Source organism: Glaciecola sp. XM2, assembly GCF_018595715.1.
In the GTDB taxonomy this organism is placed as follows: Bacteria; Pseudomonadota; Gammaproteobacteria; order Enterobacterales; family Alteromonadaceae; genus Glaciecola.
Map to the genome: position 1 here is coordinate 57,672 of NZ_JAHEOJ010000028.1, position 115,343 is coordinate 173,014.

The 115,343-nt window shown below is 44.4% G+C and carries 100 protein-coding genes and 6 tRNA genes (2 of these 106 cut by a window edge); 30 read left to right on the forward strand and 76 right to left on the reverse strand.

The window, feature by feature from the left end; translation table 11 throughout:
- The 10 genes from KJ365_RS15700 to murJ form a co-directional block, all read right to left on the reverse strand.
- Positions 1-3,797, reverse strand: partial view of a PilC/PilY family type IV pilus protein gene (locus KJ365_RS15700; protein WP_214452628.1) — the 5' portion only. 298 nt of this gene lie to the left of the window's left edge; only the first 3,797 of its 4,095 coding nucleotides appear in the window; its start codon is at positions 3,795-3,797; the stop codon falls past the left edge of the window.
- A gap of 16 nt (positions 3,798-3,813) precedes the next feature.
- Complete coding sequence (locus KJ365_RS15705) at positions 3,814-4,377, reverse strand: PilX N-terminal domain-containing pilus assembly protein (RefSeq protein ID WP_214452629.1); 564 nt, start codon at positions 4,375-4,377, stop codon at positions 3,814-3,816.
- Positions 4,377-5,252: a PilW family protein gene (locus KJ365_RS15710; RefSeq protein WP_250884288.1), complete on the reverse strand. Its 876-nt coding sequence runs from the start codon at positions 5,250-5,252 to the stop codon at positions 4,377-4,379. The genes KJ365_RS15705 and KJ365_RS15710 overlap by 1 nt, the downstream gene beginning before the upstream one ends.
- An 8-nt stretch (positions 5,253-5,260) precedes the next feature.
- Positions 5,261-5,863, reverse strand: a complete 603-nt coding sequence (pilV, locus tag KJ365_RS15715; RefSeq protein WP_250884289.1) for a type IV pilus modification protein PilV — start codon at positions 5,861-5,863, stop codon at positions 5,261-5,263.
- Positions 5,864-6,053: 190 nt separating this feature from the next.
- Positions 6,054-6,998, reverse strand: coding sequence for a 4-hydroxy-3-methylbut-2-enyl diphosphate reductase (ispH, locus tag KJ365_RS15720; RefSeq protein WP_214452632.1), 945 nt, complete (start codon positions 6,996-6,998; stop codon positions 6,054-6,056).
- A 9-nt stretch (positions 6,999-7,007) separates the two neighbouring features.
- The gene (gene fkpB, locus KJ365_RS15725; protein WP_214452633.1) at positions 7,008-7,451 is read right to left on the reverse strand and encodes an FKBP-type peptidyl-prolyl cis-trans isomerase; all 444 of its coding nucleotides are present in this window, start codon (positions 7,449-7,451) and stop codon (positions 7,008-7,010) included.
- Positions 7,444-7,941 (reverse strand): signal peptidase II, encoded by a 498-nt coding sequence (gene lspA / locus KJ365_RS15730; RefSeq protein WP_214452634.1) that lies wholly within the window; start codon positions 7,939-7,941, stop codon positions 7,444-7,446. The genes fkpB and lspA overlap by 8 nt, the downstream gene beginning before the upstream one ends.
- Entirely contained in the window at positions 7,934-10,741 is a 2,808-nt protein-coding gene (gene ileS / locus KJ365_RS15735) for an isoleucine--tRNA ligase (protein WP_214452635.1), read from the reverse strand. The genes lspA and ileS overlap by 8 nt, the downstream gene beginning before the upstream one ends.
- Positions 10,742-10,746: 5 nt before the next feature.
- Positions 10,747-11,685 (reverse strand): bifunctional riboflavin kinase/FAD synthetase, encoded by a 939-nt coding sequence (ribF, locus tag KJ365_RS15740; protein WP_214452636.1) that lies wholly within the window; start codon positions 11,683-11,685, stop codon positions 10,747-10,749.
- A 161-nt stretch (positions 11,686-11,846) separates the two neighbouring features.
- Entirely contained in the window at positions 11,847-13,412 is a 1,566-nt protein-coding gene (gene murJ / locus KJ365_RS15745; protein ID WP_214452817.1) for a murein biosynthesis integral membrane protein MurJ, read from the reverse strand.
- Between the two features lie 258 nt (positions 13,413-13,670).
- Here murJ and rpsT point away from each other — a divergent pair, with 258 nt between their 5' ends.
- A complete protein-coding gene (gene rpsT / locus KJ365_RS15750) occupies positions 13,671-13,934 on the forward strand; it encodes a 30S ribosomal protein S20 (protein WP_214452637.1) in 264 nt (87 codons plus the stop codon).
- A 408-nt stretch (positions 13,935-14,342) separates the two neighbouring features.
- Here rpsT and KJ365_RS15755 read toward each other — a convergent pair whose 3' ends face one another.
- The 11 genes from KJ365_RS15755 to KJ365_RS15805 all read right to left on the reverse strand — a co-directional run bounded on the left by KJ365_RS15755 (position 14,343) and on the right by KJ365_RS15805 (position 23,726).
- The gene (locus KJ365_RS15755; RefSeq protein WP_214452638.1) at positions 14,343-16,229 is read right to left on the reverse strand and encodes a SurA N-terminal domain-containing protein; all 1,887 of its coding nucleotides are present in this window, start codon (positions 16,227-16,229) and stop codon (positions 14,343-14,345) included.
- A gap of 149 nt (positions 16,230-16,378) precedes the next feature.
- Complete coding sequence (gene hupB / locus KJ365_RS15760; RefSeq protein WP_214452639.1) at positions 16,379-16,651, reverse strand: nucleoid-associated protein HU-beta; 273 nt, start codon at positions 16,649-16,651, stop codon at positions 16,379-16,381.
- 271 nt (positions 16,652-16,922) lie between these two features.
- A complete protein-coding gene (lon, locus tag KJ365_RS15765) occupies positions 16,923-19,268 on the reverse strand; it encodes an endopeptidase La (RefSeq protein ID WP_214452640.1) in 2,346 nt (781 codons plus the stop codon).
- 101 nt (positions 19,269-19,369) lie between these two features.
- On the reverse strand, positions 19,370-20,647 hold the full coding sequence (gene clpX, locus KJ365_RS15770; protein ID WP_214452641.1) for an ATP-dependent protease ATP-binding subunit ClpX: 1,278 nt from the start codon (positions 20,645-20,647) through the stop codon (positions 19,370-19,372).
- A 24-nt stretch (positions 20,648-20,671) separates the two neighbouring features.
- On the reverse strand, positions 20,672-21,298 hold the full coding sequence (gene clpP, locus KJ365_RS15775; RefSeq protein ID WP_214452642.1) for an ATP-dependent Clp endopeptidase proteolytic subunit ClpP: 627 nt from the start codon (positions 21,296-21,298) through the stop codon (positions 20,672-20,674).
- Positions 21,299-21,386: 88 nt separating this feature from the next.
- Positions 21,387-22,691 carry a trigger factor gene (gene tig / locus KJ365_RS15780; protein ID WP_214452643.1) on the reverse strand — a complete coding sequence of 435 codons (1,305 nt, stop codon included), beginning with the start codon at positions 22,689-22,691 and terminating at the stop codon, positions 21,387-21,389.
- Positions 22,692-23,229: 538 nt separating this feature from the next.
- Positions 23,230-23,306 (reverse strand) — tRNA-Pro (locus KJ365_RS15785).
- Between the two features lie 19 nt (positions 23,307-23,325).
- Positions 23,326-23,410 (reverse strand) — tRNA-Leu (locus KJ365_RS15790).
- Between the two features lie 25 nt (positions 23,411-23,435).
- Positions 23,436-23,511 (reverse strand) — tRNA-His (locus tag KJ365_RS15795).
- Between the two features lie 36 nt (positions 23,512-23,547).
- Positions 23,548-23,624 (reverse strand) — tRNA-Arg (locus KJ365_RS15800).
- A gap of 25 nt (positions 23,625-23,649) precedes the next feature.
- Positions 23,650-23,726 (reverse strand) — tRNA-Pro (locus tag KJ365_RS15805).
- A gap of 219 nt (positions 23,727-23,945) precedes the next feature.
- On the opposite strand from KJ365_RS15805, the gene folD reads away from it, so the two are divergent.
- The gene (gene folD, locus KJ365_RS15810) at positions 23,946-24,809 is read left to right on the forward strand and encodes a bifunctional methylenetetrahydrofolate dehydrogenase/methenyltetrahydrofolate cyclohydrolase FolD (protein ID WP_214452644.1); all 864 of its coding nucleotides are present in this window, start codon (positions 23,946-23,948) and stop codon (positions 24,807-24,809) included.
- A gap of 9 nt (positions 24,810-24,818) precedes the next feature.
- Positions 24,819-25,391: a DUF1415 domain-containing protein gene (locus tag KJ365_RS15815; protein WP_214452645.1), complete on the forward strand. Its 573-nt coding sequence runs from the start codon at positions 24,819-24,821 to the stop codon at positions 25,389-25,391.
- On the opposite strand, the gene recQ is transcribed toward KJ365_RS15815, so the two are convergent.
- From recQ to KJ365_RS15835, 4 genes are all read right to left on the reverse strand, one after another.
- Complete coding sequence (gene recQ, locus KJ365_RS15820) at positions 25,392-27,593, reverse strand: DNA helicase RecQ (RefSeq protein ID WP_214452646.1); 2,202 nt, start codon at positions 27,591-27,593, stop codon at positions 25,392-25,394.
- Positions 27,594-27,682: 89 nt separating this feature from the next.
- Positions 27,683-29,497 carry a GldG family protein gene (locus KJ365_RS15825; protein WP_214452647.1) on the reverse strand — a complete coding sequence of 605 codons (1,815 nt, stop codon included), beginning with the start codon at positions 29,495-29,497 and terminating at the stop codon, positions 27,683-27,685.
- A gap of 2 nt (positions 29,498-29,499) precedes the next feature.
- A complete protein-coding gene (locus KJ365_RS15830; protein WP_214452648.1) occupies positions 29,500-30,234 on the reverse strand; it encodes an ABC transporter permease subunit in 735 nt (244 codons plus the stop codon).
- Positions 30,231-31,163 carry an ABC transporter ATP-binding protein gene (locus tag KJ365_RS15835; RefSeq protein ID WP_214452649.1) on the reverse strand — a complete coding sequence of 311 codons (933 nt, stop codon included), beginning with the start codon at positions 31,161-31,163 and terminating at the stop codon, positions 30,231-30,233. Before KJ365_RS15835 ends, KJ365_RS15830 begins: the two co-directional genes overlap by 4 nt.
- A gap of 133 nt (positions 31,164-31,296) precedes the next feature.
- On the opposite strand from KJ365_RS15835, the gene tsaA reads away from it, so the two are divergent.
- From tsaA to KJ365_RS15860, 5 genes are all read left to right on the forward strand, one after another.
- Complete coding sequence (gene tsaA / locus KJ365_RS15840; RefSeq protein ID WP_214452650.1) at positions 31,297-31,998, forward strand: tRNA (N6-threonylcarbamoyladenosine(37)-N6)-methyltransferase TrmO; 702 nt, start codon at positions 31,297-31,299, stop codon at positions 31,996-31,998.
- 88 nt (positions 31,999-32,086) lie between these two features.
- Complete coding sequence (locus KJ365_RS15845; protein ID WP_214452651.1) at positions 32,087-33,793, forward strand: proline--tRNA ligase; 1,707 nt, start codon at positions 32,087-32,089, stop codon at positions 33,791-33,793.
- Between the two features lie 8 nt (positions 33,794-33,801).
- The gene (locus KJ365_RS15850) at positions 33,802-34,641 is read left to right on the forward strand and encodes an MBL fold metallo-hydrolase (RefSeq protein WP_214452652.1); all 840 of its coding nucleotides are present in this window, start codon (positions 33,802-33,804) and stop codon (positions 34,639-34,641) included.
- Between the two features lie 11 nt (positions 34,642-34,652).
- The gene (locus tag KJ365_RS15855; protein WP_214452653.1) at positions 34,653-35,612 is read left to right on the forward strand and encodes a phospholipase A; all 960 of its coding nucleotides are present in this window, start codon (positions 34,653-34,655) and stop codon (positions 35,610-35,612) included.
- Positions 35,613-35,763: 151 nt separating this feature from the next.
- Entirely contained in the window at positions 35,764-36,363 is a 600-nt protein-coding gene (locus KJ365_RS15860; RefSeq protein WP_214452654.1) for a carbohydrate binding domain-containing protein, read from the forward strand.
- Positions 36,364-36,508: 145 nt separating this feature from the next.
- Here the strand turns inward: KJ365_RS15860 and KJ365_RS15865 are convergent, their stop codons facing one another.
- Positions 36,509-36,673: a hypothetical protein gene (locus KJ365_RS15865; protein WP_214452655.1), complete on the reverse strand. Its 165-nt coding sequence runs from the start codon at positions 36,671-36,673 to the stop codon at positions 36,509-36,511.
- Between the two features lie 168 nt (positions 36,674-36,841).
- Here KJ365_RS15865 and KJ365_RS15870 point away from each other — a divergent pair, with 168 nt between their 5' ends.
- Positions 36,842-37,216 carry a VOC family protein gene (locus KJ365_RS15870; RefSeq protein ID WP_214452656.1) on the forward strand — a complete coding sequence of 125 codons (375 nt, stop codon included), beginning with the start codon at positions 36,842-36,844 and terminating at the stop codon, positions 37,214-37,216.
- Between the two features lie 29 nt (positions 37,217-37,245).
- Here KJ365_RS15870 and pseI read toward each other — a convergent pair whose 3' ends face one another.
- The 5 genes from pseI to guaB form a co-directional block, all read right to left on the reverse strand.
- Positions 37,246-38,298: a pseudaminic acid synthase gene (gene pseI, locus KJ365_RS15875; protein ID WP_214452657.1), complete on the reverse strand. Its 1,053-nt coding sequence runs from the start codon at positions 38,296-38,298 to the stop codon at positions 37,246-37,248.
- A 3-nt stretch (positions 38,299-38,301) separates the two neighbouring features.
- A complete protein-coding gene (locus KJ365_RS15880) occupies positions 38,302-38,742 on the reverse strand; it encodes a hypothetical protein (protein ID WP_214452658.1) in 441 nt (146 codons plus the stop codon).
- Positions 38,735-39,238: a GNAT family N-acetyltransferase gene (locus KJ365_RS15885; protein ID WP_214452659.1), complete on the reverse strand. Its 504-nt coding sequence runs from the start codon at positions 39,236-39,238 to the stop codon at positions 38,735-38,737. Before KJ365_RS15885 ends, KJ365_RS15880 begins: the two co-directional genes overlap by 8 nt.
- 28 nt (positions 39,239-39,266) lie before the next feature.
- Positions 39,267-40,844, reverse strand: a complete 1,578-nt coding sequence (gene guaA / locus KJ365_RS15890) for a glutamine-hydrolyzing GMP synthase (RefSeq protein WP_214452660.1) — start codon at positions 40,842-40,844, stop codon at positions 39,267-39,269.
- Positions 40,845-40,930: 86 nt separating this feature from the next.
- A complete protein-coding gene (guaB, locus tag KJ365_RS15895; RefSeq protein WP_214452661.1) occupies positions 40,931-42,400 on the reverse strand; it encodes an IMP dehydrogenase in 1,470 nt (489 codons plus the stop codon).
- A 107-nt stretch (positions 42,401-42,507) separates the two neighbouring features.
- Between guaB and xseA the strand changes: the two genes are divergently transcribed.
- Positions 42,508-43,932 (forward strand): exodeoxyribonuclease VII large subunit, encoded by a 1,425-nt coding sequence (gene xseA / locus KJ365_RS15900; protein WP_214452662.1) that lies wholly within the window; start codon positions 42,508-42,510, stop codon positions 43,930-43,932.
- Positions 43,933-44,031: 99 nt separating this feature from the next.
- Positions 44,032-45,039, forward strand: a complete 1,008-nt coding sequence (locus KJ365_RS15905) for a hypothetical protein (protein ID WP_214452663.1) — start codon at positions 44,032-44,034, stop codon at positions 45,037-45,039.
- Between the two features lie 325 nt (positions 45,040-45,364).
- Here KJ365_RS15905 and KJ365_RS15910 read toward each other — a convergent pair whose 3' ends face one another.
- The gene (locus tag KJ365_RS15910) at positions 45,365-45,598 is read right to left on the reverse strand and encodes a hypothetical protein (RefSeq protein ID WP_214452664.1); all 234 of its coding nucleotides are present in this window, start codon (positions 45,596-45,598) and stop codon (positions 45,365-45,367) included.
- Positions 45,599-45,676: 78 nt separating this feature from the next.
- The gene (locus KJ365_RS15915) at positions 45,677-46,972 is read right to left on the reverse strand and encodes a hypothetical protein (protein WP_214452665.1); all 1,296 of its coding nucleotides are present in this window, start codon (positions 46,970-46,972) and stop codon (positions 45,677-45,679) included.
- A 432-nt stretch (positions 46,973-47,404) separates the two neighbouring features.
- Between KJ365_RS15915 and KJ365_RS15920 the strand changes: the two genes are divergently transcribed.
- Positions 47,405-49,024 (forward strand): bifunctional metallophosphatase/5'-nucleotidase, encoded by a 1,620-nt coding sequence (locus KJ365_RS15920; RefSeq protein ID WP_214452666.1) that lies wholly within the window; start codon positions 47,405-47,407, stop codon positions 49,022-49,024.
- Positions 49,025-49,117: 93 nt separating this feature from the next.
- On the opposite strand, the gene KJ365_RS15925 is transcribed toward KJ365_RS15920, so the two are convergent.
- The 14 genes from KJ365_RS15925 to trmJ form a co-directional block, all read right to left on the reverse strand.
- Positions 49,118-49,492, reverse strand: coding sequence for a PH domain-containing protein (locus tag KJ365_RS15925; protein ID WP_214452667.1), 375 nt, complete (start codon positions 49,490-49,492; stop codon positions 49,118-49,120).
- A 245-nt stretch (positions 49,493-49,737) separates the two neighbouring features.
- Entirely contained in the window at positions 49,738-51,567 is a 1,830-nt protein-coding gene (locus KJ365_RS15930; RefSeq protein WP_214452818.1) for a choice-of-anchor I family protein, read from the reverse strand.
- A 292-nt stretch (positions 51,568-51,859) separates the two neighbouring features.
- Complete coding sequence (gene der / locus KJ365_RS15935) at positions 51,860-53,305, reverse strand: ribosome biogenesis GTPase Der (protein WP_214452668.1); 1,446 nt, start codon at positions 53,303-53,305, stop codon at positions 51,860-51,862.
- Between the two features lie 127 nt (positions 53,306-53,432).
- Positions 53,433-54,659: an outer membrane protein assembly factor BamB gene (gene bamB, locus KJ365_RS15940; protein ID WP_502793498.1), complete on the reverse strand. Its 1,227-nt coding sequence runs from the start codon at positions 54,657-54,659 to the stop codon at positions 53,433-53,435.
- Positions 54,646-55,284, reverse strand: coding sequence for a YfgM family protein (locus KJ365_RS15945; protein WP_214452670.1), 639 nt, complete (start codon positions 55,282-55,284; stop codon positions 54,646-54,648). Before KJ365_RS15945 ends, bamB begins: the two co-directional genes overlap by 14 nt.
- A gap of 129 nt (positions 55,285-55,413) precedes the next feature.
- On the reverse strand, positions 55,414-56,688 hold the full coding sequence (gene hisS, locus KJ365_RS15950) for a histidine--tRNA ligase (RefSeq protein WP_214452671.1): 1,275 nt from the start codon (positions 56,686-56,688) through the stop codon (positions 55,414-55,416).
- An 83-nt stretch (positions 56,689-56,771) separates the two neighbouring features.
- Positions 56,772-57,923 (reverse strand): flavodoxin-dependent (E)-4-hydroxy-3-methylbut-2-enyl-diphosphate synthase, encoded by a 1,152-nt coding sequence (gene ispG, locus KJ365_RS15955; RefSeq protein WP_214452672.1) that lies wholly within the window; start codon positions 57,921-57,923, stop codon positions 56,772-56,774.
- Positions 57,923-58,981, reverse strand: a complete 1,059-nt coding sequence (locus KJ365_RS15960) for a RodZ domain-containing protein (protein ID WP_214452673.1) — start codon at positions 58,979-58,981, stop codon at positions 57,923-57,925. The genes ispG and KJ365_RS15960 overlap by 1 nt, the downstream gene beginning before the upstream one ends.
- Positions 58,971-61,211, reverse strand: a complete 2,241-nt coding sequence (gene pilW / locus KJ365_RS15965; RefSeq protein WP_214452674.1) for a type IV pilus biogenesis/stability protein PilW — start codon at positions 61,209-61,211, stop codon at positions 58,971-58,973. Before pilW ends, KJ365_RS15960 begins: the two co-directional genes overlap by 11 nt.
- Positions 61,212-61,326: 115 nt before the next feature.
- Positions 61,327-62,487, reverse strand: a complete 1,161-nt coding sequence (gene rlmN / locus KJ365_RS15970) for a dual-specificity RNA methyltransferase RlmN (RefSeq protein WP_214452675.1) — start codon at positions 62,485-62,487, stop codon at positions 61,327-61,329.
- 88 nt (positions 62,488-62,575) lie between these two features.
- On the reverse strand, positions 62,576-63,007 hold the full coding sequence (gene ndk / locus KJ365_RS15975; protein ID WP_214452676.1) for a nucleoside-diphosphate kinase: 432 nt from the start codon (positions 63,005-63,007) through the stop codon (positions 62,576-62,578).
- A 184-nt stretch (positions 63,008-63,191) separates the two neighbouring features.
- On the reverse strand, positions 63,192-64,400 hold the full coding sequence (locus KJ365_RS15980; RefSeq protein WP_214452677.1) for an IscS subfamily cysteine desulfurase: 1,209 nt from the start codon (positions 64,398-64,400) through the stop codon (positions 63,192-63,194).
- Positions 64,401-64,522: 122 nt separating this feature from the next.
- Entirely contained in the window at positions 64,523-65,338 is an 816-nt protein-coding gene (gene cysE, locus KJ365_RS15985) for a serine O-acetyltransferase (protein ID WP_214452678.1), read from the reverse strand.
- Positions 65,339-65,366: 28 nt separating this feature from the next.
- Complete coding sequence (trmJ, locus tag KJ365_RS15990) at positions 65,367-66,092, reverse strand: tRNA (cytosine(32)/uridine(32)-2'-O)-methyltransferase TrmJ (RefSeq protein ID WP_214452679.1); 726 nt, start codon at positions 66,090-66,092, stop codon at positions 65,367-65,369.
- Between the two features lie 146 nt (positions 66,093-66,238).
- Between trmJ and KJ365_RS15995 the strand changes: the two genes are divergently transcribed.
- From KJ365_RS15995 to KJ365_RS16005, 3 genes are all read left to right on the forward strand, one after another.
- Entirely contained in the window at positions 66,239-67,039 is an 801-nt protein-coding gene (locus KJ365_RS15995; protein WP_214452680.1) for an inositol monophosphatase family protein, read from the forward strand.
- 56 nt (positions 67,040-67,095) lie between these two features.
- Complete coding sequence (locus KJ365_RS16000; protein WP_214452681.1) at positions 67,096-67,947, forward strand: DUF72 domain-containing protein; 852 nt, start codon at positions 67,096-67,098, stop codon at positions 67,945-67,947.
- A gap of 111 nt (positions 67,948-68,058) precedes the next feature.
- Positions 68,059-69,588, forward strand: a complete 1,530-nt coding sequence (locus KJ365_RS16005) for a S10 family serine carboxypeptidase-like protein (protein ID WP_214452682.1) — start codon at positions 68,059-68,061, stop codon at positions 69,586-69,588.
- Positions 69,589-69,646: 58 nt separating this feature from the next.
- On the opposite strand, the gene KJ365_RS16010 is transcribed toward KJ365_RS16005, so the two are convergent.
- From KJ365_RS16010 to KJ365_RS16025, 4 genes are all read right to left on the reverse strand, one after another.
- Positions 69,647-70,177 carry a YceI family protein gene (locus tag KJ365_RS16010; RefSeq protein ID WP_214452683.1) on the reverse strand — a complete coding sequence of 177 codons (531 nt, stop codon included), beginning with the start codon at positions 70,175-70,177 and terminating at the stop codon, positions 69,647-69,649.
- On the reverse strand, positions 70,174-70,761 hold the full coding sequence (locus tag KJ365_RS16015; protein ID WP_352109436.1) for a cytochrome b: 588 nt from the start codon (positions 70,759-70,761) through the stop codon (positions 70,174-70,176). The genes KJ365_RS16010 and KJ365_RS16015 overlap by 4 nt, the downstream gene beginning before the upstream one ends.
- A complete protein-coding gene (locus tag KJ365_RS16020; protein WP_214452684.1) occupies positions 70,739-71,368 on the reverse strand; it encodes a YceI family protein in 630 nt (209 codons plus the stop codon). The genes KJ365_RS16015 and KJ365_RS16020 overlap by 23 nt, the downstream gene beginning before the upstream one ends.
- Before the next feature lie 72 nt (positions 71,369-71,440).
- Positions 71,441-72,172: a tellurite resistance TerB family protein gene (locus KJ365_RS16025; RefSeq protein WP_214452685.1), complete on the reverse strand. Its 732-nt coding sequence runs from the start codon at positions 72,170-72,172 to the stop codon at positions 71,441-71,443.
- A 218-nt stretch (positions 72,173-72,390) separates the two neighbouring features.
- Here KJ365_RS16025 and KJ365_RS16030 point away from each other — a divergent pair, with 218 nt between their 5' ends.
- Positions 72,391-73,137 (forward strand): type 2 periplasmic-binding domain-containing protein, encoded by a 747-nt coding sequence (locus KJ365_RS16030; RefSeq protein WP_214452686.1) that lies wholly within the window; start codon positions 72,391-72,393, stop codon positions 73,135-73,137.
- A 9-nt stretch (positions 73,138-73,146) separates the two neighbouring features.
- Here the strand turns inward: KJ365_RS16030 and KJ365_RS16035 are convergent, their stop codons facing one another.
- The 7 genes from KJ365_RS16035 to queA form a co-directional block, all read right to left on the reverse strand.
- Positions 73,147-75,723 (reverse strand): putative bifunctional diguanylate cyclase/phosphodiesterase, encoded by a 2,577-nt coding sequence (locus KJ365_RS16035; protein ID WP_214452687.1) that lies wholly within the window; start codon positions 75,721-75,723, stop codon positions 73,147-73,149.
- Positions 75,724-75,918: 195 nt separating this feature from the next.
- On the reverse strand, positions 75,919-76,332 hold the full coding sequence (locus KJ365_RS16040) for a GNAT family N-acetyltransferase (protein ID WP_214452688.1): 414 nt from the start codon (positions 76,330-76,332) through the stop codon (positions 75,919-75,921).
- A gap of 113 nt (positions 76,333-76,445) precedes the next feature.
- Positions 76,446-77,390 carry a protein translocase subunit SecF gene (gene secF, locus KJ365_RS16045; protein ID WP_214452689.1) on the reverse strand — a complete coding sequence of 315 codons (945 nt, stop codon included), beginning with the start codon at positions 77,388-77,390 and terminating at the stop codon, positions 76,446-76,448.
- Between the two features lie 11 nt (positions 77,391-77,401).
- Positions 77,402-79,246: a protein translocase subunit SecD gene (gene secD, locus KJ365_RS16050; RefSeq protein WP_214452690.1), complete on the reverse strand. Its 1,845-nt coding sequence runs from the start codon at positions 79,244-79,246 to the stop codon at positions 77,402-77,404.
- A gap of 45 nt (positions 79,247-79,291) precedes the next feature.
- On the reverse strand, positions 79,292-79,630 hold the full coding sequence (yajC, locus tag KJ365_RS16055) for a preprotein translocase subunit YajC (protein ID WP_214452691.1): 339 nt from the start codon (positions 79,628-79,630) through the stop codon (positions 79,292-79,294).
- A gap of 94 nt (positions 79,631-79,724) precedes the next feature.
- A complete protein-coding gene (gene tgt, locus KJ365_RS16060; protein WP_214452692.1) occupies positions 79,725-80,837 on the reverse strand; it encodes a tRNA guanosine(34) transglycosylase Tgt in 1,113 nt (370 codons plus the stop codon).
- A gap of 157 nt (positions 80,838-80,994) precedes the next feature.
- Complete coding sequence (queA, locus tag KJ365_RS16065) at positions 80,995-82,035, reverse strand: tRNA preQ1(34) S-adenosylmethionine ribosyltransferase-isomerase QueA (protein ID WP_214452693.1); 1,041 nt, start codon at positions 82,033-82,035, stop codon at positions 80,995-80,997.
- Between the two features lie 310 nt (positions 82,036-82,345).
- Here queA and KJ365_RS16070 point away from each other — a divergent pair, with 310 nt between their 5' ends.
- Together KJ365_RS16070 and KJ365_RS16075 are read left to right on the forward strand one after the other, a co-directional pair.
- Positions 82,346-83,398: a potassium channel family protein gene (locus KJ365_RS16070; RefSeq protein ID WP_214452694.1), complete on the forward strand. Its 1,053-nt coding sequence runs from the start codon at positions 82,346-82,348 to the stop codon at positions 83,396-83,398.
- 123 nt (positions 83,399-83,521) lie between these two features.
- Entirely contained in the window at positions 83,522-84,229 is a 708-nt protein-coding gene (locus KJ365_RS16075; protein ID WP_214452695.1) for a VC0807 family protein, read from the forward strand.
- A 15-nt stretch (positions 84,230-84,244) separates the two neighbouring features.
- Here the strand turns inward: KJ365_RS16075 and KJ365_RS16080 are convergent, their stop codons facing one another.
- The 4 genes from KJ365_RS16080 to KJ365_RS16095 all read right to left on the reverse strand — a co-directional run bounded on the left by KJ365_RS16080 (position 84,245) and on the right by KJ365_RS16095 (position 88,940).
- On the reverse strand, positions 84,245-85,210 hold the full coding sequence (locus tag KJ365_RS16080; protein WP_214452696.1) for a universal stress protein: 966 nt from the start codon (positions 85,208-85,210) through the stop codon (positions 84,245-84,247).
- A gap of 4 nt (positions 85,211-85,214) precedes the next feature.
- The gene (locus tag KJ365_RS16085; RefSeq protein WP_214452697.1) at positions 85,215-86,921 is read right to left on the reverse strand and encodes a cation:proton antiporter; all 1,707 of its coding nucleotides are present in this window, start codon (positions 86,919-86,921) and stop codon (positions 85,215-85,217) included.
- A gap of 154 nt (positions 86,922-87,075) precedes the next feature.
- Positions 87,076-87,525, reverse strand: a complete 450-nt coding sequence (locus tag KJ365_RS16090; RefSeq protein ID WP_352109438.1) for a phosphate-starvation-inducible PsiE family protein — start codon at positions 87,523-87,525, stop codon at positions 87,076-87,078.
- A gap of 56 nt (positions 87,526-87,581) precedes the next feature.
- Entirely contained in the window at positions 87,582-88,940 is a 1,359-nt protein-coding gene (locus KJ365_RS16095; RefSeq protein ID WP_214452699.1) for an alkaline phosphatase, read from the reverse strand.
- Positions 88,941-89,318: 378 nt separating this feature from the next.
- On the opposite strand from KJ365_RS16095, the gene KJ365_RS16100 reads away from it, so the two are divergent.
- From KJ365_RS16100 to KJ365_RS16135, 8 genes are all read left to right on the forward strand, one after another.
- Positions 89,319-90,920, forward strand: coding sequence for an isocitrate lyase (locus tag KJ365_RS16100; RefSeq protein WP_214452700.1), 1,602 nt, complete (start codon positions 89,319-89,321; stop codon positions 90,918-90,920).
- Between the two features lie 254 nt (positions 90,921-91,174).
- Entirely contained in the window at positions 91,175-92,119 is a 945-nt protein-coding gene (locus KJ365_RS16105; RefSeq protein ID WP_214452701.1) for a LysR family transcriptional regulator, read from the forward strand.
- 160 nt (positions 92,120-92,279) lie between these two features.
- On the forward strand, positions 92,280-94,454 hold the full coding sequence (locus tag KJ365_RS16110) for a malate synthase G (protein WP_214452702.1): 2,175 nt from the start codon (positions 92,280-92,282) through the stop codon (positions 94,452-94,454).
- A 267-nt stretch (positions 94,455-94,721) separates the two neighbouring features.
- Entirely contained in the window at positions 94,722-96,275 is a 1,554-nt protein-coding gene (gene leuA, locus KJ365_RS16115; protein ID WP_214452703.1) for a 2-isopropylmalate synthase, read from the forward strand.
- 1 nt (position 96,276) lies between these two features.
- Entirely contained in the window at positions 96,277-97,371 is a 1,095-nt protein-coding gene (gene leuB / locus KJ365_RS16120; protein WP_214452704.1) for a 3-isopropylmalate dehydrogenase, read from the forward strand.
- Positions 97,372-98,772: a 3-isopropylmalate dehydratase large subunit gene (leuC, locus tag KJ365_RS16125; protein WP_214452705.1), complete on the forward strand. Its 1,401-nt coding sequence runs from the start codon at positions 97,372-97,374 to the stop codon at positions 98,770-98,772.
- A 1-nt stretch (position 98,773) separates the two neighbouring features.
- On the forward strand, positions 98,774-99,373 hold the full coding sequence (leuD, locus tag KJ365_RS16130; protein ID WP_214452706.1) for a 3-isopropylmalate dehydratase small subunit: 600 nt from the start codon (positions 98,774-98,776) through the stop codon (positions 99,371-99,373).
- 107 nt (positions 99,374-99,480) lie between these two features.
- A complete protein-coding gene (locus KJ365_RS16135; RefSeq protein WP_214452707.1) occupies positions 99,481-100,698 on the forward strand; it encodes a cyclic di-GMP phosphodiesterase in 1,218 nt (405 codons plus the stop codon).
- Positions 100,699-100,714: 16 nt separating this feature from the next.
- On the opposite strand, the gene KJ365_RS16140 is transcribed toward KJ365_RS16135, so the two are convergent.
- Entirely contained in the window at positions 100,715-101,995 is a 1,281-nt protein-coding gene (locus KJ365_RS16140) for a general secretion pathway protein GspB (protein ID WP_214452708.1), read from the reverse strand.
- Positions 101,988-102,899 carry an ExeA family protein gene (locus tag KJ365_RS16145; RefSeq protein WP_214452709.1) on the reverse strand — a complete coding sequence of 304 codons (912 nt, stop codon included), beginning with the start codon at positions 102,897-102,899 and terminating at the stop codon, positions 101,988-101,990. Before KJ365_RS16145 ends, KJ365_RS16140 begins: the two co-directional genes overlap by 8 nt.
- A gap of 265 nt (positions 102,900-103,164) precedes the next feature.
- Between KJ365_RS16145 and srmB the strand changes: the two genes are divergently transcribed.
- The 3 genes from srmB to hemW are packed head-to-tail and all read left to right on the forward strand — an operon-like array spanning position 103,165 to position 106,179.
- A complete protein-coding gene (gene srmB / locus KJ365_RS16150; protein WP_214452710.1) occupies positions 103,165-104,385 on the forward strand; it encodes an ATP-dependent RNA helicase SrmB in 1,221 nt (406 codons plus the stop codon).
- On the forward strand, positions 104,385-104,993 hold the full coding sequence (gene rdgB / locus KJ365_RS16155) for an RdgB/HAM1 family non-canonical purine NTP pyrophosphatase (protein ID WP_214452711.1): 609 nt from the start codon (positions 104,385-104,387) through the stop codon (positions 104,991-104,993). Before srmB ends, rdgB begins: the two co-directional genes overlap by 1 nt.
- A 28-nt stretch (positions 104,994-105,021) precedes the next feature.
- Positions 105,022-106,179, forward strand: coding sequence for a radical SAM family heme chaperone HemW (hemW, locus tag KJ365_RS16160; protein WP_214452712.1), 1,158 nt, complete (start codon positions 105,022-105,024; stop codon positions 106,177-106,179).
- An 11-nt stretch (positions 106,180-106,190) separates the two neighbouring features.
- On the opposite strand, the gene KJ365_RS16165 is transcribed toward hemW, so the two are convergent.
- From KJ365_RS16165 to KJ365_RS16200, 8 genes are all read right to left on the reverse strand, one after another.
- Positions 106,191-107,012: a DUF6671 family protein gene (locus KJ365_RS16165; protein WP_214452713.1), complete on the reverse strand. Its 822-nt coding sequence runs from the start codon at positions 107,010-107,012 to the stop codon at positions 106,191-106,193.
- A gap of 76 nt (positions 107,013-107,088) precedes the next feature.
- A complete protein-coding gene (locus tag KJ365_RS16170) occupies positions 107,089-107,634 on the reverse strand; it encodes an Lcl C-terminal domain-containing protein (protein WP_352109440.1) in 546 nt (181 codons plus the stop codon).
- The gene (locus KJ365_RS16175; protein WP_214452714.1) at positions 107,631-109,346 is read right to left on the reverse strand and encodes an Lcl C-terminal domain-containing protein; all 1,716 of its coding nucleotides are present in this window, start codon (positions 109,344-109,346) and stop codon (positions 107,631-107,633) included. The genes KJ365_RS16170 and KJ365_RS16175 overlap by 4 nt, the downstream gene beginning before the upstream one ends.
- 105 nt (positions 109,347-109,451) lie before the next feature.
- Complete coding sequence (locus tag KJ365_RS16180) at positions 109,452-109,952, reverse strand: PAS domain-containing protein (protein WP_214452715.1); 501 nt, start codon at positions 109,950-109,952, stop codon at positions 109,452-109,454.
- A gap of 2 nt (positions 109,953-109,954) precedes the next feature.
- On the reverse strand, positions 109,955-110,947 hold the full coding sequence (locus KJ365_RS16185; RefSeq protein ID WP_214452716.1) for a response regulator: 993 nt from the start codon (positions 110,945-110,947) through the stop codon (positions 109,955-109,957).
- Between the two features lie 139 nt (positions 110,948-111,086).
- The gene (locus KJ365_RS16190) at positions 111,087-111,785 is read right to left on the reverse strand and encodes an LrgB family protein (protein ID WP_214452717.1); all 699 of its coding nucleotides are present in this window, start codon (positions 111,783-111,785) and stop codon (positions 111,087-111,089) included.
- On the reverse strand, positions 111,778-112,206 hold the full coding sequence (locus KJ365_RS16195; RefSeq protein WP_214452718.1) for a CidA/LrgA family protein: 429 nt from the start codon (positions 112,204-112,206) through the stop codon (positions 111,778-111,780). Before KJ365_RS16195 ends, KJ365_RS16190 begins: the two co-directional genes overlap by 8 nt.
- The gene (locus KJ365_RS16200; RefSeq protein ID WP_214452719.1) at positions 112,145-112,474 is read right to left on the reverse strand and encodes a hypothetical protein; all 330 of its coding nucleotides are present in this window, start codon (positions 112,472-112,474) and stop codon (positions 112,145-112,147) included. Before KJ365_RS16200 ends, KJ365_RS16195 begins: the two co-directional genes overlap by 62 nt.
- A gap of 191 nt (positions 112,475-112,665) precedes the next feature.
- Here KJ365_RS16200 and KJ365_RS16205 point away from each other — a divergent pair.
- Positions 112,666-112,742 (forward strand) — tRNA-Ile (locus KJ365_RS16205).
- 367 nt (positions 112,743-113,109) lie between these two features.
- Here the strand turns inward: KJ365_RS16205 and KJ365_RS16210 are convergent.
- From KJ365_RS16210 to KJ365_RS16225, 4 genes are all read right to left on the reverse strand, one after another.
- Positions 113,110-113,748, reverse strand: a complete 639-nt coding sequence (locus KJ365_RS16210; protein WP_214452720.1) for a hypothetical protein — start codon at positions 113,746-113,748, stop codon at positions 113,110-113,112.
- Between the two features lie 241 nt (positions 113,749-113,989).
- Entirely contained in the window at positions 113,990-114,142 is a 153-nt protein-coding gene (locus KJ365_RS17075) for a tyrosine-type recombinase/integrase (RefSeq protein ID WP_352109442.1), read from the reverse strand.
- Positions 114,143-114,180: 38 nt separating this feature from the next.
- Positions 114,181-114,705: a tyrosine-type recombinase/integrase gene (locus KJ365_RS16220; protein ID WP_214452721.1), complete on the reverse strand. Its 525-nt coding sequence runs from the start codon at positions 114,703-114,705 to the stop codon at positions 114,181-114,183.
- Positions 114,706-115,001: 296 nt separating this feature from the next.
- On the reverse strand, positions 115,002-115,343 hold the end of the coding sequence (locus KJ365_RS16225; protein WP_214452722.1) for a choice-of-anchor E domain-containing protein. The gene runs 405 nt beyond the window's last position; only the last 342 of its 747 coding nucleotides appear in the window; the start codon falls outside the window, past its right edge; the stop codon is at positions 115,002-115,004.

Here is a 115,343-nt window from a genome sequence, read left to right on the forward strand (position 1 = left end):
AGATTTACCAAGTAAGCACGACTATTACCTGTTGGCGGCGCACATAAGCTTTCGCTACTGCTAGCAGGCAAGTAAGTGGTAAAGAATACCTTGTAGTCTAGAATCAATGGCGATGACAACACTTTTTCACCGCCATTGGTTAAGCGGATATACCACCCGTCTTTATTGGCAAAGTCTGCAGTGGCTAAATCCCGCTCAGTATTATCTGGCGACGTAAGTAAGTGATTTGTCGCGTCGTACAAATTAGCAGCGGTCATCGAGCCACTTGGGAATGTATATTGACCAAGGGTGTCTCTTTGGAATACACCTTCATCTTTGATCATATAGAAGTTATCTTCGATGGTGGTATTCAAAGGGCCTGCTCTAAAGCCAGAACCAATGGCAACAGCATAATAGATTGCATCGCCTAGCGTGACTTCGGAAACGTCCGGACCATAAAAGAAGCGACGGTTCTCAGTTTCAGAATCACCGCCAAAATCAGCCAAACGTTGACCTTTAACAAGCTCATTTACTGGGTTGCCGTTGTAGATATCTAGGCGGAATAGTTGACCGCCCATGTCCGCTACATACATGTGATCGGCAACCCCATCGTTATCACGGTCAATCACCGAAATACGCGCTGGAATGCTATATTTCATCTCGGGCAAATTCAGAGTGGCGTTCTCATCACTAGCAGACCAAATCAAGCTACCGGTGTCTGCATCAATCATATAAACACTATTACCCATCATATCTGCAGAGCGGATTGACTTAGTATCTTGGTCCTCATCATAGCCACCACCAATGATCATGACATTGCGAACGCTGCCACCTACATCTACTTTAGTCAAGATAGGACGTGACCAGCTTTGGCCCATATTGGCGTATGCACCCTCTCCACCATCAATCTTAAAGACCAGTTTAGGACTGTCTTTCTGAGTGATGTCGAACACATAGTAGTTGTTGCCACCTCTGCGCTGACCAACATACAACCATTTCTTCTCGTCGACTTCGCGATATACCATATCGCCATCAAGACCATAAATATGATTAAACGTAGAACCATTGCGATAGAACTCTTCTAGATTCGGTAGTAATTCTTTGGGCATAATCGCAAAGTTTTCTTCTCCGCTCTCGGAGTCAAACGAGTGCAAGAACCCGTGGTTAGTCGCCACAAGTATCGCACTGTCAGTTTCAGAATAGTTCACGATCACAGGTTGTGAGTGAATAGGATCACCCATCATCAAGTTGATGTCAGTGGTAGAACCATCACCATCTGCATCTAGTACGTCAACACCGCGAGCCCACTTTAATATCTCATTTCTAAGAATCTCTGGATTTGGACGCGTTTCAAGTCCCATATCTTCAAGCGTGATCGAAGAGTTTGATTCATTAAAAGCATTACCACTAACAGCAATTGGGCCTGGCGTATCATCGAATGTGTATAAGTTGCGCACCAAGTCCAAACGACTAATAGCTCCGCCTTCGCGTACGTCATTTCCGTCTGCTAGAGGCGACCAGTAACTATGCGAGTTTTCTTTAAAGAAACCTGTTGCGCCGTCAACGGCAGGGCTACCATTTTTATCTAAAATAACGTCGCCAGCAATCTTGTACTTCTTAAGGTTGCCTGGCCATAAAGCCCCCTCAGCGGGTCTAAACAATGCGAAGTAAAGTTCATCTCTGTGGGTCAATCGGTTTAATTGGTTGACCGCAACACCTGGTGAAACGAAGGTAGTGTTCACGTCTTTGACCTGTCTTAAAATCGTTTCAAATACATTGACCAAATCTTCACTATTGCTAGCTTCGTAGAAACCACCACCACCTTGCAATGCGAGACGGTTTAAGAAGTTGTTTGCCGTAGAGTTCGCTGCAAAGCCGATTGTGTGCGTAATAATACGCGCATCGATAGGCGAGGTGTTTTGACTACTGAGGTCGCTAACTAAATCTACACCACATCTTTCACCGCCGTTGCCTGTGCAGTTGCGACCAAGAAGGTTTTGGATTTTACTGACACTGTGATTATTATTCGCTTCACCGTCCGACAACAACACGATGTGATTATTAGTTTGACACTGCAAATCTTGGATCGGCGAGATGTAGGTAGCAGGCGCTGGAATGAACTCGTTCATACAGTCTGTATCATTGAGGTTCGCATCAGTACATCCAAACGGTCTTACTGGGTCAGCACCAATATATGAAAGCCTATTACTCACGCGTGTCGCACGTCGTACAGAATTACTAACGTCGGCCTCCCCACGTTTGCGGCCATAATCTACATTTAAACCGCCATAGTAGCTAGTCGCTTCATATAAGGTATCGACGATAGGAGTGAAGCCACTTGGACTAAGCTCATTCACGCGGCTTATTAAACTTTGTCTAACGGTTGATTGACTGCCAGGCACAGCGTTACCTTTATATTCAATAACTAACTGTGGCGCACCAGATGCTCTGCCTCTAAATGTATAGGCACCGCGTTTTGCGTTTGTAAAGTTATCAAAGACAAACATCATTTCGTTGTTTGCTTGCCACCCACTGCGATTGACAATCTCTTGAACAATATTTCTTACTGACGGTGTTTCGTAGGTTTCATTTCGAGTCCAAGCACCAATATTATCCCAGGTTACAGATGCACCCGTTTTAGGCTTGTTACTGAGTAGATATCGTGTGTAAGGCGAGAAATTATTAGGATCATCCTCTGCTACCCCGCGAATCCTCATACGCGCACCATTGCTGCTGTCGCCTGAATGCGCCGTGAATATTATATGAGCATCTACAATCTCAGCGCCTTGAGGGATATTCAGGTTTTTAAATCTCACACCAATGTATTCGTTAGTACCATCTCTAAAGGTTAGCTCATTCCCCGTCGACTGAGTCCCGTCTGGACGCTCCTCTGCGTTTTCATTTTGCTCATCTACTTGATAAATGAACGAGCCTTGCGTACAGCCCGTTGCCGTCGATTCGTCGTAGGTAATGATTAATTGTGGTGAGCGGCTATCGCCTTCATCGTAACTAAACGCGCGGCGGTTACTGCTACTTATGCTACTTTCACCCTCGATAATTAGGCTCAAATCGTTGCCACCACACCAGCCAGAGCGACCAATTACTTCTTGGATCACATGAGAAATATCAGGTGATGTTGTTATTTCTTGTGCAAGTGGGAAAGCATTATTAAATACCCACTCTAAGCTGTTTGAGGTTTTATCGCGACCGGAGATATTGTCATTTTGCGTGGTGAAGGCAGCAGAGTCGTCTTCATCTTCGGCATAAATGGTCAACGTACTTGCTGACGTATTGAGCTGCGAACTGATAAAACGCACGCGTGCGCTGGTAATGGTAGCGCCTTGGGGTATATTAACGTTTTGATATCTCAAACCCGTTGTAACTTCACTCGTTCCCTGGGTTAAGATGAGTTGATTCGAATTAACGACTGGGTTGCCGTCAATTTCATATGCATCGTCTTGCGAGTCTTTCACTGGAAGGATAATTTCCGGTTGAACAGGCGTATCAATACCTCGCACTGGAAACAAAATAGGGCCGCCATAGTCAGAAAAACGCATAAGACCAGCATTGATGTTTGTGGCGTTTTCTAACGCTTGATTAAGCGCTATTTGCACACGTTGCATTCGTGACTGTGAGCCACCATCGCGGTTACTCATACTTCCCGAAGTATCCATAATAAATAATACATTAGGATTGTATGTGACCTGCGATTCACTGGTTCCCAGATAAATCTCTAAATCATCACCAAAGGCACTTAGACTGATGAAAAAACTCAGTGCAAAAGCGGTAAACGAACACGCTAACTTCTTAATAGACATATACTACCACTCCAAACTAATTTGTTGCTGGTGCAAAAACTGACGCTGATAAGGTATTTGCAACTGCGTAGTTACTACCATCGGCTTGACCGCACCCTCTCACCAAAAAGACGTGACATTTAATATTTGTTCCACCAATCACATTGCTTGACCCTCGGCACGCTTGCTCACGAACGAATGCCGTTTGAGACCAACTATCAACCCCACCCTGCTCGCTGTATGTCGCTGTAATTGTGTGTCGCGCGCCAAAGCCGAGACCATTTGAGGTGATATCTCGGCGAATGCGGTTATCATCAAAACAACTGAGTGCATCCACGGTTAAATCAAGTTCAAGGTTTTGCCTAGCCTCTGACAATGGGTCAGTGTTGCCCACATCATTGAGTAAGATCTCATCTTCGGACTCAAAAACCACACCTGCGATCGCCGCCTCAGCAGCGTCAAATGAGAGTGAACTGCGCTCTAAAGAAGATGCCATTTTCGTTTGTAGCAAGCTACTTGACACCGAAGACACACCTAACACGGTAATGGACAAAAGCACCAACAGGGCAAATACCATTACTAATCCTTTTTGCTTATTCATTAAGCGCTCCCCCTAACAAAATTACTCATATTACGCAGCGTGATAGTTGTTTCAAACTCTTTGTACAAGCCTGTATCTGGCGCCGTGATCGTATCTTCATTTAACAGTTTAAACGTTTCCGCTTGTTCCAGATTCACTTCACCTTCGCCCTTTATCACCAATGCAATGCGCAATGCGACAACTTGCGAATTTGCGGCATAGGCCGCAGCTAAACCATCTGCCTCGATATATCTGACCGGACGTGAACGTTCGTCAACAGCGTTCGCATCGGTTATTCCATACAGTACTTGAAAATTCAAAACGTTATCTAAAATAGTAAAGGCTGCATGACCATTATGGCCTTCTGCCGCTTTTTGACCTCGTAAGAAACGCCCGTCAAAGCCACGACACTTTAATTCGTCGCCTTCTAAAAAGTATTCGTTTACCACATAAAAAATCTGGTCAGGATTGGCTACTGTGTTGTAACCCAGGTCATAACCTCTGCAATCTCTTATCCCTTGTAAGCTAACGACCAAACGGTCACTGTTAGCAGCGCCGCCGCCTTCTTGCGCACCAAGGGCTGCTCTAGCGACAAAATCACCGGGCACTGGAACAGGATGTGTTTGTAAGAATAGTTCTTCTTCGGCAAGGTCAATAAGACCGCCTAGGTCGCTTATATTAGGGTCTAACACATCATAGAGACCCACCATCATAAGCTCTTGCCGCATTCTTGAGACGATAAAACGCCCACTCTCTTGGGCGCTGGCGACTGCTTTATTTAATTTATCTGTCACGCTGTTACTGACAAGAATCTGGATAACTGCACCAGAAATGATGAGCCCTAGCGCCAGGGAAATCATGATTTCAATTAAGGTAAATCCTTTTTCTCTTTTCATACTAGGTCTCATAGTGTCACCTGTATTATTACGCAGTCAGTGTCTTGGCCATTATTCGCGCAGCGTTCATTGACCACGCGCCCCTGACCCTGCCAACTTGTCGTGGGCCAATCCACTTGAATGGTATGAATAGATCCTGCCGTGCATAAGTCAGCATCACCAGGGTTTGAATCCGCACAAGTCACTGAAATAGTCGCATTTGGATTTGATTCAACCGCAGCACAAGACATTTGATATGCATCAAATACCGCAATATTGTTCGCACTGCATATGTTTGATTGACAGTCGGGAATACCCGCAGGAATGGCTTCGCAATAACATCCGTACGGGTCATTGCCAGTACAAGAGCCTAAGTTGTCGAAGTTGTAGTTGTTCGCGTCAAAGTAAGCATTGTTGACCACAAAGCCATCGGTAACTTGGGATGCAACCACACTGGCACGTAAGCGCTCACTCATCTGCTGAGCTACCATTACGGCTTGGGTACGAGAGAGAGCTTCTTTATTAGAAAACGAGCCTATAAACTGCATCGACGCCACGCCAAGCAGGCCTATAGATAGGATGAGAAGTGTAATGAGCACTTCAATCATGCCCACGCCTCGCTGGTGCTTCAAAGCCCGTCCCTTTTCAGTAAAGCATTTATTCACAATTTCTTTTCGCATCATCAATACATAACAATTGCCATGGGAGCACTATATCTAAATTTTGCAACCATTAGTTATCTTCTAGGAGTCTAAGGTATTAAATTTAGAACTCAACTGCACAAGAGTATTGTAAAACGCGCCTTGCTATCAAGTAAGCAAGCTACGAAACTTGCTTTATTCGTAATTCTTTGGGTACGGCAAACTCAACATTTTCTGGCCGGCCAGGCCTTTCAGTCGAGGTTTTTGCTCCCCACTCGATGAGTTTTTCCACTACGCCCTGCACCAACACCTCCGGCGCAGACGCACCAGCGGTAACACCAATATTCGATACGCCTTCGAGCCAATCTCGCTGTATACAGTCTTTATCGGCTATTAAGTGCGCTTTTGCGCCCATTTTCTCGGCAAGCTCTCGTAAACGATTTGAGTTTGAGCTATTTTGCGCTCCCACTACTAGCAGAATATCACAATCACTTGCTAGCTCCCTCACCGCGTCTTGACGGTTTTGCGTAGCATAGCAAATGTCATCCTTACGTGGGCCATCAATCTTAGGAAACTTCTCACGCAGGGCCTCAATAACTTCGGCAGTATCATCAACCGACAATGTGGTCTGGCTACAATAATATAATTCGTCTGGGTTGTTTACCTCAAGTGCACTGACATCAGCAATCGACTCAACCAAGTAAATACCACCGTTAGGGTTGCTGTATTGGCCCATGGTTCCCTCAACTTCTGGGTGACCATGATGACCAATGAGTACACACTCAGTGCCTTTTTTGCTGGCCCGCATGACTTCCATATGCACCTTAGTTACCAGTGGACATGTCGCATCAAATACTTTTAAGCCCCTATCAGACGCTTCGCCTCTGACTTTTTGCGAAACGCCATGGGCAGAGAATATGACAATGCTGTCGTCTGGCACTTCTTCTAATTCATCGACAAATTGTGCGCCGCGAGATTTAAGCCCATCGACAACAAATTTGTTATGTACGACTTCATGTCGCACATAAATCGGCGGGCCAAACATCTCTAGTGCACGCTCAACGATAGTGATGGCACGGTCAACGCCCGCACAGAAACCTCTTGGATTGGCTAAATGAATTTGCACTATAACATCCTATCTAACGTCAACAATTTCTACGTCGAAGACCACATCTTGCCCGGCTAAGGGGTGATTGAAATCTACGGTAACTGAATGCCCTGCGACACTGCGAATGATACCCGGCATTTCACTGCCGTCTGGCTGCGAAAACCCCATTATCATGCCTTCACTTAAATCCGCATCGGCGGCAAACTTAGTGCGATCCACATGATAAATATTATCGGGGTTTGGCATACCAAACGCATCATTTGCTGCAATATTAAACGCTTTTTTATCACCTACACGCAAGCCAAGCAAACACTTTTCAAAGTTCGGCGTTAAACTTCCATCACCCATCACCATTTTGGCAGGCTTGTTGTTCACGCGGGTGCTATCAGCGGCAGACCCGTCTGATAACTTTAAATCAAAATGTAAGATAACTTCGCTGTTATCTCCAATTACTTTTGCTGTATCACTCATGCTCTTTATCTTCTTTGTTGATAAACATATCAATAATCAAAAGCGCCGCGCCAATAAAAATCGCGGAGTCGGCGACATTAAAGGCGGGCCAATGGTACGTGCCATAATAGAAATCTAAGAAATCGATAACATAGCCGTGTAAAATGCGGTCTAGTACATTGCCTAAGGCGCCACCAAGAATAAAACTAAAGGCAACGGGTAGCAGCAATTGTTCCTTTGGAGACTTTTTTAGCCACCAAACAATCACAATGCTCACCCCAATAGCAACGGCACTTAAAAAATAACGTTGCCATCCGCCGGCATCATACAAAATACTAAAGGCAGCACCGTAATTATGCACGTACGTCAGATTGAAAAAAGACGTCACTTCTATGGATTGACGCAAGTCCATTGCGCCTACAATCGCTTGCTTGGTTACTTGGTCAAGCACAATCGCGATAAGTGAAATCCACGTAAAGCGCAATCCAGTTTGCGTTATCCAATTAGGCATATTGACGAGCCTCTCCTGAACCGTCTACATTCTCAATACATCTTGTACACAGTTCAGGATGTTTAGGATCCGAACCTACATCCTCTGTAATGTGCCAACATCTTGTGCACTTTGTACCAGGTGCACTGCTAACTTGAACAGCAAAGGTGCCATCTTCAGATAATTGTGAATCGTCTGTTCGAGCATCGATATCGGCAACTTCTGCTTGAGAAGTAATCAGTACAAAACGCAACTCATCTTCCAAACGCTCTAAGTTGTCTCGTAGTGCTTTATTAGCAAATATGGTTACCTTAGCTTCAAGCGAACTACCAATTACCTTATCCTTTCGAGCTTGTTCAAGTGCACTGTTGACTTGGGTTTTTGCCGCTAGGATAGATTCCCAGAAGCTGTCGTCCATTGTGTTAGTGACATCTGGCATACCTTCATACCACGTTTGGGTAAAGACAAACTCATCACGCTTACCAGGCATTGCCTCCCAGACTTCTTGCGCAGTAAAGCTCATAATGGGCGCCATCCAACGCACCATCGCCTCAGCAATATGATAGAGCGCAGTTTGACAAGAGCGACGAGCGTGACCGTCTGCTTTTGCGGTGTACTGACGATCTTTTATGATATCTAAGTAGAAACTACCAAGTTCAATTGAGCAGAACTGCATGAGAGACTGACAAACAATCAACATATCGTATTGATCATATGCGGCTTTAATGTCTTTTTGAAGTTGCTGCGTTCGAGACACCATCCATGCATCCAGTGCAACCATATCGTCTGGCGCCACTTGGTCAGTCTCGGGGTTGAAGCCATTTAAGTTCGCTAGCAAAAAGCGCGCTGTGTTACGAATGCGACGATAAGCGTCGGCGGAACGCTTGAGAATTTCATCACTAACGGTCATTTCACCGCGATAATCGGTTGAGGCCGCCCATAAACGTAAAATATCAGCGCCAAGCTTATTGGTCACTTCTTGAGGAGCCACTACATTGCCGAGTGATTTCGACATTTTTTTACCGTTAGCATCTACAGTAAATCCGTGAGTTAACACCTCTTTGTATGGCGCATGCCCGTTCATCGCGACCGAACTCATTAACGAAGACATAAACCATCCGCGATGCTGGTCAGAGCCTTCGAGATATAAGTCGGCCGACGCAGGGATGTCGTCACGTTTATCGACAACAAAATAATGCGTAACGCCTGAATCAAACCAAACATCTAGGGTATCGGTCACTTTGATATACTGCTTCGCATCATCGCCAATTAAGTCTTCAGTAGGGATGTCCCACCATGCCTGAATCCCTTTTTTCTCGACCTCTAATGCGACTTTTTCCATGATGTCAGCGCTATTAGGATGCAGCTCACCGGTTTGTTCATGAATAAACAATGCAATAGGTACGCCCCATGTGCGCTGTCGAGAGATACACCAATCTGGTCTACCTTCTACCATGCTCGTGATGCGCTGCTGGCCCCAATCGGGGATCCATTTGGTTTTCTCAATCTCCCTTATAGACGCAGCTCTTAATCCTTTTTTATCCATACTGACAAACCACTGTGGCGTCGCACGGAAAATAATCGGGGTTTTATGACGCCAGCAATGTGGATAGCTGTGCTCATACTTTACATTAAGCACTAGTGCGTCATGTTCTTGTAACGCATCAATAATGTTTTGATTGGCTTTAAAAACGTGTTGTCCTGCAAAGTGTGGCGTATTTTCCACATAAACACCGTTTGCGCCAACAGGGTTATACACTTCAATACCATATTGTTTACCTACATTAAAATCATCCACACCATGGGCTGGCGCAGTATGTACACAGCCAGTACCAGACTCTGTTGTCACATGCTCGCCCAAAATCAATGGCACCTGAAGGTCTAGTAATGGGTGAGTAACCAATACGTTTTCTAAGGCTTTACCTTGGCATTGCGCGAGCGTTTTATACTCAGAAATGTCATATCGCTGCATACAGCTTTCAACTAAATCTGACGCCACTACATATTGCTTGTTCGCCCCCTCTACTGATACTTCAACTAATGAGTAGTCAAGCTCTGGGTGCAAAGTAATCGCTCTATTTGCAGGGATGGTCCAAGGGGTCGTTGTCCAAATAACCACGAAAGCTGCAGAAGCATCTACGCCGAAAGCGTCGCTCGCCTTTTGCTTATCTGCCACCGCAAACGCGACATCAATAGCAGGAGAAACCTTATCTTGATACTCCACCTCCGCTTCCGCAAGCGCTGAACCACAATCAGTACACCAGTGGACTGGCTTAAAGCCTTTCTCTAGATGCCCAGAGGTTACTATCTTAGCAAGCGCACGAATGATGTTAGCTTCAGAGGAAAAATCCATGGTTTTATATGGGTTTTGCCACTCACCTAACACACCTAAACGAATAAAGTCTTTGCGTTGACCGTCTATTTGCCTTTCAGCATAAGCTCTACATTTTTCTCTAAACTCCGCTACAGATACTTTTTTACCCGGCTTGCCCACCTTCTTTTCAACCATTAATTCAATAGGCAAGCCATGGCAGTCCCAGCCAGGTACGTATGGGGCATCGAAGCCTGAAAGTGTTTTAGACTTTACAATGATGTCTTTTAGAATTTTATTCACTGCATGACCGATATGAATATCGCCATTGGCATAAGGAGGGCCATCATGAAGAATAAAAGGTGTTGCGCCCGCTCTGGCGCGTCTAATTTGCTGGTACAAATCTTTGCTGGTCCAATTTTTTAGCATTTGTGGCTCACGCTGGGCGAGATTGCCTCGCATCGGAAATGCCGTATCGGGCAAGTTCAGCGTCGATTTGTAATCACTCATAGTTTTTATCCGTTTAGATTAATGGTAGACAGGCACTCTTTAGCCTGTATTGCATCTTCTTGTATTTGTTGTTTTAGTTGTTCAAAGCTCTCAAACTTAGCTTCGTCTCGTATTTTTGCTATAAACTCAATTCGTAAACGCTGCCCATATACATCTTTATCAAAATCGAAGATGTGGGTCTCTAATTGCAAACGCTGCCCGTTTAGGGTTGGGCGGCTTCCTAAATTAGCAACGCCTTTAAAACACTTATCTTGCCATCGCACCAGCACAGCGAACACCCCATGGATAGGTGTTTTGTGTCGGCGCAACAACATATTTGCGGTAGGGAAGCCAATGGTGCGCCCGTTCTTTTCACCGTGCACCACTTTGCCACTAATGGCGAACGACTGACCAAGCATTCTATGCGCGGTATCAAAATCGCCTTTGCTCAGTGCTTCGCGCACCGCGGTCGAACTTATTCGGTAATCATCAACACGAAAGCTAGTTGTGCTGACAACGTCAAAGCCATATTCAGCAGAGGCGCTCTGCAAATAGTCAAAATCACCTTTGCGCTTATTGCCAAAACGAAAGTCATCGCCAACCACTAAAAACTTCACGCCGAGCCTATCGACCAGTAAATCCTGCACAAATTCTTTCGGCGATTGCGCTGCAAATGCCGTCGAAAAGTTAACGCACAACAAACGGTCTATGCCCTGTGCCTTGAGCGCATTATACTTATCGCGAAGCCGTGAAAGTCTTGCTGGCGCCTGCTCTGGCATGAACAATTCTTCAGGCTGCGGCTCAAACACCATGACCGCAGAGGGAAGGTTTAAGGCTTTCGCCTTTTCAACGAGGTTCGCCAATACCGCTTGGTGGCCTTTATGCACGCCATCGAACTTACCTATAGTCAACACGCAACCGCGATGCCTTGGCTTGATATTATGGATGCCTCGAATTAATTCCACGCGTTACGTCTACTTTCTCTACCTATTGACCCTAATCTAGTTAAGGAACATTGTTTGCAAAGCGCACGATTATAAACGACCTAAGGGCGATTACCAATGGTCACAAGCGCTTTTATTAGATGAATGAAAATTGTTTTATGGGCAATGAAGCTCAAGTTGTCTTAACTTGGTGCACTTGAAGCAATTAAATGTCGTGGGCGAACACCAAAAACAAAGCATGCAATCGAATAGATAACTAGCCCTAAACCTATCACACAACTAATAGCTAACGCTCTTTGTTGAAAATTACTAAATTCCCAATCAATTTGCCCTTGATACCACCATATTCCAATAGCCATTGCCAGACTTGCCAAACTAATTCGTAGGAGATACCACCAAGTATTTTTAGAAATGCTATACACGCCTTGTTGCGCAAGCTTTCGATAGAGTAAAAAAGCATTTAAACTGCCAGATAGCGCGGTTGCCATAGCTAAACCTACATAGCTGAAGGGAATCGCTAAAATCAGATTAAATACCATATTTGCACCCATCGTGATAATGCCATAGCGCACGGGGGTTTTAGTATCTTGGCGGCTGAAAAAAGCGGGGGCAAATATTTTCACCAACATAAAGCTGAACAGGCCTGCCGAATACGCCATCAAGCTAAGCGAAGCCATGTGACTATCTTGCACTGTGAACTCTCCGCGCTGGAATATCACTAACATCAACGGCATAGCTAATATAAACAAAGCCATCGCCGCTGGAATACCCATTAATGCAATCAGGCGCAATGCCCAGTCAATATTCTGAGCAAACGCTCCTTTATCGGACTGCACATGATTGCGCGACAGCGTTGGCAAGATAACCGTCGCTATGGCAATACCAAACAAGCCAAGCGGAAACTCAAGCAAACGGTCAGAATAGTACAGCCAGCTGATGGAGCCGGTCATTAAAAAACTAGCGATGAGCGTATCGAGTAACAGATTAATTTGACTGACCGATACACCAAAAAGTGCGGGGATCATCAACGTGCGAACTTTTGTGACATTTGGGTCCCGCCAGCCCCACTTAGGTTTTACCAGTAGCCCTGCTCTGAATAAAAAGGGAAGCTGAAAGAGTAGTTGAACAACACCACCTAAAAACACCCCCCATGCAAGCGCAAACGCAGGTTCTTTAAAGGCATCAGCAAGATAATATGCGCAGGCAATGATACTGATGTTTAAGAGCACTGGTGTAAAAGCTGCTACGGCGAATTTGTTCAAGGTGTTTAAAATCGCCCCTGCGAAGCCGGTAAGACTGATAAAAAAGATATAGGGAAAGGTAATTTTGAGCATTAACGAAGCTAGTTCGAATTTAGCACCTGCAGGCTCGTCATTAAGGTAATCAACAAACCAGCCCATGCCAAATAGCGCAGCTAATACCGATGAGCCAAATACACCGACAAGTGCAGTTACAAAAACAATCGCACCTAATGTACCCGATACCTTCGCTACAAAGTCTTTGAGCTTAGCTTCATCCCCTTGGTCATGAACCTCTGTGAGGATGGGAATGAAGGCTTGTGCGAATGCGCCTTCGGCAAAAAGCCTACGTAAAAAATTAGGAATTTTATTGGCAAAGAAAAATACGTCTGCCGCAGCGCCCGCGCCCATTAGATTGGCAACCACCACATCTCTTACTAATCCAAGAATACGCGACAACATCGTCATAGCACTGACAATGATACCCGCTCTTAAGAGTTTTTTGGCCAACGACAATATCCCTTCATATTGATGATTAGATTGAGTAGTTTCAGACATAATTTGCCTGAAGCGTTCGGCATGCTATTTCATCAGCTACGCCGCTTGAGCCTTAGTGTAAGTGAAGTCTAGCTGAAAAAATACGGGGTAAGGGTGAATGTGGTAGCTTTATTTTGCTTTTTTTACTGGATTCGTTGACAAACCGCCTAAATACTTAGATAATCCGCACCCTCAATTTTGACATGAATTTAATCTATTAGGAGTTACACCTTGGCTAACATCAAGTCTGCTAAGAAACGTGCAATCCAAGCAGAGAAGCGTCGCCAGCATAACGCAAGCCGCCGCTCTATGACACGTACTTGCATCAAGAAAGTGCTTGCCGCTATTGAAGCAGGCGATAAAGAAGCTGCACAAACTGCATTTACTGCAGCTGTGCCTGTGTTAGACAGAATGGCAACTAAAGGCCTTATTCATAAGAATAAAGCTGCTCGCCATAAGAGTCGTCTTAACGCACAAATCAAAGCCATCGCGTAAGCATACAAAACATTTTGTTGTAAAAACCGGCTACCAGCCGGTTTTTTATTGCCAATTATTTACACGATTAAGCCACTCTTGTTTCTTTCACGTATCAAATCATACTATGTATTGCTAAACGTATCGCAACATCGCTAGAGGGACTCATGTTTAAGTTTTTATTTTTAATACCGGTTGTATTATGTGCACTATGGTATGGCTATTTAAGCAGCAGAGGTTACAGCGTAGCCCAAGGAAAGCAAGGATTTGTCTATATTATGGTGATATCTACCGTCATTATTGTATTTTTTACTTTAGCATTGATATTTACCAAGTAGGCCAATCGAAAACAACGCTACAAATCGATTATTAAGTCAAAAAAAAGCCTGATGTCTAGTAAACATCAGGCTTTTTTAAATCTATATATTGTTACTGAACAATTTCAATCTTCGCATTTTCTCTAAGTGCTTCAACGAAGTTTTGATACATACGCTGACCACCCTGCCCTCTCAATTGCTCCTGAGTTGAGGCAATCTCTTCTTCAGTGAAATCAGAGACTGGATTGACTGCGTTTAGCTTAACAATCCCAACGTTGCCATTTGCTAATGTCACAACATTAGAGCTGTTAGCTGGGTCAGTACTCAACTCAAACGCTGCATTAATCATCGCGCGGGGTATAGAGTTATTATTGCGAGTAAGGCCAGTCACATCGTTCCATGTGAGCGACTTCTCTGAAAGCATTGCTTGAGTATCTTCGCCAGTTAGCACTTTCGTTTGCAGGGTTTGAGCCCACGTTAGCGCTTGTTGTTGTGCTTTGTCGGCTTTTAACGCAGTCTCAATACCGCTACGAACTTCGTCTAGAGCCATCGTACGCTGGGGTTCATGCTCAACAACCCTTACCACCATAACTCGCTCATCGCTTAAGCGCAGTAAATCACTATTAACGCCATCTTCAATAAGCTCTGGGGAGAACGCTACGTTTTCTACCTGAGGGTAGGCGACCGCCGCAGGATAGCGAGTTTCAGGGAAAAGTGCAGTTTCAAATACAGGGCGGCCTGTTAGCTCTGCAACATCTTCTAAGGAATCTGGGATTTCAAACGCTAAGCGCTGCATATCTGATTGTAAACTAAAGAATAAATCGGTTGCTTTATCTAATAAAAGCTCCTCGCGAACCTCTTCAGCCACTTCTTCAAATGGTGTAGTCACCGATTCGGTGAATGTGTCTAACTTAATGATATGGAAGCCAAATTCTGTTTCAACGATATCGGTAATTTGCCCTGCTTCTGTTAATGCAAAAACTGCATCCTCAAAGCTCTGCGGATAATCGCCACGACTGATAGGACCTAATTCACCACCTACTTCAGCACTACCAAGATCGTCAGACTTTTCGCTTGCTAATTGCGCAAACGACGCACCTGCCGCCAACTCAGCAACAATTGCTTCGGCTTCGACTCTAGCCTGTTCTGCATCTTCACTAGATTCTATTAAGATATGTGAAATAGTGCGGCTTTCAGGGGTTTGATAGAACGCCTGCTGCTCTTCGTATCGCGCAAGAACTTCTTCATCGGTAGTATCTACTCGAGGTTTAAGGTCTTCAACCGACAAGCTTACATAGGCTAGCCTTACCTGCTCTTGAGTGTCGTATTGCGTAATTGTGTCGTTGTAGTATTGCTGGATTTCTTCTTCTGTTAAGGTCACATCAGCTAGATAATTATCTGCACTGACCTCCAAGACAGACACATCGCGTGTTTGACGCTGTAAGCCCAACATCATTGAAGCTTGGGTTGCCACACTGAATGATGAGCCATTCAAGGCTTGCACCAACTGCTGACGCGTCATTTGTGTGCGCATATACTCAGCAAATTCACCCGGCGTGAAGCCAGCTCTTAAAATAGCGCTGTTATAAGTGTCATTGTTAAATTGACCCGCAATCTGAAATTCTGGCATCATCACGATAGCTTCACGGATTTGCTCATCACTGATGCGTAAACCCAACTCAAACGCTTTTTGAGAAATAAGTTCGTCATTTATCAAGCGGTCTAATACGCTTGCACGAAAATCAGCTAAGTAGCTTTCACTTGCAAACAAACTAGAGATAGCGTCGCCAAACTGTGCTTCCATGCGAGCACGTTCGTTTTGATAAGCCACCTCTAATGAAGCATCAGAGATCTCTGTGTCGTTTACGATTGCAGCGGCAGTGCTTGCAGAGCTTGATAAATACCCACCTACACCTGTAAATACGAAGCTAACAACGATCAATGCCACTATTGCAATAGCCCATGGTCCTTGCACGCCTTCACGAATTCTTTCTAACATTTCTTTCAACAACCTTTTTGTTAGCGGTTTATATTATTTATGGGCGCAGATTATACCCATACTGCCGCCGATACGCGAGATTTTAACCGCTTGCACAATAAAAAAAGGCGATGGAATCCATCGCCTTTCGAAAACTGTATGCTTTGTGCTTAGTTACAAGCGTCTTTTAATGCTTTACCCGCTTTAAAAGAAGGAACTTTAGCTGCTGAAATCTGAATAGTTTCGCCAGTTTGTGGGTTACGACCGCTACGTGCAGCGCGTTCACGAACTGAGAAAGTACCGAAACCAACTAGAGCGACTTGATCGCCATCTTTAAGTGCAGCAGTTACCGCATCAGTAAATGAATCTAAAGCACGGCCAGCAGCAGCTTTAGAAATATCTGCACCATCAGCGATTTTATCGATAAGTTGAGACTTGTTCACAATATGATCCCCTTCATTGTTATTATATTGCATTTTTTAGAAAATTAACGTTAATTCCCTACCAACCAATTTTTCCATTTATATTGGCAGGACTAAACACTTTTTAGTATGAAACGCTTTACATCCCTTTATTCACAAGGCTTCAAGCGAATGAATATAAGGTAGCACAACTGACGAGTATGTGAATACCTTATTTGAAAAAAAGTTAAAATTTTTGGTTAAATTAAGCTTTTTATTCACAATTTTATCGATTCGCGGCAAGTACAAGTGGCTAAGAAGCCACTTGCATCGCCTCAACTGGATTTTCTAACGCTAAATCGAGCACCTCATCAATCCATTTTACGGGGTGAATAGATAGGTCGCCTTTCACATTATCTGGAATCTCTTCCAAATCACGTTCATTTTCGTAAGGAATGATCACGGTTTTAATACCACCTCTGTGAGCAGCTAGTAGCTTTTCTTTTAAACCACCAATGGCCAGCACTTCCCCGCGTAAGGTTATTTCACCGGTCATAGCAACATCGCACCTTACCGGATTACCGGTCAACGATGATACTAATGACGTGCACATACCAATACCTGCACTTGGTCCATCTTTTGGTGTTGCACCTTCTGGGACGTGAATGTGGATATCGCGTTTTTCATAGAAATCTGCATTAATACGTAATTTTTCAGCACGCGAACGCACCACGGTGAGAGCTGCTTTAATAGACTCTTGCATCACATCACCTAATGAACCTGTGGCGGTTGTTTTGCCTTTGCCAGGTACCACGCTAGTTTCGATGGTGAGTAAATCCCCACCGACTTGCGTCCAAGCCAAACCAGTCACTTGACCAATTTGATTGTTCTTATCTGCCTTCCCATAATCGAAACGCTGCACGCCAAGATAATCTTTCAAGTTTTCTTGATTTACCACCACCGGCGCTTTTGCTTTCTTCAATAAAATATTCTTGACTGCTTTACGACAAATTTTAGAGATTTCTCTCTCTAAACTTCTTACGCCAGCTTCGCGTGTGTAATAGCGAATAATGCCGACTATCGCAGACTCTTCAATTTTGAGTTCTTTTGGCTTCAAACCATTTCGCGAAATTTGCTTAGCAATCAAGTGACGCTGCGCGATGTTGAGCTTTTCATCTTCGGTGTAACCTGAAAGACGAATCACTTCCATCCTATCGAGCAATGGCCCAGGAATATTCATGCTGTTTGATGTAGCAACGAACATTACATCAGACAAATCATAATCTACTTCTAGGTAATGATCTGCGAAACTTGAGTTTTGTTCAGGATCGAGCACCTCTAGTAACGCTGATGAAGGGTCGCCGCGCATATCTGACGACATTTTATCAATTTCATCGAGTAAAAAGAGCGGGTTTTTCACGCCCACTTTAGACATCTTCTGAATCAGTTTACCAGGCAGTGAACCGATGTAAGTTCTGCGATGCCCGCGAATCTCAGCCTCATCTCTAACACCACCGAGTGCCATGCGTACATACTTGCGACCAGTTGCTTTTGCAATTGACTGACCTAGAGATGTTTTACCTACTCCTGGGGGACCTACTAAACAGAGAATAGGGCCTTTTAGTTTTTTAACCCGCTGCTGCACGGCTAAATATTCCAGAATACGCTCTTTTACTTTCTCCAAACCATAATGGTCACTGTCTAGCGTATCTTCTGCTTTGCCAAGATCGCGTTTGACCACGCTGCGCTTATGCCAAGGCACCGATACTAACCAATCAATATAGGAGCGAACAACGGTCGCTTCAGCTGACATCGGCGACATCATTTTGAGTTTGTTCAATTCTGCCTGCGCTTTGTCTTGCGCCTCTTGAGGCATACGCGCTTCGGTAATTTTTTTGTTTAACGCTTCAAATTCATCAGGCGCATCATCCAATTCGCCAAGCTCTTTTTGAATGGCTTTCATTTGCTCATTCAAATAATATTCGCGTTGGCTTTTCTCCATTTGCTTTTTAACGCGAGTGCGAATCTTCTTCTCAACCTGCAACAAGTCAATCTCGCCTTCCATCAAAGCCATCAAGAACTCTAAACGCTCAGTCACACTGCGCATTTCTAGTACTTTTTGTTTTTCAGACAGCTTAAGCGGCATGTGAGCTGCCATGGTATCAGCTAGTCTAGCGGCATCTTCTATACCGTTAAGAGAAGTGAGTACTTCGGGAGGAATCTTTTTGTTGAGCTTAACGTAACCTTCAAACTGAGATACCGCAGAACGAATTAATACCTCTTGCTCGGCATCATCTAGCGACTCATCCTCTAATAGATTGATATCACCTACAAAGAAAGGCTCAATCTCAGTAAACTCAATAATGTTACCGCGGACGCTCCCCTCTACGAGCACTTTTACCGTGCCATCGGGGAGTTTTAGTAGCTGAAGGATAGTGGCAACCGTGCCGACTTCAAAAACATCGTCAACAGCTGGCTCGTCGATACTGGCATCTTTTTGTGCCACTAAAAATACTTTTTTATCGTTATCCATTGCTGCTTCAAGGCATTGGATAGACTTCTCCCTACCAACAAATAGAGGGATAACCATATGTGGGTAAACCACGACATCACGAAGCGCCAGTACTGGCATACCTGTGAGCACATTACTCTCAGTCATTTTTCTCTCTTATTACTCATCATGAATCTTTATATGGGGATTGAAACGCAAAGTTCAAAGGCAGAGTAAAAAAAAGGGCCGCTTATAACGACCCTTTCATTTTATTCAGATGCCGCCTTCTTATCGCTGCCGCTTTGATAAATTAACAAAGGCTTGGACTCACCTTTGATAACGGCTTCGTCAATAACAACCTTGGCAACATCAGGCGTCGAAGGAAGGTCATACATTGTTTCTAATAATACACCCTCAACGATTGAACGCAGTCCACGTGCACCAGTTTTTCGATTCATCGCTTTAGTCGCGATAGCACGCAATGCATCTTCTCTAAACTCAAGCTCTGTATCTTCTAAGGCAAACAACGCGCCATACTGTTTGGTAATGGCATTTTTAGGCTCTTTAAGAATCTGGATTAGCGCATCTTCACTCAATTCTTCTAGACTTGTCACCACTGGTAAACGACCAATGAACTCAGGGATAAGGCCATACTTCACCAAGTCCTCTGGCTCTACATCTTTGAACAACTGCGTGAGTGCCTTCTTCTCTTTTGTCGTTTTGACTTCTGCGCCAAAACCAATGCCGGTCCCCGTTGCACTGCGCTGCTCGATAATTTTATCAAGGCCTGCAAATGCACCACCGCAAATAAACAATATCTTCGATGTATCTACTTGCAAAAACTCTTGCTGAGGATGCTTACGTCCACCTTGTGGCGGAACAGAGGCGATAGTACCCTCAATAAGCTTAAGTAAAGCCTGCTGAACACCTTCACCAGACACATCGCGAGTAATTGATGGATTATCAGACTTGCGAGAAATCTTGTCGATTTCATCTATGTACACAATACCGCGTTGCGCTTTTTCAGGATCGTAGTCGCATTTTTGCAATAGTTTTTGGATGATATTTTCAACATCTTCACCTACATATCCCGCTTCGGTGAGCGTGGTTGCATCGGCCATAGTGAATGGCACGTCTAGTAAGCGAGCTAGTGTTTCAGCCAGTAATGTTTTACCACTTCCTGTTGGTCCGATAAGTAGAATATTACTCTTACCTAACTCTACACCGTCGTGCACGTCACCATTGCGTAATCTTTTGTAATGATTGTATACCGCAACAGCCAGTACCTTTTTGGCATGCTCTTGACCAATCACGTAGTCATCTAGGTGTTTATGAATTTCGCTTGGCGTTGGAAGAGCATCGGCCTTTTGCTTAGGCGAAATTTCTTTAATTTCCTCACGAATAATATCGTTGCATAACTCGACGCATTCATCACAGATGAACACCGAAGGACCTGCAATGAGTTTTCTCACTTCGTGTTGGCTTTTACCACAAAAAGAGCAATACAATAATTTGTTATCGCCGTCTTTGTTATGGTCATCACTCATAATATTTGCCTTTATTGCTACTTGTTACTTTTTGCCAACATCTTCTCTGCTAGTCAGCACGCTGTCCACAAGACCGTATTCTACCGCTTCTTGTGCGCTTAGAAAGTTATCTCTGTCGGTATCTTTAGCCACTTTTTCATAATCTTGGCCAGTATGTTCAGACATTAATCTATTTAAGCGTTCTTTAATAGACAGTAATTCCTTCGCATGTATTTCAAAATCCGAAGCTTGACCTTGGAACCCATAGAGTGGCTGATGGATCATGACTCGTGAATTCGGCAAGCAATAACGCTTACCCTTTGTACCTGCGGTGAGAAGGAAAGAACCCATGCTGGCTGCTTGCCCCATACAAACGGTGCTTACATCTGGCTTAATGAACTTCATCGTATCGTAAATTGCCATACCCGCAGTAACAGACCCACCAGGTGAGTTTATATACAAAAATATATCTTTTTCTGGATTTTCTGCTTCAAGAAATAGCATCTGAGCGACAATGAGGTTGGCCATATGCTCTTCGACCTGGCCTACTAAGAAAATGACGTTTTCTTTTAAAAGACGTGAATAAATATCAAAAGAACGCTCGCCGCGAGATGTCTGCTCGACCACCATAGGGACAAGCGCATTACTTGGTTGTATTATGTTATTTGTCATTTTGTCTCATTTTGTATAAAAAAAATGCCCGGAAAGTCCGAGCATTTAATCAGTTGATAACCTGTTAAGTCAATCACTAGGCAATAATTTATGCCTTTTTGTTCATAACTTCATCAAACGATTTTTTCACTTCTTTCACTTTCGCTTGAGCTAATATGGTATCGATTGCTTGCTCTTCAAGTGCGAGGTTTTGAATTTGTTGCAATAACTCTTGGTTATTCTTGTAATATTCAATCACTTCACTTGGATCTTCATACGCTGATGCAGTTTGTTCGATCAACGCGTCGACGCGTTCTTGATCCACTTCTAGTTTATTAGATTTAATCACTTCACCTAATAGTAGACCAACACTTACGCGTTTTTTAGCATTATCGGTAAACAAATCCGCCGGTAAGTCTGGCATATTAGCGCCATTACCTTGTTGCTCAAAGCGCTGCTTAGCTTGTTCACGAAGTGCATTCACTTCTTGCTCAAGTAAAGCGGCTGGAATATCCACTTCGTTTTTCTCTAATAACGCAGCAATCACTGACTCTTTTACTTGAGACTTCAACGTTTGGTCGAGCTCGCGCTGCATGTTTTTCTTCACTTCTTCTTTAAGTGCGTCAACACCGCCTTCGCTCACACCGAACAATACTGCAAACTCATCGTCAACTTTAGGAAGATTTAACCCTTCTACTTTAGTCACGGTGATTGCAAACTCAGCGTCTTTACCTTTAAGTGCTTCAGCATGATAGTCTTCTGGGAAGGTCACTTTCGCAACAACTTCATCACCTGTCTTGGCACCCACTAGTGGCTCTTCAAAACCTGGGATCATCTGGCCTTTGCCAAGCTCTAACGGGAAGTCTTCTGCTTTACCGCCATCGAACTCTTCACCATCGATAGTACCTACAAAGCTAATATATACTTTATCGCCATCTTTTGCTTTACGCTTCACTTCTTTAAATTCAGCGTGTTGCTTTTGCAAAGTCTTCATCATTTCTGTGAGGTCTTTGGCTTTGATATCGACAACTGTCTTTTCAACTTCAAGGTCGCTTAAGCCTTTTACTTCGACTTCTGGATAGATTTCAAAAGTAGCTGCAAACTCTAAGTCTTGGCCATCTTCGTCTTTCGTTAGAGCAAAAGTCGGCATGCCCGCAGGGTTGATTTTTTCCTGCATAATGGCTTCGTAGAAGTTGCGCTGCATAACATCACCTGCAACTTCTTGTCTTACTGCAGCACCAAAACGCTTCTTAATGACGCTTACCGGCACCTTGCCTGGGCGAAAGCCATTAATACGCTGGGTTTTAGCTAACTGTTGTAAACGTGCTTTAACCGCTGAATCTACTGATTCTGCTGGAACGGTAATGGTAAGACGGCGTTCTAAACCTTGAGTCGTCTCTAAAGACACTTGCATTCTTCTACCTCAACTATGCGCTTATCTGCGCTTTGTGAAATCATGTGCAGCCGAGGCTACAATGGCGAGCATAGTGGCTAAAACCAGTACGCCCGTGTTAAAAAAGGACGCCAGATTATACAGAGAGCATTACATTGAGTCGAGCGCTTTGCTTAACTTTATGGGAAATAAATTTATAACGAGGGTTCGCAAGGTTTTTGATACCCCTTTGTGCAAGTGCAAATTTCCATCGGTATTAGTCAAACTTGATAAAACCAACATCGGGCAAGCGTCGCTTCCAATGCCAACAATGTATCCATCCTATGGGAAAACATGCCAACGATCAAAGTACGGAAATAAGCACTGCCATGCCCTGATAATCGGTTTTGTTTTTCGCGTATTTAAACGTAAGTGCAGCAGTACAAAGTGCATTTATAACTAGCAACAACCCAATAAGGGTATAACTCCAATACATCAGCGCCCTTCATTTAAAGCTTTAAACAATGTGAGACGCCACAACGAGCTTGAAAGTTCAATGTAGAAGTGATGTTAACATGAGTGGTCGGTGAGATAGGATTCGAACCTACGACCCCTTGGACCCAAACCAAGTGCGCTACCAAGCTGCGCCACTCACCGATTTTGTTCTTTATATAGATGGTGCGGAAGGAGAGACTTGAACTCTCACGCCGTGAAGCACTGGAACCTAAATCCAGCGTGTCTACCAATTCCACCACTCCCGCGAGTATTGAGGTGATAAGAGAAGAGTGGGGTGGACGATGGGGCTTGAACCCACGACAACCGGAATCACAATCCGGGGCTCTACCAACTGAGCTACGCCCACCACTGACTCTCTTAACTTTTTACCTGCACGGAAAAATGGCGCGTCCGGCAGGATTCGAACCTGCGACCACCCGCTTAGAAGGCGGGTGCTCTATCCAGCTGAGCTACGGACGCTCATCGAATCTCTTACAAGTAAAAATGGTCGGTGAGATAGGATTCGAACCTACGACCCCTTGGACCCAAACCAAGTGCGCTACCAAGCTGCGCCACTCACCGACATTGTAACGACAAAAAGGCCATCGCTACGGGGGGCGCATATTACCGAGTTGGTGTAATATCGTCAAACACTTTTTACGATATGGGATGCTTTTTTTATGAGTGTTCAAAAAGCCACCATATGCGGCTTAAATTTATGGCTCTTTTGGATTGTAGCCGTGAATTTTTAATACTCATCAGATACACTTATATATATCACCCAAAAAAAGAAACACACACATGCGCGCGCAACTCATTGATGGTAAGAAAATTGCCAAACACGTCAGGCAAGAAGTCGCTTCACAAGTGGAGACGCTAAATGAAGCTGGCAAACGCCTACCGGGCCTTGCGGTGGTGCTTGTCGGCAGCAATCCAGCCTCTCAAGTATATGTCGCGAATAAGACAAAAGCCTGTGAAGAAGTCGGTTTTGTTTCCAAAGAGTATAAATTACCACCCACTACCGATCAGGCATCTTTATTAACGCTAGTTGATGAACTCAATGCCGATAAAGAAATAGACGGGATTTTGGTGCAACTGCCCTTACCCGCTGGCCTGCATGCGGACGAAATATTAGAGCGCATTCACCCTAACAAAGATGTTGATGGTTTTCACCCGTACAATATCGGACGACTTGCGCAACGCATGCCAGCGCTTAGGCCCTGCACTCCAAAGGGCATTATGACCATGATTGAGTCAACCAAAAAGCCTATCAAAGGGCTCAATGCGGTGATTGTGGGTGCATCTAACATTGTCGGTCGACCTATGGGCTTAGAACTGTTACTCGCCGGATGTACGGTCACTACCTGCCATAAATTTACCAAAGACCTAGCAGAACATGTTAAACGTGCAGACTTACTGGTAGTTGCGGTTGGCAAGCCTCATTTTATTCCTGGAGATTGGATAAAAACCGGTGCTATTGTCATTGACGTTGGTATTAACCGCTTAGATGATGGCTCTCTCACTGGTGATGTTGAATATCAAGTAGCCAAAGAACGCGCAGGCTGGATTACCCCCGTGCCTGGCGGCGTTGGCCCAATGACCGTGGCCAGTCTCATAGAAAATACGTTAGAAGCCTATGTTAAATACCACAGCGCTAAAAGCTAAGGCGTTTGCTTGAATACCGACAAACCCACGACAGATGTTCTAAACGTCATCAACGAAACGCTTTTATGGTTAGATGATATCGTCATCGGGCAACAGTTTTGTCCGTTTGCAAAACCTGTGCGCGAGCACAACACCCTGCACATTGCCGTTCAGCAACAAACCGACATGTCGAGTTTATTGCGTCAAGTCATTACTGAGTGCGAGCAATTGCTCGAAAAAGACAATATCGAAACCAGTCTGCTGATTTATACCGAACAATTACATGACTACTTTGACTATTTAGACTTTCTCGACATGGCAAACGAAGCGATAGCCACCGCTGGGCTTGAGGGCACTTTGCAGCTAGCAAGCTTTCACCCAAATTATCAATTTGCTGATGCGCCAAGTGATTGCCCGAGTAACTTTACTAATCGCTCGCCCTACCCGATGATTCATATTATTCAAGAGCAAAGCATCACTGAGGCACTTGAAAGCTTTGCCAATGCTGAAAACATTCCGCAGCGAAATATCGAACATGCGAAAAAGCTAGGTATTGATTTTTTCTTGCCATATTTGCAAAACCACAGCTCTGCGAAAGAGTAACTACTGCGTCAATTTGCTATGCAGATAATAAACGCGCAATAGATGCAGTTGCTCATATGTTGCTTGTTCTCCCAGCGCCTCATAAACGGGCTTTAATCGCTCATGACCATGCTCATCAAATGATGTTATCCCTTTGTCGAGCATCGACTCTGGTAAGTCTATTTGTTGCACCAAACCGTCTGTTTGCGTTAGCGCTTTGCCACTGAGCACATACTTGTACAAATGGCTGAATATGGTGTTGAGTTTTACACCATGGTGCTGAGCAAGTTCATCAGCGCTCGTCCCAGCTTCAAACTCACGCACTATATTAACCGATTTCTCACTTATTCCACTTACCTTGGCTTTACCCGACTTTGTCGCACTAGCACGTGCATTATTGGTTTGTTCTTGTAGCTCATTTTCTTCGCAAAACTCGGTGATCAGGGCAATAAAACTTGCTCCATATTTATCCACTTTTGCTTGGCCAACGCCGTGAATTTTTAAAAAGCTCTCTTGAGATTGAGGTAAGAAGTGCGCCATCTCTTGAAGGCTCCTATCGGCAAAAACCGCATATGGCGGCACATTTGCTTCATCGGCAAGAGATTTTCTAGTCGCCTTAAGAATCGCCACAAGCTGCGCATTAGGACTTAAATCGCTTTGACTAGCCTGATAATTACTCGCACTTTGATGCTGCTGCAAGCGGGCAAGAAAACGTGTTTGGCCTTTAAGGACATCGACGGCGTTTTGGGTTAATTTTAAACTGCCAAACTGAGCTTCTTGGCGAAGTAACCCTTTTTGAATAAGCTGACGAGAAAGCGCCATCCACTCCTTTTTACTTAGCTCGGTACCAATCCCGTAGGTAGATAATAAATTGTGGCGATTTTGCAGCACTTTTTCTGCATTTGACCCGCGCAATACATCAATTACATGACTGGCCCCAAAGACCTGCCCTGTGCGATGTACGCACGATAAAAACTTTTGCGCCACCACGGTTAAATCCGACTTTTCTGTTTGTGGATTTAAGCAGTTATCGCATTTATGACATTGCGAGTCTGAATACTCTGCATCAAAGTATTGCAATAGGGGCACGCGTCTGCAGTCTTCGGTCTCAGCAAGCGCCAACATTTGGTTTAGGTGCATAGTCGCTAAGCGTTGTTCATGTTCATTTTGCATTTGTTCAATGAAAAAACGAATCTTCCCAGTGTCACCATAAGCAAACAATAAAAGGCAGTCAGCGTCTAGGCCGTCTCGCCCTGCCCTGCCAATTTGCTGATAATACGATTCGATATTTTTAGGGAGGTCGTAATGCAAAACAAAACGCACATCCGGCTTATTTATCCCCATTCCAAAAGCGATAGTCGCCACGATTATGTCCACATCATCTTTTACAAATTGCTCTTGATGCGCACTGCGTTTATCACTGCTCAGCCCAGCATGATAGGCAAGCGCTTTATAGCCGTCACGCTGCAGTTTTTTTGATAATTCATCGACACTCGCTCTGGACTGACAGTAAATGATTCCCGACATACTTTGGTGTTGGTCGATAAAGCTTTTTGCCTGCTCGTAAGGTGAATCTTTGATGGCAACGGCCAGATACAGATTAGGCCGGTCAAAATCGGCTACAAATTCATTGTTGTCGGCAATGCCAAGCTGATGTTTGATATCTTGCCTTACCCTTGGCGTGGCAGTTGCAGTGAGAGCTAAAAGCACCGCTCCTTCAAAATGCGCAATAAACCTATCTAGCTGGCGATACTCAGGGCGAAACTCATGGCCCCATTCAGATATACAATGGGCTTCATCTATAGCCACACAACTGACATTTGTCTGCTTGAGAATATCGATACTGGCTGATTGCAACGCAGTTTCGGGCGCAAGAAACAACAGCTTCATTTCACCACGCGTAATGGCCTCTAGATTGCCCTGATATTCTTGGGTAGAGAGCGTGCTGTTGAGCACGCAACTAGCAATATTAAGTTCATGAAGCTGTCGCACTTGATCTTGCATGAGGGAGATAAGCGGCGATATCACCACCGTTAATCCATCAAAGGTAAGCGCTGGAATTTGATAGCAAAGAGATTTACCACCACCTGTTGGCATAATCGCTAAGGTATTGTTACCCGAGATAACCGTATCGATGATCGCCTGTTGCGACGCCCTAAAACTATCAAACCCAAACACACTCGATAATATGTGTTGAGGTGTACTTACTGATGACGCGTTCACATTGACTCCCTGTCGGCGAATAATTGGTGCAAACAATGCAACGCTCGAAGCTGAATTACAAGCGTTGCACCCAAAAACACGCCTTCAGATCAGCGCCTGATCACTAATCGCGTTAGCAAAAACAATAACAGTGTGAGTAACACAGGAGCGACCACAATGTTAAGTAATTTCAACTTAGTACCCAAGGCATTAATGTCTTTATCGAGCTGAAACTGCACGTCACGAAGGGCTTTGCGGATCTCAATTCGTTTGTCTACAAAAGCGTCGATGGCTTGTTGTTGCTCATCTGATAAGGTCAACGCATCGTCTTGTTGCCCTTGTAACTGGGCTAATTGCATCTCAGTCTCTTGCAGTTCACTTTGTAAGCGATTTTCTTGCTCTCTAAACTTCGCTTGTGCTTCTAGCGCAATATCATCGACGCGCGTGAACGGGCGAGAAAGCGTGCCGCGACTTCTTAAACCAATAAGGTTTTCAGAACCGCCGTAGTTTTCGACCATGTTGATCACAAAATCGCCGTTGTTTGCAAACGGCGTAAACACGGGCTGTCCAAAAAAGTTGCTCTGCTGTACCCAAAACCTGTCGATGAATACGTCAACATCGGCCACAACAACCATATTCAGTGAGCTGGTTTGCGATAAATGACCTTCGCCCACTAATTCGTGCTCAAGACCAAAATAGGACTCAACGGTACCGCTTATTCTGCCTGCAAGCGTTTTTACCTCACCGCTGTTTACAAATGCTTGTGACAATATGCTTGGGTCTTGCGTTAATGCATATTCATTCGTGTCGATGACGCTGGTGTTTTCGGTACTCTGTAACAGGGGCGATAAACTCAAGAGCGTATCTTGCTTGATGGTAACTTGGCCAAAAGACGCACCATTCATAGACTCCAAATCACCACTGGTCACATCAATTCGGTTGATTTGCTCTTGAGCCAAACCTAAAAACCCTAGGTGTTGGATGACGTTGCCTTGTGGACCTCTAATTTCTAGCCCAGCTTGAGCATCGAGCACTACGTTATCGGTTAGCACATCAATGCCATATGCATCGAGTAAGGGCAAGCTTGATGTGTTCGCTCCCTGGGCACCGAGCATCGCCATTGTATCTGACTCAAAATGCGGGTCGTAAAACACAACGGAACGTCCACCATTCATAATAAACTGGTCAATATCATATAGCAGGGTTTCGCTGAGTCCTTGAGGATGGGCGATAATCAGAACATCGGTCTGCTCTGGTAGATTCGGCTCGCTGTTGCTCACAAGGTTTACCTCAAAGAGCTGCGATAACTGCTGATAAATCACATTTGCTGGCGTTGTTTGACTGGTCATTGGGTTTTGCTCGCCCATCAGCGGTAGGTCGGTCACAATAGACACGCGCACCGGCTCAGGAGAACTCAGCTGATAGACTAACTTGCTAATATCGTATTCTAAAAATGCCGCTTTATTTGGGTCAAAAAACCCAATAATCATGGCATCGCCCGCAGTGTTTTCGCCCACCAAACCAAAGTACAGACTATCTTGGGCTGGACCGATGTTCACGGCACTTAAACCAAATGATGCAGCCTTATCTTCTTGTTCTGAAAACGGCTGCGGGTCAATCACCGTGAGCCTGATGTTGTCACCGCCTAACTCCGCGTATTTCGTAAGTAAACTCTCAACTTCCATTGCGTAGTTACGTAACTGCGCCATGCCTTTACTGGTTTCATCAGAAAAGAAAAAGTACAAGTCGATCGGTTCATCGAGGGCTTCCAAAATCGCTTTGGTACCATCAGACACTGAATACAATTTATCTTGGGTTAAATCTAAGCTCGCTGAGCGCAAAAATTGATTGCTTAAAAACACAATCGCAAGCAATGAAAAAGCCAAAGCAAGCAAAGTGGTAAATGTAGAAAAAGTCGTTTTCATCCTTAAGCCGCCTTCTTTTTCAAAATAATGACATAGTTGGCGAATAAACAAATCATGATCATCGCCACAAAAAACACCAAATTATTTAGCCTTATCACCCCTTTGGCCATCTCTTGAAAATGGGTAAGAAAGCTCAAAGACGCAACGGTATCTAATGCCCAATTGGGCAAGGAGCCTTGCAACAAAGCCGTGATTACATCTGTGCCCGTTAGTATGAACAAAAAAGATATGACAACGGTTAAAATAAACGCTACCACTTGATTTCGAGTCGTGGCCGACATGCACATACCGAGGCTCAAAAAAGATCCAGCCATCAACCAACTACCAATGTAGGACGCGAGGATTAAGCCATTATCGGGCGAACCCAAATAGTTTACCGTTAGCCATAAGGGCATGGTGAGCAATAAACATACACCGAGCACTAACCATGCGGCCAGAAACTTCCCGATGATGATCTGAAACGTCGAGAGCGGCAACGTCATTAGTAATTCAATCGTTCCGCTTTTACGCTCCTCAGACCAAATCCGCATAGAAATGGCAGGGACTAAAAACAAATATAACCATGGATGGTAGTTAAAAAACGGCAGTAAATCGGCCTGTTCACGCTCATAGAAACCGCCAAAAATGAAGGTAAATACACCACTTAGCGATAAAAATATGCCAATGAAGATATAAGCGACAGGTGTACTAAAGAAGCTTAAGAACTCTCGCTTAAACACCACGATACTTGCATTCATGCTGTCGCCTCCTTTGGTGCACTGGTCAATTCGGTAAATACTTCATCGAGTCGGCCCTGTTCCACGCTGAGCGTTTCAACTGGCAGTTTGTTGCGCTGAATAAAATTACTGACTTCTTGCAATATAGACTGCCCCTGTTCACTAAAAACAGTAATGCGATTATGCTGAGGGTCGTGGGCAAGGTCGGCTACGCCTTCAATCTCAAGCAATCCTGAAATATCTGCCATGTAACTTAAAGTGAGGCTAATAGCATTGTGATAACGAGAAAGGGCCTGCAGCGCTGTTGGCGTATCGTCGAAGCGCTTTTTACCTTGAGCGATAATAATGGCGCGGTTACACACTGCAGTAACTTCTTCTAAAATGTGCGTTGAGATAATCACAATTTTTTCTTTCGCTAGGTTGGCGATAAGCTCCCTTACCTGCTTTTTTTGATTAGGATCTAGACCATCGGTAGGCTCATCTAAAATAAGTATTTGTGGGTCGTGAATAAGCGCTTGCGCAATGCCTACTCTGCGCTTAAAACCTTTTGATAAGGTATCTATTTGCTTATACAACACATCTTGCAAGCTCACTTTTGAGATCACATCATCGATGGCTTGTGAACGCTTACTCTTAGGAATTTCTCTGGCTTGCGCGATAAAGACTAAAAACTGGTAAACCGTCATTTCCGCATAAGCAGGCGCGCCCTCTGGCAAGTAGCCAATCAATCGCCTGGTATTAATAGATTCGGTCGTCACTTCCTGTCCGGCAACACTAATAGAGCCTGATGTTGCAGGCAAAAAACCCGTTATCATTTTCATCGTTGTCGATTTACCGGCCCCGTTGGGCCCTAAAAAGCCAACGATGTCGCCAGGGTTTACCGAAAATGAGAGGTCGTCGACCACCACATGTTCACCAAAGCGCTTGCATAGTTGATTCACACTAATCATTTGCAATCCTTGTACTTATCTTTGTTATTTAACTATGTTTAATCGTAACTAATGTAATATGCGATATGCCGTTTTCATATTGGTTCAATTATGAAAAAATCAATATCCACTTTGTGAATAATTAGGACGAAATTTGACTGCTACCATAGCCCCGATTGGCAAAGTGATCACGCCTTTTAGCCAAAAATTTGGGATCCCACGCCAAGGCTTGAATGTTAGCAAGGCAAAAGGTGAGATTCAGTTCGATGAACACATCGATGTCGCTCAAGCCTGTGAGGGCATTGAGCAATTTTCACACCTGTGGGTATTGTTTTTGTTTCATGAGAATCAAGAAAAAGGATGGACCCAACGCGTTAGGCCACCAAGAATGGGCGGTAATCAAAAGATTGGGGTGTTTGCAACGCGCTCAAGCTTTAGACCCAACGCCATTGGTATGTCGGTGGTTAAACTTGTTGAGAAGCGAGTATCTAGCTTAATCATTGAGGGCGTAGACATGCTCAACAACACGCCAATCATCGATATAAAGCCTTATGTCGCTTATTCAGACAGTGTAAGTCAGGCACATTCAGGATTTGCCAGCGAGCCCCCCCAAGCACTTCTATCTATTGAATATCAACCTCAGGCGCAAGACCAACTTATTATGTTGACTGAGCAGCATAAAGAGCTTCCACAATTACTCGAAAACGTCTTAACTTACGACCCAAGACCCGCCTACAAAACGCAAAAGGTGGATACAAAAACATACCATATCCGCCTCTATGATATCGAAATCAGCTTTTACGTTGAGGATAATACGGCAGTGGTGTGCACATTAAGCAAGGATAAAAGCGAATAATTCGTTGAATTGTCTATAATTAAGCTTTAGTCACGCCCACATGGCTGATAAACTTTCCACCTTTGATGTATAACAGAATAAGAGCACTATGCGCACCTCAGAATATTTATTAGCGACGCAAAAAGAAACGCCAGCCGAAGCCGAAGTCATTAGTCATCAGCTCATGTTGAGAGCTGGCTTGGTAAGAAAACTCGCCTCTGGACTCTACACATGGCTTCCTTCCGGCCTTCGCGTGTTAAATAAAGTGGCAGCCATTGTTCGTGATGAAATGAACAAAGCAGGCGCCATCGAAATCAGCATGCCGGTGGTACAGCCCGCCGATTTATGGCAAGAATCTGGACGTTGGGAAGAATATGGTCCTGAGTTGTTGCGTATTAAAGACCGGCATCAACGTGACTTTGTGCTTGGCCCGACGCACGAAGAAGTCATCACTTCACTTATCAAAAACGAAGTAAGCAGCTACAAGCAGCTGCCGCTAAACGTTTATCAAGTGCAAACCAAATTTAGAGACGAAGTAAGACCTCGTTTTGGCGTCATGCGTAGCCGCGAATTTATTATGAAAGATGCCTACTCCTTCCACATTGAAGATGAATCGTTGGAACAAACCTATCAGCGTATGCATCAGGCCTACTGTAACGTGTTTGAGCGTATTGGCCTTGAATATCGCCCCGTTATCGCCGACAGCGGCTCAATTGGTGGCGCGGTGTCTCATGAGTTCCATGTATTGGCCGATTCTGGCGAAGATGATATCGCATTTAGTGACCAGTCAGACTATGCCGCCAATGTAGAGTTAGCAGAGGCGATTTGCACAGAAACACGCCCAGATGCCACACAAGCGTTGACCCAAGTTTCGACACCTGGCGCAAAAACAATCGCAGCGGTGGCCGAGATGCTAGACCTTGATACAAAAATTTGTGTTAAGACCCTGGTCGTTGCGGCCGATGAAGAGTCAGGTCACAAACATATTGCGATTGTTTTAAGAGGCGATCACCAGCTCAACGATATTAAAGCCATAAAGCATCCGCTTATTGCCACGCCTTTTACCATGGCAGATGAGAAAGATGTTACCGAAGCATTAGGCTGCGGGTTTGGCTCGATTGGCCCAGTTGGTTTGGATATGCCAATTTTGGTAGACAGAAGTGCTGCCGCATGTGCTGATTTTGTATGTGGTGCCAACGAAGATGACATGCACTACACCGGCGTAAACTGGGAAAGAGACGTTACAGATTTTGAAGTCGTTGACCTAAGAGACGTGGTTGCCGGAGACGCCTCACCAGATGGTAAAGGCACATTGCAAATACGAAAAGGCATAGAAGTTGGACACATCTTCCAACTCGGCGATAAGTATTCAAAAGCAATGGGATGTGGCGTGCTGACAGAGTCAGGCAAGCATCAAATTTTAAAGATGGGTTGTTACGGAATTGGCGTAACGCGCATAGTGGCCGCGGCCATTGAACAGAATCACGATAAATTTGGGATCAAATGGCCAATGGCTATTGCCCCCTTCGAAGTCGCTATCATTCCAATGAACATGCATAAATCGCATCGGATTATGGAAACGGCCTTGAAGTTATATGCCGATTTTATCGCAGAAAGTGTAGAAGTGCTGTTTGACGATAGAAAAGAACGCCCAGGCGTCATGTTTAACGACATGGAACTAATAGGTATTCCGCACAGCATCGTGATTGGCGAGCGGAACCTTGATAACAATCAAGTGGAATACAAAAACCGAATGACCGGTGAGAAAACACTGATCAATATAGATGAAGTACTAGCGTTTATAACTAACCAATGAGGTAATGCGTGCAGGTGACTTTTTATGGTGTGAGGGGCTCCATCCCAACACCAGGCCCAGAGTATATTAAATACGGCGGAAATACCTCCTGCGTGCATGTAGAGCTATCGGATGGCACCGATATTGTGCTCGATGCTGGCACGGGCATCCGCTTGCTGGGTAAAAAGCTAGCGGCTAAAAAGACGCCTATTCACCTGCTATTGAGCCACAATCATTGGGATCATATCCAAGGCTTTCCGTTTTTTATTCCTATATATCAGCCTGGGCGTGAAATTATCATCACGCCAGGCATGACCAAGCTGGAACAGCCAGAAGCGGTCATTAAACAAATGTCGGGCTCTTACTTCCCGGTAAGTAAAGAAGTATTAGCTTCTGATATTTTAATCAAGCGTATTTCGTACGACATTACAGAATGGAAGCTTGGCAGCGCGACAATCAAGCGCCATCCAATGAATCATCCAGGCGGCGGCAGTTGCTATACGATTGAAGAAAACGGCAGTAAACTTGCCTACATCACCGACAATGAGCTGTATCCTCCCTATAAAAAAGACACCGACTTTTTAGAGTTTGTGCACTTTGCGAAGAACGCAGACTTATTAATTCACGATGCACAGTATGTAGTTCAAGATATGCCTGCTAAACTAGGATGGGGGCATTCGGTAGCAGAAGAAGCGGTGAAGCTCGCGTTGGCAAGTTTTGCCAAGCGCTTAGCCTTATACAGCCACGACCCAGAGCGCACCGATGCAGACATTGATGAGATTGTACTTCATGCCAATGAAATTATGGAAATTGGTGGTGCTGAGGCCGGCTGTTTTGGTGCTTATGAGGGACAATCGATCACCATATAACAGGATGAACAATGCTCAAACGCGTAACACTACTCACCGTAACCTTTATCTCACTGCTTTTTATCACTCACAACATTGCAATAGCACAAACAACAGACCCAGCATCGGATGTAGAGCTAATTGGTGAGCAGGTACCCAGCAACACTGGAGATGACACAAAAGTCCCCTCACTGTTAGATGCCAAACAAGAGGGTGACTCTGAAGCAAACCGCAACCCCTTTGCCATTACCCAACATCGCAAAAACTACTTGCTGCCAGTGAGCTATACTACATCAGCCAACACCACTACCGTGGATGGGTTGAATGATGCAAACGTCGATAGATACGAAGCAAAATTTCAGATAAGTGTGCAACTACCGCTTTATCTCCAAGAAGAAGAAAACAACGGTGTATTTTTTGGCTTTACCTCAACGTCATTTTGGCAGGTCTATAACTCAGAGGCGTCTAAACCGTTTAGAGAAACCAACTACGAGCCTGAAGTTTTTTATCAATGGTCGCCTAACTGGAATGTCATGGGTTTTAGGTTCAACGGCGCTCAAATTGGCTTTAACCACATGTCGAACGGGCAAGACGGGCTAAAATCAAGAAGCTGGAATCGTATAACAGCGTCTGCATTGTTTAGTGATGCCGATTCTCTTTATTACCTAAAAACATGGTATCGCCTACCCGAAGACGACAAAACTGACCAACTCGACCCAACCGGTGATGACAACCCCGATATCTTAGACTTTTATGGCCGTGCAGAATTTGGCTTTGTACAAAATTTTGGTGAGATTAATCTGTTTGCGCGTATTCGCAACAATCTATCGCTAAAAGACAATAGAAGCGGCATAGAACTGAACCTAACCTACCCCATCAACGACAGATACGATTTGCTATTGCAATACTTCAACGGCTACGGCGATTCTTTGATTGATTATAACCGCCACTTGCAAAGGATTAGTTTGGGGGTTGAGTTGAGGTTTTTGTAAAATAGTGCATGTGTCAGAAAAATTTACAACTTACCCAGCATGAATTATTAACTCATTGTTATTTTTATATAAATTAACCTGGTGCAAAATTTGCAGTGTGTTACAAAGCGCAACACATTGCTAATGCTTACAAACTATAGGGATACAACTAATGAAGCTCACCAAGTACCTTTTTGCGGCAACACTGGTTTTAATGGCATCTGTTAATGCCAATGCATCCGTCATTTTTCAAGACAATTTTGATGCTGAGAATGGCGGCAACGGAGTTTTAAATTATACAAGGTTTGCAAATTGGACTACCAGTGACGGCACAGTCGATTTGATTGGGAATGGCTATTATGATTTTTTAGCAGGTAATGGCTTGTATATTGATATGGATGGTTCAACTGGCGATGCGGGTAAAATGACTTCTATAGCCCTAAACTTAGCCCCTGGTACCTACACTTTAAGTTTTGAGCTTGCGGGCAATAGAAGAAATGGCGCGACTGAAGGCGTTGAAGTGCTAGTAGACATGGGTAGCTTGTTTAGTAACACTTACAGCTTAAATAAAAATGACCCGTTCCAACTTTATACCGAAACCTTTACTGTTCTTACAGCGACAACCACTTCCATATCATTTGAAGGTGCAGGTGGCGATAATATTGGTATGTTACTTGATGATGTGACACTTACCGCTGTTTCAACACCAGCGGCGTTATCATTGTTAGGACTCGGGTTAGTTGGCTTAGGTTTCTCCAGACGCCAAAAGTAAAAACAGTCTATGTTCATAAAACCCGCTTTAGGCGGGTTTTTTATTGGTTTTTGTTTTACATGTAGCTTCAAAACCTTCCTTAACTCAATTGCTATGCCTAGCTTCCTTTATAAATGTTGTCGTACATGAACCAACTTACTATTTATTAAATAATTAACCGCAGGCCAGTTCTATTGTTGATGAGTTTTTTCAGGTTGGTTTCTGGAATTTCCAGTTTAGTAGGGTAATCAGCAATATGGTAAAAACAAACTAAATAAATGTCTTTGCCGGCATATGTAGCACTGACAATAACAGCTTTAGGTTTGATCAATACTATGTCCCACCAATTGCCGCATTACTCAAACACTCCAAACATTTGAAATATCTAGCTAGATTCAGCCTACTCAAAATACCAATATCTATTGCATGAGTGGTTTGCCTTTATTATTCAATCTGCTATGTTGATGTCATAAAAATCATTACATTAGTGAGTATTATCATGGTATTAGGTTTATTGTCTCTAAGTTTAAAAGTGTCTGATATTGAAGTGTCTAAAGTGTTTTATGAAAAACTTGGGTTTAGTCAAATGGCGGGCCACTTGGATCAAAAATGGCTAATCATGAAAGATAAGAACAACCAAGTAATTGGTTTGTTTGAGGGAATGCTTGAAAAAAACACCATCACATTCAACCCCGGTTGGGATCACAATGCCCAAAACATCGACGATTATATTGACGTACGTTACTTACAAAAAATGTTAAGCAACGAAGGCATCGATTGCGGGAAGCCGATTGGAGAAAACAATAAAGGCCCAGCTAACTTTATAATGACCGACCCCGACGGCAACCCAATATTGGTTGACCAGCATAGGTAAGCGAACAGAGTTGATTGCAGAGGCAGCAGTTATTTAACAACCACATCCCAAGAAACTCTATCTCCGGGTGACATATCGGCAGTAACCGTTTTACCCAAAATATCATCCAAGTACTTGGGTGCTAGACCAAAGCCAGGTCTGATGCGTCTGACATGATCCTGAGTAATCACTTCGCCCTTTTGCAGTGGCTTTACAAAGTACAAAGAGCGTCTGAACCTTGCGTTTTGCCCTTCTGCTTCAGCGCGTTTTTCTTCGCCCGCACCTAAACTGCTAAAGGCTTCTTCGGTGGCGGTAATGAGCTCTTTGAGTTCATCGGGCTCGATGGAAAACTCACTGTCAGGCCCTTTATCTGCTCTGCTCAAAGTGAAGTGCTTTTCAATCACGCTAGCGCCAAGTGAGGTCGCAACCACAGATGCTAAATTACCTAGCGTATGGTCCGACAGACCAACCTGAACATGAAATTTATCACGCAGCGTAATGATGCTCTTTAAGTCTGCTTGTGCAAGTGGTGCTGGATAGCTGCTAATACAGTGAAACAGTGCTATGTCATTACAGCCTGCACTTCTTGCAGCCTCTAACGCTTCAGCAATTTCGTCGTGAGAAGCCATGCCGGTAGACATGAGCATAGGCTTGCCTTGTTTGGCGATGTAGCGAATGAGCGGAATATCTACAAGCTCAAATGAAGCCACTTTAAAAGCCGGTGCATCGAGTTGCGTCAATAGGTCAACGGCGCTTTCATCAAAAGGGGAGGAAAACAAAGTAATGCCCACCGCTTTAGCGTGCTCAAATAACTCAGCATGCCATTCGAAAGGCGTATATGCTTCGCCATAAAGCTGATACAAATTATAGCCCGCCCATAAACCTTCGGTAATTTTGAAGTCGTCTTTATCGACATCTATGGTCATTGTATCTGGCGTGTAGGTTTGAATTTTGACCGCGCTAGCACCTGCTTTTTTGGCGGCGGTAATCGATTGCTTAGCCCGCTCAATATCACCGTTATGATTTGCTGAAATTTCAGCAATCACATACGGCGGCATAAACTGAGAAATTTCTCTACCAGCAATGGTAACGGGGCGTAGCATAAGTTAAACCTCTTTTAACAAATAGGTGGTTTGCAGCTTGTTTGCATCAAGCGCTTCAAGGGCTTTTTCAAGCTCTTTATCGGCAGCGGGAACATGCACATGAAATTTAGCGTTGCGCACAGATTTTAATGCCGGCAATGGCGTGAATTGAGACTGCAATAACTGCACCACAGCGCCAATTGCTCCATAGTATTCTGGCAAGAAGTTGATGCCAATAGAGTTATCGGTTTGTAAGTATACACTGCCAATATAGGCGCCGTTTTGCTTCACTAGTAGCCATGCACGGTAAGGGTGATTATCAATAAACTGCTGATGTTCTTCAAAGTTCGGCATACTGGTGTGGCTAATACTATGCTGGCGCTCGGTGAGCAGATGAAACAAGAAATCGACATGCTCTGCTTTGTTTTTCACAAGCTCATGCAATTGTATTTCTGACTTACTCATACTCATTTCCTAGATTTAAATAATAACTAAGCAACTTATCACTTTGTTCATCTTGATTATCTTGAGTCGCGTCCAAACAAAACCCCACCTGCTCAAAACTGCGAATACTGCCTATATTATTGGTTTTGATTTGGGCAAGTATAGCGTCACATTGTCGATAGCGTTTTTTAAACAGTTCAATTGCTTCTGTTAGGCAGCGACTTGCATAGCCCTTTCCGCGGGACTGTGAAGATAAATTGATGGAAATTTTAGCTTTGCTTAGGTCAGCCTCTAGGTCGAATCTTACCATTCCCAGACGCTCATCATTTGCAGCAAGCTCGGCTATTAAAATGTAAAAGCGCTCATTGTTGAGCGCTTGCGTAAACCACTGTTGATGGGTTGGTAAGTCTAATTCGCGGGTGTCTATAGACATTGCTCTGGTCAATGCATCATTACGCCAGAGCAACAAAGCTTCCATATCGCTTAGGTTAGCTTCCCGTAGAGTGATGTCACTCACGCGCTTATCCGCCATCATGACGCCTAGCTTATTCCCACTCAATAGTCGCTGGCGGTTTGCCAGAAATATCATAAACCACGCGAGAAATACCGTTAACTTCATTGATGATGCGATTAGAGACCTTACCTAAAAACTCATAAGGCAAATGAGCCCAGCGCGCTGTCATAAAATCAATGGTTTCAACGGCTCGAATCGACACTACCCAATCGTACTTACGCATATCACCCATCACTCCCACAGAGCGCACGGGTAAAAATACGGTAAATGCTTGGCTAACCTTATGATACAAATCGGCCTTGTGCAGCTCTTCGATAAAAATAGCATCGGCGCGGCGCAACAAGTCGCAGTATTCTTTTTTGATTTCGCCTAGCACCCGTACACCTAAGCCAGGCCCTGGGAAGGGATGACGATAGAGCATATCGTAGGGCAGACCAAGCTCGAGACCTATCTTGCGCACTTCATCTTTAAACAACTCACGTAGTGGCTCTACGAGTCCCATTTTCATATTTTCAGGCAAGCCACCCACGTTATGGTGAGACTTTATAACATGCGCCTTGCCGGTTGCAGAGCCCGCAGACTCAATCACATCTGGGTAAATCGTGCCTTGAGCTAGCCATTTTGCATTTTCAAGTTTGTTCGACTCTTCGTCAAAAACGTACACAAATTCATTACCAATGATTTTACGTTTTTTCTCAGGATCTGACTCGCCCGCAAGCGCGTCTAAAAAGCGTGTTTCTGCATCTACTTTAATGATGTTGAGGCCAAAATGGTCACCAAACATTTCCATGACCTGCTTGCCCTCGTCTAAACGCAGCAAACCGTTGTCGACAAACACGCATGTAAGCTGTTTGCCAATTGCCTGATGCAGCAACATGGCAGTCACCGATGAGTCAACACCGCCAGATAAGCCCAGTATGACTTCGTCGTCGCCTACCTGCTTTTTGATGCGAGCCACTGCGTCTTCAATAATCGCGCCAGCGGTCCATAACTTTTCACACCCACATATTTGCATCACAAAATGCTCAAGCATGCGCATGCCTTGCTTGGTATGAGTAACTTCTGGGTGAAATTGCACGCCGTAAAATTGTTTATCAACATTTACCATAGCTGCATGAGGACAACTAGGGGTTTGAGCAATCGTCGTAAAACCTGGTGGAACATCGCTGACCTTGTCGCCATGACTCATCCACACGTCGAGCAAGGCATTGCCGTTTGCGCTTATCTCGTCTTCAATTTTATCGAACAAAGCGGTAGCGCTGAGTAACTCAACTTGTGCATAGCCAAACTCACGCATGTCTGAGCCTTGTACCTTGCCGCCAAGCTGATGCGCCATGGTTTGCATGCCATAACAAATGCCTAACACCGGCACACCGGCGTTAAACACATACTGCGGCGCGCGCGGAGAGTTAGCTTCTGGCACCGACTCAGGGCCACCCGATAGAATAATGCCGTCGGGCGCGAAGTTGCGGATTTGCTTTTCGCTCACATCCCACGCCCAAAGCTCACAATACACGCCTATTTCACGCACGCGTCGGGCAATTAACTGGGTGTATTGAGATCCAAAATCTAAAATTAAAATCTTTTGACTGTGAATATTCGCCGACATTTGTATTCCTAATATAAAAGAAGGTTACGCCAGTCTACATTGGCATAACCTATAGGGTAATAAAGCTAAAAGGTACAATATTGTTACTACCCTAAGCGGTAGTTTGGTGCTTCTTTGGTAATGCTCACATCGTGCACATGTGACTCGCCCATGCCCGCTGAAGTGACTCTTACAAATTTAGATTCAGTGCGCAGTGACTCTATCGTGCCGCATCCTGTGAGTCCCATCGCTGAGCGTAAGCCACCTAACTGCTGATGAATGATGTTCGCAATAGGCCCTTTATAAGCGACGCGCCCTTCAATACCTTCTGGCACCAGCTTTTCAACGTTGCTGCTGTCTTGGAAGTAACGATCAGATGAGCCATTGCTTTGGTTCATTGCGCCCAAAGAGCCCATTCCGCGATACGATTTATAGTAACGCCCTTGGTAAAGCTCTACTTCACCGGGTGCTTCTTCGGTTCCAGCAAACATACTGCCTACCATTACCGAACTTGCGCCTGCCGCTAGGGCTTTGGCTATATCACCCGAAAAGCGAATGCCGCCATCTGCAATAATTGGAATACCAAGGCCATCTACAGCGTCTACGGCGTCTGAAATCGCCGTAATTTGTGGTACGCCACAGCCAGTGACAATGCGAGTGGTACAAATTGAACCTGGGCCAATACCTACTTTCACCGCATCAACACCAGCATCTACTAAGGCTTTTGCGCCGGCGCCTGTGGCGACATTACCGGCGATTAAGTCGATATTTGGATACTCTTTTCTAACTGCTTTAACACGGTCAATTACGCCTTGTGAGTGACCATGAGAAGTATCAATCAGCAATACGTCTACACCGGCTTCTACCAATAAACGAATGCGCTCGTCGGTACCAGGCCCAACGCTCACCGCCGCGCCAACACGCAAACGGCCTTTTGAGTCCTTACAGGCATTGGGTTTGCTTTTTGCTTTTTGGAAGTCTTTAACGGTGATTAACCCAGTGAGTCTGAAGGCATCATCGACTACTAAGATTTTTTCAATGCGATATTCGTGCATCAGATGCATTACATGGTCGGGGCTTTCATCCGCGGTGACTGTAACGAGCTTTTCTTTTGGCGTCATCACTTTACTAATGGGTTGGTCAAGACGGTTTTCAAAACGTAAATCACGACCGGTCACCAAACCAATTAAGTTGTTTTCATCATCAACTACCGGAAAGCCGCTGTAGCCTAACTGCTTACTAAGTGCCTTGGTGTCACCAATGGTGGCATCTTCTTTTACGGTTACTGGGTCTTGTACTACGCCACTTTCGTACTTCTTAACACGTAACACATGCTCAGCTTGCGCTTTTGCACTCATATTTTTGTGAATAAACCCAATTCCACCCTCTTGCGCCAATGCAATAGCAAGGGGAGCTTCTGTCACGGTATCCATGGCCGCCGACATCATTGGCATATTCAGTTTGATATTTCGGGTCAGACGAGTAGATAAGTTGGCAGTGTGAGGCAACACAGTGGAGTGCCCAGGCACCAATAATACGTCGTCGAAGGTGAAAGCTTCTTTTTCGATGCGGAGCATGCAATTTTACCTATGTGAGTAGTGGCTTAATTGCGGTGCAATTGTAGTGTTTTTTTATACTTGGGTAAACTACAATTACCAAAATCGTTGAACAAATTTAGGTGTTTATGTTTGCCACTCCCAATCAAGTTAGTATTTTAAGCGTTAGCAAGCTCAATCGCTTTGCAAAACGCGTGCTTGAGAGCGAAATTGGACTGGTTTGGGTGACCGGCGAAGTGAGTAATTTTGTTGCTGCATCGTCGGGGCATTGGTACTTCACTTTAAAAGATAGCCAAGCGCAGGTAAAAACCGCGATGTTTCGCGGTGCAAACCAGCGCGCGGGCTTTTTGCCTAAAGCGGGAGATAAGGTGGTTGTTAAGGCGAATATAAGCCTTTACGAGCCGCGCGGCGATTATCAGTTAATTGCTCAACATATTGAGCCAGAGGGCGTCGGGCAACTCAAGCTTGCCTTTGAAGCCTTAAAAGCCAAGCTGCAAAGCGAGGGATTATTTGAGCAAGGCCGCAAACGCCCTGTTCCTGCCAGCGTTACCCGATTAGGCCTTGTCACCTCCCCTACTGGTGCAGCAGTGCACGACATTTTGCACGTACTTGCTAGACGCAACCCCGCCATTGAAGTCATTATCTACCCATCGATGGTACAAGGTGAACAAGCGGCTGGCTCAATTGTTAAACAAATAGAAGTCGCTAATGCACGCAATGAAGTAGATGTATTAATTGTGGGTAGAGGTGGCGGCTCGCTAGAAGATTTATGGCCATTTAACGAGGAGGCTGTTGCACGAGCTATATTTGCCTCAGACTTACCGATTGTTTCCGCCGTAGGACATGAGGTTGACGTGACGATTGCTGATTTTGTGGCAGATGCTAGAGCACCTACACCGAGCGCAGCAGCCGAGACCATCAGTCAAGATGCACAGGTGTTAAAACGCTCCGTTGAGCAATTGCGCCAAAGAATGACATTAGCCATGAATCAACGTTATCGCGGTCTTGCACAAAGTGTTGATATTGTTATGGCAAGGCTGGCAGGACTAAGCCCTGCAAATAACATCAACAAGCAACAAACCATGCTCAACGGCCTGCAAAAAAGACTGGCAAACAGTCACCCGCAAACCGCTATTTTGCGACAGCAGACGGCACTAACTGATTTACTCGCGAATTTAAAACGTGCAATGAAAGTGTCAATGCATGAGTCTGAGCAGCGCGCAAAACACGCTCAAGTATATTTGAGTAAACAAAACCCAACCGCTATGCTCGAAGAACAACAAGTACGCTTAAAACAGCTCAAGCAGACGATGATAAAGCAACAAACAAACCTCATTGAAAAGCGCAGTAATGCGCTAGCCGCACAAGCGAATTTACTGCAATCAGTAAGTCCTCTCGCTACGCTTTCACGGGGCTATAGTATCTCATATCATGAGCAGAAAATTGTACGCAGCATTGAACAAGTATCGGCTAAGGATACGATCGTCACAAAATTGACAGATGGCGAGATTTTGTCACACGTTATTGAGGTAAAAGGCGACGATAAGGCCTAGACGGCTGATTTTTAAGAAATTGTATTCGTTGTTTGGAATTTAGCCCAATGTTATTCTTAGTCTATCATTTTTTGTCGATTTACATTGGACGTAGTTATAATGGTATTTACGGATTTCTCTCGCAAAATCTCTATCGCTTGTATGGGCGTAGCCCTCTCTTTTTCAGCACTTTCTTATTCTCAAGATGAGCAAAGTTGGCCTGTTTATGCAGCCCAATTAAGCGACGAAGTGATCAGCGAATGTGAAACCAAATCCTGCACACTAAATGTGCTTGATGCCGCAACGCTTAGCAACATCTTAAATAAGCATCCGATGAGTATGGATGTGCATGAGGCGTTAAACCTCTCTGAATATGAATTACTCGTAAGTAGCGCGCTGATTGAAACAGACACCCAGCGCGGCGAGAAGGCCCTCGTATTAGAGATGACCACAAGCTGGCGCGGCATTCCGGTCGACGACTTCAATCTAAAAGTGCCGCATTCAGACACATTAGATGCAACCGCCACAGCCGTGCTAAATCAGTGGGTTTCTAGCGTTCAAGAAAATGAAGTATTCAGTGCCGAGCGCATATACAAAATTATCGGCGCCAGTGATTACCAAAACCAACTGCAGCTACCTGAAACAATCGGTGATTTTGTGCGCAGTCAAACCGCGCTTTACCATGACCCACTCCAAGGCAGCATAACTCGCTACCTACACCCAGATTTTGCAGATGCGGTTGTGGATGTTTCTGTGTATCCAGTATCTCCATTTACTCACCCAGACAAAAACCTTGAAGAAAGCTTATCAGCTGAAATGCAGATAGAGCGTACGCAAATTCAAACACTGATTGAACAAGCTCAAATGAGTGATTACCTTATTTCTGAAATTCAAACCACTGAGCTTGCTTCAGCATCAGGACCTATTTCAGGTTTGGCAATGGAAGTCGCACTTGAGACTCAAATCGACCCTGTGTACAGCACTCAGTTTTTATTCACACAAAACGATAAGTTTGTGAAGCTAACAGGTAACCTGCCCAAAGGTATGATGTTAAGTTTAGTGAATGAATCTGTGGCACAAATCAAAGTGCCGCAAGAGTCTTCGTTTATGCAGTCGATGCGTCAGTAAAAGTATTTTCATTGATAAGCTATTGTAAGCCTTACTAAATTAATAGACGAGAGCGTAACATTCGTGGACGCCTCTTCCATTATTGCGATAGAACGTCAAACAGCCATTTGGAGTGTTAATATATGGCTTCTAAGCAGCATTAGTTAGCTCACTGTGCACAGTATGATGTATTCCCAAGTCGGCAACCATGTCGGCTATTTATCTAAGTTTGCTGTTTTTTCCTTATACTCACTTTACATGTATCCAAATGTATTGCGCCTTTATAAACAACATTGCCCTCAAAACATAAACTGCAACTTAACGTTTCTACATACAGAAGGGCAGATTAATGTTTTTGTAAATCTTCCACAGCTCGCTGTAATTCATCGAATTTGCGATTTAATTCTTCATACTTCTTTTTTAGATCATCATCGTTCTTATTTACGTTACCAACCAGCAATCCACAACTAAGAGCTGACGCAAAAAGAACTGCATACATATAATCAACATTATAAAATGCAAAAATTAATAGCGTTAGAGGAATCCAAACGACAAACGACCATAATCTTGTAACCGTCATACTGTACCTCGTTAAAACAATGTGAGAGCCAATGCTCTAAAGTCTCATGCTATTATCTATTACAAACACTTCGTTAAGCTAGTTTCGCGCGCGCTCAATAATTTTGTCTTTGTAAGGTGAGCTATCTAAAAACGCCTGCGCTTTGCTGTCACTTTGGCGTTTAAAACTATTATAAATCCTCACAGATACAGACGCTTTAGATGCGTCGTCGGATAAGTAGCTTAAGTATTTTGCAGCAAAATCTGGATGGTTGTAACTTGCACCTGTAATGAATTCCTTAAAGCTACCCTGGTTATATATGGCTTCATCTTGTCGACTAAACCAATCTAACGCCTCCTCTGGGTCATCATAGCTCCATGCACGTACAAGGTCTTTCACTTCCGCTGTTAAATTGTCCCTCGTAGATGTAGCCAAAACCCAATTCGCCGCGCTTTTTGCATCTCTGAACGCCCATGAGCTTATGAGTGTTTCTCTTAACTCTTCAGACCTATCGCCCTGGTATTGGTTTACCAACCAATCACTTGCTTCTTCTGCATTTGAATGTGTCCATGTTCTTATAATAGTGTCTGCAACTTGCTTGTTATCGATATTTTCCGTCATAAAAAGAAAGTCTGCAAATTGTTGCTTGTCGGTTAATGATCTGGCAATACCGCCAACAAGGCTCATTATGTCTCGACCGCTTTGTTCAAATTGCTTTAATTTATCGGCCGCTAAAGGTAGGTTTTGCTTTGCTAACTCATTGAGTGTTAACCCTAAAAAAATGCTGTGGAAACTCTGTGCTTTATCGGAGGACCAATTACTATTTTCAAATTGTTGAATGTAATCCAATGCGGCAACTGCATTGTCTTTGGCCATCGCCATGAGTGCGACGCCTACCAAGCGCATTTGCATCTCCTGATTCGCTACTTCGTAGGCCGCAAAATCTAATGCTGCACGTTGATTAAGCTCCAAGTATTTATTAAACATAGTTGTGATTGCCAACGAATCAGATTCAAGATCTCTAGCCATGTAAATATCAAGAAGTGATAATAAGTCATCTTCTGATAAGTCATCGACTAGATTATAGAATGCCACCAGCTCACTAAACGACATTTGCTCTGGGGATACGTCTATGTAACCCTGAACTTTTTCAAACAAGGCTTGAGTTGATAAGGCCGGTTCTTGCTCAGCGTTATTGTCAGACCTCGAAGGCATATTGAGTTGAATCGGCTCTACACTCTCTGCTGTATTCAACGAAGGCTTTTGTATATCGGTCGGCGTTTTATCCACCAGAAACATCTCTGGCTCACCTTTAACAGCGATATTTTTATGCGTATAAAACCCCGCATAAAAAGCGATCCCAATGGATATTAATAAGGTAACTACGTATTTCATTTTATTTGCTCCATGCATCTTTATCTTAGACTAAAGCCGTGAATGTTAAAGGGGTTAGACAATCCCACTGGTTGCGCCCCTAAGCAAATCACATCCCTTTCCATAGATTACATGATACTAATCATTCGTGAAAGTGAGCTAACGATCTCCAAGTACGCCACAAATAGATGAATCAGACGCCCCCGTATAAATATGTGCTCGCAATTAACCACTACGATAAGCCTTGCTATAAGGGTCGAGTAATAGTCTAGCTGTGCGAACTGACTTTAGATAATCTTACCTAGACGATAAATTTTTAATACTTAGCATCATACATAGACTGTTTGTTGTTACTCACGCATTGCATAGAACAGGTGCGTATTTCATCGATTTTGTTATGATTACAAATAGCTCTATGCGAACACGCAATCACAACAAAGGACCCTGCTCTTCATGCTTTTTCCTACACTTCCTTTAATTCGAATTTCTTTAGTCTGTAGCTTACTCGTAGCAGTGTCCTCCTGCGCCTATTCTCCTGAACAAAGCAATTCGGTGGCTCACAGGACAGATTCAAACAGCGAGCAATTCACGGTGCAACTACTAGGTATAAACGACTTTCATGGCCAAATCTCTCAGCTTGAAAATCACGGTGGCATGTATCAGCTTTCAAGGCACTTGCTGCATGCAATAGGCAATACCACCGAACACAGCTTTATCCTGCACGCGGGAGACCATGTTGGCGCAAGCCCTGCAGAATCGGCGTTATTGCAAGACGAACCGGCTATCGATTTTTTGAACCTGTTTAACAATTATTGCCAATCGCTAGTTGCAAACCCGTGTGAAATCATTGGCGCTGCAGGTAACCATGAGTTTGATGAGGGCAGCGAAGAGATGAAGCGCCTGCTCGAGGGCGGAAACCATGCCGATGGCCCATTTATTCACCCGCAATGGCAAGGCGCTAATTACATCACTTTGGGCGCCAATGTAATCGATAAACAAAACAACCAAGCTATTTTGCCACCCTATGTAGTACATACTGTAAACGGAGTGCCCATTGGGTTTATTGGGATCACCTTAGATATTACCCCTGAACTCGTCGTGCCGGGCATTGTTGACGACTTACGCTTTGAAAACCAAGCTAGCACCGTCGCTAAATATGTGAATGAATTGCAAAGCCAAAATGTACAAGCTCTTGTTGTGATTGTGCATGATGGCACCGCTGATGATTATTATGCAGGTGATACTAAACAAAGCTCGGGTATCGATTTAGACAGCCGATTTGGGCGTTTTGTACAAGCATTGCCCGACGCGGTGGATGTACTGGTAACTGGGCATTCACATCGCTTTACAAACGCGTACGTTAGCAACACAAACGGTAAACAATTCTTAGTCACTCAAGCGTTTTCAAGTGGGCGCGCTTATTCTGATATTACCATTACGCTAAACAAGCAAAGCGGTGATATTGTGCAAGCAAATGCAAAGGTAGTAATGACAGAAGCGGATGCCAACCTTAGCTTAGACGCTAAAGCAAAAGACCTATTGGCGGAGATTACAACGCTAAAGCAGGCTTCTATTAATTACGCACAGTCGTTAACTAACAAGCGCGTTGGAGACTATCTCGCCGTTGCGACCGAAAACGATCTCGGACAGTTCATCGCTGACTCTCACCGTTTTGCCCTTAAGGCTGACTTAGCCATCATGAATAGGGGTGGAGTAAGAGCTGACCTAGTCGAGGGCGAAGTTACATGGGGCCAACTTTTTGCTATTCAGCCTTTTAACAACCCTCTGGTGGTCAGGGAATATACCGGGGCGCAACTTAAAAGCTTGCTGGTTGAACGCCACTTTTACAGTCAGAATGTAAAGATTGACGAAATGGGACAAATCCAGATTGATGGGCTACCCCTTGAGGACTTAAAAACGTATACCATGGCGGGTAATGGTTACATTTTAAATAATCAGGGATATGATCAAGGTCGACTTGTGGGTACTTATGGGCTTGATATAGATGCTACGGTAGACTACATAAAGCTTCTACAACAGCCCTTTAACTTATCATCCACCCCTGTGAAATAGAGGGAGTGTATAAAGGGCAATATTTGAGAAAGTCTTCTCAAATGTTAGCGATTGTTTTGCGCTTCCTCTTAGTCGCTAACATTCATGATGTGTTTAACTAAAAAGCGCATTCGCCAGCGATTTTTGCACATCGGTTGCCAACTTAGCAGCAATCTCAACTTTTATCGCATCGGAGCGGCCCGACACCCATATACTCAATTCACAATCGGTGTCAAAACGTCCGGCAGTTTGAACGTTGAATGTAGTAATCGATTTGTAAGGGATACTTAGGTAGTCGATTTTTTTACCGGTAACCCCTTGCTTGTCGATGAACATCAGACGGTGTGACGTGAACACATACAAATCTCTCACCATTTTGTATGCTTGAAGTACGCTTTCGTTGTTGCTTAGCACCGGCGCCAACTCTTCAGCAACCTCTGTAACATCTACCTCGCTGGCATTGCCAAGCATTGCATCTAATAATCCCATGGACTTTTCCTTTCATTTATTGAGTAACGACACGTTACCTTGTGTTATGTGTTAGTTATGACAGAAAGTACATAAGCTTTCAAACGAAATGGCAAAAGAAAGCCTAAACTTTGCGTATCGGCCTTATGTACATGCTTACTGGGGGTTGTAAAAGGCTATGCCATTACGTTAGTCGACCAGCGATTAGCGAGAAACGTTATGAAAAAGGCGCTTCTGAAGCGCCTTTTTTTACTCTTCATACTTGGTTAGGGTACGGTTATTTCCCAGATAGATACGCTACCGGAGATTTCATTGCCAATTACCAGCAGTGCTTCACCCGTTGGGCTGTCGGCTGCTTCTATAAAGCTCATGCCTTCTGGTGCAAGATCGCCGGTGATATCCGCGCCTTCGACCACACCGCGATTGTTGAAGAATCCAACAAACTCAACGTTGTAAGGGTTAGTGATATCGTACGCCATGACTCCGCCCATACGCTCTAATCCAACAAATGCATAATTCCTGCCATCGATTTTACCGATAGTTAAGGCTTCTGGCTCTGGGCCTTTGGCATCTGAGCGAGTGTCACCTTCATTTTCATCGTTGTTGTTGTTAAACGCAGGTCCATAAATTGCAGCAGTGACACGTTCCATATCGTCGCCAGAGTCAAACACGACCAAGCCGTTTGTATCCCATATGGTGAAAGAGCGTGCGCCGTATGTATACAATTCGCTGTAAGTACCTGAACCATCGGTTGAATCATCATCTGCACCGAGGAAGGTAGTTACCAGCAATCGACCAATATCGTTATCGTCATTATTGACGTAATCGAAGTTAGCACCAAGGGTGAGATCTTCGACTCGAATTTCGTCTATAAATGCTAAACATCCATCATCTTCGTCGAAATCTAATCCGCCGTTTGCAGTACACGTTGCTTCGTCTGCTGCGTCAAAGAAGTATTCGCGACCATCACCTTCATTTGCCGTAACAATAAAATTAGCGCCATTCCATGTATAGCTATCGACAGTATCAGCCATATAAATGCCATAGAGCCCAGGATAACTTCTGAAGTTGACGCCACTGTCTCTGTCAGACGCGTCGAGCGTTAAGCTTCCCCAGTCTTTAAAGCCAAGGCCGATAACGTTGGAAAGTGTATTGGTCGTTAAATCGACAATCGCAAGCGCATTGTTTTCTTGGATAGATACAAACGCTAGCGTGTCGTCTTCGCTGATCCCTACAAATTCTGGCTCCAAGTCCTTTTCTACAGAGGCAGTGTAAAGATTTCCGTTAATTGTTCTGCCATCTGGATTGGCAAATACTGCACCTTGCGCTTCCAACGCTGCTCGATCCAAACCTTCTAGCGTAAGTTCGATGTCATCATCAGCCGGCACGCCGTCGGTTAATTCAATGATCGAGATTGATCCTTCAGGGTCAACGCTATAATCGCCAGCAGGCTCGCCTTCATTTGCAACGACTGCTTTTGTGCCATCATGAGTAAACGCTACGCTATCTGGTAAAAAGCCAACTTCAACGTTTTTGATAAATACCGGTTGCGCACCAGAAACATCATAAAATGCAACGCTACCGCGATCGCCTGTATTTTCAGCGGCAACCGCCACGGCCAATACTTCGTTGTTATTGTCAAACGCGATGCTATTGGCATCACCGGTTAAACCGCTTGATGTGTTCACATCTAAAGTGATCGCTGATGTTACATTGGTATTATCTACTACGCCTTCTGCATCTGGGGTCAAGGCTTCTGGGCTTAAGCTATTGATGTCTAAAATTTCAACCACTACCGGGTCGGCAGAACTGTTTACCGCATATACCCAACCCTTACTTGCTTGGTACGCGACAATTTCAGCTGCACCTTCTGGGTCACTCGGGTTGAGCACCGCTCGTCCTATTAAAGTTGCGCTGAGAGAGTTGGGGGCGTCTTGTCCGTCTGCGCCATCAGCGCCTGGGGCACCGACTGCACCAGCAGGTCCCGCAGGTCCTGCAGGCCCTTGTGAACCATCGTCACCTTCTAAAAAACAACCAGACAAACTTAGTGTTAGCACACTAGTCATCGCCAACAGCAACTTCTTTTTGTTCGACATCATTAGATACCCTTATTATTTGAGTGAGTTTAAAACCACTCAATATGCTGTCGGATATCTGTGACAGTTTGCTGATGGATTTGTGACCAATTGTTTACATTTTTACGACACTTTTACGAAAGTAAATATCGCACTAGATTGGTAGCAATGTAACGCAGGGATCAATTTGTAGGTAAATACATGAAGCTACGTTGGCGATAGAATGACAGTTTTATGAAGGGTGGCTTGGTTGATTCTGAAATTTAAAACAAAACACAGGTTCAAAGTAGAACCTGCGCCTAATTAATCGTTTTTATTTTTTCGCTTTATGAAAAGACATTAAACGCTTGCGCTTTCGTTCTTGGGATATAGTGAGCTTGTTTTGCTTTCCTTCAAACGGGTTTGCGCCTTCTCTAAACTCAATTTTTATCGGTGTTCCCATTATTTTCAATGACTTACGATAGTAATTCATTAAATAACGCTTATATGAGTCTGCCAAGTCTTGCACTTGATTTCCGTGAATGACGATTACCGGTGGATTGTAGCCGCCGGCGTGAGCATACTTCATTTTCACTCTGCGGCCTCGCACCAAGGGTGGCTGATGGTCCGCTTGTGCCATTTCCATGATTTGCGTGAGCATGGCGGTATTTATGCGCTGAGTGGCACAGTTGTAGGCTTCTTGTACCGATTCAAACAAGTGTCCAACGCCACTTCCATGAAGCGCAGAAATAAAATGTAAGCGTGCAAAATCCACAAAGCCTAGGCGCCTATCTAACTCACGCTTAATTTCATCTTTGGCATCGTTGCTTAAACCATCCCATTTGTTAACTGCTAGCACTAAAGAGCGCCCAGAATTCAGGATAAAACCGAGCAAACTCAAATCTTGATCGGCGATACCTTCGCGAGCATCAATCACTAAAAGTACTACATTGGCTTCTTCAATGGCTTGTAAAGTTTTAACAATAGAAAACTTCTCTATCGCTTCAGAAATCTTTTTGCGTTTTCTAACACCTGCGGTATCAATCAAGATATATTCGCGTTCATCACGCTGCATGGGGATGAAAATACTGTCTCGAGTAGTTCCTGGTAAATCATAAACGACGACTCGTTCTTCCCCTAGGATACGATTGGTTAAAGTAGACTTGCCAACATTAGGCTTGCCCACAATCGCTAGTTTGATTGGTGATGCCTGCAGACGTGCAAGCTTGGCCTCAGCATCTTCTTCTTCTAACCCTTCTTCATCAGCAATTTGCATATCAGGGAAGGCAAGAGAAATAGGCTCAAGCACTTCGTTGAGCATGTTTGATACACCGCGACCTTGTGAGGCGGCAATTTGAAAGAGCATCTCAAAACCGAGTGCGTAAAAGTCGGCGCTCTCACTGTCTGCGTCTATCCCATCAACTTTGTTTGCAACAACGTAAATGGTTTTATCTTGCTTTCTAAGGTGTTCGGCGATTCCGATATCAGCGGGCGTTAGACCAGCGCGTGCATCTACCATAAATAGCACTACGTCGGCTTCGTCTATTGCCATCAAAGACTGCTGCGCCATAGCAGCGTCGATGCCCTCTTCGTCGCCAGTAATGCCGCCGGTGTCTACTACAATAAACTGACGTTGTTCATACTTGGCTTGGCCGTATTTTCGGTCGCGAGTTAACCCAGGAAAATCTGCCACTAAGGCATCGCGGGTGTGAGTCAAACGATTAAATAATGTCGACTTACCAACATTTGGGCGCCCAACAAGCGCGATTACCGGTAACATAATGAACCTCTTGTGGCTGTAAACACCGCACGGTGTATTGCCAGCCCATAAACTTGAATATATAAAGGATAAAAAACGCCAATAGCATCGCCATTGACGTTTTTTATTTGCAAATAGCGTTCGTTTATTATGGCGTTGAAATTAAGCTTACGTTGCCGTTTCTTAATTGCACAACCAACAAACCATCTTGGTACACAGGCGCAGCGTAAATCCCTTCATCGAGATCATCATCACCAACTTCAAGCCTCGATACATACTTACCTTCATCTTGTGTAAACCAATGTAGGAAGCCGAACTTATCACCTGTTACGATATAATCACCCACCGGTGTCGCTTCAGTAAGGTTGCGAGCTCTTAACGCATTCGATGACCATAACTCAACACCATTACGACGATCGATAGCATACAAAGTCGAATCATTATCTGTTACAAACAAGCGATTTCCCGCAATGGTTACGCTGCGAAAAGCGGCATAGTCTCTCGTCCATATAACCTGACCTGTTCGTAGCTCTACCGCCGATAAGGAGCCACCATAGCTGATTACAAATACGGTGCCGCCAAATACGAGCGGCTTGCTGTCAACATCAACAATACGCTCTAGTTCAGTAGCGCCTGTTGGTTTGGCTATCACTTGTTCCCATGCAGTCAAACCAGAGTCGATAATGCTGACTTGCAAACGCCCTGTTGCTAAGCCCACAATTGCGCCGCCATTTGCGGCACTTGGCGCTGATACACCGCGTAAGGTAAGCGGAGGGACATCTGATTCGTTACGCCATAGTATTTCACCGGTCTGGGCATCTAAACCCATCAGAATACCGGCAACAGTGTTCACCACGACCACACCAGAATCTGCAGCAGGCGCTGCAAGCACTTCACTGGGTACTTGTGTGCGCCATTTGATGCTGCCATCTTCTTGATTCAGCGCGATCACTTCACCGTTTTCAGTACCTAGCAGTACAGAATCATATGCAGTGGTTAGTCCACCCGCGATTTTTGCAGGCAGAGAACCGGCAAACAGGCCATAACCGTTCCACAAATTACTTTTGTTGCTAGGCAACCCGAGATCAACCTCCCAGATGACATCACCGTCGTCTGGAGAAAAAGCAACAACGGTGCCGTTCCTGTCTGCGGCGAAAATTTTGCCGTTATCTATTGCTGGAGACAGTCGAGAAAAGAAATTTTGAATGCCATCGCCCACATCTTCATCCCAGTTGACCTGCGTGACAAACTCCATTTGGATGTCAGGCAAGTCTCTAATTGCCTGCTCTTCGTCATCACTAAACCAACCAGACATAGTTGAGCATCCGCTCAACAAAAAAATAAGTCCAAGGACTTTTATACTATTGTTCACTATTAGCGCTCACTGCCTGCGTTTTCGCAAATGCGATGTTATCGAGTTTCATTTTGATGTTCGCATCGTTAGGAAGTTCCAATAAAGCAAGGTTATATGCCTCTTTGGCTTGGTCAAACTCACCTTGAGCATACAAAACGTCACCCTTGAGCTCTTGAACTTGGTCTTCGAATGAAGCAGAAGTCACTGCATCAAGTTGTACAAGTGCTTTTGAAAACTCTCCAACTTCAAGATGCACTGCCGCTAAACGCAATTTTGCAACGTCAGCTACTTCGCCCTTGTCGGATGCGGCTATAGTTAAATATTTAATAGCCGTTTCATAATCAGACTTATCAATTGCCTGTTGAGCAACAATCATCGATGCAAGAGGCGCATAACCTGTACCTTCATTTTCGTTAACGAAGGCGCTTAGCGCGTCAATTTCTTCCGACTCGACAAATTGCTCAATACTCGCAGTGTAAGCAGACGACGCTGCTTCTTTTGATGAAATAACGTTATCGTTATATGCACGCCATCCCCAAAGGCCACCTAAACCAAGCAAAGCGCCAAGCACAATGACCATGCCGTTTTCTTTCCAAAAACCCTTGATAGCTTCAATTTGCTGTTCTTCTGTTTCAAAGCGTTCCATTTTGTCCTCTATATAATACGCGTAGGTCTGCGTTTTTGTGCGCAGAGTATATCCTATTTACGGTGCGCGATCTTGTTCAATCTCGCGTTAAATGTTGCCATCAATATTGAGCATAGCTTGGCCCGTAGGCTAGTTCATTTGACTCAATAACTTAATTAAATCTACTTCACTAAATTGCTGCTGAGGCTTATCTTCTTGAAGATACTTTACGCCATACATTTTTTGTTCTATTTCTGCTTCACCAATAATAATGGCTAGCTTTGCGCCAGAGCCCCCGGCTTTCTTCATTTGTTTTTTCATATTACCGCCACCGCAGTGCATCAGCACTCGCAAGGATGGGTGAGCGTCTCTTACCTTTTCGGCTAATAACATCGCAGGCGTCTGACTAATTTCACCAAGGGCGGTAATGAAGACGTCCGGCGCGGTGTTGAGTAACTGAGTATCTTGCGTGGCTTCAATCAACAACACTAGTCTTTCAATCCCCATAGCAAATCCAATGGCCGGGCTTGCCTTCCCACCTAGCTGTTCAACGAGGCCATCATAACGACCGCCCGCACATATAGTGCCCTGCGCCCCAAGCATGTCCGTGACCCATTCAAACACGGTGCGATTGTAATAATCTAGGCCGCGTACTAACGATGGATTGACCACAAACGACACGCCAAGTGCCGTTAACTGAGCACATACTTTATCAAAATGTATTTTTGATGCTTCATCGAGGTGATCAATTAGGCGCGGCGCATCTGCTATAGCGCGCTGAGTATCGGGGTTTTTAGAATCAAGCACTCGAAGAGGGTTAGTGTGCAGTCTGCGCTTAGAGTCTTCGTCTAATTGCTCTTCAACGGTAAGTAAAAACGCAATCAGCTTTTCTTTGTAAGCTGCACGTGCTTCACCGCTGCCTAGAGAATTGATTTGTAGCTCAACTTTGTCTTGAATACCAAAGGCTTTCCACAATCTGGCACCCATCATAATTAGCTCTACATCAATATCAGGGCCTTCAAAACCATAAGCCTCTGCACCAAATTGATGAAACTGACGATACCGCCCCTTTTGCGGACGTTCATGACGAAACATAGGGCCCATATACCACAACCTTTGCTGCTGGTTGTACAACAGGCCATGCTCATTGCCGGCGCGCACACAACAAGCGGTACCTTCGGGTCTGAGGCTTAAGCTATCTCCATTGCGATCGTCAAAGGTGTACATCTCTTTCTCAACGATGTCCGTCACTTCACCTATAGAACGCTTGAAAAGGTCAGTGCTCTCGACCACGGGGGTGCGAATTTCATGATATTGATAACTTTGCGCTAACTCGCGAAGGTGACGCTCGACTAATTGCCACGCACCCACTTCGTTGGGTAGGCAGTCATTCATACCTCGAATTGCTTGAATTGTTTTAGCCACTGTTTGCTCGCGATGATAGTTCAAAGCGCGACATTATAAGGATTTTGTCGCGCTGGGTAAATTGTAGAAGTGTTATTTACGGCTTATTTTAGCGTTTCGGGGCTATCTGAAAGCTGCTGGACATCAATTCGTTTGTTCTCATCAAGCATACTGGCCTTCAAATTCGCTTTGGCGCGAATGCGCTTTTCAAGCTGATCGACTAAGTCATCGTTACTCAAACGTTCGCGTTGACGCTTACCATCTAAGTAATATCCGCTCATATTGCGCGCGCCGGTTAGACCAACATCAGATACTTCTGCCTCGCCTGGCCCATTCACCACACAGCCTATGATGGATACATCGAGCGGTGTAATAATATCTTCAAGACGCTGTTCCAATGCATTTACCGTAGCGATAACGTCGAACTCTTGCCGTGAGCAGCTTGGGCAGGCAATAAAGTTAATGCCTCTTGAGCGAATGCGAAGTGATTTAAGAATATCAAAACCGACCTTAATTTCCTCTACAGGGTCTGCTGCCAGAGAAATACGAATGGTGTCGCCAATGCCTTCAGCCAAAAGCATACCTAAACCAACAGAGCTTTTCACCGAACCAGAGCGCAAACCGCCTGCTTCGGTAATGCCTAGATGCAAAGGCTGTTCAATTTGTTTCGCTAACAATCGATATGCGCCAACGGCAAGAAATACGTCCGACGCTTTTACAGATACTTTGAACTGATGAAAATTAAGTTTATCGAGGATGTCTACATGACGCATGGCCGATTCAACCAGCGCTTCAGGAGTGGGCTCACCATACTTTTCTTGTAGATCGCGTTCAAGAGAGCCGCCATTAACACCAATACGAATGGGAATCCCTTTATCTTTAGCACAGTCAACAACTGACTTTACGCGCTCCATGTTGCCAATATTGCCCGGATTAATGCGCAAGCAATCCACACCATACTCAGCCACTTTGAGGGCTATTCTATAATCGAAGTGGATATCGGCTACCAACGGAATATCCACCTGTTGGCGAATTTGCTTGAACGCTTCAGCAGCGTCCATCGTGGGCACAGATACACGCACAATGTCACCACCGACGGCCTGAATGCGCTTTATTTGGGCAACTGTCGCTGCAACGTCATTGGTATCGGTATTGGTCATTGACTGAACGGCAATAGGAGCACCGTCACCAATTGGCACAGTGCCTACGTTTATTCGTGTAGATTTTCTTCTTATTATAGGGTTTTCAGCAAACATTACTCACCTTGTAAGGGCAACTGGAAGTTCGCAGTCCGGGTAACCGGGAATTGACTCATGTCTATCTGCTCACCACCAAAATCTATATCAACGGCGCCTGGTGCGCCTAAGATCACTTCTAGTGGAGGCAATCCAGAGACTTCCATGACTCGTCCTTTTACTTTTACGCCAATGGCAACGACTTCGCCATTTGCATCTTTAACACTCACCCAGCAATCATCTGAGAATGTGAACACCATGTCCACCGTACCATCTTCGTTCACCTTAAATGGCAATGATGTGTCAAATGGTGAATATTGCAATGCGCGAGGAGCAACCGTTTCCGCCGTTTCGGTGATTTCAGCCGATACAGCTTGTTCTTGTAATACTTGCTCATCTGGTTGCTGTATTGATGTGCTCTCAGTGATAGGTGATGCTATATTGCTTCGTACGTCGTCTTCTAACACTTGTTGAGCGCTGCTTATTTGCTCTGATGCGTCGTCAAGATTAGCATCAACCTCAGTGTCATTAAGCTCTGCATCATCTTGTAGATCGACGGCCGTTAACGCCACCTCATTCGTTTGACTATCGGAATCGCTCACATCGGGCTGCGCCGCCACCTGAGCATTGTTAGCATTAATGGCTGAGGTGAACGAAAAATCAGATTGGTCGAGCCACCACAGGACCACTGAACCAATCACCAAAGCGACAATGACATAGGTGACCATATTCCACCTAGAATCATTCGCTTCACGTGCAACCCTACGAGAAAAACTTTGTAGTTTTGCGGGTTGCTCATTTTCAGCATGCAACTGCTCAAAGGCTCTTAACAGCGGCTCTACTTGCAAGCCCAAAAGCTTGCCATAAAGTCTTACATAACCTTTAGAAAAAGTGATTGATACACCTTTTTCCACGCTATCGGTCTCTAGCGCTTGCACACTGCTAACGCGCAAGCGCAGTTTGCTAGCAACCTGTTGTTGCGTCATCCCTTGCTTTTCACGCGCTTCGCGCAACATATTACCAAGTGTAGGCTTTTCGGTTTTACCTTCAGCGATTGGTGGGCTTTCTTTATTTGTCATTATTATCCGGTGCCTTCACCCTTAATCTGGAACCTTTTTTGATGTCAGAAGCATCGGTTAAATTGTTCCATTCTAGTAGTGAGTTCATTTTTACATTATATTTCAGCGAAATACGATACAAATTTTCTTTCGGTAATACTACATGAAAACCGTCTTCGTTTGTTGAAGTATCCTCAGTTATTTCCTCAGCGACTTCACTGGGCATTTCATCAGAATCAGAGCTTGCGACCGTCGTCGAATCAACAGCACTTTCTAATGAAGCGAGCGCTTGGGAAAGCTGTGCATCCACGTCGCCCTCTTCGTCATTTTCAATCGCTTGCACTGGGTTACTGTTAAGGGCATTCGCCAATGCATCATCTGTTTGCTGCTCTAGCGCCGCCATGTCATCTGCAGCGTCTGAAACACTTGCTTCAACTAGTACTTCGGTTTGTGCAGTAGCCTCAATCACCTCCGATTCGACAGCATCAACTAATGACTCTGCATCCTCAGTCACTTCAGCGGCAACTTCTGAGGCTTCGTCTTCAAGGATAGTTGCTGAACTTGCTATCTCAGACGCACTTTGTTCAGCGCCTTCATTAATCTCGGCTAGCATCTCAGTTTCAGGCGCTTGCATTAGTGTGTCTGTTAGCTCTTGAGCGGCATCGTCAACTAGCGCGCTTGTATCTTCAATGGTCTCAGATGTAGCATCAGTCACTTCTGTAACACTTCTTTCAATTGTATTATCCGATGCATATGCATCAGGCAGTTCATCCACCACTGCAAGCGTTTCAGATTCACTGGGTGTAAACGTATCAACTGCCTCTTGAGGCGCAGCGTCATCCAAAACGTCTGTCTGTGCGATAACTTGTGAACCTGCTTCAGCGACTTGAGTATTTTCTTGCTCAACCGTAACAACGTCGTCAGCTATCGTTTGCACTTCATCCGTTAGCTCATCGGTTTGTGCAAGTATTTCAGACTCAGTGGCTTCGATAGCATCATCGCTTGCTTCAACAACCATGCTTACGTCATCATCCATTTTTGTCATATTCTGATTAGCGAGTTCTTCAATTTCTGCTGATGCATCGGGTGCAAGTGCTGGCGTGACGTCATCTGCCACTTCAGTTTTAGCAATATCCACTGACGTTTGTGCCTGTTCATTGTCTTGTGACGTCTGTTCAAGCTCTTCTGCGCCTTGCGTCGCTTGTGAAACCAACGCAGCGGTTGCCTCAGCAGCAGCGGCCAAGGTTGCATCGGTTGTTGTCTCAGCAATATCTGCTGCATTAGCGGTAGCAGTCGAGTTAGTTGCAACCACTCCGGTTGGCGCGGCTACTGGTAATTCTGGATTGCTTGATTCAACAGTATTCGGGGTTGTATCAATAAGCGTTATGCTGTTTTTAGCAACATTTTCTACCGGTTGCTCGGCTAAAGTTTGCACCGGCGGCGAAACTTGACGCGTTTTACGGGTAACATTTGCCGCTGGCTTAAACTTGCCCATTGAAGTCAAGTAAGCTTTTGTATTTGGATGGTCTGGATACATGGACTTAAGAATTTCACCATAACCAACTGCGGTTTTAGTGTCATTCATACCTTGAGCAATCTGATACTGAAAATATAAGGTCTCGGCCGAGATTGGCGAGGTACGCTCGTATTTAAACAGCGTCTTTTTCGCCTCTTCCCAATTTGCATCTTCAACGTAAAGTTGTGTCAGTAAAAACAGACTATCGGAGCGCGTTGGCTGATGGTTTAATGCGCTGTTGAAAAAGGCAATAGCTTCTTCTCGCTTCCCTTGGCTCGTGCTACAAATAGCTAAGTTTTCATAGGTCTCAGCGCTAGATACGTAGTTTCTATCATTCACAGCGCGTAAAAAATAGTCCTTCGCCTTGTCGTATTGGCCTAGCTGACACAAAAACGCGCCATAACTATTTAATACATCGGGGTCGTTATTAGAAAAGTCGAGCGCTTTTTCATAACTCTCTTCTGCGCGGGCTACTTCACCAACCTGTTGATAGTAAAATGCCATCGCGAAATGGGCTTGGCCATCGCGAGGTGCAAATTCTAATGCCCTATCTAAGTTAAATTTTGCTTGTGTAAAGTTGCCGTTCTGAAGATATGTTAGACCAAGGCTAACGCGAGTTTTGGCGGCTTCAACCGGGTCAAATGATCCAGGCCTTCCAAATGAAGGATCTCTAGGTTCTGACACACATGCTGACAAAGTGATTACCATTAGGCCGCAAATGAGGGCTCTTAACATTTAATATCGCTCCTTTTTCTTTTTTGCTATCAACAGGGCATTAATTGATGTTGATTAGCAAGCGATTAGCAACTGACTACTCATCGTTTAGCAATATTCGTTCCACTTATATGTATTACTGCGCCATCTTTACGGAGATAGCTTCACCGTGGATTTGTTTTTTCAGCAACCGTTTGGTTCTATCCACCACGTCTCCGACCAATTGACCGCAAGCGGCATCGATATCATCCCCACGTGTTTTTCTGACCACCACTGTAAAGCCATAGTTCATTAGCACTTTCGCAAATCGATCAATTCGAGAGTTGCTTGAGCAAGTATATGGAGAGCCTGGGTAAGGGTTAAAAGGAATCAAATTAATTTTGCTAGGGGTATCTTTTAGCACCTTTGCAAGCTCATGTGCTTGGTCAGTACTGTCATTTATATGACTTAACATCACATACTCAACGGTAACTTTGCCTTGATTGGCTTTTGATTTGGCAAGATATCTGCGTACACCCGCTAAAAACTCTTCTATTGGGTACTTTTTATTTACCGGTACAATCTCATCACGCAAAGTGTTGTCTGCTGCATGCAATGAAATTGCAAGAGCAACATCTATTTGATCACCTAGCATATCCAAGGCAGGCACAACGCCAGAGGTTGATAAGGTAACGCGACGTTTTGACAGCCCAAAACCAAAGTCATCCATCATAATATCCATTGCTGGCACAACGTTTTTGAGGTTTAGCAAAGGCTCGCCCATTCCCATCATCACTACATTGGTGATGGGGCGCTGTGAGGTATCTTTAGACAATCCGATGAAGGTAGCCACTCGCCACACTTGACCGATAATTTCGGCGACCGTGAGGTTGCGATTAAAACCTTGCTGCGCGGTCGAACAAAAAGTGCACTCTAATGCGCAGCCAACTTGAGAGGATACACAAAGGGTTGCTCTATCCGTTTCTGGGATCCACACCGTTTCTACTTCTTGACCACCATCGAGAATAATCGCGAACTTAATAGTGCCATCGGTTGCTTGTTGATACTCAGATATCTCAGGCGCTCGAATCTCGCAGTTTTCTTGGAGTTTTACACGAAGCGCTTTATTGATATTCGTCATTTTTTCAAAGTCAGATTCACCGGCTTGGTAAATCCACTTCATGAGTTGGTCAGCACGAAAAGGCTTCTCGCCAATAGAAGCAAAATAATCTCGTAAACCTGCGCGATTAAAGTTCAATAAATTGACCTTTTTACCTGAAGCCTTCGACGTCGCTTGAGCAGTATTTACCTGAGTCATTTTTTCGTGCCTATTTCTATTATTACAATGGGTTACTAATGCAAAAAAAGGGAGCTAATAGCTCCCTTAGTATAACAGTATTTATTGATTAACGAGTACGTGGGCAAATCTCTTCATCAGAGAAGAAGTATGCGATTTCACGTGCTGCTGATTCAGGAGCATCTGAACCGTGCACAGCGTTTTCATCAATAGATTCCGCGTAATCAGAACGTAAAGTACCAGCGGCCGCTTCAGCAGGGTTAGTTGCGCCCATGATTTCACGATTTTTTACTACCGCGTTGTCGCCTTCTAATACTTGTACCATTACCGGTCCAGAGGTCATAAAATCGACCAAGGCACCAAAGAAAGGACGCTCTTTATGCTCTGCATAAAAGCCTTCTGCCTTTTCTCTGCTTAAATGGACCATTTTAGAAGCAACGATGCGCAAGCCTGCGCTTTCGAAACGGTTGTAAATGGCACCGATTGCATTTTTCGCTACTGCATCAGGTTTGATAATTGAAAAAGTGCGTTCTAAAGCCATGATCAATTCCTATATTTATTAATGTTTAAAGATTGGTTTTACCCGAGCGCGCGATTATATGCACTTTCAACACAAAATCCCAATCAAATTTGTATTAATATTGCTCACAAGCGTAATTGATGGAAGATTTTAGGCGTTCAACCCACAAATCAGCATTATTTATACCGGTTTTAAAGCGATGCTATTAAACAGACGCTGCGTCTCGACCCTGTTGGTAACTTTGCCAACTTACAGATACTTCTCGCAGCTTTGTTATTGCACTTTGAATAACCGCTACTGCATATTCAATCTCTTCTTTGGTCGTAAAGCGACCAACACTGAAACGGATTGAGCTATGCGCAAGATCATCGCTAATACCTAACGCGCTTAGCACGTAAGATGGTTCCAGACTCGCAGATGTGCACGCAGACCCGGTTGATACCGCTAAATCTTTTAGCGCCATCATTAATGTCTCACCTTCCACATAGTTAAAACTAACATTAAGATTGTGCACAACACGCTGATTGAAGTCGCCGTTTAGGTACACTTCTTCCATATCTTTTATGCCACTCCAAAGAAGGTCGCGCAATATCCTGATGCGCTCATTTTCTTCGGCCATTTCTTCTTTGGCTAGGCGAAATGCCTCACCTAATCCTACAATTTGATGGGTAGCTAGGGTACCTGCTCGCATTCCTCGCTCATGACCACCACCGTGCATTTGAGCCTCGATACGAACACGTGGCTTACGACGCACGTAAAGCGCACCAATACCTTTAGGACCATAGGTTTTATGACCTGAAAACGACATCAAATCCACTTTCATTGTTTGCAGATCAATAGCGACTTTACCTGTGCTCTGGGCAGCATCGACATGAAAGATAATGTTGCGTTGGCGGCAGATCTCACCAATGCTTGCAATATCTTGGATCACGCCAATCTCGTTATTGACATGCATGATACTGACAACAATCGTATCATCCCGCATTTGTTCTTGTAATTTGTTTAAATCGACCAGACCATTAGGCTCTATCTGCATATACGTCACATCAAAACCTTCATGCTCAAGCTGACGCATAGTGTCTAACACAGCTTTGTGCTCAGTTTTAAGGGTAATAATGTGCTTACCGCGGTCTTTATATGAGTGTGCGGCACCTTTAATCGCAAGGTTATTTGACTCTGTAGCACCCGACGTGAAGACAATTTCACGAGGGTCGGCATTCACCAAATCTGCAATTTGATTACGGGCAACATCTACCGCCTCTTCAGCGACCCATCCAAACTTATGAGAACGAGAAGCAGGGTTACCAAAAACCCCTTCACGGGTTAAACACCTCATCATCTTCTCGGCCACACGCGGGTCTACGGGTGTAGTGGAGGAGTAATCGAGATATATAGGTAGTTGAGGTTTGCTCATCTATTGCTCTGCTTTAAGGTTTAGGCGATCTTACTAACTGAAGTCTAAGTTCTTGGCTGAATTTATCAAGCACTGCATCAATAACATCGTCGTAACTTAGTCGGTTAATGCACAATACATCCCTAAATATGCGGGTCGAATGCCTCGGCAGCCTCTTTTTTTAGAACTGGGGATATACCTGTTCCTTCAAAATCTTCAGCCTTTAATTTCGGCAAAGAGTCGGTACATACGTCTCCACCCAAACTTTGAATCACTTTGCACATCTCTTCTACTTTGGTATCCATTAAATGCACGTGCTCTAACATCAAACCAAGCGCATTGGCGACAGGATCTGGGTTATCGTCGGAGATTGCGTAGGCATCAAAGCCGTATTTTTTAGCAATAGCCTGCCTCTTACCGTTTTGCTGCGCACCAGAAGCGCCTTGTTTTGCAAGGATCACACGTCCAGGAATACCCACACACGTTGCGTTATCTGGCACGTTATTGACCACCACAGAGTTAGAGCCCACTCGCGCATTTTCACCAATCGTAATAGGCCCTAGAATTTTTGCACCAGCACCAATAACGGCGCCTTTTTGTAAGGTAGGATGCCTTTTCCCTGCATTCCAGCTTGTGCCGCCTAGGGTAACAGAATGATAAAGCGTCACGTCATCGCCCACAACTGCGGTTTCGCCGATAACTACGCCCATGCCATGATCGATAAAAACACGGCGTCCGAGTTTAGCGCCTGGGTGTATTTCGATACCCGTCAAAAAACGGCTTATGTTGGAAATTACGCGTGCAAGAAAGCCAAGCTTTAATGTCCAAAGCTTATGACTGAGTCGATGAATCCAGATAGCATGTAAACCCGGATAGTTGAATAGTACCTCAAACCCATTGCGCGCCGCAGGGTCGCGATGAAATACACTTTCAATATCTTCTTTCATTCTTGAAAACATAGTTTTCCTCGTGATGGTATCAAACAGGCTATTTATTAGATTGCTTATCGATAGACGCTAAAATGCCGCGTAAAATATTGAGTTCTTGAGATTCTAGACGCGCGCGATTGAACATTCTTTGCAGTTTAATCATCACCACACCTGGATGGTTTTTGCGAATGAAACCTGTATTTTCTAAGGTTGATTCAAGATGCTTATAAAATCGCCCAAGGTCTTCTGCTAAGGGGTATTCTTGCTCTGCCGGCTCAACATAAGGCGCATTCAGCTTTTCTAAATGACTCATGCGCACTTCATAACATAGTGTTTGCACCGCTGCCGCTAAATTTAATGAGCTGTACTCTGGGTTGGCATCGATACACACATGATAGTTGCACAACTGCAGCTCATGATTAGAAAGGCCGTTGTTTTCTCGCCCAAATACCAGTGCGACAGGATATTGCTTCGCCTCATCGGTAAGTTTATGACCGCACTCCCTTGCCGTTAACATCGGCCAAGACAAAGTTCTAGAACGTGCCGAAGTGCCCACCACTAAGCCACAGCCCTCAATCGCTTCTTCTAGCGTATTGACCGTGACAGCGTTTGCTAGAACATCACCAGCGCCAGCGGCTAATGCACTGGACTTGCCGTCAGGCGGCGATACTGGGTCGACCAAATATAACGATGAGAGCCCCATCGTTTTCATTGCTCGCGCAGCAGAGCCAATGTTGCCAGTATGTGAGGTGTTGACCAAGACGATGCGAATGGCATCAAGCATGCTTACCCTTCCTTTTTGATTCTGCCTTTATTCATGCGGCGGCAAGTAAAAATCGGCGCATAATATAGCATGTGATAACTAGGTCTGATACACTTCGCGCGTTTTTAACCGTTCTTTTTACAATTTGTCAATATTTGGTGGACTCTATGCATCATATGCTAAACATCGCCGTGCGCGCCGCGCGCTCTGCAGGCTCAGTTATTGCTCGTGGTTTTGAAAACCGCGACGAACTCAACATCGAACAAAAAGGAATAAATGATTTTGTTACGAAAATTGATAAGGAAGCCGAAGCCACAATTATTGACAAAATCCAGCAAGCCTATCCTGATCACTCGTTTATATGTGAAGAAGGTGGGAGCATTGAGAAAAACCCAGAATTTACCTGGGTAATCGACCCCCTCGACGGTACGACTAACTTTATTCAAGGCATTCCTCACTTTGCAGTCAGCATCGCGCTTTTGCACAAAGGCAAGCTCGACCAAGCGGTTGTGTTTGACCCTATTCGCGGTGAGCTTTTTGCTGCAAGCAAAGGCGGCGGTGCACAGTTAAACGGCTACCGCATTCGTACTTCAAAAACCAAAGACTTATCGGGCACCATTCTTGCGACGGCATTTCCATTTAGAGACAGAGCGCGCTACGACGAAGCCATTGGTCAATTTGGCCGTATATTCGCAAAAGCCGGTGACGTAAGACGCTCAGGCTCAGCAGCCCTTGATTTAGCGTATGTTGCGGCGGGTCGTTACGATGGCTATTGGGAAAAAGGCTTGCGCTCATGGGATATGGCCGCGGGCGAATTGCTCGTCAAAGAATCAGGTGGCTTAATTACCGACTATGCGGGTAACAACGACCCACTTTATGCAGAACTTAAAGCCCCTGGAAGCTCAAACGGCATTGTTGCTGGTGGACCAAGAGTGGTGCAGAATATTGTGAAAGAACTAAAAGGCTAACAGCATCCTAACCTTGGTTTAGGGTGTTTAGCCAGTCACTGGCTTCGCTTTTAAATATGATACACAACACGCTTCCATATCGACTAGGGCTGCCCGCTTGGGCCTTTTCAGGTTGGAAAAACAAGTACTTTAGCGATAAGCCTAGCAGTTTAGCGAGTTATGCAAGCGTGTTTAATATGGTAGAAGGTAACACCACCTTCTATCAACTTCCCACTGAAGAAAAAGTGGCGACTTGGCAAGAATCGCTGGCCCCATACGACTGTAAAATCTGTTTTAAGCTTCCGCAAACCATTACCCATGCAGCGCAACCAGATTGGGACCTATTAGACACTTTCATCAATCGCATTTCTCCACTCCAAGCGCATTTAGGTCCATTGCTGTTAGTCTTTCCAGCGAAGATTAGTCCAAGCAGCGTCGGTTTTATCGACGCCATCTTACAAAAGCTTCCCTCACATCTGAACGCTGCCGTAGAAGTTCGCCACCCCGACTTTTTTAACGAAAATGATAACCTGCAAGCAGTATTAGATACTTATCAAGCTAATCGCGTAGTATTAGACAGTCGCCCTTTATATCGTGGCGATCAAAGTCATCCAGATGTTGTGCAAGCCAAACATGAAAAGCCCAACGTGCCGGTTTCACCAAAAGTGTATAATAAACGTGCTTTTGTGAGGTTGGTGCTGCATCCAGACTCCCCTGATAACCAGCTGTTTATTGAGCAGCGGGGAAAAATGGTGGTGAATTACTTGCAGCATGACATCGAGCCATTCATTAGCATCCATTGCCCCAACAATTTTTACTGCCCATCTTATGCACTTGCCCTGCACCAATCAGTTCAGCGTCATGCAAACAATATGCATATCGCAGACTTACCGCCATTTCCTGTGCCCCAGCAGTCTAATTTGCTGTGAGCAAGTTTTATGGGTATTGCCGCGGGCATGAAAGATTAGCCAATACCTTAAGATTTGCGTTACAGTATTAAAGAATATGCCACATACCAATGATAAGAGGCCTACTATACCATGTTGAGTTTAACCAAATACTCGATACGCTCTCTCGCGATGCTGATGATGAGTGTTACGCTAATTGCAAACGCGCAGGAGTTTAACCGTCAGATTGAAGTTGAATCTGCGGTAGTCACAGAGCACAAAACACAGATAAACGGTGAGCGCGTAAGTTACTCTGCGACCACTGGCACACAGCCCGTATGGGACGAGCAAGGCGAAGCGGTAGCAACGTTGTTTTATACTTTCTACCAGCGCACTGATGTTAAGTCTGACGAAGTTCGGCCATTGCTCATTTCCTTTAATGGAGGTCCAGGTTCAGCGTCCGTTTGGATGCATGTAGCATACACCGGCCCGCGTATTTTAAACATTGATGATGAAGGCTACCCGGTTCAACCATATGGCGTTCAAACCAACCCTTATTCTGTCTTAGATGTCGCTGACATCGTATTTGTAAACCCGGTGAATACCGCATATAGCAGAGTCCTGAAAGACGCAGAAGGCAAGATGCCATCTAAAGAACAACAACAAGATATGTTTTTTGGTGTGAATGCCGATATTCGCTATCTCGCAGAGTGGTTAAATACCTTTGTAACGCGTTTTAACAAATGGCGCTCGCCAAAATATTTAATTGGCGAAAGTTATGGAACCAATCGCGTATCGGGCTTGGCCTTAGCGCTGCAAAACAATCAGTGGATGTATCTCAACGGCGTGGTATTAGTCTCTCCTACAGATATAGGCATTGACCGCCAAGGCCCTGTAAAAGCAGCCAATAGATTACCGTATTTCGCTGCAACCGCTTGGCATCACCAAAAGCTACCTGCCGACTTACAAGCCAAAGACCTATACGAGGTATTAGATGAAGTTGAGCGCTACACCATAGATAGTTACCTACCCGCTCTGGCTAAGGGCGCCTTTATCGACGCTGAAGAAAAACAATCGGTCATTGCGAATGTTGCGCGTTTTTCAGGCTTAAGTGAGCAGGCCGTTGCACAAAGCAACATGGATATTAGTACCCAGTTTTTCTGGAAAGAACTGTTAAGAGATGAAGGTAAGACCATTGGGCGACTCGATAGCCGTTATTTAGGCATAGACAAAAAAGAGACCGGTGATTCACCTGACTATTGGGCAGAGCTTACCTCTTGGTTACACTCATTTACCCCTGCGATTAACTACTACTTAAGAGAAGAGCTAAACTATAAAACCGATATTAAATACAATATGTTCGGACCGGTACGTCCTTGGGATCGCACCAATGATAATACTGGTGAAAACCTTCGTCTTGCGATGGCGCAAAACCCGTATTTAAACGTGCTGATACAGGCGGGTTATTATGATGGTGCGACTAATTACTTTGATGCAAAGTACACGATGTGGCAACTAGACCCAAGTGGAAAAATGAAGGAGCGTTTGAGTTTTAAAGGGTATAGAAGTGGTCATATGATGTACTTACGTCGCCAAGATTTAGAATTATCGAATCAAGACCTTCGAGAGTTCATCAAAAACACTACGGTAGCGCCAAGCGCCCCTGCTGAGTATCCGCGTTAGTTTAAACATTTTTATCAGCGCGCCCGCAATTCTGGGCGCGCATATTCAGTACGTAAAGCTACTGTTTTGGAATATCTAACGTTAGTTCAATGTATTTGCTGACCCAGTCTGCGTCAGGATCAGACTCAAAACCGATACCATAGCTCAAGCGGTCAATCTTAAATTGTGATGTTAATCGCCCGCCGTCTTCTTGTAGTAAGAAACTCACAGGTAGCGCTTTACCTCGCAACGACAATTTTCCAGAGACTTGATAGCCCTCACTTGTTTGTGTCACCTCTTCACTTACAAAGGTGCCTTGAGGATGATTATCCACATCAAACCAGTCGCCTTCGGGCAAGGTATCGTCGTATGTGCTGTCTCCGGTTTCTGCGCTGCGCAAATCAAACTCTGCATTGACATAAGCATTTGATGCAGGAGGTAATAACAGTTGCGCATTCCACTTAAGAAACTCACCTGAAAATGTCATACCTGCGTGTTTACCGCTAAACCCCACGGTTCCGTCTGCATTTGACACCTTAATCTGCGACAAAGTAATAAATGGAGCGACAAGTAGCGCAATCACAACGGCTGTTTTGTTTATATATTTCAAGAAGACTTACTCCACCACATTCTTTGGATAAGGGAAATACCTTGTTTTTTCTTGTGCATAACGACGGCGCCGATATGACCGATAATCATTAACACTAAGCCACTAGCAATAACCCAATGCATATTCCTAGCAATGCTTTCAATGGTTTTGTTGCGCTCCACAAAAGGGATATGAGGCCACTTAATTGCATCGGTAAATACAAAGGTTGGCAAACCAAACGGGCTTGCTGAGACCATTAACCAACCCGTGAGCGGCATAGCAATTAAGGCGGTGTATAATGCAATATGCCCTGCTTTTGCGAGGGCTTTTTCTTTAGCAGTAAAGGCCTCAGGCATAGGAGGTTGCTTGCTTAACCAGCGAGTAAGTATGCGCAACACAATGGCCCATAGCATGATCACGCCTGCCGCTTTGTGGGTTTGAAACAGCTGAAATTGATCTGCCTTTGGCATCTCAAAGTTCACCATGTACACGCCAGAGCCGACCATAAATATCAAGCCAAGTGCGATGGCCCAATGCAAAAATATGCTTAGCCCATGATATCGAGTATAAGGATACATTTTATTAATCAGCTTTAAAAAACTCACCTTCAATCATGACTTCGACATCGTCGCCAATATTAGGGACAAATTTCGTCATACCCCATTTAGAGCGCTCGATTGTCGTGGTTGCAGAGAAGCCCATCGTTGGCTTGCCGCTGAAAGGTTGTCTTTGCATTGCGCCATTAAATGTTACATCTAATGTGACAGGTAGCGTCGTCCCTAAAAATGTTAGGTTACCTTCCATGATGGCAGTGGTGTCAGACTGCATTTCAATATTGGTAGACACAAAGTCAATCGACGCAAACTTGCCCGCATTGAACCATCCTGACTCGGTTGCCAGAACCATATTGAAGTCTTTTTCTGCAGCGTTAGGGTACGCCGTTTGAATCGACATCGGATTAATGCTTGCTGTGATCTTGCTGTTTTCAACATTGGCTGGGTCAAAATCGATGCTAGCATCAAAATCTGCAAAACGCGCAACATAGTCTGAAAGACCGAGGTGAGAGACCTTCCATACAACGCTCGCATGAGTCAAATCGAGGGAATAGACACCCTCTGGCATATCGTTAAATGGGCTTTTTGCGAAGACCCAGGAGACGCAACTAGCGATAAATAGAGTCGCTGCAAGCATAGTCAGTTTGATTTTTTTCATAAAATTTCCGCCAAAGTAAAACAAGATGCTGCCGTTTACGCGCATCTTGTTCATTAAGATTAATCGAAAGGTTTAGTACTGCGCCAATTGCTGATGAATACTCTCTACTAACTCAGTAGGAATGCATAACTGCTGAGATAACGACTGTAAAAAAGCAACAGAGGTAGGGTCGTTGATATCGATAGCACTGGCACTTGCGGCATACACTTCAATGCCGGTTTGCGCGTTGGGCACTTGTTGGACAATCTCTGGCAAACTTAAAGGCTTACGCAGCTCATCAAACAACATGGCTTTTTCTTGAACAGATAAGTCCATGGTATCTACTTGTGCAAAAATCCTTTGGCGTTCAGCTTCATCAATATGCCCATCTGCATGCGCCGCTGCAATCATCGCCCTCATTAAGATTAACTGCCCTTGCTCATTTTCTTCTTCAACTACTTCTTCGAAGGCTTTTTGTGGCAGCGCCGCTGGTCTAAAATCAAATTGCGCCGCATGCGGTTGAGCGGTATATGTATTGCCTGAAGCCGGTTGCGCAGCATAACTGTTGCCGGTAGCCGCTTGTCCATGTCCTGGATGTGGCTGACCCGCCATTTGCGCGCCTTTATTAGCCGAATAGCTTTGATATGCTTTCCAAGCCAGCCCGCCGACAGCAGCTAGCGCCCCAACTTTTAACGCACTTTTGCCTACTTTTCTTCCTTTCTTGCTAGCCACCATGCTGGTAAGCCCGCCACCTGCAACACCGCCCATAAAGCCGCTAAGTGCACCAGATTTACTTAACCCACCCACTAACTTTGATAAATCCATTCTTGTTCTCCATCAAACACACACAAACCTTATACAGTTTATACAGACAATACGGCGAAAAGTTTGTTCCAAAACGCTATTATCAGGCGAAAAATCGCGACTTTAGCCCAAGCACTACTGTTCAAATTATCTGCTATACTGACCAAATAGCGCAGGTGTGCGCGTTTTGGAGGAAGAGTACATTTATGTTGGCATCTTGTATGGCAGGAGCTAGGTCTGTGACCAGTAGTAAAGATAAGTGGCTATTAATCGTTGTGTTCATTGCGTGCGCATTAGTGTCCACGCCTTCCAGTGCAATGCTTTATGTTGATGAAAAAACAGCTGTCAATATAGGTCTTACCATTTTCCCGCCCACGGTAGAAACAGACAGAGATGGTAATTGCTTTGGTGAAGGGGTGGATTTGTTTCGCGATATTTTTTCGCCGGATAAATACATTCTTAACATTTATTGTGCGACCCCTGCACGCGTCTACAGAGATTTTGCCAACGGGCAAATCGACATAACGGTCAATATCAAAAGTACTGAAAGTCTTAGCCAAAACGTTCTATTTTCCGACATTCCCTACATCAACTTACAAGTGATGCTGTATTCAAATAACTTGCAACCTAACGGTACTATCGCAGCCATCAGACAGTTTAACTACCACGGTGCTAAACAAAACCTGATTGATAAGGGTTATATGATGCTCAATCAAGCTAACAGCAAAGAGGCAGTTACTGTGTTTTGGCGCGGTGGAGCGCAAGGGTTAATTAGTTATAAAATGCCTTATGAGCATTATTATAAATTGCTCAAAGATGCGGCTAGGTTAGGTGCGTTTGAAGGGCAAACAACCGCTCAAGAGCTCGTCACCGTCCCGAGCTACTTCGTGGTAAACAAAGCCAATGCACAAGCCGAAAGTCTATTAAAACGAATCAATGAGTTTAACCAATCACGCATGGCGCCTTTGGAGGATGAAAATTTGTAAGGCATTGGGCTAGGATGACTTTGGTGCTGCCAATGTATCTCGATGTAAAACGGTTGCCCGATTTTTGTCAATCCATGCTGTTAATGTTTCGCCATCCATCGGCTTAGCAAAATAATAGCCCTGAAAGAAATCACACCCCATTTCACTGAGTATTTCTACCTGCTCGAGAGTTTCGGCACCTTCTGCAACTACCTCGACGTTCATATGGTGACTTAAAGAAATAATCGCTCTGGCGAGCTCAAGGGTATTCGATTTATGTAAATTCACCACAAACGACCTGTCGATTTTGATGGTATCTAAGGGCAACTCATTAATGTAGGACAGCGAGGAGTACCCCGTCCCAAAGTCGTCTAAAGCGATGCTTACGCCTATTTTTCTTAATTGCTTTAACTTGGATATACATGCATCAACATTGGTTAATAACGAAGTCTCCGTGATTTCAATTTCAATTGCTTTAGGACTAACTTCATAGTGTAAGAGCATCTCCATGAATTGCGTGACAAACTTGTCTTGGGCGAGCTGGTGCGGGCTCACGTTTATGGCAACCTTAAAATCAATTTCGACGCCTTGTCGTTTCCATATATTAATTTGTTTACATACCGCGGTCAGCATCCATAAACCCAACTGTTCTACCAGCGACGACTCCTCCGCTAAAGAAACAAATTCATCTGGCGATACCGAACCTACCGTTTTGTTGTTCCACCTGATCAGTGCTTCACACCCTTTAATCTCACCAAGAGCATTCACTTTTGGTTGAAACTCTGCATAAAGTTCATCATTACCATGGATTGCCGGCTCTAGAAGCTTTAACAATAGCTCTTTTCGGTCTACTAACTCTAATGAGTCTTGACTAAAAAAGACAAGCTGATTGGAGTGAATAGCCTTGGCATCAGACATTGCAATTTCAGCGCAGCGCAGCACTTCTTTGCTGCTATGTGTTTGCATAGGGAAGATAACGCCCCCCCCCCTGCAGCTTAAACGAATGATCAGCTCACCAACGGCTATGGGCTTTTTCACCAATAAACTAATTGCTTCCCAATGCAGCCTCATTACGCCCTGAGCATGAGGATTGATGTTTTCGATAATGCAAACAAACTCATCAGCGCCAAGCCTCGATATGCTTATGTCGTTGTCGCAGTACTTCGCTAAACGCTCTCCTAATGTTTGAATCGCAATTTCTGAATATTTAAAGCCAAACTGTCGATTTACCTCAGTAAACCTAGTCAGCTCAAACATAATCAAGCCAGAGTGGGTGTTATTTTTGGCATTATGAGCATATAAGGCTTGAATCTGTTGATTCGCCTTGCCGGCGTTTGGTAGCTTTGTTTGATAATCGTAATAGGCCATCATGTGCAGCTGTTGCGTCACTTTACTGCGCTGCAACTCAGCTCCTGCACGCGAAGAAAATATATTGAGAATTTGATTTAAGCTATCATCTCTTTCACATTCAATATCAAACATCAAAATCAAGTTACCTTCAAGCACACCATCGCTGTTAATCATTGGGAAGCTTAAATAACTCTCTGCACCTATACGTTTGAAAAAATCAATTTGGGGGTATCGATGATGTAAGTTACGCTCTATCCAAATTGGCTCATGCGTCGCCATAAACATTCGGCTTGTATCGCACACTTTATATTGCTTACTTTTAACTGACCGTGCTCGATATACGAGCGCTTGCGTCTTGACATAGTCAATGCCATCTTTTTGCTCAAGCGCGGCTATACAGCATACGTGTGCGCCGGTTAAATTTTGCAACTCCTTCATCATGTTAATGAAAAAGGTATTATCATCACTGCGAGATACCCCTCGGGCAAGCCCCGCAAGGGCTGATTCAAGTTTCTTTCTGACGCGCACCTGCACTTTGAGTAAATCCGATGTCTCATGCAAGGCTCCACTGATGGAGATACACACCAAGAGATTGAAAACGGTAAATGGCAAGCCCCCGAAGTAGATAGAGTTGTATGCCCCTTCTCCCAACATCAATCCGTTATAAACAACAAACACCTGAATCGCGAGCATAATCGATAAGGCTACAGCTACTTCTTTTTGACGTTTGACGACACACTGATACGCAACCTTGATAAGTGCTATTAAGATTAAAACTGCAAAGAGTTGAAACGCCATCATCACTGGGTTTGCTTCACCAGTAAGGCGTGTGACTGACTCCAATGAGAAAAGTCGATACTCTACGAGTGCAACGTTGCTAGAAAAGCGCAATGAATAATCTGAAAACAGATTCAGCATGAAAAAGGTGATAGCTAGCAGCGTGAAATAGAACAAATAGTGTGGTTTTAAATGTTCACCGGCCCAATCAAACACGATTTTTGCATAATATGGAGTACAGAAAATAATGATGCCCGTCTGAATTTTGAGCAAAAGGATGGATGTCTCTAATACTGTGGAGCCGTGATATAGCCACGTAATATATTGGTAACTCGCTGTTAGCAGGCATGCCACAAACAACGCTTTATGAAGCGGCTCTTTTCGTTTAATACCCGAGAAAAACAACAGCACCGCACACAAGACATTAATGCCTATGGTGCTAGCAAAGTAAAATGCTACAAGCTGTGTGTTATCTAGCATGTGAATGCGTTACCGTAATGAATATTAAGTGCGCCATTGACACGCTCTTGAACCTGCTCATTGCTCTTATAAGTCGTGTTTAACTGTCTCCATTAGTACTGTATCGGTAACATTGTACAATTATTGAACTTTTGTATAACAAATACAACGATTCGCATTATTAAGTCTGGTAGCGAATATAAAACGGAACGTGTATCACCTGATTTTGGCGTGAGGCTCTAACACCCAACAGCGCTCATTTTGTATGAAACCAATATGTTCGTAATATTGATTTGCTGCGGGCGCGGCAATTAGGATTAGTTTACATAAGGGGCCAAGTTGTTGCTGTGTAATGACTTGAAGTCGCTTCCCAATGCCGCATTTTTGATAGTCACAATGTACGGCAAGATCAGAGAGATAACACGCATAGTGGAAATCGGTAACGCTCCTAGCAATTCCGACAAGCTGAGCGCCATTCCATGCAGATACCATTAAGTTAGTGTTATCAATCATTCCTTGTATGCATGGTCCATTATCAACCGGACGGCGCGACCCTAATGTGGATGCATTGAGTAGGTCAATAAATTGCTTTGAAGTAATCGCTGCATTTATTTTGTATTCGATATCCATAATTCAAATTAACCTCTGTTCTTAGTGTGGCCTAAAGCATAAAAGCCCCGAGGAGACAATGTCTCTTCGAGGCTTTTATTCTGAGCATGCCTAAATGACATACTGGACTTATATTATAGCGGCTCTAGATCTTCACCTTCTTTTTCAATCTCTGGTGGCATCAAATCTTCTTTGCTAACACCAAGGAACAAGGCCACCGAAGAAGCAATGTAGACCGATGAATAAGTACCGATAAATACGCCAAACAATAGCGCCGTTGCAAACCCGTGTATGAGCGCACCGCCTTTGAAAAACAATGCTAACAATACCAATATCGTGGTTAATGAAGTGACGATGGTGCGGTTGAGCGTTTGCGTGAGTGAGATATTGATAATTTCAGCAGGCTCACTTTTTCGAACCTTACGGAAATTTTCACGAATTCTATCGCTCACCACAATCGTATCGTTAAGTGAATAACCAATAACCGCTAATAGTGCAGCCAAAACCGTTAGGTCAAACTCTAATTGCAAGAAGCTAAACAAGCCAAGGGTTAGAATCACGTCGTGCGCTAGCGCACCTACGGAGCCAAGTGCAAACCTATATTCAAATCGCATAGCAACGTATATAAGAATACAAATTAACGCTACTAGCATAGCTAACCCGCCTTGCTCAGTTAACTCTTCGCCCACGTTAGGACCAACGAACTCAATGCGCTGCATTTCTACGTTCGGTGTCACCGCTTTGAGTGCCGCCAACACCAAATCGCCTATCACCTCAGCTTGCACATCGTCACGAGGCGCCACTCTAATCAACACTTCTTGACTACTGCCAAAGTTTTGCACAACGGCGTCTGGAAAATCTGCCTGCGCTAAGTCTGCTCTTACCGCTTCTAAATTTGCACCGTCTGGGTAGCTTACTTGGATGACTGTGCCACCTGTGAAATCCAGCCCCCAATTTAGTTGATTCACTGCCAACGACGTTATTGATGCGAGTATCAACACCGTCGAAAATATCATCGCGGGGAAGCGAAACTTCATGAAGTCTATGGTTTTGTCGAGCTTTAATATTTGAAATTGCATATATCTACTCCCTATATCGCTAGTTTCTTCACGCGCTTGCCACCCCAGATGAGGTTAACAAGCACCCGCGTCACTATAATTGCGGTGAACATGGAAGTAACAATGCCTATCATCAATGTAATGGAGAATCCTTTGATGGGCCCAGTCCCCACAGCAAACAGGATCATGCCTGCGATGAAGGTGGTGATGTTGGCGTCCAAAATTGTTGAAAAGGCGTTATCATAGCCAAAATGAATGGCTTGTTGGGGACTTCGCCCTTCGCGAAGCTCCTCGCGTATCCTCTCAAATATCAGTACGTTGGCGTCTACCGCCATACCCACCGTCAAGACAATACCCGCCATACCCGGTAAGGTAAGCGTTGCGCCGGGGATCATAGACATAATACCAGCAATCATAATGACATTGGCAAGCAGTGCAAAATTAGCCACGACACCAAATGCTTGATAATAAACCAGCATAAACAGCAACACAGCGATTAAGCCGTAGGTAATCGCCTGCATGCCAAGTTCAATGTTTTCTTTTCCTAAGCTAGGACCGACGGTGCGCTCTTCAACAATTTGAATAGGTGCAATCAGTGCGCCTGCGCGAAGTAACAATGCCAAATCCCGTGCTTCACCGGCTGAATCAATACCCGTAATTCTAAACGAACTGCCTAACTGCGTTTGAATCGTTGCCACGTTGATAATTTCTTCATTCTTTTCGAAGATTAGCTTACCTTCTGCATCACGCTCATCGGTTGCCTTAAACTCTATAAAGACAGTGGCCATCGGCTTACCTACATTGTCTCTACTGACCTGCGACATTCTGCTGCCGCCTTGCGAGTCAAGGTTGATGTTTACTTGCGGGAAACCATTTTCATCCATGCTGTTACCAGCATCTATAATATGACTACCCTCTAGCATAATTTGGGACTTCAACAATATCGGCTGACCATCACGCGTATACAACAGCTCAGAACCTGCTGGAACTCGACCAGCGACTGCATCACGCACATCACCTGTTTCATCAACCAAGCGGAAGTTAAGCGTTGCAGTTGCATTCAAAATCTCTTTGGCCTTTGCCGTATCTTGTATTCCAGGGAGCTGCACCACGATGCGTTCAGCTCCTTGCTTTTGCACCAATGGCTCTGCTACACCGAGTTGGTTAACACGATTTCGGATGATAGTGATGTTTTGTTTGACCGCATAGTCGCGGATTTCTGCCAAACGGACTTCAGTAAAACTGGCACGTAACGTAAGGTCGTCACGCTCGTCGATTACCATATCTGGATAGTTGTTTCGCAAAAAGAATTGGGCACTTTCAAGTACGTCTGGAGCTCTAAAGACAACCTCTACAGAGTTGCCTGTTTTACGCACGGTACGATAGCGCAAACCCTCTTCTCTGAGTCTATCTCTAAACTCATCGACAATGCCACCAACGGCCGAATCAATTGCGCTGTTCATATCCACTTCCATTAAGAAGTGAACACCGCCGCGCAGGTCAAGACCAAGCTTCATTGGCGTGCCGCCCAGATTTTCTAACCAGTCTGGCGTGTCTGGTGCAAGGTTCATAGCTACAAAATACTCATCGCCTAGTTTTTTATCTAGGTTTTCACGTGCTACAAGCTGGGTGTCTGAATCAGGCAAGCGTACGAGAATTCGCTCATCGGCAAACTCGACCGCTTTAAAAGGAATATTAGCCGTTTCTAATGAATTTCTTACATCATCGACCATACTCAGGGTCACGGCGGTATCACGGCCAGAAGATATCTGTACCGCATGATCTTCGCCATACAAATTTGGCAGTGCATACAAGGCACATAAGCCAAGCATGAATATCACCGTTATATATTTCCATATAGGAGTTTGGTTTAACACAATCACATCCTAAAAAGCCGCTTTGCAAGCGGCTTTGTTAATTTACTATAAAGATTTCATGGTACCTTTTGGCAACACTGCACTAACGGCAGATTTTTGCACCATGATGCTGTTAGTTTCATTAAGCGAAATTTCTATAAAGTCCTTATCGTCCGCTACTTTTGTGATTTTACCCACAACACCGCCTTGCGTTAACACTTCATCACCTTTCGCCAATGAGCTCACAAGGTTTTTATGCTCTTTCACGCGTTTTGCCTGAGGGCGATATAATAAAAAGTAAAAAATTAGGCCAAAAACGGCCAACATAATTAGTGGTTCAAAACCGAACCCTGGCGCAGCGCCACCGGCATCTTGTGCATGTGCAGTTGAAATAAATAAGCTCATCTGGTTTCCTTCTTAATCAAAATTATATTTGTTGTTATTGTTAATCTTTTACAAAACTATTAATGCAATCTCTATAAACTCAAAATCCAACATCCTATAAGGGCGGTACTTCAAGTCCTTTTTTTGCGTAGAAATCATGGACGAAATCGTCTAAAGCATTTTCTTCAATAGCCTTTCGTAAGCCTTCCATTATCCGTTGATAATATCTTAAATTATGAATCGTATTTAAGCGTGCCCCGAGTATCTCGTTGCATTTGTCTAAGTGATGTAGATATGACCGAGAATAGTTTTTACAAGTATAACAGTCACAATTTTCATCCAAAGCTTGCGTATCGGTTTTGTGCTTCGCATTACGAATCTTTACGACCCCCTCGGTAACGAACAAATGTCCGTTGCGAGCATTACGCGTTGGCATAACACAATCAAACATATCAATGCCTCTGCGAACCGACTCGACGATATCTTCCGGTTTGCCCACACCCATCAAATAGCGCGGCTTGTGTGCAGGTATTTTAGGCGCGGTGTATTTCACAATGCGCAGCATATCTTCTTTTGGCTCGCCTACCGATAATCCGCCTATGGCGTAACCATCAAAATCAATGGCTTCAAGCCCTTCAAGAGAGACATCCCGCAGATGTTCATACATACCGCCTTGAATAATACCGAACAGCGCAGAGTCATTATCGCCGTGCGCATCTTTGCTACGCTGAGCCCAACGTAAAGATAGCTGCATCGAGGTCTCGGCTTCTTCTTCAGTGGCAGGGTAAGGTGTGCACTCATCAAAAATCATAACGATGTCTGAGCCTAGGTCACGCTGAACATACATCGATTTTTCGGGTGTGAGCAATATCTTTTCGCCGTTAATAGGTGATCGGAAGGTCACACCCTCTTCGGTTATTTTTCTCAAATCACCTAAAGAAAATACCTGAAAGCCACCCGAGTCGGTAAGTATTGGCTTTTGCCAATGCATGAAATCATTCAAATCGCCATGCTGTTTTATAATTTCAGTGCCTGGACGAAGCATGAGGTGGAAAGTGTTGCCTAGGCAAATATGTGCGCCGGAGTCATCAAGCTCCTCTGGCGTCATGCCCTTTACGGTACCGTAGGTGCCAACAGGCATAAATGCTGGAGTTTCTACCACTCCACGTTCAAACACTAGTTGACCACGTCGGGCCAAACCATCAGTGTTAAGAAGATTAAATTTCATTAATTACTCTGCGCTTTTTTGAGCCTGACAAAAAGTCAGAATGCCCCGCGTTAAAATCTGGGGCAGAGTATAGCAAAAAGTCGCCCCCAATAGCATCTTCAATCTTTGCTTTCACTGCATAAAATCAGGGGCTAAGCGTTTTTTGACTGACAATTATTTACTGCGTCTTTTTTTCAATAAACATTGCGTCGCCATAGCTAAAAAATCGATATTCTTGCTCTATCGCTTGCTGATAAGCATTCATGACCTCATCGCGACCCGCAAATGCGCTAATTAACATCATCAGCGTAGACTGGGGTAAATGGAAGTTTGTGATCATCGCATCGATAACTTTGAAGTTAAACCCTGGGTAGATAAAAATGCTCGTGTCGCTAAGAAAAGGAGCAATGAGCTTGTCATCTTGCTGATGTGCCGCCGATTCGATGGAGCGTACAGAAGTCGTGCCCACCGCAATCACTTTGTTACCTGCCGCTTTGGTCGCAAAGATTTTATCGACCACGCTTTGGTCTACCTCTGCATACTCTGCGTGCATTTGATGGTCTTCAATGTTTTCAACTCTTACTGGCTGAAAAGTACCTGCGCCAACATGCAGAGTGACAAAGGCAGTGTCTACGCCTTTATCTGATATCGCCGCAAGAATTTCGTCATCAAAGTGAAGACCCGCTGTTGGCGCGGCAACCGCGCCAGGTTTGGCGTTATATACGGTTTGATAACGTTCTTTATCACTGTCTTCGTCGGGTCTATCAATATAGGGAGGAAGCGGCATGTGGCCATGTTGCTCTAACAAATCGAAGACATTATCTTCAGCCTTGAAGCTAATATGATAAAGACTGTCTTTGCGCCCTAACACCTCTACCTCAAGACCCCCTTCCATCATTAGCACTGCACCGGCTTTAGGAGATTTACTTGCTTTTACATGCGCCAAAGCAGTGTTATCACTGAGCACACGTTCAAGCATGACCTCGACTTTTCCACCAGATGCCTTTTGTCCAAACAAGCGAGCTGGAATCACTCGCGTATTATTGAATATAAGTAAATCGCCTGGGGATAATATCTCTAAAATATCGGTAAATTGGCGATGAGTGACGCACGAAGTATTACCATTTAAACACAACATTCTGCTGGCGGTGCGCTCTGCAGCTGGATATTTAGCAATTAAATGCTCTGGTAAATCAAAATCAAAGTCGGTTATTTTCATGTTTCTCACTGCATTTTAAACGTCTGTTCTATACAAATTTGGTATCAATTAGAATACCTATGGTCAAGTTTCGATACCCTCAAAAGGGTGCGTATCATACCCGAATCGATTATGGTTAACGTTACAAATTTTAGACATCTCCCTATGTTTACAAGTTGTCCCTTTAGCCCAGCTAGATACGCTGGGCTTTCTTTTTTGGCTTAAAGCCCGTTTTTCTCTTTGTTTTCAATATAAAATTCATTACCCTACAAATATGTCGATTGTGCATACGACCTGCTAATGCATATACAAACGAGCACTTACTAACGCAATGACCCCATGGATTAAGGCAAAGCGTATTATGGTTAGATACCTAAGCGAAATGCGGTGGTATGTGATTGTTATGTTCACCATTGGGTACGCAGCTTCTTGTTACTTGCTGCTTTATGCGGCAGGCGAGCAAAGTCTGTTAGCGCCCGACGATTTCGTCTATTGGATGGTCGTTACTGGTTCGACGGTTGGTTATGGTGATATGTCACCGTCTACGGCTGCCGGTAAATGGGTGGTAGCCTTGTATGTTATACCAGCGGGATTAAGTATCTTTGCGTTAATACTAGGTCGAGTTGCAAGTTGGGTAGGTAGACAATGGCAAAAAGGGGCGAAAGGTTTGAATACACTTAATCTCGATAATCACGTAGTTTTAATCGGTTGGAATGGCAAGCGCACCATGCAATTGCTAAAGCTTCTGTTGATTGAAAAAGAAAACCTCGACCACAAGCCCGATATTGTGCTGTGCGTGCGAGCAGATATTGAAAACCCGATGCCCTCACAAATTGACTTTGTTAAGGTATCTTCTTTTAATAACGATGAAGAAATGGATCGGGCGTGCATTGCAAGCGCTTCTACCATTGTTATCGATAATCCGCATGACGACATGACGATGACAACTGCACTGTATTGCTCTCAGCGCAATAAAAAAGCTCACAAAGTCATCTATTTTGACGACGAATCATTGGTAGGGCTGATAAAACAACATTGTCCTGAAATTGAATGCACGCCCAGCGTGGCCGTTGAAATGCTCGCAAAATCGGCGTTTGACCCTGGTTCTAGCCTTCTGCATCATGATTTACTAGACGTTTATGAAGGGCAAGCACAGTTTTCCGCCACTATCAGCGAACAAGCCGATAACATCAAAGTGGAGTCGTTGTTTATTGCAATGAAGAAGCACTATAATGCGACTTTCATTGGTTTTGCTGCGCATCATGACATTCACAATATTATCGTTAACCCGCCGTTGGATGCGAACCTTAGCGCTGGAGATAAGATTTTCTATATAGCCGACAGACGAATTAGAAATATTAACTGGGAAATGCTATCAATATGACTCGACAAAAAGCGCCTTGCTTACAAATAGTTAAGCAAGCAATTGTGCCTTTTTATCGAATTTATCTATTATTTGAACAATTTTTTTGTAGAATAAGCGTCCGCTTATCATAGAAGTAGCTACATGACCGAAACCGCGAAAGTACCTCAAAAGCCTCATCAAACTGGCTTTTTCGGAAACCTTGTTTTTAATATTATCATTCCTGTGCTCGTGATGAGCTATCTTAGCTCCGACGAGTATTTAGGGCCGATGTACAGCGTGGTCGTCGCACTAGCTTTCCCTTTCTGCTTTGGCTTGTATGACTTAAAGAAAACTAAAAAAGTAAATGGCTTCTCTATACTCGGTATCATTAGCGTATTGTTAACGGGCGGGATTAGCTTGATGAAGTTACCGGCTGAATATATGGCAATCAAAGAAGCGACTATTCCTGGCGTGATTGGACTGGCAGTACTGGTGACGCAATTTACCAAAAAGCCTCTCGTGAAAATGTTGATATTAAATGACCAAATCATCAACTGGGATAAACTGAATGCCAGCCTGGATGAAAAAAGTGCTAACCTTACTTTTAATAAAAAGGTCGCCGTTAGCTCTTACATTGTTGCCAGCTCTTTTTTCTTGTCTGCCTCGCTCAATTACATGCTTGCGAAGTGGATTTTGGTATCTGAACCAGGCACTACCGCTTATACGGAAGAGCTCGGGCGTATGACCGCGTTGAGTTATCCTATTATCGTCATTCCTAGCATGATTTTGTTGATTACAGCCCTGATTTACCTTTTTAAACAAATATCAAACTGCACCGGCGAACCTATCGAGTCTTTTTTAAACCAATAAGGTTCGCTGCAAGGTTTAACTTGCATATGCTGGGGTGATCGGACAGACAAAATCTTTAGGTTTTAATGCAAGCACCGAACTTGAAAGTTGCAACAGGACCGACTCTGCGGTGTTGCCAATCAACATGCCCATTATTCCAGAACGTCCTACCGTCCCCATCACTACCAAATCCACCGCTAATTCATTCACTTTAGCGGGTATAGAATTCACCGGTTTTCCCTTAATCACATGTTGTTGAATATCTAATTGTTTGATGGCGTCGTCATCAGATTGCTTTTGCATTTGTTCAATCAGATACGCGCTGGCAAATCGGCGGCGGCGATCCTCTTCGAGCAAAAACTCACTCTCAAACTTATCAGGATCGTTTGCCCATAGACTTGCAAAACCCGCAACAGAGGAATCGTAAGCACTGATCACATGCATTTGAGCTGAATCCTCGGTACTAAAAAGTGCCGCGTGATGTGCAATTCTAAAATTGAGTTCTGCCTCAATATCGTCATCTGAGAAATCAATAGCAGCGGCAATATTCTGATATTCATCCTTTGCGTGTTCATGAATGAGCCAAACCGCACACGGGCATTTTCGGAGCAAATGCAAATCGCTACTACCAAAGATAGATTGAAGCCAAGAAGGGTTTTCGGCCTGTTTTATGACCACGTCATAGTCATGTATCAAAACTTGTCGAATTACCTCCACGTACTCCTTGCCAACAACGACTTTTACGTCACTTGAAAGCGTACTTGGATAAGGCGCAAGTTCACTTTTTATACGCTGCTGTGTGCCCTTTATAATGGTATCTCGCATATGTTTTAATTTGTCATCGGAGGTACTGTAATGAAGCGCCGACAAATCAGGAAGAACGCATACAAAATCGAGAGATGCGCCTTGATCACTTGCAAAGCGAAGCGCTTTGGTAAACGCCATGGATTGTGTTGTAAAACCGTTGTCGGTTATAAACAAAGCCTTTTTAAAGCCATACATAGTATCATTCCTTGCTAACATCGCTCGTGTTTGACTTGAGCGATTCAATGAGCATCTCTGACGTCCTTAAAGCAGCATCGTTATATGGGAGTAAAGCCATATCAATGCCAGCGTCAGTTAAATATTTTGCCTCTTTTTGAGTATGAGAAACAATCGCGAACTTGCCCTCAAAACCCGCTGCTTTACTCAGTTGCACTATGGTCTTGCGAGTATCGTCTATTACCAGACCCAAATGGTGAGTGGGTATGGTAGAAACCAACCATTTTGCTTTTGAAAAAGGCAATTCAGACACGAACTCGGCATCGGTAGCATCCCCATAAATGGTGTCTACGCCAATCTCTTTGGCTTCTTTCAGCACTTCTGGATTAAAGTCTACCGCTAATACTGACGCGCCTCGTTGTTGTAATTGCTTTGCGATAGCAGTGCCAAATCGGCCAAGCCCAAATAAAATAATATCGTGACCGGCAACTTCACCCTCGCCCTTTTGTGAAACCTCGCGAGGCGTTCCGGTCTTCTCAAAATGGTAAAGCATCGGCTCAAACATTTCATAAAGTTTGTGCGAGTATGTGATCATGTAAGTTGAAATCGCAATGGTCACAATGCCCACCAAGGTCACTAAGCCAAGAATGTCTGACTGAAGGTGACCAATAGTAACCCCCATCGCTACAAAAATAAGGGAGAACTCGCTGATTTGTGCAACTGTTAGCCCAGCGAGGAAGCCTGTGCGTTTTCTATACCCAAGTAAGCCCATGATAATGAGCACAATGAGTGGGTTACCAATGAGCACAAAGAGTGAGAAAATGATGGCGGCAAAAACATGGCCACCTAATAGCGTGAGGTCCAACGTTGAACCCAAGGCAATAAAGAAAAACAATAAAAGGAAGTCTCTTAACGGAGCAAGTCGAGATGAAATACTTTCCTTAATGGGGGTAGAAGCAAGCGCCACCCCAGCGAGTAAGCCACCTAGCTCCATTCCCAACCCTACAAGTTTCCCCACCGCTGCGAACAGCGTTGCCAGTGCGAGCGAAAAAATCACCAGTAATTCGGGTGTTTTCGACAACTGCTTGGTGAGGGGATTGGCGATAAAACGAATAAAAAACATCACGAAGGCAACTAGCGCTAAACCTGCGCCAAACACCTTTAAGATAATGCTCAGACCTGATGCCCCTTCGGTATCTGCAGCGCCCATACCAATGGCAGCTAACACGATCATCGAAAAGACCACCACTAAGTCTTGCACAATCAAAAAACCAAGCGCGATTTGACCATGTAAGGAGTCAATTTCACGCTTATCAGATAGCAACTTAACGATAATAATGGTAGAAGAAAAAGTCAGAGCGACAGCGACATAAACACTGGTGAGATAATCAAAACCAAGCAGCACACCAATGCCAAAACCAATGATTGAGGTGAAAGCCACTTGGCCTAAGCCGGTAAGTAACGACACCGGCCCAATAGAACGAATAAGCTTAATATCGAGCTTAATACCCACTAAAAACAACAGCAGCGCAATCCCTAGCTCAGCAAGTAGCTCTATTTTTTCTTCCGAATGGACGACATCTAACGCGGAGGGACCGACCACCAAACCGACTACGATAAAACTCACAATCAACGGTTGGCGCAAATAAGTGCCAATGAAACCAATGACTGCTGCCAGAACTAGCAGAGCGGTGATTTCAATAAACGCAGACTGCTGTATTAACTCCAACATAAATTCCCCGAAGGTTAGTCGCTAGTTTCATAAAAAACTTCGCAAAATCAACATCTCAACAAAAAGTATAATACCTTGAAACAACTTTGATAAATACGATTTAACAAGTCCTTTTCTTCGGTTTATTCGAGCATTGAACCTCGTATTATCAGAATTATGTCCTGGCTTTGCTAGCTACTAGGTAATAGGTGATACCGAGTGCCAAGATAACCGCGGCTATAGCAAATACATAGTCAGCAGAGATTGTGGTGAAATCTAACACAATTACCTTTCGAGCAATGGCCATCAGCGCTGTCGCTATGACCAAACGTATATGGATGACATCATCACGAAGGTACAAGGTAATATTAGCGAAAATTTCAATGGCGATAAGCACTGCCAAGAATGAGGCAAATACAGTGAAGATATCGCCGAACTCAAGCACTAAGAACGGCTCGGCGATGAGTTTTTCTTTAAGCACAAAGAATACATCTGCGATACAAAATAAGATAACCACCACCATTAATATCGCCAGCAAGCGAATCGAGTGACCTATCACCCAATTCAACTTGCCAATTAACCAGTCGTTATCCGTGCGAGAAAAATGATGCTCTTCTTTATCCACAATGCCACCCATCTAAGTCTTTTTATATTTCTATAACACTTTAATGAGCTTGTAAATTAATCTCGAGCTTCTAGTAGTTCAAAAATCCTATGCGCAACTTCAATGTTGTCTAAATTGCCTTTAAATTTATCGGCACCAGGTCCATAGCCATAGATATTGACATCAACCGCAGTATGGCCATTTGTCGTCCACCCAGTGTTAGTGCGCTCGTTAACAATGCCTTTGATCACGTTCTCGACATCTCGTGATGACATCTCAGTGGTGACAGCATCTAGCAATTGCCCTTCTTGTGCATTTAACTCAAAACCTAACAAGTCAGAAACGATTGCTGCTCTATCGTCTGCCTTCATCATTTGAGCAGCAATAGTAGGAACCGAGGCCTTTGCATTTTGAATCCATATTGGATCCCAACGATAGCCATCTTTTCCAGCAACAGTTAGACCACCCGTGCTATGGTCAGCGGTTATCAAGACTAATGTGTCAGGGTTATTTTTTCCAAATTCAGCCAACACCTCAAGCGTGACCGCTAAATCGTGCATTTCAGCCATAGCAGAGCCGATTTCATTAGCATGTCCGGCCCAATCTACCTGACTCGCTTCGACCAGCAAGAAAAAACCCTTGTCGTTCTTGTGATTTAAATGAGACAGCGCCGCTTTCGTTAAGGTGCTCAATCGGTAGGGATCAGAATCATCTAATGCCCATGGCAGACTTGAGCTACCAAACAATCCCAACAACGGTTTATCTAAATCTACATTGGTAAGCTGTTCATATGTATCCACATATTGAAAGCCACTATTTTGAAAGTCTTCAATCACATTGCGGTCTTCTCGCGCAAAATGCTCAACACCAGCGCCTAACATGACATCTGCTAAAAAACGACCATCTATACGATCATCAAAAAAGCTATCGGCAATTTCAAAGTAATTGCGGCGCTGTTCATTCGCAACCATATAAGATGCAGGGGTTGCATGCACAATCGTAGAAGTGACCGCCAGACCCGTACCCATGCCCATCTTACGTGCGCGATGCAACACAGTTTCTACCGGCTCTTTATCAACAGTGACGCCAACGGCACCGTTATAGGTTTTTACGCCAGCGGCAAGAGCAGTGGCGCTTGCCGCTGAGTCGGTCACAAAGCCAGACTGTTGATGAGGGTAGGTTTGTACGGTGCCTAAGAGCATGTCGTCAAATATGATCGGCTCAACAAGCGGTGTAGAACGGTCGTCTTTAAAATAACGATAAGCTGAAACATAGGCTGGACCCATACCATCAGCAACCACCATAATAATGTTTTTAGGTATGTCGGCATCTACTTGATTGACTGAATCAGTAGAAACGGCGCTAGCCGAACAAGCAAATAAAAAGGCACTCGAGAATGTCAGTCCAATTGCTGACAACAAAGCATTTCGTTTCATTATTACATCCATCGTAAAAAACTGAGCAAACACCGCTAATGGCAAGCCTGCAAAATTAAGACCTTAGTATATCGTTAAATCATTTCAAATGAGTGACAGAACGAAAAAAAAATACTGATATATGTCACGCATGATGTATGGAGCTTATGAATATAAAGCGCTAGAGCATGCCAACATATTATTCGCCAATAGAGAAAGCGCAGGCATCATTCAGCAAATAAATACTCAGGATGATAAATATATATTTTTTTTATCCTCCATTATCTTTTAGGATGACGTCAAGGTTGATTAACGAAGTGACCAAGCACGCTACAAGTCATCGCGACAATCAACATTCAGTTCACCCGTAAAACGGCAAAGTTACCAGAGGAAATGAACATGTCACAATATCAACAAGACATCCAAAGTATTGAGAACTTAAAAGCAGCTCAAGGCACTGCATGGAATGCGATTAGCCCAGAGTATGCGGCACGCATGAAAGCACAAAACAGATTTAAAACAGGGCTTGATATCGCAAAATATACAGCGGGCATCATGCGCCAAGATATGGCTGAATATGACGCTGACAGCTCTAAATACACTCAATCTCTGGGTTGCTGGCATGGCTTCATCGGACAACAAAAAATGTTGGCCGTTAAAAAACACCAGGGCACAACTAGCAAAAGCTACTTATATCTTTCAGGTTGGATGGTAGCAGCACTTCGCTCAGAGTTTGGCCCCCTTCCAGACCAATCTATGCATGAAAAAACGTCTGTACCTGCACTGATTGAAGAGCTTTATACCTTTCTTCGTCAAGCCGATGCTCGTGAACTAGGTACCTTGTTTGACCAACTTGATGCGGCAAAAGCAAACGGTGGTGATGTTGCCGCTATCCAAGCGCAAATCGACAACTTTGAAACGCACGTTGTTCCAATCGTTGCTGATATCGATGCTGGTTTTGGTAATGAAGAAGCCACTTACTTATTAGCTAAAAGAATGATTGAAGCGGGTGCTTGTTGTATACAGATTGAAAACCAAGTATCAGACGCTAAGCAATGTGGTCACCAAGACGGCAAAGTAACCGTGCCACATGAAGACTTCCTTGCCAAAATCAATGCGGTTCGTTATGCATTCTTAGAGCTTGGCGTAGATGACGGCGTGATCGTAGCGCGCACAGATTCATTGGGTGCTGGCCTGACGCAGAAAATCCCAGTATCACAAAGCGAAGGTGATTTGGCTGCACAATACAATGCTTTCCTAGAGACAAATGATGTTAACTCTGTGGATGATTTAGGTGAAGGCGATACCGTAATGAAGTTAGACGGTAAGCTTGTTAAACCAGTGCGTTTACCTAACGGCTTATACAAGTTTAAAGAAGACACCGGCGTTGACCGCGTTGTGCTTGACTGTATTACTAGCTTACAAAATGGCGCTGATTTGCTTTGGATTGAAACAGAAAAACCTCACGTTGGGCAAATAGCCGAAATGGTAAATGCGATCCGTGAAGTTGTGCCAAATGCAAAACTTGTATATAACAACAGCCCATCGTTCAACTGGACCTTAAACTTCCGTCAGCAAATCTTTGATGCATGGTCTGAGCAAGGTAAAGACACATCAGCTTACGACCGTAATGCACTTATGTCATCAAGCTACGATGATTCAGAGCTTGCTCTTGAAGCAGATAGCAAAATCAGAACCTTCCAGGCTGATGCTGCGCGTGAAGCAGGTATATTCCACCACTTGATTACACTGCCTACATATCATACAGCTGCGCTGTCTACCGACAACTTAGCGAAAGGTTACTTTGGCGATGATGGCATGCTTGCTTATGTTAAAGGTGTACAACGTCAAGAAATTCGTCAAGGCTTAGCCTGCGTGAAACACCAAGCAATGGCTGGTTCTGACTTAGGTGATACTCATAAAGAGTACTTCTCTGGGGAGCAAGCGCTTAAAGCCTCTGGTGACGATAACACTATGAATCAGTTTGATGTGGTAGCGTAAATTTAGTACGCAAAAACAAGCAAACGATAGAACTCTTGTTCAGCGCCCTTCGGGGCGTTTTTTTTTGCTTCGCATTCATCACATCTATGTTTAGAAAGTAATATTTCATCACGCCATTCACTCATAAAACCTACTTCTTTGATTTAATTAACATTTATGAAAATATCTTTATTCATGCTACTAATGGATTATCTAGTATTTATCTCAAATAATTATATAATTCCCGTAGCCGTATGAATGCAAGGAACTTGTCTTTGAACATCGCGAAAGTCGATCTCAATTTATTAGTGTATCTGGATGTTTTACTTCGTGAAGGAAGTGTCACCAAAGCAGCAAACCAACTAAGTATTACGCAACCTGCCATGAGTAATGGTTTAAAGCGTTTGCGTGATTTATTTAAAGACCCATTATTGGTGCGTACTAGCGATGGCATGACCCCAACAAAGCGCGCGTTAGAGCTGCGTCCTATTATTCGCGATGTGTTGAGTCGCTTAGAATCATCGATTCAACCTGAGATAGAGTTTGATCCGGCGTCAAGTGTGCGAACCTTTCGTATCATGACCAGCGACTATGCAGAATCTACACTGCTATTAGAGCTTATTGGCAAATTGTCAAAGCTCGCCCCAAACATTACTTTAGATCTTATTACCCCAAGTGATGTGACCTTTCACGATGTGGAACAGGGTAAAGTCGATATGGCGATTAATCGTTTTGACGAACTACCCCTATCGTTTCATCAAAAAGTGATTTGGTATGACACCTTTGCATGCGTAATTGGCTCAGACCACCCCGCAAAAGACAACTTTGATTTACAGGCCTACCTTCAGGGCCAACATATCTGGGTAAGTAAAACTGGATTTGGTGTCGGCGTTGGTATCGACCCTAACGAAGTACAAAAACTCGGATGGGTAGATGCAGAACTCATTAAAATTGGCAAACAGCGGGACATTCGTGTGTTTACGCGTCACTATCACGCGGCTTTGCAATTAGCTAAAACGCAAAACTTAATCGCAACCTTACCTAGCAAGGCGGCAAAAATATTTAAAGACGACCCAGCGATTACCGTCGTTCAACCCCCTTTCGATATTCCCCCCATTGCATTGAAGATGGCATGGAGCGCCTTACTGCATCATGATGCAGGACACATTTGGCTACGCAGACTGATCAACGAAGTTGCTGCGGAGATGACCGTTACCTAAACAAATTCAGCAGTATCTTTAGCCCGGCAACTGTGACGTGATAGTAACATTCATACAGGTTATGGTAAGAATACTTAGCATACACTCAACTTTACGCCGCGACTTGATACACTGAAGGCAAGATTGAAAAGTTGCTTTGGTTTAACGGGAGATAACAACAATGGCATATATCGAAAAAGGCCGGCTGAAAATAGCCCAAACACTATATTCGTTTATCACCAAAGAGGCGCTACCTGCCACAAATGTCGATGAAGAAGATTTTTGGCTAGGGTTTGAATCTATTTTAGACACATTTACCGACCCCAATACCGAGCTATTGCAAAGGCGTGATGAGTTACAAGGCGCAATTGATGAATTTCACACGCACAACAAGGATGCTGACTTTGCTCAATACAAAGCATTCTTAACCGAAATCGGTTACTTATGCCCAAGTGACGAAGATGTGAAAATATCTACCCGCAATGTCGATGTTGAAATAGCCCATATCGCTGGCCCACAATTAGTGGTCCCTATCAACAACGCCCGCTATGCTCTCAACGCAGTTAATGCAAGATGGGGTAGCCTGTATGATGCACTGTACGGGACCGATGCACTCCCCATCACAGACGAAACCCAACAAACCGGCTCATACAACCCAAAACGCGGGGCGGCCGTGGTTGCGAAAGCACGAGAGTATTTAGACATTATTGCGCCGCTCAGTCATGGCAGCCATGTGAACAGCACCGGTTATTTTATCGAAAACGGACAGCTAGTGGTGGTCCTTTCAGACAGCACAAAAGCTCAACTTGAGAAGCCTCTGCAGTTTGCAGGCTATCAAGGCAGTGTTGACGAACCCAGTGCATTACTTATAAAACACAATGGACTTCATGTAGAAATCCAAATTGATGCGCAACACCCCATCGGTAAAACCGACCCTGCGCATATAAAAGACTTACTCGTTGAATCTGCCATTACGACCATTATGGACTGCGAGGACTCAGTTGCTGCAGTCGATGCTGAAGATAAAACACTGGTATATCAAAATTGGCTTGGGCTAATGCGAGGCGATTTAAAAATCGAACTTGAGAAAGGCGGCAAAACGCATGTGCGTAAAATGCAGTCTGATCGCATGTATACCACAACCATCAGCGGAAGCTTGACCTTGTCGGGGCGCAGCTTAATGTTTGTGCGAAATGTTGGTCACCTTATGACTAACGACGCCATTTTGTTTGATGATGCACCCATTTATGAGGGTATTATGGACGGCGTTATCACCAGTTTGATTGGTAAACACGATTTGCTCAAAAACAGTCCTTTTGAAAATAGCCGAGCGGGCAGCATTTATATCGTTAAACCCAAAATGCATGGGCCTTATGAAGTTGCGTTTACCAATGCTCTGTTTGCCAGCATTGAAGATGTATTAGGACTCGAGCGTAACACCATAAAAATCGGCATAATGGATGAGGAGCGTCGCACTAGCTTACATCTAAAAGATTGTATCGGCGCAGCAAGAGAGCGTGTGGTATTTATCAATACTGGATTTTTAGACCGTACAGGTGATGAAATCCATACCTCCATGCTAAAAGGCCCATTTGCACCTAAGGCAGAACTCAAGGCGAGGCCATGGCTAAGCGCTTATGAAACGGCTAACGTGGCGACAGGCATTGAGGCGGGTTTAGCTGGCAGTGCACAAATTGGCAAAGGCATGTGGCCAATACCCGATCAAATGGCCGCCATGATGGAGGCCAAGATTGGACATCCACAGTCAGGCGCAAGCACCGCATGGGTGCCCTCTCCTACTGCTGCGACCTTGCATGCTTTACATTATCACATGGTCAATGTGGCAGATGTTCAACATAGTTTGAAACAACAGCACTTCGACGGCATCGATACCATTTTGGATATTCCGATGCTCGAAGAAGGCAGAGTACTCAGTGAACAAGAGATTCAGCGCGAAGTCGATAACAATGTACAGGGAATATTAGGCTACGTGGTTCGTTGGGTGCATCAAGGGATAGGTTGCTCTAAAGTACCAGATATCAATAATGTAGGCCTAATGGAAGACCGCGCCACCTTGCGCATCTCGAGTCAACACCTTGCAAACTGGTTAGAGCACGGCCTAATTAGCGACGAACAGGTAAATGACTCGCTACAGCGCATGGCAAAATTGGTTGATGAACAAAACCGTTCAGACAGCGAATATATTCCCATGATGCCTGATTTAGACAATAGCATTGGCTATCAAGCAGCCAAAGATCTTATCTTTTTAGGGAAGTCGCAACCAAGTGGTTATACCGAGCCGCTGTTACATCAGCGTCGCAAAGAAATGAAGGCCAAGCAATTAAGCGCAAATTAATTAGGGTTTACGGTTGACCCAATTGACAAACAAGATTACATTCACACTACTTTAAATAGGAGAATTAGCGCATGACGAAAAATCTATCATCAATTAATAGAATTTCTGCGTCTGCTATCCTACTTCTGCTCCCTTTGGCGAATTTGGCGCACGGGTAGCCTGAATCAATCAAACAAAACCCGTGTTTATCGCGGGTTTTTTTATGGCTGAAAATACAACACACCGTTAATCATACAAAACGCACAGCAAGCGAAAAAAGGTGACAACATGAATGACCGGGTAATAATCTTTGACACAACACTAAGAGATGGTGAGCAAGCGCTGCCAGCAAGTTTGAGTGAGCGCGAAAAACTGCAAATCGCACTGATGCTTGAACGTCTCGGTGTGGATGTGATTGAAGCCGGTTTCCCAGTGTCTTCTCCTGGTGATTTTAAATCTGTCCAGTTAATCGCAAGAGAGATTAAAAACGCCACTGTTTGCGGTCTCTCCCGCGCATTAGAAAAAGATATTGATGCATGTGGTGAAGCGCTTAGCGTCGCCGACAACTTCCGTATTCATACGTTTATAGCAACCTCCGACATTCATGTAGATACCAAACTTCGCAAGTCACAAGACGAAGTGGTAGAAATGGCCGTGCATGCTATCAAACATGCCCGTCGATATACCTCAGACGTTGAGTTTTCTTGTGAAGATGCCGGACGCACGCATATCGACTATTTGTGTCGCATGGTAGAGGCTGCGATTCATGCTGGCGCAACCACGGTCAATATCCCTGATACCGTCGGTTACACAATCCCTTCAGAGTTTGGCGGCATCGTTGATGCCCTTTTCAATCGCGTTCCCAATATCGACAAGGCAATTATTTCAGTGCATTGCCACAACGATTTAGGACTTGCTGTCGCCAATTCACTGGCTGCGGTTCAGGCGGGGGCACGGCAAGTAGAATGTACCGTTAACGGGGTTGGTGAGCGCGCAGGTAATTGCTCACTAGAAGAAATTGTGATGACGCTTAAGACCCGCGAACAGCTGTTAAAATTGCAAACGGGCATCAAAACAAACGAAATCAGTAAAGCCTCAAAGCTTGTGAGTCAGCTTTGCAATATGCCGGTTCAAGCAAACAAAGCCATTGTTGGTGCAAATGCCTTTAGTCACTCATCAGGCATACACCAAGACGGCGTGTTAAAAGGCCAAAATACTTACGAAATCATGACCCCTGAAAGTGTCGGCATAAACAAAAATGTATTAAACCTCACGTCTCGCTCCGGTCGCCACGTGATCAAACACAGACTTGGTGAACTCGGATATAAAGACGACGAGTTTGACTTAGATGCTGTATATGCCTCCTTTTTGCGCTTAGCCGATAAAAAAGGACAGGTGTTTGATTATGATCTTGAAGCGCTACTGTTTTTTAACCAACAAAAACACGAAGATGCGTTTTATTCACTGACTTACCTGCATGCCACTTCAGGACAAAACATCATTCCGAGCGCAACGGTTACCATACAAGCAGGTAATCGCAGTATTACACAAACATCCATCGGCAATGGTCCGGTAGACGCGGCTTATAACGCAATCATTGCGGCGATTGACGGCGATGATTTAGAAATTGTCGATTTTAAGCTCGACTCAAAAGGCGAAGGAGCAGATGCCCTTGCTCAAGTTAGTCTAATTGTTGAATACAAACATCGGCGTTTCAACGGTATTGGGCTTGCCACTGATATTGTAGAAGCCGGCGTTAAAGCTTTTATCTTTGTACTTAACAACATGTACTTAGCCGACCAAATTGATCAACAAAAACAAGAGAAGATAGCAGGAGTATAAAATGAAGTGCCATAAAATAGCCGTGTTAGCTGGAGACGGCATTGGACCAGAGGTCATGGTCGAAGCGAACAAAGTGTTGGATACTGTTGCTAATAAATTGGGTTTTGAACTACAACGAGAAGCCTATCCGGTAGGTGGTTATGCAATAGACCATCATGGCGAAGCACTTCCCAAGTCGACTCTAGCGGGCTGTGAACAAGCAGATGCTATTTTATTTGGCTCTATCGGCGGGCCTAAATGGGATTCGTTACCCCTTGAGCAGCGCCCGGAGCGCGCCGCCTTGTTAACCCTTCGCAGTCATTTTGATTTGTTTAGCAACCTACGCCCCGCTCGCATTTATCAAGGCTTAGAGGCGCTGTCTCCCCTTCGTAACGACATCGCAGCAAGCGGAGTTGATGTTCTTGTAGTGCGCGAACTAACATCGGGCATATACTTTGGACAGCCAAAAGGCTTAGAAGGTAGCGGTGAGCAAGAAAACGCTTTCGACACCATGCGCTACTCGCGCGCTGAAATTCGCAGAATTGCCCACTCGGCGTTTATTGCCGCTTCTAAACGCAACAACAAAGTTACCTCTGTAGATAAAGCTAATGTATTGGTAAGTAGCCGTTTATGGCGCGAAGTTGTTGAAGAGGTAGCAAAAGAATACCCCAATGTTACCTTGGAACATATTTACATCGACAATGCTACGATGCAGCTAATATGCAACCCCGCTCAGTTCGATGTACTGCTGTGTTCTAATTTGTTTGGTGACATACTGTCGGACGAATGCGCGATTATTACCGGCTCAATGGGTTTGCTGCCATCGGCGAGCATAAACTCCACTGGCTTTGGGCTTTATGAGCCAGCGGGCGGCTCTGCGCCTGACATCGCGGGAATGGGAATTGCCAACCCCATCGCACAAATACTCTCTGCAGCAATGATGTTACGTTTTTCGCTAGGAGAAGAACAAGGCGCCAATCTCATTGAACAAGCCGTTGTAAAAACATTGTCAGACGGTATCCTTACAGCAGAATTAATGCCTAAAGACGAACGCGTAAATACGAAATCAACCGCTGATGTGGGTGATTACATAGTCAAACTAATAGAGGGTAATTAAATGGGCAGTACGTTATATCAGAAAATTGTTGATGCACATCTTGTCGACAGTCTAGGTGAGGACCTCGTTTTATATATTGACCGACACCTTATTCACGAAGTGACCACGCCTCAAGCATTTGCCGGCTTAAATGAAAAAAATCGTAAAGTGCGCCGTCCTGATCTGACTTTTGGCACCATGGACCATAGTATTTCAACCCGTTCTCTTGCCATCGATGCATGCGGCCCGCAAAACGCGTTGCAACTAAAAACGTTGGCTGCCAATTGTGCACAGCATGGCATTGAGCTTTATCCTATGGGTCATAAAAACCAAGGGATTGTGCATGTCATTGGCCCGCAATTAGGGCTTATTCAACCCGGTATGACAGTGGTTTGTGGCGACTCTCACACCGCTACTCACGGTGCATTTGGTGCCCTAGCCTTCGGTATAGGCACCTCTCAAGTCGAGCATGTATTAGCCACTCAAACCCTCAAGCAATCTCGCGCAAAGAGTATGTTGGTCAAGGTAGACGGTAAACTCGGTCTAGGTGTTACGGCAAAAGATATTATCTTGGCCATCATTGGCAAAATAGGTCATGCGGGTGCAACGGGTCATGTGATTGAATATGCAGGGAGCGCGATAAGGGACTTGTCGATGGAACAGCGCATGACCATTTGTAATATGAGTATTGAAGCGGGCGCCAAAGCAGGCCTGATTGCACCAGATGAAAAAACATTTGCCTACATCGAGGGCAAAGAGCATGCACCGAAAGGCGAAAAATGGCAGCAAGCCCTTGCATATTGGAAGACACTTTACTCAGACGACGACGCGGTGTTCGACACTGTCGTTAACTTGGTTGCTGAAGATATCGTACCGCAGGTCACATGGGGAACTAATCCTGGCCAAGTAATAGGTGTGAACGACTCGGTGCCATCGCCAGATGATTTTGACGACCCAATTGTTAAAGCGTCAGCAAGTAAAGCCTTAAAATACATGGCACTGGAACCGGGCCAAAAGTTAACGGATGTTGCTATCTCTCATGTTTTCATCGGTTCATGTACCAACAGCCGAATTGAAGATCTGCGTGCGGCTGCAGCAATTGCTAAACATGGCAAAGTAAAGCCTTCCGTAACTGCGATTGTTGTACCAGGCTCTGTTGCTGTTAAGGCACAAGCCGAGCAAGAAGAGCTCGATAAAATCTTTATAGAAGCGGGTTTTGAGTGGCGTTTACCTGGCTGTTCAATGTGCTTGGGTATGAATGATGATGTACTGCAAGAAGGCGACCGCTGCGCCTCGACAAGTAATCGAAACTTTGAAGGAAGGCAAGGTAGAGGTGCTCGCACTCATCTTGTAAGCCCTGAAATGGCTGCTGCTGCCGCAATTTCTGGTACCTTTGCAGACGTTAGACGATTTGGAGCATAACATGGCCGCAATTAATATCTTAACAGGGCGCGCTGCGCCACTAGATCAAGCAAACATAGACACCGACCAAATCATCCCAAAGCAGTTTTTAACCGGCGTCACTCGCACCGGTTACGGCAAGCATTTGTTTCATGATTGGCGGTATTTAGATACCAACGAAAGTGTTCTAAACCCTGATTTCAGTTTGAATCATGAGCAATATCAGGGCGCCAACATTCTTCTGACTCGCGAAAATTTTGGCTGCGGTTCGAGCCGTGAGCATGCGCCATGGGCCCTAGCTGATTATGGTTTTAAAGCGATTATCGCGGTTAGCTACGCGGATATTTTTTATGGCAATTGCATCAACAATCAATTACTCCCTGTGGCGCTAAGTTCTGAGCAAGTGGACCAAATTTTTGCAATACTACAGCAAGACAGTAACACAGAGATTATGATTGATTTACCGGCTCAAACGGTAACCGTTAGCGGGCGTGTCTTCCCATTTGAGATTGCTGCGCATCATAAAGAAAACTTACTCAAAGGTCTTGATGCGATCGGTCAAACCTTAGAGCTAGAGCGTAAAATTGCAGATTTCGAGGCAACTCGGCAAATTTGGCTTTAAATTTGTCGTCTGGTGTCGATAACGTAATTAGCACAATACACAAAAATAATTACTTACAGGAGTAAACGTCCTCGGCGGTCCTTTACTCCTAGGAAGCAGCATCGACCATGACTCAAATCGTTTTAATAGAAGATGTCAAAATAGGCATGTACTTAACTCGCATACATGAAAGTAATGAGAACCTTCAGGTAAAAAGTCAGGGGGTCATAAAGTCGAGTAATACGATTGAAAATCTCAGGCGTCGTGGTGTCGTGTCAATTGAGATAGACGATGAAAAGTCTACGCACCTCGCTCATAAAAAGAAAGAGACGCCACCTAAAGTTCAAGCCGAGACTGCCAACACAGAAGCGGCTGTCGAAAAACAGCCTTTTCAAACACTCAGTATTGACCAACAATTAAAGCATTTGGCGTCGGCCGATAGGCTATATACCCAGGCCCGTGAGCAGCAAGCCCGTTTTGTAAAGCAACTAAGAAGCGGTGAGTCACCCGATTTTGATAAACTTAACAGCACTGTTCAAGACATTATTGACTCAGTATTTGAGAACCAAGAAGCCCTGAGCTGCTTAATTATGCTCAAAGAAACCAACGACTATCTCGTTGAACATTCTTTGAATTGCTCCATTTTGTTGAGCCTGTTTGCCACCCACCGAGGTTTTGCGCCATCAGAGGTTGAAGACATTACCCTTGCCGGTCTACTGATGGACATTGGCATGGCACTGTTGCCTGCGGAGTTAAACCAAAAAGAAGGGCAGTATACCAATGCCGATATTACGCTCATGCGCACGCATGTGGATATTGGCAGCGAAATCGTTGAACGATATGCAGACTTACCCGACATCGTTCAAGAAATCATTATGAATCATCATGAACGTATTGATGGTTCGGGATATCCTAAGCAAAAGACAGGAGACCAACTGTCTGAACAAGTCAAAATGGCTAACATCGTCGACGCATACGATGCATTAATCAGCAATAGGAACCATCGTAGCTCGAACTGTGCGCAAGACGCGTTGGAAAAAATGCTCGACGACCGTGGATTTGATACTGAACTTGTGCACTCTTTTATTGAAGCGATTGGCTTGTATCCAGTGGGCTCATTAGTGCATCTGCAAAGCGGGAAGCTCGCGATTGTGGTGCAAAAGAATCGAAGTCAACCGTTGAAACCAACCGTGATGGCGTTTTACAGCATCAGGGCTAAACATCATACGGAAACAAAAGTCATTAATTTAAACAAATCCAACGACAAGATTTTAGGCGCGGTGCGACCTGAAGAGTTCGAAATCAATCTACCGCGGTTTTTCCGCACAGTTTTACTGAATCACTAACGGATTTGATGCTGCGCTACCAATCCGATAGCGCATTCATCGTAAATACTTCCCCTTGAAAGGTTAACACTATTTTTTCGGGTGCTATTTCAACAATCGATAATCCATTGGCTATTTCGTTTCCCTCAGATAAACGTCGACCGTTTACCCTGACCCATCTATCTAACGGATTTGAAGCATAAATATGTACGCTAAAACTCATCGCGGGCATTTGTGTGAGAACCGACGCAGGCAGTTGATCGATTCTTACGGGCTCAGCACGCTCTTGTGATGCGCCCTCATCAAATTCATTGTTATCGATAGGCTCAACCACAGGGCGCGTAACGGGGATCAAGCCTTGTCGCTTAACTTCTTCAAGCATGTCGTTTAACAATGACTCATCACGAGTTTCATTTGAGGCGCGCGACTGCGCTTGCTGGTCTACTTGCGCAGCAACTTGGTTTACCCGTTGCAATAGCGCTTGTGATAGCCCCTCATCAGGCGTTGTATCATTATTGATCACGTCTTGTGACGCCGGCACAGAGTCTGCATTTTCTTGCTCACTTGAAGGGGCGTTGTAACCTAAAATGGTTTCTCCTTCATTTAAAATGATGCCGTTTATACTTTGTAGCTGTTGAGGGTTGTCTGATTCATTCGTGGTTTGAGCAACGCTCTGGGAGCTTGCCACCTGAGTTTGCTGGTCGTCTTCGTCTTCGTCTGGTTCAGGTTGTACCGCTTGCGTTTGGTTATTTACAGTAGCAGATTCATCTTCCACGGTATTATCCGCCGTAGGCACAACGGGAGGAGATGGCGTCTCTTCTAGCATCGCATTAACAGCGCCATCCATGACCTTCACACTTTGTACCGTCTCGCTAGCAGCAAACCACTTAGGTAGCTGCATGAGAGTAAAACCAGTAGCAAACCCTAGCAACGAAATGACCAATAACAATGCATAGGGCTGGGCATAAAGCTTCCATTTTGAAGGCATATCGTCAATTGCCGGCATAAACAAAGACCGATGAAATTGATGAGATAAATTTCGATCCGCTGTTGAAAGCTGCTTGTCCGATGCCATCATGCGCTGAGTTGGGCTTAGTGATTGACTTGGCGAAGGTTCCATTGTCGGCTCGTCGTCAATACTTACGCTTTGTGCTTGGTCGACTTCTAAGAGGATCACGCCCATTTCTGAGAGCCCCTTAACCATTGCGTCTGACTTCACCATTCCCACGCGCCTAATTTTTACCGGCCCGTTTTGTTCTAACACCTGAGTGACCATCATGCCAGGCTTTAGGTCAGCTATTGCGACTGCTTTAAGCATAAACGCCCCCAAACACCACTCCAATAAATAGCGCGCCAAGAAATGCGACGATATACCTTAGTTTCCACCGGCTTTGCTGGCGTTGCATGACAATATCTTCACCGAGCACTTGAAAGCTCGCCGAAATCATCACTTGATGGTCAATAATGGGGCGTTGGAGGGAATACGCTAAGCTCAGTGCGCGATCACACAATAAATTGATGACCCTTGGAATACCCCCTGAGATAGAAAAAAGTAGCTTTATCGCCGCACGCGAAAATGGGCTTTGATGCAAATTGGCAACCGTTAGCCTATGTTCAACATACTGCCCTACTTCCTCTTGAGTTAAAGGTAGCAAGTGATAGCGGGCAGTCACTCTTTGCGCTAATTGACGCAGCTCGTTACGCCTAAGCAATTGCTGCAACTCAGGTTGACCAATTAGCACCACTTTGAGTAATTTTTCACGGTTTGTTTCTAGATTGGTCAGTAGTCTTAACTGCTCTAATACTTCTGGAAGTAGATGCTGCGCTTCATCGATGATTAAGACGGTATTGATGCCGTTATCATGATTATTCGCAAGTTTATGCAGTATTTTGTCACTAAAGGTTTTTAACGAGGCATCGTTTTTGTCGTACTTAATCGCTAATTCATCACACACCGTTGCCAATAATTCTAAGGCCGACAGCGTAGGATTGAGAATGACCGCTGTTTGTGTATCAGATGATAGCTCCTGCATGAGCTTTCGGGATACCGTCGTTTTTCCCGTGCCAACTTCGCCGGTCAACATGACAAAACCACCTGACTCTTGTAAGCCAAAGTTCAAATGAGCTAAGGCCTGCTTATGACGTGTGCTCATAAACAAATAGTCAGGATTAGGGGCAATTGAAAATGGATTATCAGTTAATCCAAAGTAGCTTAAGTACACTGCTATTTCTTATACAAAAAAGAAGATGCCGTTACGGTATCATGAACGCGGCTCGAGTCAACAATTGTGCATGACAAAACAAAGGGAAAAGCCCAACCCTATTAGGCATTCACCGCTCAATCTAAGCACGCATAAAACAGGCAATGCCAAGCAAAGTAGTGTACACTCGGCGCCGTTGGTAGATATGCCGATTGTACTCCAATAAAATCGGCATTATCACAGCATACACGCACCATTATCACTTTGTTTTAGTTAGGATATTTTCATGTTTTCACAGTTAGAATTGGATGACGAGCTTTGTCGTGCAGTTGCCGAAATGGGATACGCCAACCCTACCAGTATTCAACAGCTGGTTATCCCCGACGCTATGGAAGGTTATGATATCTTAGCAAGTGCACCTACCGGTACCGGCAAAACTGCTGCGTTTCTCCTACCGGTTTGTCAGTATCTGCTAGACCACCCAAAACATACCGAAGGCAGCGCCAGAGCCTTAATCCTTGTGCCTACACGAGAGCTCGCCAATCAGGTCGCAGAGCAGGCCCAAGCCATTATTAAATACACCGACCTTAGTTGTGGCGTGATCACCGGCGGTATTAATTATGGTACTGATCGCGCCGTATTAGAACAGCGTCCCGATATTATGGTAGCTACCCCCGGTCGTTTATTCGAACACATTGAAAAAGAAACCTTTGACTGCAGAGACATAGAATCCTTGGTGCTTGACGAAGCTGATCGTATGCTCGATATGGGCTTCTCATCTGTTGTTTATCAAATTGCCGCCGAAGCAAGATGGCGCAAGCAGAGTATGTTGTTCTCAGCAACACTTGAGGGCAGAGGTGTGCGTGAGTTCTCAAGAGATTTACTCAATGAGCCAAAAACATTCGATGCAAACGCCTCGCGAAAAGAAAAAGCAAAAACACTGCAGTGGTATCATCTTTGTGATGATTTAGCGCATAAAGATGCGTTGTTAGAGCACCATCTGCAGCATAGCATTGAATCTTGTATCGTCTTTGTGAAAACCCGTGAGCGCTTGCATGCCCTAAAAGACAAGCTTATGAAGCAGTTCTCACTCGCCTATTTACAAGGGGATATGCCACAAGACAAACGCAATGCAGCGTTAGCAAGCTTTAAGTCGGGTGACGTAAAGATTTTAATCGCAACCGATGTTGCCGCCAGAGGCATTGATGTACCAAATGTTAGCCATGTTATTAACTATGATATGCCGCGCGGCGCTGATGTTTACGTGCACCGCATTGGCAGAACGGGTCGAGCAGGCGCAAAAGGGATTGCTATCTCTCTCATTGAAGCACATGACTATATTTGGGTAGGCAAGATACAGCGATACACTAGCGAGAGTTTCAAGCCTCGAGTCATTGATGGCTTAAAACCAAAGCACAAAGCGCCAAAGTTAGTAAAAAAGACCAAACCTAAAAGTAAAGCGAAGCGTAAGAGTAAGGCATCATCCACTAAAAAGCGCAACCGTTAATGAATCATAAGCTGGTCAACGATCAAATAGTGTTAGCGACTGGAAACAAGGGCAAAGTTGCCGAGTTTTCTTCACTATTTGAGCAATATCGTATAAGTGTATCTCCCCAATCTGAATTTTTGGTGAGTGATGTCGCAGAGACCGGTTCGACCTTTGTAGAAAACGCAATCATTAAAGCGCGCCACGCCTCTCGTGAAACCAACCTCCCCGCCATTGCAGATGACAGCGGCTTGGTAATAGATGCACTTAAAGGTGCCCCAGGCATATACAGCGCGCGATATTGCGGGCAGCACGGCAACGACGTAGGGAATTATGAAAAGGTTTTGCGCGAACTAGAGGGACAACACAACCGCAGCGCGCGTTTTTTATGCGTATTGGTATTTATGCGTTTTGCTAACGACCCTACCCCAATTATTTGCCAAGGCGAGTGGCATGGTAAGATAACCACGGCGCCTAGCGGTGATGGCGGCTTTGGATACGATCCTATTTTCTTTTTGCCGGAGCACAACTGCACAGCCGCAGAACTAGACAAAAGCGTGAAAAACACTGAAAGCCATCGTGCAAAGGCACTTAAACAATTAATGGCGTCTTTTTCTGACCATTTATAACACTAGCCGCAGTGAGCATCAGACATAAATGGTAACCCCTCGCATTCCTCTTTCACTCTACGTACATATTCCGTGGTGTGTACAAAAATGTCCGTATTGCGATTTCAACTCACACCAAATGAAAGGGCAAATTCCAGAAAACGAATACATCGGCCATGTACTTGACGATTTGGCAAACGATGTGGCGAGCATCACCCATAACGGTGAAATTCGTGATGTTGAAACCATTTTTATTGGTGGCGGTACCCCAAGCCTATTGAGCATTGAAGGCATGCACCGCTTAATGCAGGGTATTGCACAACGCGTTCCGCTAGCGAAAAATATTGAAGTCACTATGGAAGCGAACCCCGGCACAGTCGAGGCGGCACGTTTTACAGGATTCCAAGATGCCGGTATCAATCGAATTTCTATCGGGGTTCAAAGTTTTCAAAAGGCACATTTAAGCAAATTAGGCCGAATACATGATGATGAACAGGCTCGTAAAGCCATTGATTATGCCAAACAATTAGGGCTTCGTTCTTTTAACACCGATCTTATGCATGGTCTACCTGAACAAAGTATTGAAAATGCCTTAAGCGATCTCAAACAAAGTATTGGCCAAGAGGCGCCGCATATTTCTTGGTATCAGCTAACCATAGAACCCAATACATTGTTTTACTCAAAGCCACCCGTATTACCCACCGATGACGTTTTATGGGATATTCAGCTGCAAGGACAAGCGTTGTTAGCGCAAAGTGGCTACCAGCAGTATGAAATTTCTGCCTACTCAAAGCCCGGGCATCAGTGCCAACATAATTTAAATTACTGGCGCTTTGGCGACTACCTAGGGATTGGGTGTGGAGCACACGCTAAAATTACCGACTTAGACACCGGCATAATTACCCGTAGCGAAAAAGTGAAGCATCCGAAAGGGTACATGGACCTAGCAAAACCGTATTTGTACAAGCAACACCGTGTGCTCGATAGCGATATGGCCTTTGAGTTTTTTATGAATCGGTTTCGCCTCATTGAGCCATGCATAAAAGACGAGTTTGAATGGTTGTGTAGAAGGACTCTTAATGAGAGTGAACGTTATCAGTTAACAAGCGCGGTTGATCAAAACTTACTTGAGGAAACCCCACAAACCTGGCAAGTCACCGAATTAGGAAGACGCTACTTAAATACTTTATTATCAGAGTTTGTATAGCGCTTTGCAGGTTATGGGTTGCACTGCATACAATACATAGCAGGCGCAGTTTGCGAGGTCTGCGCTTCGGGCTCTACAAATCCACACTCATCACAACTGGGCATGACGGGCTTAAGCTTAGTTGTATCGCTACCACACCACTCACACGCTAGATAGGCTTTTTCTGAGCTCGGTTTTGCAACAAAATTCACCGCAGAGCACTTTGGGCAATGACTGGATAAACAACGAATCAAGTCCTTACAGGCCATCTCAATTGTTGTTTGACGCTCAATGCAGTACATAGCCCTAAAATCAGGTTCAATGATGCATGGCCAATGCTTAATACTAGCGAGCAACTCTCTAAAGCTGAGCCCCTTTAACCACTTGCCATCTTGCTTTAGCATCCACTTTTGCGCATCTGCATACTGCTCGATAAAGGGTTGCATTTGTTCACCTAACGCGACTTCATCCTGCGCTTCGATAGCACGCAAACTGATGTATTGCTGTGCAAACCCAATTACTTGTAAATCTCGCTCAGTATCGACAAACGCAAGCACCTCTTGGTTTAAGGTTGCCCCCGCAATAGTGCCATTGAACGAACCCTCACTGCCAAGCCCTTGCGTTTGCCCCGTTAATTCACAGGCTAAATAGGCTTTTTTTAAAGCGGTTTCTACCGGAGATAATACGCGTGGTACACGTTGGTCAAAGGTTCCGAGTTTATCGGTATCAAAAGCATCGGTTTGTAAAATAGCAGTGTCAAAAGCGGCCGCTAACAATGGATGAATAACCGATTGTTTTTCATGTTTTGTAAGCAGTGCAACCTGACGGTTCAGTGTAAAAGGCGTTGAGCCCATTGAGACTTTCCAAGCATAGCAATGTGGTTAAGAGTATAACGCGAAATAGCCTAAAAAGGCTTAATGAAGTTAATAGCTACTCGGTTGCAAGCTTTGTGCGCACGAGTCTAACAAAAAGGCTTCTGTCTTTTGCTCTTAGCGAGGTCGTAGCGTTAAAAAATCCCACCACCCATGCTCTTTGTGGATCTCTAACAGAGGGAGTCGATGTCCAAAAATCACCGGCCGGTGATTGAGGAAATGACGCAGTGTTAAGTGAGGGGTCAACACACGCTCGCTCGGTAATCACCGCTAATTCTTTGATGTTTGGTAAGCGCCAATTCTGCGAGCCTTCAAAGTCATATGCCACACTAACTTGCAATGCTTCTTGCCATGTCATTGCCCTTGCATCGCCAGAACAGCTTGTGCCGTCCCATACTTGGCCAATGGCACAACGCATAAACACCAAACCAGTAGGTAAATGTAAAATATCGCCCGATTCATCCGACTCAAATAAATCGCCGTTAGACGTCTCTGGTACCCCGTTTACACATTGCGCGTCTTGTGCGTAGCTTATCTCACTCATTAAAGCTAGTAGCGCCCAGCATGCCACTAAAAACCATCGCTTCACCTCAAACTGCTTCACTGTTGTTGCCTCCTTCCTGCTCTCACTAAACGGAGTCTGTACTCACCGGATTTGTTTAAAAAATTGTCCACACCACTTGCAAAATCAATGGCCCACGCGTTGCGTGCTACATCAGAAGACACCCCATCCGCTGATGACTGACGTGTCCAGTACCACAATTGACCGTCAACAGGCGTGCCAGGATTTATAAAATTATCGGTGTCGATTAATGGGCCTTGCAACTTGCCGTAGTGCAAAATCGACTGCATCTCATAGTGGGTGGGAATACGCCAATCAAAGAAACCGCATAACCCAACTTGATTTACCGTATCGACGAACTCAGTGGTATTGCATTGCTCACTGTCAAGATTGCAACTTTGACTCGCTTCATTGCGTGAGCCGGCAAAATTTCCGTTCTCTTCTTCTTGAAACCAAGTGAAAAACTGCTCGGTATAATGCAACGCATTGACGTCGTCTTGCGTTTTCACTTCCCATACTAGGCCGGTTATGTTGTCTCTTATACAGCTAAAAGAGAGGCTTTCATCATCAACAGGATCGCCGTTACTGTTCAAACGGGTAAAATCAAATCCAACATCACCACGACCCGTTTTATCAATGACCCCCGACGCGTTGATGCGATCCAGCCCATACTGTGCATCTTGGCCAGGATAGCTTGTTTGATATTCAGCGCTCACATTCTCTGACGTAGCGCTAAGTGTGACACCCGTGTCGTTAACTGTGGTCAAAGCTTGAGGGAGTACTAGCACGTCAACGGTATCAACGTCTTGATTGTCGAACCGGTCAATGATACCAAGCTCAAAGGTAATAACAGTGGGAGTCATGACTAATGGTGCTTGAGCAAAGGTCTCAAATACCGCGACATTATTTATCATCAGCGTATCTGTATAGGAATGACGCCATTGAGCAGTATACGGCGATGCATTCGGTGCAAGGCTCTGAGCACTTCCCATAAGCGCGATTTGCTCCCCTGAAAACACGGTCATAGGCATGCCTGCTATGGCATCTGGCTGTGTGCCCTGCTCGCCTAACAATGTAATAGATGCGCGCGCAATAGACTCTCCACCTTCTTGATCCGTGACGGTTAACATTAACTCAATATCAGATGTTTCGAGGGTAACCGGTGTGGTAAATGTGAGTACGGATAAGGTGGTGTCAACGCCAGATAAAACATCTTGCCCGGCGACTTGTTGCCACATATAAGCGGCAATATCGGCATCAGCTGTTTGTGGGTCGGAATCAAAGCTCGCGCTACCATCTAGCACTACTTGAGTATTTACCGGAAAACTTAACGCGGGATAATCGTCGACTTGGCTTACTGCAATCGACGCAACAGGCAGTGCATTAATAGGTAGGACGGTGAGAATGAATGTGTCTCGTCCTTGCTTGCCGTCTTCGTCGGTGGCAATTAGGGTAACTTCAAAACTGACGGATTCTGTCGTAACAGGCGCAGTGAGAGTGGCGTCTGGCGAGCTTGAAGAGCCTTGCTCAATCGCAATACCGTCAGGCGCGCTCCAAGAGAACGTATATACCCCCGAACCACCACTGGCAGCGCCTGTAAGAGAGGCTTGTTCCAGTTCATTTACCGTGATACTCGCCCCTGCGGTAACTAAAACAGGCTCCGTGGGTAAGCGAGGCTCACTAGCGCTATCGCCTCCACCACATGCACTTAGGCAGGTTATCATGAGCAAAGTAAACGAGATTCTAATCAACATCATAATTCGATTTTATATGCCACAACGAATACACCGTTGCAGAAATAGGTTAAGGAACACAATCTGTTAAAGCAAAACACAGACCAAGTTGAATATTATGAGAATTTATTTGGCGCGCTGCTCGTTTTGCTCGGCTTCTTTAACTTGCAGTGAAAGCAGCTGTTTTTTGGCCGATGCGGCATCTGTCATGTCGTAAACCATCATGCAAATATGCTCTACCTGACCTGTTGCTGAAACTAAAGGCGAAAAGACGATGTTTTGGTACATATAGGGCGCGGTGCTTGTGATCGGACGATAGTTTCTAAATTTGAATAGATAAGGACGCTGTTCCCATACGATAAATGCACGTGTACGCAAGTCAAAAACACTTTTTACCTTTTGTTCAAACCACGGTCTGGAGATGTCTGGATATAGAGAGAACAATGATTTATCGCGCACGTCTGAGGGTAAAAAGCCAGAATGCGCTTCCATAAAGCCATTCCATACCTTGATTTCAAACTGTCGATTAAACACTACAATACCAACGTCCACTGTTTGGATCATATCCATCATCCAGTGCATTTCTAGCAATTCATCTAAGGCTTCATTTCGCGTTGAATTCGTCATAATCAATCCTCTAACAGATGCGCTAGCTTAGCGTTCATCATTTCCATGGAGTCTTCTGTGAATAGCAACACTAGGTCGCATTGCACATTGAAGTTTTCTAAACCATAGCTCAGTTCAATTGCCAGAGTTTTACGCCACATACTCTTGTTCGCGCTGATCAATTCTTGCACGCTTTGATGTTGGCCAAGCACCACCGGATGACCTTGTCGAAATTGCATGTCTAACTGACCTGCAATGCCGCGAAGGCATGTTCCAATTAGGATGCTGGCAACATCCATTAACAGCTCAAGCTGCATTTGGTCGTCTATTGTGCCCTTTATTTGCATGATCTCAGCCATGTCAGTAAAGCTTGAGTCGCTCAATACACAAAGTGCCTCCCCGCTAATCCCATCACCTAAAAATCCTTGGCACACACCAGAGGTTGTTTCGTGAGTGTCTATATCAGATAGCATCATGTGCAGTTCCGATACTTCAATTAGGTTAACGTTTGGAATAGGCAGTTTTACGAAAACATTCATTGTTTGAGCAAGATGCGCACCTGCTTGCCCCATGGCAACATTTGCCACCTCTTGATAACAATCTCTGATCCCTTCTTCAATTTCTGGTTCTGGTCCTTGGCTTTCTTGTACTTTTTGCAGCATGTTGTGCTTTTCAAGCAACGCGCGCAGCTCGTCAGCATTCACTGGTTTTTGAATAAAATCTACTGCGCCAAGTTTTAGCACGCGCTCACGAGCCTCTGGCTGAATGTCGCCAGAAATAACGATAGTCGTGGTATTAAGCTGCTGATCTTGTATGTGTTTTAAGGTTTCGTATCCATCCATTACCGGCATGTTCAAATCTAGCAGCAATAAGTCGCCCTTATTGTCACAGATTGCATCTAGCGCCTCTTCGCCATGTTTGGCAAAGTGAATATTGCGTTCAAAATCTTGCGGCAAGCATTTAGCCACTTGCTTACGCGCAACCATTGAGTCATCGCAAATTAATATTGATAGCATACAAACCTTTATGTCGTTATCGAATTGCAGAAAGAAGGGTTCTCATAAAAGCGTATCGGCATTTACAGATGTTTCTTTACTGTAAAACGCAGGAATATTGGTGTGCCGAAAGGGGCTAGCTCAGTAAACGTAAAAGCGTTTAAGATGAAAAAAGTAAAGGAAGGACGATAGCAGTCACAATGCCATTAAGGCAAACAGCTAATGTGGCAAACGCAGCGCATACTTCTGAGGTAGTCACTGCGCGAGAGGTTCCCACAGCATGAGCAACCGTGCCTAAGGCAACCCCTTGAGCCATATGTGATTGATTAGACGTTAATTTAAATACCCACGGAGCAAAAATTGCACCGATAATACCGGTTACGATGACAAAAACAGCGGCCAAGGAGGCGCTCCCGCCAATCGATTCAGCGGTTCCCATCGCAAGAGGAGTGGTAATGGATTTTACTAACATGGTCATTTGCAAATTCAAGGGGGTTTCAAACGCATAAATAGATAACCAAGCCAGCAACGGAGCGATAGTACCCCCTACCAAAATGGGCACAATTACGCGCCAGCCCATGCGCAGCAAAACGTGCAATTGGTTATAAAGCGGAACCGCAAGGGCAACCGTTACTGGCCCAAGCATAAATGCTATAAACGATACATGTTGCTGATAAACTTGATAATCCAAATCAACTAAGAACAATAAAGCGATTATGCCAATGGTGCTGCCCACAAGAGGATGTAAGAGCGGGTGATAATGACATTTTTGATAAAGTTTCAGACTTAAGATATACGCCCCCACCGAGACGCCTATCCAGATCAAAGCGAGCAAAATATCACTTACGCTATCAGTCATGGGATTGCCCACCGAGTAACTTATTGCTTAACCATGACGTGATGAATAAACTCAAAACCGTTGTGCCTATAATGGCGCAAAATAGAGCGACTGGAAACGCAAGAATAAGTGAGAAATAACCAATAATCCCCACCATTGCCGGTATAAAGAATACCACCATGTGCCTAAGTAAGGGGGCAGTGCTAGCGGCTACCACTTTAGGGACCCGTCTTAATACTAATAAAACGAGCAATAACATACCTATGCCTAACAGCGCGGGCGGGAAAGACAGCTCAAAGTATTTGATTATAAAGTCTGATAATAAAAAGATGCTAACGAGAATGACAAGGCCCAGGAGAAACTGAGCCGTAATAATGAGTTTAGAACGTACTCTCTTGGTGAACGGTAATGAAGTAATCGGTTCCTTGCTTGGAATAGTCAACTTTATACTCTTTGTTATTCAGGGTTTGTACAAATAGCAATCTGCGATAATCACCAAACACCTCTGGAGAGCCAATATCAACTTTTGCTACATCCATACGTTTGGCTTCTAATTTGTTTTCAGGCACAACCCCATTGTATAGCTCGATGCCATTATGTACTACCATTAATACAGGGTCTTGGCGACTATTTACAATTAGTAAGTCTACCTTACGTTGCTTGTGGATAATGGTGTTTCGTCCACTCAACAAATATGGGTCTTCTCTCATTCGCACTCTCCAATAATGCGCAATGCCATGGATAAAACATAGCAAAAAAATAGATATCTTGCATATTATGACGGCAGGAGTTCCGCAAACTTTAGTATTTGCAAAGAGTTAGGATTATTTTTTAAAAAAAATATGGCGCCAAGGTGACATAAATGCAAAAAATCATTATACTGCGCACCGCTTCACTTAGTGGCCCGATAGCTCAGTTGGTTAGAGCATCCGACTCATAATCGGCAGGTCCCCTGTTCAAGTCAGGGTCGGGCCACCATTTTTCTTATACCTTTCATCGAGTTATTTCAGACCGGCCGATTTTATGGATTTGGGTCTTGATTCATTTTTTCTGAAAAAATTGTTGTGCACATTCCCGCTCCTCTGCACAATTAATGAATGGTTGTCAGCTGTTCAATATGGGGCGTCATTGCATCTACGCAAAGAATTATAAATCTTGAGGAATAGAGCTTTTGCGCCTTGGAAGCGCAACAATAGTGTAAATTGGTATTCGACTCTTCAATCTGAGGCAGCTAACTTGTCCATTCCTGCTAATGTCACTCCAACAAAAAAAGCCAGTGACTTTGTCACTGGCTTCAAAAACTGATTTTAGAGAGCCTTAGATTAGAACTCGTTCATATTGCTATCTACTTTGTAGCTTTTCTGCGAACTCTGCAAGCAATGCATGCCGCAGCTAAAAGTAGAAGGGCGTTTGGCGCTGGAACGTCAGTAGGCGGTGGCGGAGGTGGTGGATTTACAACAGTGCTTCCGCTTGTCACAATAGTCAACGTCCAAGGTTGCGCTGGAGAAACAACTCCTGCCGATAACTGAAAATCCCAAATCGCTCCAGAAGTTGTTTTACTAAGTGCGCCGGTTTCAGGACCAAAACTATCAAAAAACGAAGCTACAATATTGGCGCCACTGGTGATTTGATTGAAATTGTCGTCAAACAGATTTGCAGCGTTATTAAACAACGCTGCTGTCATTCTCTGACCAATATTTGCATCGTCAAACGTTCCGGCGAACGATAAAGTAATGCTCTCGACTGTCAATCCATCAACTTGAGTAAATCTAATTCTATCAGTTTCAGCTGGAGGAGTTTGGTTGATACTTCCTGAAATTTGATTTATCCCACTAACCAAATCAACGTTGGTTGAGCCAATTGCGTCTAAATCACCATCACTACTTTCATCATAGATAATGGTAGCCGATGCAATATGCGTAAACATGATTACCGATGTAAATAACAATGCTTTAGAACATTTGCTTACTAGATTGTTTTTCATATTACTCTCTTTTGTATTTATAGTCACAATAGCCGATGCATAAATCACACCTAATAATAATAGCGTTTAGAAACAGTGCGTTAAAAAATGAAAAGCAAGGATTGAAAAAAACATGTAAATAAAGCTGACGCTTTATATCAATAAAATGTAAGTAAAGCCTGTATATTTGGTCTCTTTTCACTAGAATCTACTTCACAAATCACCAACTCTGAATCTCGAAGTAACGGTAAACTATAGCAATCTACCTAAGGAGATTAACAGCAGCCGCTTTATGCTCAGGCGCTAAATGCGCATACCGCCTTGTCATATCTAAATTCCCATGCCCCATCAGCTCTCGTACTATGTTTAGATCAACGCCTGCCATCGCTAACTTACTAGCCAAGTGATGCCTCAAATCATGAAATCGAAAGCTCTTAATCCCAGCACTTTCAATCAGATTTCCCCAGCTTTTTTGATATCAGCTAAATGCTTACCAGCGTCACCTTCAAACACGCATACTGAAAAGGTTTTAAATACTTTTTCAACATCAAATCGCCATTGAGAAAGAGCTCGTTTTGCATTTTGATTGAGTGGGATATGTCGAGACTTGCCAGACTTTGCGTCTGCCCCTCTTATAGTTATGTGGTCGTTAACCAAATCCACATTTTCCCATCGAAGCGAGAGATGCTCGCCTTTTCTTAAACCATTATTCATTGCGAGAATCACGATTGGCTCCAAGTGATCTGCGTAGTAAAAATCTCTTAATTTAGGCAAAAGTGGGTATTTTCTTTGCTGCCAAAATAGATTAGCGATGTCCCTTTCTACTTTTATGCGCTTATCGCGCGCCCTGAGAGCCTCTAACAGGCTCTTTTCTTCTTTTTGGTCCAAGTATCTTGCTACAGCGTTATCCACTCTTAGAGATTTAACTTTGTTCAAATAGTGACTTTTTATCAATCCCCATTCCACAGCTCTACTCATAGCGCCTTTTAATGGGTTAACATAGCTATTAGTCGTCGCGGCTTAAACATTTATGTTTAAAGTTTAATGTTGACTGTACAAGCACCTACCAAAACCGTAGAGGTCGAGCCTTATTTTCTGACGCTAGACTTGGCTTGGGTGGATTGGGTTTATTAAAAGGTTGCGCCATTGATATGCTAACTGCGTGGATAATATTCGTTTGAGTTTAGCCATATTTGGCATTAACACAAATATATATACTATTTTTAAAGAGAGCTAGGCTACTAACCAAGTTAGCACCTAGTAATAATGGCTGGTTAATTTTTAGTATATTTACGACGCATAACGAGCGTTACTAATCCTATTATAAACAAACCAAAAGCCGCAGGAGAGGATGCTGCGACCGGAAAATCACTATATGTAAATTCGAGTGTATACCGCCCCGAAAATTCTGAAGTTGACCGCACCCTACATAAATCTTCATCATCATCACAACGGCTAATACGTGCGGAGGCATAGTTTGTACTTCTGAGTACAATAGAGGTATCAATGAAACCTTGTAGCAGAGATCCGTTGGTGATGTTTAGAAGGATACCATCAAGATATCTTGTGTTGCTGCCAAAATCAGTGCAATTCCCATCACCATCGCTACACCTTAG

Coding starts and splice junctions, on each gene's coding strand:
- KJ365_RS15705 (WP_214452629.1), bottom strand. CDS start 4,377: ATGAATAAGCAAAAAGGATTAGTAATGGTATTTGCCCTGTTGGTGCTT.
- KJ365_RS15710 (WP_250884288.1), bottom strand. CDS start 5,252: ATGAAAAGAGAAAAAGGATTTACCTTAATTGAAATCATGATTTCCCTG.
- fkpB (WP_214452633.1), bottom strand. CDS start 7,451: ATGAGTGATACAGCAAAAGTAATTGGAGATAACAGCGAAGTTATCTTA.
- lspA (WP_214452634.1), bottom strand. CDS start 7,941: ATGCCTAATTGGATAACGCAAACTGGATTGCGCTTTACGTGGATTTCA.
- ileS (WP_214452635.1), bottom strand. CDS start 10,741: ATGAGTGATTACAAATCGACGCTGAACTTGCCCGATACGGCATTTCCG.
- KJ365_RS15755 (WP_214452638.1), bottom strand. CDS start 16,229: ATGTTAGAAAGAATTCGTGAAGGCGTGCAAGGACCATGGGCTATTGCA.
- lon (WP_214452640.1), bottom strand. CDS start 19,268: ATGACTGAGAGTAATGTGCTCACAGGTATGCCAGTACTGGCGCTTCGT.
- clpX (WP_214452641.1), bottom strand. CDS start 20,647: ATGAGTGATGACCATAACAAAGACGGCGATAACAAATTATTGTATTGC.
- clpP (WP_214452642.1), bottom strand. CDS start 21,298: ATGACAAATAACATAATACAACCAAGTAATGCGCTTGTCCCTATGGTG.
- tig (WP_214452643.1), bottom strand. CDS start 22,691: ATGCAAGTGTCTTTAGAGACGACTCAAGGTTTAGAACGCCGTCTTACC.
- folD (WP_214452644.1), top strand. CDS start 23,946: ATGCGCGCGCAACTCATTGATGGTAAGAAAATTGCCAAACACGTCAGG.
- KJ365_RS15825 (WP_214452647.1), bottom strand. CDS start 29,497: ATGAAAACGACTTTTTCTACATTTACCACTTTGCTTGCTTTGGCTTTT.
- KJ365_RS15830 (WP_214452648.1), bottom strand. CDS start 30,234: ATGAATGCAAGTATCGTGGTGTTTAAGCGAGAGTTCTTAAGCTTCTTT.
- KJ365_RS15835 (WP_214452649.1), bottom strand. CDS start 31,163: ATGATTAGTGTGAATCAACTATGCAAGCGCTTTGGTGAACATGTGGTG.
- KJ365_RS15845 (WP_214452651.1), top strand. CDS start 32,087: ATGCGCACCTCAGAATATTTATTAGCGACGCAAAAAGAAACGCCAGCC.
- KJ365_RS15855 (WP_214452653.1), top strand. CDS start 34,653: ATGCTCAAACGCGTAACACTACTCACCGTAACCTTTATCTCACTGCTT.
- KJ365_RS15860 (WP_214452654.1), top strand. CDS start 35,764: ATGAAGCTCACCAAGTACCTTTTTGCGGCAACACTGGTTTTAATGGCA.
- KJ365_RS15870 (WP_214452656.1), top strand. CDS start 36,842: ATGGTATTAGGTTTATTGTCTCTAAGTTTAAAAGTGTCTGATATTGAA.
- pseI (WP_214452657.1), bottom strand. CDS start 38,298: ATGCTACGCCCCGTTACCATTGCTGGTAGAGAAATTTCTCAGTTTATG.
- KJ365_RS15880 (WP_214452658.1), bottom strand. CDS start 38,742: ATGAGTAAGTCAGAAATACAATTGCATGAGCTTGTGAAAAACAAAGCA.
- guaA (WP_214452660.1), bottom strand. CDS start 40,844: ATGTCGGCGAATATTCACAGTCAAAAGATTTTAATTTTAGATTTTGGA.
- guaB (WP_214452661.1), bottom strand. CDS start 42,400: ATGCTCCGCATCGAAAAAGAAGCTTTCACCTTCGACGACGTATTATTG.
- xseA (WP_214452662.1), top strand. CDS start 42,508: ATGTTTGCCACTCCCAATCAAGTTAGTATTTTAAGCGTTAGCAAGCTC.
- KJ365_RS15905 (WP_214452663.1), top strand. CDS start 44,032: ATGGTATTTACGGATTTCTCTCGCAAAATCTCTATCGCTTGTATGGGC.
- KJ365_RS15910 (WP_214452664.1), bottom strand. CDS start 45,598: ATGACGGTTACAAGATTATGGTCGTTTGTCGTTTGGATTCCTCTAACG.
- KJ365_RS15915 (WP_214452665.1), bottom strand. CDS start 46,972: ATGAAATACGTAGTTACCTTATTAATATCCATTGGGATCGCTTTTTAT.
- KJ365_RS15920 (WP_214452666.1), top strand. CDS start 47,405: ATGCTTTTTCCTACACTTCCTTTAATTCGAATTTCTTTAGTCTGTAGC.
- KJ365_RS15925 (WP_214452667.1), bottom strand. CDS start 49,492: ATGGGATTATTAGATGCAATGCTTGGCAATGCCAGCGAGGTAGATGTT.
- KJ365_RS15930 (WP_214452818.1), bottom strand. CDS start 51,567: ATGTCGAACAAAAAGAAGTTGCTGTTGGCGATGACTAGTGTGCTAACA.
- der (WP_214452668.1), bottom strand. CDS start 53,305: ATGTTACCGGTAATCGCGCTTGTTGGGCGCCCAAATGTTGGTAAGTCG.
- KJ365_RS15945 (WP_214452670.1), bottom strand. CDS start 55,284: ATGGAACGCTTTGAAACAGAAGAACAGCAAATTGAAGCTATCAAGGGT.
- ispG (WP_214452672.1), bottom strand. CDS start 57,923: ATGTTTGCTGAAAACCCTATAATAAGAAGAAAATCTACACGAATAAAC.
- KJ365_RS15960 (WP_214452673.1), bottom strand. CDS start 58,981: ATGACAAATAAAGAAAGCCCACCAATCGCTGAAGGTAAAACCGAAAAG.
- pilW (WP_214452674.1), bottom strand. CDS start 61,211: ATGTTAAGAGCCCTCATTTGCGGCCTAATGGTAATCACTTTGTCAGCA.
- rlmN (WP_214452675.1), bottom strand. CDS start 62,487: ATGACTCAGGTAAATACTGCTCAAGCGACGTCGAAGGCTTCAGGTAAA.
- ndk (WP_214452676.1), bottom strand. CDS start 63,007: ATGGCTTTAGAACGCACTTTTTCAATTATCAAACCTGATGCAGTAGCG.
- KJ365_RS15980 (WP_214452677.1), bottom strand. CDS start 64,400: ATGAGCAAACCTCAACTACCTATATATCTCGATTACTCCTCCACTACA.
- cysE (WP_214452678.1), bottom strand. CDS start 65,338: ATGTTTTCAAGAATGAAAGAAGATATTGAAAGTGTATTTCATCGCGAC.
- trmJ (WP_214452679.1), bottom strand. CDS start 66,092: ATGCTTGATGCCATTCGCATCGTCTTGGTCAACACCTCACATACTGGC.
- KJ365_RS15995 (WP_214452680.1), top strand. CDS start 66,239: ATGCATCATATGCTAAACATCGCCGTGCGCGCCGCGCGCTCTGCAGGC.
- KJ365_RS16000 (WP_214452681.1), top strand. CDS start 67,096: ATGATACACAACACGCTTCCATATCGACTAGGGCTGCCCGCTTGGGCC.
- KJ365_RS16005 (WP_214452682.1), top strand. CDS start 68,059: ATGTTGAGTTTAACCAAATACTCGATACGCTCTCTCGCGATGCTGATG.
- KJ365_RS16020 (WP_214452684.1), bottom strand. CDS start 71,368: ATGAAAAAAATCAAACTGACTATGCTTGCAGCGACTCTATTTATCGCT.
- KJ365_RS16025 (WP_214452685.1), bottom strand. CDS start 72,172: ATGGATTTATCAAAGTTAGTGGGTGGGTTAAGTAAATCTGGTGCACTT.
- KJ365_RS16035 (WP_214452687.1), bottom strand. CDS start 75,723: ATGCTAGATAACACACAGCTTGTAGCATTTTACTTTGCTAGCACCATA.
- KJ365_RS16040 (WP_214452688.1), bottom strand. CDS start 76,332: ATGGATATCGAATACAAAATAAATGCAGCGATTACTTCAAAGCAATTT.
- secF (WP_214452689.1), bottom strand. CDS start 77,390: ATGCAATTTCAAATATTAAAGCTCGACAAAACCATAGACTTCATGAAG.
- yajC (WP_214452691.1), bottom strand. CDS start 79,630: ATGAGCTTATTTATTTCAACTGCACATGCACAAGATGCCGGTGGCGCT.
- tgt (WP_214452692.1), bottom strand. CDS start 80,837: ATGAAATTTAATCTTCTTAACACTGATGGTTTGGCCCGACGTGGTCAA.
- queA (WP_214452693.1), bottom strand. CDS start 82,035: ATGAAAATAACCGACTTTGATTTTGATTTACCAGAGCATTTAATTGCT.
- KJ365_RS16070 (WP_214452694.1), top strand. CDS start 82,346: ATGACCCCATGGATTAAGGCAAAGCGTATTATGGTTAGATACCTAAGC.
- KJ365_RS16075 (WP_214452695.1), top strand. CDS start 83,522: ATGACCGAAACCGCGAAAGTACCTCAAAAGCCTCATCAAACTGGCTTT.
- KJ365_RS16080 (WP_214452696.1), bottom strand. CDS start 85,210: ATGTATGGCTTTAAAAAGGCTTTGTTTATAACCGACAACGGTTTTACA.
- KJ365_RS16085 (WP_214452697.1), bottom strand. CDS start 86,921: ATGTTGGAGTTAATACAGCAGTCTGCGTTTATTGAAATCACCGCTCTG.
- KJ365_RS16095 (WP_214452699.1), bottom strand. CDS start 88,940: ATGAAACGAAATGCTTTGTTGTCAGCAATTGGACTGACATTCTCGAGT.
- KJ365_RS16100 (WP_214452700.1), top strand. CDS start 89,319: ATGTCACAATATCAACAAGACATCCAAAGTATTGAGAACTTAAAAGCA.
- KJ365_RS16110 (WP_214452702.1), top strand. CDS start 92,280: ATGGCATATATCGAAAAAGGCCGGCTGAAAATAGCCCAAACACTATAT.
- leuA (WP_214452703.1), top strand. CDS start 94,722: ATGAATGACCGGGTAATAATCTTTGACACAACACTAAGAGATGGTGAG.
- leuB (WP_214452704.1), top strand. CDS start 96,277: ATGAAGTGCCATAAAATAGCCGTGTTAGCTGGAGACGGCATTGGACCA.
- leuC (WP_214452705.1), top strand. CDS start 97,372: ATGGGCAGTACGTTATATCAGAAAATTGTTGATGCACATCTTGTCGAC.
- leuD (WP_214452706.1), top strand. CDS start 98,774: ATGGCCGCAATTAATATCTTAACAGGGCGCGCTGCGCCACTAGATCAA.
- KJ365_RS16135 (WP_214452707.1), top strand. CDS start 99,481: ATGACTCAAATCGTTTTAATAGAAGATGTCAAAATAGGCATGTACTTA.
- KJ365_RS16140 (WP_214452708.1), bottom strand. CDS start 101,995: ATGCTTAAAGCAGTCGCAATAGCTGACCTAAAGCCTGGCATGATGGTC.
- srmB (WP_214452710.1), top strand. CDS start 103,165: ATGTTTTCACAGTTAGAATTGGATGACGAGCTTTGTCGTGCAGTTGCC.
- rdgB (WP_214452711.1), top strand. CDS start 104,385: ATGAATCATAAGCTGGTCAACGATCAAATAGTGTTAGCGACTGGAAAC.
- hemW (WP_214452712.1), top strand. CDS start 105,022: ATGGTAACCCCTCGCATTCCTCTTTCACTCTACGTACATATTCCGTGG.
- KJ365_RS16165 (WP_214452713.1), bottom strand. CDS start 107,012: ATGGGCTCAACGCCTTTTACACTGAACCGTCAGGTTGCACTGCTTACA.
- KJ365_RS16175 (WP_214452714.1), bottom strand. CDS start 109,346: ATGTTGATTAGAATCTCGTTTACTTTGCTCATGATAACCTGCCTAAGT.
- KJ365_RS16180 (WP_214452715.1), bottom strand. CDS start 109,952: ATGACGAATTCAACGCGAAATGAAGCCTTAGATGAATTGCTAGAAATG.
- KJ365_RS16185 (WP_214452716.1), bottom strand. CDS start 110,947: ATGCTATCAATATTAATTTGCGATGACTCAATGGTTGCGCGTAAGCAA.
- KJ365_RS16190 (WP_214452717.1), bottom strand. CDS start 111,785: ATGACTGATAGCGTAAGTGATATTTTGCTCGCTTTGATCTGGATAGGC.
- KJ365_RS16200 (WP_214452719.1), bottom strand. CDS start 112,474: ATGAGAGAAGACCCATATTTGTTGAGTGGACGAAACACCATTATCCAC.
- KJ365_RS16210 (WP_214452720.1), bottom strand. CDS start 113,748: ATGAAAAACAATCTAGTAAGCAAATGTTCTAAAGCATTGTTATTTACA.
- KJ365_RS16220 (WP_214452721.1), bottom strand. CDS start 114,705: ATGAGTAGAGCTGTGGAATGGGGATTGATAAAAAGTCACTATTTGAAC.